This window comes from Lentzea californiensis (genome assembly GCF_024648825.1).
GTDB classification, from domain to species: domain Bacteria; phylum Actinomycetota; class Actinomycetes; order Mycobacteriales; family Pseudonocardiaceae; genus Lentzea; species Lentzea californiensis.
In genome coordinates this window covers 57,672-173,014 of sequence record NZ_JANBBE010000009.1, presented here as the reverse complement: position 1 = coordinate 173,014, position 115,343 = coordinate 57,672, and the positions used below count along the sequence as shown (strand labels likewise).

87 protein-coding genes (2 of these 87 cut by a window edge) are annotated in these 115,343 nt (G+C 70.0%); 49 read left to right on the top strand and 38 right to left on the bottom strand.

The genetic code is table 11. The features are described from left to right. Both LX88_RS29730 and LX88_RS29725 read left to right on the top strand, forming a co-directional pair. Positions 1–1,138 carry the 3' portion of a glycoside hydrolase family 3 C-terminal domain-containing protein gene (locus LX88_RS29730; RefSeq protein ID WP_258951075.1) on the top strand. The gene continues 1,685 nt to the left of window position 1, outside the view, so 1,138 of the gene's 2,823 nt are visible here — the last part of the coding sequence; its start codon lies off the left edge, out of view; it ends in the stop codon at positions 1,136–1,138. A 33-nt stretch (positions 1,139–1,171) separates the two neighbouring features. Continuing rightward, a complete protein-coding gene (locus LX88_RS29725; protein ID WP_258951074.1) occupies positions 1,172–2,149 on the top strand; it encodes an acetylxylan esterase in 978 nt (325 codons plus the stop codon). Between the two features lie 4 nt (positions 2,150–2,153). Here LX88_RS29725 and LX88_RS29720 read toward each other — a convergent pair whose 3' ends face one another. Together LX88_RS29720 and LX88_RS29715 are read right to left on the bottom strand one after the other, a co-directional pair. Beyond that, positions 2,154–2,843 carry a GH12 family glycosyl hydrolase domain-containing protein gene (locus tag LX88_RS29720; RefSeq protein ID WP_258951073.1) on the bottom strand — a complete coding sequence of 230 codons (690 nt, stop codon included), beginning with the start codon at positions 2,841–2,843 and terminating at the stop codon, positions 2,154–2,156. 150 nt (positions 2,844–2,993) lie between these two features. Further along, positions 2,994–4,025, bottom strand: coding sequence for a LacI family DNA-binding transcriptional regulator (locus LX88_RS29715; RefSeq protein WP_258951072.1), 1,032 nt, complete (start codon positions 4,023–4,025; stop codon positions 2,994–2,996). 212 nt (positions 4,026–4,237) lie between these two features. Between LX88_RS29715 and LX88_RS29710 the strand changes: the two genes are divergently transcribed. Continuing rightward, positions 4,238–5,239, top strand: coding sequence for a LacI family DNA-binding transcriptional regulator (locus tag LX88_RS29710; protein ID WP_258951071.1), 1,002 nt, complete (start codon positions 4,238–4,240; stop codon positions 5,237–5,239). A 205-nt stretch (positions 5,240–5,444) separates the two neighbouring features. Next, on the top strand, positions 5,445–6,338 hold the full coding sequence (locus tag LX88_RS29705; RefSeq protein WP_258951070.1) for a cellulose binding domain-containing protein: 894 nt from the start codon (positions 5,445–5,447) through the stop codon (positions 6,336–6,338). Positions 6,339–6,349: 11 nt separating this feature from the next. On the opposite strand, the gene LX88_RS29700 is transcribed toward LX88_RS29705, so the two are convergent. After that, entirely contained in the window at positions 6,350–7,789 is a 1,440-nt protein-coding gene (locus tag LX88_RS29700; RefSeq protein ID WP_258951069.1) for an RICIN domain-containing protein, read from the bottom strand. A gap of 223 nt (positions 7,790–8,012) precedes the next feature. Between LX88_RS29700 and LX88_RS29695 the strand changes: the two genes are divergently transcribed. The 4 genes from LX88_RS29695 (at position 8,013) to LX88_RS29680 (ending at position 13,889) form a co-directional block, all read left to right on the top strand. Next, the gene (locus LX88_RS29695; RefSeq protein WP_258951068.1) at positions 8,013–8,750 is read left to right on the top strand and encodes a FadR/GntR family transcriptional regulator; all 738 of its coding nucleotides are present in this window, start codon (positions 8,013–8,015) and stop codon (positions 8,748–8,750) included. 334 nt (positions 8,751–9,084) lie between these two features. Continuing rightward, positions 9,085–12,810: a beta-galactosidase, LacZ type gene (lacZ, locus tag LX88_RS29690; protein ID WP_258951067.1), complete on the top strand. Its 3,726-nt coding sequence runs from the start codon at positions 9,085–9,087 to the stop codon at positions 12,808–12,810. Positions 12,811–13,038: 228 nt separating this feature from the next. Beyond that, positions 13,039–13,413 carry a hypothetical protein gene (locus tag LX88_RS29685; RefSeq protein WP_090064706.1) on the top strand — a complete coding sequence of 125 codons (375 nt, stop codon included), beginning with the start codon at positions 13,039–13,041 and terminating at the stop codon, positions 13,411–13,413. A 5-nt stretch (positions 13,414–13,418) separates the two neighbouring features. Then, positions 13,419–13,889, top strand: a complete 471-nt coding sequence (locus tag LX88_RS29680; protein WP_090065207.1) for a roadblock/LC7 domain-containing protein — start codon at positions 13,419–13,421, stop codon at positions 13,887–13,889. A gap of 3 nt (positions 13,890–13,892) precedes the next feature. Here the strand turns inward: LX88_RS29680 and LX88_RS29675 are convergent, their stop codons facing one another. From LX88_RS29675 to LX88_RS29655, 5 genes are read right to left on the bottom strand one after another with little or no spacing between them, the layout of a single operon-like run. Continuing rightward, positions 13,893–15,443 (bottom strand): glycoside hydrolase family 43 protein, encoded by a 1,551-nt coding sequence (locus LX88_RS29675; RefSeq protein WP_258951066.1) that lies wholly within the window; start codon positions 15,441–15,443, stop codon positions 13,893–13,895. Between the two features lie 13 nt (positions 15,444–15,456). After that, on the bottom strand, positions 15,457–16,452 hold the full coding sequence (locus LX88_RS29670; protein ID WP_258951065.1) for an endo-1,4-beta-xylanase: 996 nt from the start codon (positions 16,450–16,452) through the stop codon (positions 15,457–15,459). A gap of 18 nt (positions 16,453–16,470) precedes the next feature. Beyond that, entirely contained in the window at positions 16,471–17,286 is an 816-nt protein-coding gene (locus tag LX88_RS29665) for a carbohydrate ABC transporter permease (protein ID WP_258951064.1), read from the bottom strand. A gap of 1 nt (position 17,287) precedes the next feature. Then, positions 17,288–18,259: a carbohydrate ABC transporter permease gene (locus LX88_RS29660; RefSeq protein WP_090064709.1), complete on the bottom strand. Its 972-nt coding sequence runs from the start codon at positions 18,257–18,259 to the stop codon at positions 17,288–17,290. Then, positions 18,259–19,536: an extracellular solute-binding protein gene (locus LX88_RS29655; protein ID WP_258951063.1), complete on the bottom strand. Its 1,278-nt coding sequence runs from the start codon at positions 19,534–19,536 to the stop codon at positions 18,259–18,261. Before LX88_RS29655 ends, LX88_RS29660 begins: the two co-directional genes overlap by 1 nt. A gap of 121 nt (positions 19,537–19,657) precedes the next feature. Between LX88_RS29655 and LX88_RS29650 the strand changes: the two genes are divergently transcribed. The 5 genes from LX88_RS29650 to LX88_RS29630 all read left to right on the top strand — a co-directional run bounded on the left by LX88_RS29650 (position 19,658) and on the right by LX88_RS29630 (position 26,239). Continuing rightward, a complete protein-coding gene (locus tag LX88_RS29650) occupies positions 19,658–20,671 on the top strand; it encodes a LacI family DNA-binding transcriptional regulator (protein ID WP_258951062.1) in 1,014 nt (337 codons plus the stop codon). 8 nt (positions 20,672–20,679) lie between these two features. Next, positions 20,680–22,977 carry a beta-xylosidase/alpha-l-arabinosidase gene (locus LX88_RS29645; RefSeq protein ID WP_258951061.1) on the top strand — a complete coding sequence of 766 codons (2,298 nt, stop codon included), beginning with the start codon at positions 20,680–20,682 and terminating at the stop codon, positions 22,975–22,977. A gap of 70 nt (positions 22,978–23,047) precedes the next feature. Further along, the gene (locus LX88_RS29640; RefSeq protein ID WP_258951217.1) at positions 23,048–24,043 is read left to right on the top strand and encodes a TerC family protein; all 996 of its coding nucleotides are present in this window, start codon (positions 23,048–23,050) and stop codon (positions 24,041–24,043) included. Positions 24,044–24,083: 40 nt separating this feature from the next. Continuing rightward, the gene (locus LX88_RS29635; protein ID WP_258951060.1) at positions 24,084–24,656 is read left to right on the top strand and encodes a TetR/AcrR family transcriptional regulator; all 573 of its coding nucleotides are present in this window, start codon (positions 24,084–24,086) and stop codon (positions 24,654–24,656) included. Next, positions 24,653–26,239, top strand: a complete 1,587-nt coding sequence (locus LX88_RS29630; RefSeq protein ID WP_258951059.1) for a CocE/NonD family hydrolase — start codon at positions 24,653–24,655, stop codon at positions 26,237–26,239. Before LX88_RS29635 ends, LX88_RS29630 begins: the two co-directional genes overlap by 4 nt. A 7-nt stretch (positions 26,240–26,246) precedes the next feature. On the opposite strand, the gene LX88_RS29625 is transcribed toward LX88_RS29630, so the two are convergent. Next, complete coding sequence (locus LX88_RS29625) at positions 26,247–27,362, bottom strand: serine/threonine-protein kinase (protein WP_258951058.1); 1,116 nt, start codon at positions 27,360–27,362, stop codon at positions 26,247–26,249. Between the two features lie 164 nt (positions 27,363–27,526). On the opposite strand from LX88_RS29625, the gene LX88_RS29620 reads away from it, so the two are divergent. Then, positions 27,527–28,330, top strand: coding sequence for a S1 family peptidase (locus tag LX88_RS29620; RefSeq protein WP_258951057.1), 804 nt, complete (start codon positions 27,527–27,529; stop codon positions 28,328–28,330). A gap of 63 nt (positions 28,331–28,393) precedes the next feature. Further along, positions 28,394–28,804 (top strand): hypothetical protein, encoded by a 411-nt coding sequence (locus tag LX88_RS29615; protein ID WP_258951056.1) that lies wholly within the window; start codon positions 28,394–28,396, stop codon positions 28,802–28,804. A 223-nt stretch (positions 28,805–29,027) separates the two neighbouring features. On the opposite strand, the gene LX88_RS29610 is transcribed toward LX88_RS29615, so the two are convergent. After that, positions 29,028–30,041, bottom strand: coding sequence for a LacI family DNA-binding transcriptional regulator (locus LX88_RS29610; RefSeq protein ID WP_258951055.1), 1,014 nt, complete (start codon positions 30,039–30,041; stop codon positions 29,028–29,030). Positions 30,042–30,149: 108 nt separating this feature from the next. On the opposite strand from LX88_RS29610, the gene LX88_RS29605 reads away from it, so the two are divergent. The 9 genes from LX88_RS29605 (at position 30,150) to LX88_RS29565 (ending at position 40,880) form a co-directional block, all read left to right on the top strand. Then, positions 30,150–31,667, top strand: a complete 1,518-nt coding sequence (locus LX88_RS29605) for a sugar ABC transporter ATP-binding protein (RefSeq protein WP_372511443.1) — start codon at positions 30,150–30,152, stop codon at positions 31,665–31,667. After that, entirely contained in the window at positions 31,664–32,710 is a 1,047-nt protein-coding gene (locus LX88_RS29600; RefSeq protein ID WP_258951053.1) for an ABC transporter permease, read from the top strand. The genes LX88_RS29605 and LX88_RS29600 overlap by 4 nt, the downstream gene beginning before the upstream one ends. After that, entirely contained in the window at positions 32,703–33,662 is a 960-nt protein-coding gene (locus LX88_RS29595) for an ABC transporter permease (protein WP_258951052.1), read from the top strand. The genes LX88_RS29600 and LX88_RS29595 overlap by 8 nt, the downstream gene beginning before the upstream one ends. Further along, positions 33,659–34,720 carry a rhamnose ABC transporter substrate-binding protein gene (rhaS, locus tag LX88_RS29590; RefSeq protein ID WP_258951051.1) on the top strand — a complete coding sequence of 354 codons (1,062 nt, stop codon included), beginning with the start codon at positions 33,659–33,661 and terminating at the stop codon, positions 34,718–34,720. Before LX88_RS29595 ends, rhaS begins: the two co-directional genes overlap by 4 nt. A 1-nt stretch (position 34,721) precedes the next feature. Continuing rightward, complete coding sequence (locus LX88_RS29585) at positions 34,722–35,033, top strand: L-rhamnose mutarotase (protein ID WP_258951050.1); 312 nt, start codon at positions 34,722–34,724, stop codon at positions 35,031–35,033. 17 nt (positions 35,034–35,050) lie between these two features. Then, on the top strand, positions 35,051–36,205 hold the full coding sequence (rhaI, locus tag LX88_RS29580; protein WP_258951049.1) for an L-rhamnose isomerase: 1,155 nt from the start codon (positions 35,051–35,053) through the stop codon (positions 36,203–36,205). After that, the gene (locus tag LX88_RS29575) at positions 36,205–38,229 is read left to right on the top strand and encodes a bifunctional aldolase/short-chain dehydrogenase (protein ID WP_258951048.1); all 2,025 of its coding nucleotides are present in this window, start codon (positions 36,205–36,207) and stop codon (positions 38,227–38,229) included. The genes rhaI and LX88_RS29575 overlap by 1 nt, the downstream gene beginning before the upstream one ends. Further along, complete coding sequence (locus LX88_RS29570) at positions 38,226–39,524, top strand: rhamnulokinase (RefSeq protein ID WP_258951047.1); 1,299 nt, start codon at positions 38,226–38,228, stop codon at positions 39,522–39,524. Before LX88_RS29575 ends, LX88_RS29570 begins: the two co-directional genes overlap by 4 nt. A gap of 120 nt (positions 39,525–39,644) precedes the next feature. Further along, complete coding sequence (locus LX88_RS29565; RefSeq protein WP_258951046.1) at positions 39,645–40,880, top strand: SGNH/GDSL hydrolase family protein; 1,236 nt, start codon at positions 39,645–39,647, stop codon at positions 40,878–40,880. A 26-nt stretch (positions 40,881–40,906) separates the two neighbouring features. Here LX88_RS29565 and LX88_RS29560 read toward each other — a convergent pair whose 3' ends face one another. Together LX88_RS29560 and LX88_RS29555 are read right to left on the bottom strand one after the other, a co-directional pair. After that, positions 40,907–44,026 (bottom strand): family 78 glycoside hydrolase catalytic domain, encoded by a 3,120-nt coding sequence (locus LX88_RS29560; RefSeq protein ID WP_258951045.1) that lies wholly within the window; start codon positions 44,024–44,026, stop codon positions 40,907–40,909. Between the two features lie 141 nt (positions 44,027–44,167). Continuing rightward, positions 44,168–46,432 (bottom strand): cellulase family glycosylhydrolase, encoded by a 2,265-nt coding sequence (locus LX88_RS29555; RefSeq protein ID WP_258951044.1) that lies wholly within the window; start codon positions 46,430–46,432, stop codon positions 44,168–44,170. Between the two features lie 363 nt (positions 46,433–46,795). On the opposite strand from LX88_RS29555, the gene LX88_RS29550 reads away from it, so the two are divergent. Continuing rightward, a complete protein-coding gene (locus LX88_RS29550; protein ID WP_258951043.1) occupies positions 46,796–48,676 on the top strand; it encodes a ricin-type beta-trefoil lectin domain protein in 1,881 nt (626 codons plus the stop codon). Then, positions 48,676–49,968, top strand: coding sequence for a jacalin-like lectin (locus LX88_RS29545; protein WP_258951042.1), 1,293 nt, complete (start codon positions 48,676–48,678; stop codon positions 49,966–49,968). Before LX88_RS29550 ends, LX88_RS29545 begins: the two co-directional genes overlap by 1 nt. 69 nt (positions 49,969–50,037) lie before the next feature. Here the strand turns inward: LX88_RS29545 and LX88_RS29540 are convergent, their stop codons facing one another. After that, on the bottom strand, positions 50,038–52,197 hold the full coding sequence (locus tag LX88_RS29540) for a glycosyl hydrolase family 95 catalytic domain-containing protein (RefSeq protein WP_258951041.1): 2,160 nt from the start codon (positions 52,195–52,197) through the stop codon (positions 50,038–50,040). Between the two features lie 199 nt (positions 52,198–52,396). Between LX88_RS29540 and LX88_RS29535 the strand changes: the two genes are divergently transcribed. After that, positions 52,397–54,646 carry a rhamnogalacturonan lyase gene (locus LX88_RS29535; protein WP_258951040.1) on the top strand — a complete coding sequence of 750 codons (2,250 nt, stop codon included), beginning with the start codon at positions 52,397–52,399 and terminating at the stop codon, positions 54,644–54,646. Then, a complete protein-coding gene (locus LX88_RS29530) occupies positions 54,643–55,644 on the top strand; it encodes an SGNH/GDSL hydrolase family protein (protein WP_258951039.1) in 1,002 nt (333 codons plus the stop codon). Before LX88_RS29535 ends, LX88_RS29530 begins: the two co-directional genes overlap by 4 nt. Here the strand turns inward: LX88_RS29530 and LX88_RS29525 are convergent. From LX88_RS29525 to LX88_RS29515, 3 genes are read right to left on the bottom strand one after another with little or no spacing between them, the layout of a single operon-like run. Continuing rightward, on the bottom strand, positions 55,641–56,360 hold the full coding sequence (locus LX88_RS29525; RefSeq protein WP_258951038.1) for a DinB family protein: 720 nt from the start codon (positions 56,358–56,360) through the stop codon (positions 55,641–55,643). The genes LX88_RS29530 and LX88_RS29525 overlap by 4 nt on opposite strands. Before the next feature lie 48 nt (positions 56,361–56,408). Then, positions 56,409–59,246: a glycoside hydrolase gene (locus LX88_RS29520; protein WP_258951037.1), complete on the bottom strand. Its 2,838-nt coding sequence runs from the start codon at positions 59,244–59,246 to the stop codon at positions 56,409–56,411. A gap of 1 nt (position 59,247) precedes the next feature. Next, complete coding sequence (locus tag LX88_RS29515; protein ID WP_258951216.1) at positions 59,248–60,627, bottom strand: BNR repeat-containing protein; 1,380 nt, start codon at positions 60,625–60,627, stop codon at positions 59,248–59,250. Between the two features lie 302 nt (positions 60,628–60,929). On the opposite strand from LX88_RS29515, the gene LX88_RS29510 reads away from it, so the two are divergent. Next, complete coding sequence (locus LX88_RS29510) at positions 60,930–64,580, top strand: glycoside hydrolase family 2 TIM barrel-domain containing protein (RefSeq protein WP_258951036.1); 3,651 nt, start codon at positions 60,930–60,932, stop codon at positions 64,578–64,580. Positions 64,581–64,656: 76 nt separating this feature from the next. Here LX88_RS29510 and LX88_RS44410 read toward each other — a convergent pair whose 3' ends face one another. Next, positions 64,657–65,301, bottom strand: a complete 645-nt coding sequence (locus LX88_RS44410) for a TetR-type transcription factor C-terminal domain-containing protein (RefSeq protein ID WP_258951035.1) — start codon at positions 65,299–65,301, stop codon at positions 64,657–64,659. Positions 65,302–65,466: 165 nt separating this feature from the next. On the opposite strand from LX88_RS44410, the gene LX88_RS29500 reads away from it, so the two are divergent. Continuing rightward, the gene (locus tag LX88_RS29500; RefSeq protein WP_258951034.1) at positions 65,467–66,741 is read left to right on the top strand and encodes a YncE family protein; all 1,275 of its coding nucleotides are present in this window, start codon (positions 65,467–65,469) and stop codon (positions 66,739–66,741) included. A gap of 49 nt (positions 66,742–66,790) precedes the next feature. Here LX88_RS29500 and LX88_RS29495 read toward each other — a convergent pair whose 3' ends face one another. The 12 genes from LX88_RS29495 to LX88_RS29440 all read right to left on the bottom strand — a co-directional run bounded on the left by LX88_RS29495 (position 66,791) and on the right by LX88_RS29440 (position 77,517). Beyond that, on the bottom strand, positions 66,791–67,573 hold the full coding sequence (locus tag LX88_RS29495) for a glycoside hydrolase family 16 protein (protein ID WP_258951033.1): 783 nt from the start codon (positions 67,571–67,573) through the stop codon (positions 66,791–66,793). A 75-nt stretch (positions 67,574–67,648) separates the two neighbouring features. Further along, on the bottom strand, positions 67,649–68,362 hold the full coding sequence (locus LX88_RS29490) for a cupin domain-containing protein (RefSeq protein WP_258951032.1): 714 nt from the start codon (positions 68,360–68,362) through the stop codon (positions 67,649–67,651). Then, a complete protein-coding gene (locus LX88_RS29485; protein ID WP_258951031.1) occupies positions 68,356–69,237 on the bottom strand; it encodes a DUF6807 domain-containing protein in 882 nt (293 codons plus the stop codon). Before LX88_RS29485 ends, LX88_RS29490 begins: the two co-directional genes overlap by 7 nt. Continuing rightward, positions 69,219–70,301, bottom strand: coding sequence for a Gfo/Idh/MocA family protein (locus LX88_RS44405; protein ID WP_258951030.1), 1,083 nt, complete (start codon positions 70,299–70,301; stop codon positions 69,219–69,221). Before LX88_RS44405 ends, LX88_RS29485 begins: the two co-directional genes overlap by 19 nt. Then, positions 70,298–71,608 carry an ABC transporter substrate-binding protein gene (locus LX88_RS29475; RefSeq protein WP_258951029.1) on the bottom strand — a complete coding sequence of 437 codons (1,311 nt, stop codon included), beginning with the start codon at positions 71,606–71,608 and terminating at the stop codon, positions 70,298–70,300. The genes LX88_RS44405 and LX88_RS29475 overlap by 4 nt, the downstream gene beginning before the upstream one ends. Before the next feature lie 15 nt (positions 71,609–71,623). Further along, a complete protein-coding gene (locus LX88_RS29470; protein WP_090064737.1) occupies positions 71,624–72,457 on the bottom strand; it encodes a carbohydrate ABC transporter permease in 834 nt (277 codons plus the stop codon). Then, a complete protein-coding gene (locus tag LX88_RS29465; RefSeq protein ID WP_258951028.1) occupies positions 72,447–73,370 on the bottom strand; it encodes a carbohydrate ABC transporter permease in 924 nt (307 codons plus the stop codon). Before LX88_RS29465 ends, LX88_RS29470 begins: the two co-directional genes overlap by 11 nt. Positions 73,371–73,547: 177 nt before the next feature. After that, complete coding sequence (locus LX88_RS29460) at positions 73,548–74,003, bottom strand: hypothetical protein (RefSeq protein ID WP_258951027.1); 456 nt, start codon at positions 74,001–74,003, stop codon at positions 73,548–73,550. A 70-nt stretch (positions 74,004–74,073) separates the two neighbouring features. Beyond that, positions 74,074–74,961, bottom strand: coding sequence for a cellulose binding domain-containing protein (locus LX88_RS29455; protein WP_258951026.1), 888 nt, complete (start codon positions 74,959–74,961; stop codon positions 74,074–74,076). A 102-nt stretch (positions 74,962–75,063) separates the two neighbouring features. After that, positions 75,064–75,672 (bottom strand): NPCBM/NEW2 domain-containing protein, encoded by a 609-nt coding sequence (locus tag LX88_RS29450; RefSeq protein ID WP_258951025.1) that lies wholly within the window; start codon positions 75,670–75,672, stop codon positions 75,064–75,066. Between the two features lie 40 nt (positions 75,673–75,712). Then, positions 75,713–76,264: a PH domain-containing protein gene (locus LX88_RS29445; RefSeq protein WP_258951024.1), complete on the bottom strand. Its 552-nt coding sequence runs from the start codon at positions 76,262–76,264 to the stop codon at positions 75,713–75,715. Between the two features lie 20 nt (positions 76,265–76,284). Further along, positions 76,285–77,517, bottom strand: a complete 1,233-nt coding sequence (locus LX88_RS29440; RefSeq protein ID WP_258951023.1) for an ROK family protein — start codon at positions 77,515–77,517, stop codon at positions 76,285–76,287. A gap of 135 nt (positions 77,518–77,652) precedes the next feature. Between LX88_RS29440 and LX88_RS29435 the strand changes: the two genes are divergently transcribed. Genes LX88_RS29435 through LX88_RS29405 form a run of 7 tightly spaced genes read left to right on the top strand, consistent with a single transcriptional unit; the run spans position 77,653 to position 86,540 of the window. Further along, the gene (locus LX88_RS29435; protein ID WP_258951022.1) at positions 77,653–79,317 is read left to right on the top strand and encodes an ABC transporter substrate-binding protein; all 1,665 of its coding nucleotides are present in this window, start codon (positions 77,653–77,655) and stop codon (positions 79,315–79,317) included. A gap of 2 nt (positions 79,318–79,319) precedes the next feature. Beyond that, entirely contained in the window at positions 79,320–80,318 is a 999-nt protein-coding gene (locus LX88_RS29430; protein WP_258951021.1) for an ABC transporter permease, read from the top strand. Further along, the gene (locus tag LX88_RS29425) at positions 80,315–81,994 is read left to right on the top strand and encodes a dipeptide/oligopeptide/nickel ABC transporter permease/ATP-binding protein (RefSeq protein WP_258951020.1); all 1,680 of its coding nucleotides are present in this window, start codon (positions 80,315–80,317) and stop codon (positions 81,992–81,994) included. The genes LX88_RS29430 and LX88_RS29425 overlap by 4 nt, the downstream gene beginning before the upstream one ends. After that, on the top strand, positions 81,991–82,746 hold the full coding sequence (locus LX88_RS29420) for an ABC transporter ATP-binding protein (RefSeq protein WP_258951019.1): 756 nt from the start codon (positions 81,991–81,993) through the stop codon (positions 82,744–82,746). Before LX88_RS29425 ends, LX88_RS29420 begins: the two co-directional genes overlap by 4 nt. Then, positions 82,743–85,196 (top strand): glycoside hydrolase family 2 protein, encoded by a 2,454-nt coding sequence (locus LX88_RS29415; RefSeq protein ID WP_258951018.1) that lies wholly within the window; start codon positions 82,743–82,745, stop codon positions 85,194–85,196. The genes LX88_RS29420 and LX88_RS29415 overlap by 4 nt, the downstream gene beginning before the upstream one ends. Further along, positions 85,186–86,025, top strand: coding sequence for a LacI family DNA-binding transcriptional regulator (locus LX88_RS29410; RefSeq protein WP_258951017.1), 840 nt, complete (start codon positions 85,186–85,188; stop codon positions 86,023–86,025). Before LX88_RS29415 ends, LX88_RS29410 begins: the two co-directional genes overlap by 11 nt. Before the next feature lie 53 nt (positions 86,026–86,078). Then, positions 86,079–86,540, top strand: a complete 462-nt coding sequence (locus tag LX88_RS29405) for an RDD family protein (protein ID WP_258951016.1) — start codon at positions 86,079–86,081, stop codon at positions 86,538–86,540. Here the strand turns inward: LX88_RS29405 and LX88_RS29400 are convergent. From LX88_RS29400 to LX88_RS29375, 6 genes are all read right to left on the bottom strand, one after another. Continuing rightward, positions 86,533–87,177 (bottom strand): response regulator, encoded by a 645-nt coding sequence (locus tag LX88_RS29400; RefSeq protein ID WP_258951015.1) that lies wholly within the window; start codon positions 87,175–87,177, stop codon positions 86,533–86,535. The genes LX88_RS29405 and LX88_RS29400 overlap by 8 nt on opposite strands. After that, on the bottom strand, positions 87,177–88,337 hold the full coding sequence (locus tag LX88_RS29395) for a sensor histidine kinase (RefSeq protein WP_258951014.1): 1,161 nt from the start codon (positions 88,335–88,337) through the stop codon (positions 87,177–87,179). The genes LX88_RS29400 and LX88_RS29395 overlap by 1 nt, the downstream gene beginning before the upstream one ends. A gap of 37 nt (positions 88,338–88,374) precedes the next feature. Then, positions 88,375–88,827: a hypothetical protein gene (locus LX88_RS29390; protein WP_258951013.1), complete on the bottom strand. Its 453-nt coding sequence runs from the start codon at positions 88,825–88,827 to the stop codon at positions 88,375–88,377. A gap of 129 nt (positions 88,828–88,956) precedes the next feature. Next, complete coding sequence (locus tag LX88_RS29385) at positions 88,957–89,496, bottom strand: carboxymuconolactone decarboxylase family protein (RefSeq protein WP_258951012.1); 540 nt, start codon at positions 89,494–89,496, stop codon at positions 88,957–88,959. 34 nt (positions 89,497–89,530) lie between these two features. Further along, on the bottom strand, positions 89,531–90,058 hold the full coding sequence (locus LX88_RS29380; RefSeq protein WP_258951011.1) for a TlpA family protein disulfide reductase: 528 nt from the start codon (positions 90,056–90,058) through the stop codon (positions 89,531–89,533). Beyond that, entirely contained in the window at positions 90,055–90,456 is a 402-nt protein-coding gene (locus LX88_RS29375; protein ID WP_258951010.1) for a globin family protein, read from the bottom strand. Before LX88_RS29375 ends, LX88_RS29380 begins: the two co-directional genes overlap by 4 nt. A 158-nt stretch (positions 90,457–90,614) precedes the next feature. On the opposite strand from LX88_RS29375, the gene LX88_RS29370 reads away from it, so the two are divergent. Beyond that, the gene (locus tag LX88_RS29370) at positions 90,615–91,241 is read left to right on the top strand and encodes a MarR family winged helix-turn-helix transcriptional regulator (protein WP_258951009.1); all 627 of its coding nucleotides are present in this window, start codon (positions 90,615–90,617) and stop codon (positions 91,239–91,241) included. Positions 91,242–91,568: 327 nt separating this feature from the next. Further along, a complete protein-coding gene (locus tag LX88_RS29365; protein WP_258951008.1) occupies positions 91,569–93,881 on the top strand; it encodes a beta-L-arabinofuranosidase domain-containing protein in 2,313 nt (770 codons plus the stop codon). 51 nt (positions 93,882–93,932) lie between these two features. On the opposite strand, the gene LX88_RS29360 is transcribed toward LX88_RS29365, so the two are convergent. After that, on the bottom strand, positions 93,933–94,598 hold the full coding sequence (locus tag LX88_RS29360) for a lytic polysaccharide monooxygenase auxiliary activity family 9 protein (protein WP_258951007.1): 666 nt from the start codon (positions 94,596–94,598) through the stop codon (positions 93,933–93,935). Between the two features lie 173 nt (positions 94,599–94,771). Between LX88_RS29360 and LX88_RS29355 the strand changes: the two genes are divergently transcribed. Further along, positions 94,772–96,103 carry a TIGR01777 family oxidoreductase gene (locus tag LX88_RS29355; protein WP_258951006.1) on the top strand — a complete coding sequence of 444 codons (1,332 nt, stop codon included), beginning with the start codon at positions 94,772–94,774 and terminating at the stop codon, positions 96,101–96,103. Here the strand turns inward: LX88_RS29355 and LX88_RS29350 are convergent. Continuing rightward, on the bottom strand, positions 96,100–96,480 hold the full coding sequence (locus tag LX88_RS29350; protein ID WP_258951005.1) for an NAD-binding protein: 381 nt from the start codon (positions 96,478–96,480) through the stop codon (positions 96,100–96,102). The genes LX88_RS29355 and LX88_RS29350 overlap by 4 nt on opposite strands. Further along, positions 96,477–96,770, bottom strand: coding sequence for a DUF3099 domain-containing protein (locus LX88_RS29345; protein ID WP_258951004.1), 294 nt, complete (start codon positions 96,768–96,770; stop codon positions 96,477–96,479). Before LX88_RS29345 ends, LX88_RS29350 begins: the two co-directional genes overlap by 4 nt. Before the next feature lie 112 nt (positions 96,771–96,882). Between LX88_RS29345 and LX88_RS29340 the strand changes: the two genes are divergently transcribed. The 9 genes from LX88_RS29340 to LX88_RS29300 all read left to right on the top strand — a co-directional run. Next, complete coding sequence (locus LX88_RS29340; protein ID WP_258951003.1) at positions 96,883–97,752, top strand: alpha/beta hydrolase; 870 nt, start codon at positions 96,883–96,885, stop codon at positions 97,750–97,752. Between the two features lie 38 nt (positions 97,753–97,790). Further along, positions 97,791–98,177 carry a hypothetical protein gene (locus tag LX88_RS29335; RefSeq protein WP_258951002.1) on the top strand — a complete coding sequence of 129 codons (387 nt, stop codon included), beginning with the start codon at positions 97,791–97,793 and terminating at the stop codon, positions 98,175–98,177. 98 nt (positions 98,178–98,275) lie between these two features. Then, complete coding sequence (locus tag LX88_RS29330; protein WP_258951001.1) at positions 98,276–99,793, top strand: tetratricopeptide repeat protein; 1,518 nt, start codon at positions 98,276–98,278, stop codon at positions 99,791–99,793. Between the two features lie 41 nt (positions 99,794–99,834). After that, the gene (locus tag LX88_RS29325) at positions 99,835–100,890 is read left to right on the top strand and encodes a FecCD family ABC transporter permease (RefSeq protein WP_258951215.1); all 1,056 of its coding nucleotides are present in this window, start codon (positions 99,835–99,837) and stop codon (positions 100,888–100,890) included. Continuing rightward, entirely contained in the window at positions 100,887–101,951 is a 1,065-nt protein-coding gene (locus LX88_RS29320; protein WP_258951000.1) for a FecCD family ABC transporter permease, read from the top strand. The genes LX88_RS29325 and LX88_RS29320 overlap by 4 nt, the downstream gene beginning before the upstream one ends. A gap of 29 nt (positions 101,952–101,980) precedes the next feature. Continuing rightward, complete coding sequence (locus LX88_RS29315; RefSeq protein WP_258950999.1) at positions 101,981–102,814, top strand: ABC transporter ATP-binding protein; 834 nt, start codon at positions 101,981–101,983, stop codon at positions 102,812–102,814. 94 nt (positions 102,815–102,908) lie between these two features. Then, positions 102,909–103,937: an iron-siderophore ABC transporter substrate-binding protein gene (locus LX88_RS29310; RefSeq protein ID WP_258950998.1), complete on the top strand. Its 1,029-nt coding sequence runs from the start codon at positions 102,909–102,911 to the stop codon at positions 103,935–103,937. Positions 103,938–103,978: 41 nt separating this feature from the next. Beyond that, positions 103,979–105,775, top strand: a complete 1,797-nt coding sequence (locus tag LX88_RS29305) for an ABC transporter ATP-binding protein (RefSeq protein ID WP_258950997.1) — start codon at positions 103,979–103,981, stop codon at positions 105,773–105,775. A gap of 29 nt (positions 105,776–105,804) precedes the next feature. Beyond that, on the top strand, positions 105,805–115,343 hold the 5' portion of the coding sequence (locus tag LX88_RS29300; RefSeq protein WP_258950996.1) for a non-ribosomal peptide synthetase. 1,324 nt of this gene lie beyond the right edge of the window; 9,539 of the gene's 10,863 nt are visible here — the first part of the coding sequence; it begins with the start codon at positions 105,805–105,807; its stop codon lies off the right edge, out of view.

The following is a 115,343-nucleotide window of genomic DNA, read 5'->3' as shown; positions in this document are numbered from 1 at the left end:
CCCGCTGATCCACGGACGGGAGACCGAGGACCGCACGGGAATCGGGCTCCCGGCAGCCCAGGACGCACTGCTGCGCGCGGTCGCGGAGGTCCGGCCGGAGACGGCGCTGGTCGTGATGAGCAGCTACCCCTACGCCCTGGACTGGGCGGACGAGCACCTGCCCGCCGTGATGTGGACGTCCCATGGCGGGCAGGAGACGGGAAGGGCGCTGGCCGCCGTCCTGCTCGGCGAGGCCGATCCCGGCGGGCGCCTGCCGCAGACCTGGTACCGCGGCCGGGACGCGCTGCCGAACCCGCTCGACTACGACATCATCAAGGCGGGCTGGACCTACCAGTACCACCGGGCCGCGCCGCTGTACCCGTTCGGCCACGGCCTCTCCTACACCGGCTTCGCCCACCGCGACCTGATCCTGTCGTCGGACACCGCCACCCCGGGCAGCGCCATCGACCTCTCGGTGACGCTGGCCAACACCGGCACCAGGCCCGGCAGCGACGTCGTCCAGCTCTACGTCCGGGCACTGGGGGCGCGGTACGAGGCACCGCTGTTACGGCTCGCCGACTTCCGCAAAGTCGCGCTGGCTCCGAGTGAGAGCAGGGTGCTGTCCTTCCGGCTGCCCCTGGACCGGCTCGCCCACTGGGACGTCGCGACCGGCGCGTTCGCGGTGGATCCCGGCGCCTACGAGGTCCTCGTCGCCCGTTCCGCCGGGGACGTCGTGCTCACCGCCCCGCTCACGGTGGTGGGACCGGCTCCCTCTCCCCGCGCCGGCCGCCACGTGATCGCCGCCGACTTCGACGACTACGACAACGTGACCCTCGTCGACGCGACGCGCGTGACCGGTGACGCGGTCACCTCCGCCGACGCCGACCGGCCGGCCACCCTGCGGTTCGCGCGGACCGACCTGTCCGGCGCGGTCCGCGTCGAGGCGGAGGTCTCGTCGGAGGACCCCTTGGCACGACTGGAGTTCAGGACGGACGAGAGAGTGCTGGCGGAGCTCGCGGTGCCGGCCACCGGCGGCCGTTACGAGTGGACGACCATCTCGGCGGCACTGCCCTCACCCGTGACCGGGGTCCACGACCTGCAGGTGGTCCTGCACGGCTCCTTCCGGCTCACGTCCTTCCGCTTCTCCGCCGCAGAATGAGATCCGCACGCCGACCCGCCTGAAGGAGCCTCGATGCCGCTGACGGACGCCCCGCTCGACGAACTCGTCGTCTACCGCCCGGACATGCAGGCACCGCCGGACTTCGACGAGTTCTGGGAGCGGACCATCGCCGAGGCACGCTCGGCCGGTGGCGCGGTGGAGGTCACCGACGTCACCGACCGGCACCTGCTGCGCACCGTCGAGGTCGCCGACGTCCGGTTCCCCGGTTTCGGCGGCGAGCCGGTGGCGGCCTGGCTGCTGCGCCCGCGCGGCAGCGACGGCCCGTTGCCCGTCGTGGTCACGTACATGGGCTACAGCTGCGGTCGCGGCCTGCCCACCGACCACCTGCTGTGGTCCGCCGCCGGGTACGCCCAGCTCGTGGTCGACAGCCGCGGCCAGGGCCACGACACCCCGGACCTCGTGGCGGGCGGCGGCACCCAGTGGGTCAAGGGCTTCATGACCCGGGGCATCGACTCGCCGGACGACTACTACTACCGCCGCCTCATGACCGACTGCGTCCGCGCCGTGGACGCGGTCGCGCACCTGCCGGGCGTGGACCCGGAACGGGTGGTCGTCGCGGGCGGCAGCCAGGGCGGAGGCCTGACGATCGCCGTCGCCGGGCTGGCGCGGGACCGCGTCGCGGCCGCACTGCCGGACGTGCCGTTCCTGTGCCACTTCCGGCGCGGGGCCGAGCTGTGCGGCGAGGGCCCGTACGTGGAGATCGCGGAGTACCTGCGGTGGCACAGCAGGCACGGCGTGGAGCCGGCCTTCACCACGCTGTCCTACTTCGACGGTGTCCACTTCGCGCAACGGGCGACGGCACCGGCGTTGTTCAGCGTCGGGCTGATGGACCCGATCTGTCCACCGTCCACTGTGTACGCGGCCTTCAACCACTACGCGGGTGAGGACCGGACGATGACCGTGTGGCCGTTCGCCGACCACGGCGGCGGATACGGGTCCAACCCGGCCACGCAGCTGCAGTGGCTGCGCGACCGGGCCCTGGCACCGTGACCGGTCAGCCGAAGGAGACGGAGTAGCTGTTGGTGGTGAAGTTGAGACCGCCGCTGGACGACGTGATCTCGTAGCCGAACTGGACGGAGCCGACCGTGACGTCACCGAACCAGCCGCGGTTGCGGATCCAGTCCATCACCGCCTTGACGTTCACCGTGCCGGACCCGGTGTTGGACGTGCGGACGAACGAGAACACCTGGTTCGAGCCGTTCGAGCCGCGGTGGACGTCCCAGGTGTGACCGCCGACCGACACCGTCGTCTCCCGCGCCCCGATCGGACCGACGGGGCCGACCTTGTTCATCCACAACATGATCTCGTAGGCGTGGTCGTCCGCCCAGATGTCGTAGGCGGTCGTGTAGGCGCCGGAGCTCGGGTAGGAGACGTTGAAGCTGCTCGACAGGCTCCCGAGTGAGCTGAGCCGCCGGTTCACCTGCCGTTCCGAGTGCGGGTACGACTTGATCCCGCCCGTGTTGGGGTGGTTCGCCCAGACGCCCCAGTTGCTGTAGGAGTTGGCCCAGACCGTCTGCGGCCCGTACCCGCTGCCCCAGATGTTGTTGCGCACCGTGTAGCCGCCGTTCGACCACGTTCCCCACCTGTCCGAGGAACTCCAGGCCGCGGCGGTCGCGGTGCCGGCTCCCAGGGGAACCGTCAGGACAGCGGCCAGCACGACAACAAGCGCACGCACGATTTTCATCCTTGTTTTTCCTTCCGCACACCATTGAACGGAATTCGCACCGCCCGAGAGCCGAAGCGGTTCGTTGAATTCAACCTAACATCGAAATCATCGAACACACCCGAGCGAAAAAATTCGATGAAGAATGCCGCTTCGAATCCGATTCGCGGCTCAGCCGGCCTGCTGGGGCGGGCGGGCCACCACGAGTCTGGGAGCGGCGTGACCCGTCCGGCTGAACAGCTTCGGCGGCAGCAGGGTGAGCGCGGGAGGCCGTTGGCCGTTCAGCTTGGCCACCAGCAGCTCGACCGCGCGCCGTCCCAGCACGTCGGCGGGCAGTTGCACCGAGGTCAGCCGCAACTGTTCGGCGAGCTCGTCCGGGCAGATCGCGACCACCGCGACGTCCTCCGGCACCCGGCGTCCCTCGGCACGCAGGCACTCCACGACCCAGCCGAGCGCCGCCTCGTTGTGCACGACCAGCGCGGTCATCCGCGTCAGCTCTCTGAGCAGCGTCCCGACCACGGCGCGCACGGCGTCGCGGTGCCGCTCGGCGGGCAGGGCGGTCGAGGCGACCCCGCGCCGCATGGCCGCGGCGCTGAACCCCGCGAGGGTGCGCTGCGCGAACCCCGTGTTGCGCGCGTAGACCGCCCCCGGCGCCCCGAGGAAGCCGATGGCGCGGTGCCCGAGCTCGACGAGGTGGTCGACGCACCGCGCGCCCGCCGCCTCGAAGTCCAGGTCGACGCAGGTCAGACCGTTCGCCACGGTGGGATGCCCGAGCAGGACGGCCGGGCGGCCGAGGTCGCGCAGCACCGGCACCCGCTCGTCGTCCAGCCCGACGTCCATCACGAGGAACCCGTCCGCCCTGGCGGTGCCGGCCACTCTCCGGAGCCCGGCGGCGCCCTCGTCCGCGGTCACCAGCAGCACGTCCATGTCGTGCTCGCGGGCGGTGGTGACGACCGAGGAGGCGAACCGCATGACCACCGGCAGGTGCACGCCCTCCCGCAGAGGCAGGACGAGGGCCAGCACGTTCGTCCGGCTGCCGGCCAGCGCCCGCGCTCCGGAGTGCGGCTGGTAGCCGAGCTGCCGAATGCTTTCGCCCACCCGCATTCTGGTCTCGGCCGAAACGGGGCGTTTGCCGGTCAGCACGTAGGAGACCGTGCTGGGCGCGACACCCGCGTGCTTCGCCACGTCCACAATGGTGACCACGCCGACACCTCCGGTCCCGCAGCGCCTGAGCAGAATTGAATCGAAGCGCTTCGAACGTGGTTTCAGAATGTGACACAGGCGAAACCCGCACGTCAAGCACGCTGCACCTGTTCGACGAGTTCGACCATTGTCGCGGCGGTGTTCGACAGCTGTTCGACCACACCCCTCTCACGCACTACGATGCTCGCGACGAACCGGTGCGAAGGGCGGGCATGATCACGATCAAGGAGGTCGCCCACCACGCCGGCGTCTCGATGAGCACGGTCTCGTACGTGCTGAGCGGCAAGCGCAGCATCTCCGAGGCGACCAAGCGCCGCGTCGAGCAGAGCATCGCGGCCCTCGGCTACCACCCCAACGCCGGGGCGCGGGCGCTCGCCTCGAACCGGTCGCGCGTGGTCGGCCTGGTCGTGCCGCTGCACTCCGACCAGAACATGCCGATCATCATGCGGTTCGTGTCGTCGATCGTGGCACGCGCCCGCGACCACGACTACGACGTGCTGCTGCTGACCAAGGAGGCGGGTCCCGGCGAGGCCCACCGCGTCATCGCGCGGTCCATGGCGGACGCGATCATCGTGATGGACGTCGAGAGCGCGGATCCGCGCGTGCCGGAACTGCGCGACGTCGACGCGCCGGTGGTCCTGCTCGGCATGCCGGACGACCACGAGGGCCTGAGCTGCCTCGACCTCGACTTCGCCTCCGCCGGCAGGCAGATGGCGGGCCACCTGGCGGATCGCGGCCACCGCTCGATCGCGCTGATCGGCTCACCTCCCCCGGTCTACCAGCGCGGCACGAGCTTCGCCGCGCGGCTGCTGTCCGGGTTCCAGGGCGAGACCGCCAAACGCGGTCTGCTCGCCTCGGTCCACTCGTGCGCGGCCGGGTACGACGCGGTGTCCGAATGCCTGGACGACGTGCTGCACCCGGACAGGGGCACCACCGGACTGGTGGTGCACAACGAGGCGGTCCTCGGCCCGTTGCTTCTCGAGCTGCGGCGCCGGTCGCTGGACGTCCCCGGCGACCTGTCGGTGATCACGCTGTGCCCGGACGACGTCGCGGCGGCCCTGCCCGTCCCGCTCACCTCGATCGCCGTTCCCGCGCAGGAACTCGGCGCGATCGCCGTCGAGATGGTGATCGCCCGCCTGGGCCGTGAGCTCGCGCCCGAGGTGCGGCTCCTCCAGCCGCAGCTCACCGATCGCGGCAGCACCGCCGTCCGCTGAACCTCGCGTCGCCGCCGGAAACGTTGTTCACCATTTTCCCGCGCGCCTCGCGTTCGACGGAAATTCGACTGAAAAGCGTCGAAGAACACTTTTCGTCGACGCGGAAGATCTTCCGTGTTCCTCCGAAAGGTCGTAGCCTCCCGGGATCACATCGACCGTTCGGGCGTACGCCTGCTGGTGTTCGCCGCATCCCCGCAGAGGACCAATGACACGATCACGAGGCGACGCACGGCCCGCTCCGGCGACCAGGTGGCCGGCGATCGCCGCGGTTCTGCTGATCGGTGTCGCCGGTTGCGGCGGGGAGCCGGCACCACCGGTCGCCACCACGACGCCGCCCGCGTTCCCCTCGATCATCGAGCCGCCGCTCAAGACCGCGTACTCCTCGACCGTCCAGAACGTCGTGGACGTCCGGACGGTGCGGCTCTCCGACGGTGAGGAGGTGCGGATCAAGGGTCTCGGCGCCGCGGACGCGTGCTGGGCCGACGCGTCGACGACGTTCGCGAAGACGATGCTGCTCGAGAAGCCGGTCGAGCGGACACCGGACGGCGAACCGGTGGTGTCACTGCGCCTGGCGGACGGCACCGACTACGCGCTGCTCGCCGTCGAGATGGGCATGACGCGCGGCGAGAACCCGGACGACCGCGCGATGGTGGAGGCGGAGACGTCCGCGTCCACCAAGCGGCTCGGGCGGTGGGGTCCGCCCTGCGTCGCTCCGAGCACCACCGCGACGCCGGTTCCCACCACCCCGGCCGCGCCCGCCGCCCCGCCCGCACCGAAGCCGGTGACCGGGTGCTCGGTCGCCTACGTCGTCACCCACACCTGGCAGGGCGGCTTCCGCACCGACGTCACCCTCCGCAACACCGGTGCCGCGGAGGTCAACGGCTGGACGTTGCGGTGGACGTTCGCCGGCGGGCAGACGGTCTCCGAGATGTGGAACGCGACCCAGCGCCAGACGGGCAGGGACGTCGCCGCGACCGCCGTGCCGTACAACGTCGCGATTCCGGCGGGAGAGTCGGTGCTGATGGGCTTCACCGCGTCCGGCAGCAGCACCACGCCCCGCGCCTTCACCCTCAACGGACACGCCTGTTCGCTCGCCTGAGGCAGGCGCGGTCAGCCCGCCGCGACGATCCGCCACTGCTGGTTGACGCTGTTGCTGTCACTCCACTGGCCGAGGCTCGCGGCGGTCGAGGTGCGACCCATGCCGTCCAGGTACAGGCCGGTGGCGCGGTTCCTGATGCGCACGTCGTTGCCCCTGCTGGTGCCGGTCAGCACCGTCCACTGCTGGCTGGTGGCGGTGCTCCCGGCGCGCTGGACCGCGTCGGAGCCGTTGGCCGTGCGGCCCGAGCCGTCGAGGTACAGGCCGGTGGTCGCGTTCCTGAACCGGACGTGCGCACCGGAGTTCTCGACGACCCACCGCTGGCCCGCGCCCGCGCCGCCGGTTCCCTGTCCTGCCGGGGACTCGGTGGTCCTGCCGAGGCCGTCGACGTACCAGCCGGTCCCGACGTTGCGGATCGCGGTGACCTCGGCGCTGGTGCCGCCGAGTCCCCAGGCGTAGCGCAGCCGTTGCAACCCCGAGTTGTTCGTCAGCGACAGCGACGTGCCGGGACCACTGCCGCTCCTGGTGGTCAGGCTGTACCAGTCGCCGTCGCGCAGTCCCGGCCAGTACACGCTGCCCATGCCGAGACTGTGCAGCTTCGCGCTGACGCCCCGGACGTAGTCGGCCATGTACGACCCGCTCGGGACGCTGTAGTCGACCGGGTCGAAGTACACGCCGTTCTTGGTGCCCGGCCCCATCGCGCCACCCCACTCGGTGGCGATGGTGCGGCTCGCGTAGGCACCGATGTAGCTCGCGATGTGGTCCGCCCACTGGGTTTCACTCTCGTACCCGGCGAAGAACGAGTAGTCGTGCACCGCGAGCAGCGTGCCGTTGAGCCTGCTGTCGCCGCCGACCGCGGGGACGTTCTGGGCGAGACCCGCGCCGTCGAGGACCACCCTGCCGCGCGGAACCGCCGAGTACCTGGTCAGCCAGGAGTTGTACATGTTGTTGAGGTCGGTCGTGCTGTAGCCGTGCGGCTCGTTGATGACCTCGAAGTACGCGTTGGGGTGGGTGCCGTACTTCGCGACGACGGTGTCCCACATCCTCTCGAAGGCGGCCTGGTTCTGCGGCCTGCCACCGGTGTGCGCCCAGTACGCGAAGAGCACGTTGCCCTTGCCCAGCGCGGTGTCGATCGCCCCGGTGTAGGTGCCCCAGTAGTTGGTCACGGTCGGCTCGTTGATCGGGATCCGCACCGTGTTGGCGCCGGTGAGCGAGTACAGCTGTCCCACCACGCGGTCCGCGACGACGGCCGCCGAGGAGTAGGTGTCCGACGCGCTGAGCCCGGACGGGTACAGCACGCCGTTGACGAAGTTGTCCCTTTGGTCGGCCCAGTTCACGCCCCGGAACTGACTCGTGGACGCCTGCGCAGCGGACGGGACGGCGGTCGCCAGTGCCGTGGCGATCAGGAGCGACATCAGCAACCGCAAGGCGGTAAGCGCTTTCCAACGACTCATCGGCTGCTCCACTACGTCGTGTCACCCGTGCCCGGTGGGACCATGGCAGCCTGGCAGAGGCACCGTCAAGGAAATGAGCATGCTTATTCTTCGCCCTGGCTTGGCGGGAGATCTTGACCTTGGACGGCGTTGACCTTGCGTTCGACGGGTTTGCCTGCTCGTTCGACCCCCGCGTGTATCCTCGTTCGACGGGAAAAAGTCCTACTCATGAAGGAGCCGTCCGGTGGATGCCGATGCCGCGTACGCACCGCCCGCCTACCGGCCCGGCTACGAGGTCGTGGCGGAGAAGATCCTGGAGCTCATCGCCGAACTGGAGCTGCGCCCCGGCGACCGCATGCCGACCGAGAACGAGCTGGCCGCCCGCATGGGGACCAGCCGGACCGTCGTGCGGGAGGCCGTGAAGATCCTTTCGGCGCTCGGCAGGGTGCGCGCGCACAAGGGCCGCGGGCTCTACGTCGCCAACGACGAGGGGATGCTCGGCGCGTCCCGGTGGGGCGGCTTCTTCCTGCCCACCGACCTCGACCACGTCTACATGCTCTTCGAGTTCCGCCGGGTCCAGGAGACCGCGGCCGCGAGGTACGCCGCGACCCGCGCCACCCCCGCCGAACTGCACACCATCGAGACCGCCGCCGAGCTGTGCCGGGAAGGTCACCTCACCGGTCAGGCCGCGCTGTTCGACCAGGGCGACGACGACTTCCACACGGCCGTCGCGGCCGCCTCGCACAACCAGTTCCTCGTCGCGGCGGTGCGCGAGGCGCGCCGGCTGCAGCGCCAGTCCAACATCATCGGGATGCACGGCGAGGTGGGCAGCCACACCGCGGAGGCGGTCGACGAGCACGCCGCGCTCTACCAGGCCATCCGGCGGGGCGATCCGGAGGCCGCCGCCGTCGCGGCCGCCGCGCACGTGGACCGGACCCTCGAGGACTACCGCCGGGAGATCCAGCGCCGGGTATTCGGCTGACCTGGACCGGTCTTCCGGATGTGTGCTACAACCTTCACGATGTTCGGTGTGATGTGTCGCACTGAAAACTGATCCATCCCGGCACTGCCGCACCTCCAGCCATTCGCCGGAACACCGGTCACCGAGCCGTGCCCGCACGGCAGCAGACCGTCCACTGAGGACCGTCCCGGATCGCCGCACCGCCGCCGGCACCGGGCATCGGCAGACGCGAGTCGTGCCGTGAGCTCGAGCAACTCCCGCCCTCACCGGGACCGGGGTCGCGATGTTCGGCAGTCCAGCCCCGCGGCGGCGCGTCGGATCGCTCGCCACCGCCCTGACCGGCTAGGAGAGCACCTTGTCCACCACCCCTGACGAGAACCTGACGCCGCACCGGCGCAGGATCCGCCGACGGACGCTACTCGGCGGAGGACTCGCGGCGTTCGCCGTGCCGAGCCTGGCCACACCGGCGGCCGCTGCTCCGCTCCCGGCCGCGGCGGCGTGGCCCGACCCGCCCAACGGCTTCCCCGAGTGGAACAACAACATGGGGATCTTCGCGGTCAACGCCCAACCGGCGCACGCCACCCTGATGCCCTACGCCGACCTGCAGCAGGCGCTCGCGCTGGACCGCACGAACTCGCCGTTCCGGCTGGACGTCAGTGGCAGGTGGCGGTTCAAGTACGCCAACCGGCCCGCCGACCGCGACCTGAACTTCTGGCGCACCGACGTCGACGACAGCGGCTGGGCGACCATCCCGGTGCCGTCGAACTGGCAACTGCACGGCTACGACTTCCCGATCTACCTCAACATCACCTACCCGTGGTGGGGCGCCAACGGCCAGAACGAGAACACGCAGCCGCCGTTCGCGCCGTCGCGGGTCAACCCGGTCGGCCAGTACCGCACCACGTTCACGCTCCCGTCCTCGTGGCAGGGGCGGCGGGTCCTGCTGCACTTCGAGGGCGTGAAGTCCGGCTTCTACCTGTGGGTCAACGGCACGAAGGTGGGGTACCGCGAAGGGTCGTACACGCCGTCGGAGTTCGACGTCACCGACCACGTCCGCGCGGGCTCGAACCTGCTCGCCGTCGAGGTCTTCAAGTACCCGGACGGGGAGTGGCTGGAGGACCAGGACATGATCCGGCTGTCCGGGATCTTCCGGCCGGTGTTCCTCTACTCGCTGCCCGCGGTGCACCTGCGCGACTTCACGATCACCACGCCGTTGCGGGACAACTACACCAACGCGGACCTCGCGGTAGCGGTGAGCCTGCGCAACAGCGGCGGCCAGCAGGCGGGCACGTTCACCGTGGAAACGCAGCTGTACGACCACAACCGGCAGCCCGTGTGGCCGGAACCGTTGCGCACGAGCGTGAACTCACCCTCCCCCGGCCAGGAGGCGACCGCGCGGGGCTCGAAGGCGGTGACAGGGCCGAGGCTCTGGTCGGCCGAGCACCCGAACCTCTACACCGCCGTGCTCACCGTGCGCGACCCGGCGGGCGCGGTCGTCCAGACGGTGTCGGCACGCGTCGGGTTCCGCGAGTTCGCCCTCCGCAACGGCCTGATGCGGATCAACGGCCAGCCGGTGTCGTTGCGCGGCACCAACCGGCACGAGATGCACCCGGACCGGGGAACCGCCCTGACCCGTGAGGACCTCGTCCGCGACATCACGGTGATGAAGCAGCTCAACATCAACTCCGTGCGGACGTCGCACTACCCCAACAACACCGCCTGGTACGACCTCGCGGACGAGTACGGCCTCTACGTCGTGGACGAGGCCAACCTCGAGACCCACGGGATCCGCGACAACTACCCGGCCTCGAAGGCCGACTGGACCTCGGCCGTGCTCGACCGCGCGGCCCAGATGGTGCACCGCGACAAGAACCACCCCTCGGTGATCATGTGGTCGCTCGGCAACGAGGCGGGCGGCGGCAGCAACTTCGTGGCCATGCGCGACTGGATCCGCGCGGCCGACCCCACCCGGATCATCCAGTACGAGGGCGACAACCGCCCGCAGGTCAGCGACATCCGGTCCGCCATGTACGAAAGCCCGGCGGGAGTGCAGAACCGGGCGAGGGACACGAACGACACCCGGCCGTACGTGATGATCGAGTACTCCCACAGCATGGGCAACTCCACCGGCAACTTCAAGGAGTACTGGGACATCATCCGGGCCAACCCGGTCCTGCAGGGCGGCTGGATCTGGGACTTCGCCGACCAGGGCCTGACGTGGCGGACGCAGTCCGGCACCACGTACCTCGCGTACGGCGGCGACTGGGGCGACAACCCGAACGACGGGGCGTTCTGCGCCGACGGCATCGTCACGGCCGACCGGCGGATCAGCGGCAAGGCCGTCGAGGTCAAGCAGGTCTACCAGGCGATCAACGTCGCGAACGCGGGTGCGGCCGGCACGGTCCGGATCACCAACGAGAACCTGTTCACCAACGTCGGCGAGTTCACCGGCAGCTGGTCCCTGCTAGCCGACGGCGTCGTCATCCAAAGTGGACAGCTCACCGCGGCGCAGCTCGACGTGCCGCCGTTGTCGAGCAGGACGGTGCAGCTGCCCGTCCAGCGCCCTGCCGACCCCGCACCGGGTGAGGAGCACTTCCTGCAGCTGTCCTTCCGGCTGCGGACCGCGACGCGGTGGGCGGAGGCGGGTTTCGAGGTGGCCAAGCAGCAGCTGCCGATCGACCTCGGCAGCCCTCCGGTCGTGCCGACGCCCGTCACGTCGGTGCCGGTGCTGACGGCGACCGAGACCGGCGACCGCATCACCGTCACGGGCCAGGACTTCAGCGTGGTCATCGCGAAGGCGTCGGGGCTCATCACCGCTTACGACGCGATGGGCATGCGGCTGCTGAACTCCGGTCCCCAGCCCAACTTCTGGCGGGCACCGACCGACAACGACGTGGGCAACGGCCATCCGAACCGCAACGGCACGTGGCGCAACGCGGGTGCCAACCGGACGGTGTCCCGCGTGACGCTCGACCGGCCGTCCGACCGCGCGGCGCGGATCACCGTCAGCGGCACCCTGCCCACCAGCACGGTGTCCACCTACTCGACGACGTACACGGTCTACGGCAACGGCGAGATCAAGGTCGACAACACGCTGCACCCCGGTTCGCCGAGCCTGCCGTACATCCCCGAGGTGGGCACGATGCTGTTCCTGCCCGGCGAACTCTCCCGGATCCGCTTCCACGGCAGGGGTCCGCACGAGAACCACTGGGACCGCAAGACGGGTTCCGACGTCGGCGTGCACTCCTCGACCGTCGCCGAGCAGTGGACCGGTTACATCCGGCCGCAGGAGAACGGCAACAAGACCGACGTCCGGTGGATCGCCCTCGTCAACGGCAGCGGCCGCGGCCTGCTCGCCTACGGCGAACCGCTGCTGGAGGTGAACGCGTCGTACTTCACGCCGGAGGACCTCTCGAAGGGTGTCCGGCACGACTACCAGCTGACCCGGCGGCAGGACGTGGTGCTGCGGCTGAACCTGCGCCAGACCGGCATCGGCGGCAACGACAGCTGGGGCGCGCACCCCCTCGACACCTACAAGCTCTTCCCCAACCGGGACTACACCTACACGTACCGGTTGCGGCCGCTCCCGAACCTCGCCGAGGCGCAGACCCTGTCCCGCAAGCCGGTCGGCACGGCGGGCGGTGGCACCGGCCCGGTGCAGACCGGGGTGGACTACCGGCTCGTCGCCCAGCACAGCTCCAAGCTGGTCGACATCAACGGCGGCTCCGCGTCGGCCGGTGCCAACGCCATCCAGTGGACGGCCACGGGCGGGCTGAACCAGGTGTTCGACTTCCTCGACTCCGGCAGCGGCCACTACCGCGTCCGGGCACGCCACAGCGGCCTCGTGCTCCAGGTCGCGGGCACCGGCACCGGCGCGGACGTCACGCAGCAGCCCGACTCGAACTCAGCCGCACAGCAGTGGCGGGTGGTGGACCACGGTCTCGGCGTGATCAGCCTGGTCAACAGGCAGAGCGGGCTCTCGATGGACGTGTGGGAGGCCTCGGCCGCCGACGGCGCGCGCATCTCGCAGTGGACCACGGGAAGCGGGCTCAACCAGCGGTTCGGGCTCCAGCGGCTCTAGGACTTCGGAGGCGGTGGCCGGCAGGCCACCGCCTTCCCCTCCGGCGCGCTGTTCCCGTTCCGTCCTGAACGGACAGTTCTTTTCGCACGTTGCTCCGAACGGCCCTGTCCCCCGCCCCGCCGGGGCGACGTAGGGTGAATCGATCACGGTGTCTGCCAGCGGATTTCAGCGAACTACCGGCAGATCGTCGCCGAGCGTGACCGGTCATGTACTAGGAGAAGCAGTCGCATGGACATCGAGACAGCGCTCAAAGAAGCAATGACGATCACCGGCGCCGTGGGAGCCGCGCTCGTGGACTACGACAGCGGCATGTCGCTGGGCTCGATCGGTGGTGGCGACTGGCTGAACCTGGAGGTGGCCGCGGCCGGCAACACCGAGGTCGTGCGGTCCAAGCAGCGAGTGATCTCGGCGCTCAAGCTGAACGACGAGATCGAGGACATCCTCATCACGCTGCACCGCCAGTACCACCTGATCCGCCTGCTCTCGACCGGCAAGCGGAGCGACTCGAAGCTCTTCCTCTACCTCGTGCTCGACCGGGAGCGCGCCAACCTCGCGCTGGCCAGGCACAGCCTCAAGTCCATCGAAGCCGACCTCACGGTGTGAACGAGATGTCCACCCAAGCCCCTGGTGCACTGCCCCTGCGCCGGCGCGGACCGCTGTCGGAGGCACCGCCCGCACCGGAGCGGCACGTGCCGGCCAGTGCCGCCGCGAAGTTGATGACCGAGGCGCTGGAAGAGGTCCACGGCAGCATCGACTCCGTGGCGATCAACGGCGTGCTGGTCGCCACGCGCGACGGCCTGGTGCTGTGCGGGGTCACGCGCGGCATCGAGGACGACGGCGTCGCCGCGATGGCCTCGGCGGCTGCCGGACTCGCGACCCAGTTCACCTCGCAGGCCGGGGTGGGCAGTCCGCGAGCGGTGTTCTTCGAGGGCGAGTCCGGCCAGGTCGGCGTGTTCGGGATCGACGCCGACACGCTGCTGGTGGTGCTCGGCGAGCGCGACACCACGATGGGCATGTTCAACGTCGTGTCCAAACAGGCCCTGTCCCTGCTGCAGCAGGCGGTCGCGGCCCGGCGGTGACCGTCAGTCGTCCAGGCTCCGGTGGGTGAAGCTGCCGAAGTCCGCCCAGGAACTGCCCGGCACGACGTCACCGGTCACGTACAGTCCGATGTGGACACCGGTGAACCCGCCCGCGGCCTGGGTGCTGAGCACCCGCCCGTCGAACGGCTCGCCGAGCAGCCGCCACTCCTCGGCGGCGCCGGCCACCAGCGCTCTGGTCTCCTGACCGGTGGCCTCGAAGCACAGCCGCACCACGCCTTCCGGCAGCCGCGTCGTCGCGAGGAGCTCGTCGTGGCCAACGGTGCGGCGCACGAGGACGACCTCGCGGCCGGCGCCGAGCAGGAGCCGGACGTGGTGGTCGTTGTTCTGCAACAACACGAGACCGGCCCACTCGGTCGGTCCCGCCGCCTCGAACTCGACCTCGCAGGACGCGTGGAAGTCCTGGTGCCGCTGGGGCCGGACCACCAGGCTCGGCGTGACCAGGTCCGTGATCGACTCCGGGCGCACCTGCAGCCGGAGGTGGCCTGGCCGGTCAGTCAGCGACCAGAACACCTCGTCCGGTGTGCGCAGGAACAGCCAGGCGGGATCGAGGACCGGCCCGTCGAAGTCGTCGGTCGGCCCGGCCTCCGGCCACGGGTGCGCGGGCAGCGCGGGAACCTCGTACCGGGCCTCGACACGGCCGGTGCCCGGACTGAACACCGGGCCGCCCGCCTCCCAGGACACCGGCACGAGGAACGTCTCCCGGCCGAGGTTGTAGTAGTAGCCGCCGTACGGCCGGGTCGCGAGCAACACGGCGAACCACTGGTCTTCCTGCGTGCACACCAGGTCCGCGTGCCCGACCGCCGCGATCGGGTGGTCCCGGCCGAGGTGCCGGTGGGTGAGCAACGGGTTGAGCGGCGAACCGCGGTACGGCCCGGTGACGTCGTCCGCCGTCGCCACGACCACCGAGTGCTCGAAGTCCGTGCCGCCCTCCGCGCACAGCAACAGGTACCTGCCGTCCACTTTGTACAGGTGCGGTGCTTCGAGCCACACGGAGTCGCGCAGCGCGCCGGTCCACAGCACGTGCTCGTCACCGATCAGCTCCAGCCGCTCGGCGTCGAACTCGCGCAGCCAGACCTCGGTCTGCCCTGCCGTTCCGCCGGGCACCTCGCGGGTCCCCGTCCACCACGCGCGGCCGGTGTCGTCGAAGAACAACGACGGGTCGAACCCGTCCGCCTCCGGCAGCCACCGCGGCTCCGACCACTCACCGGCCGGATCCGTTGCGGTGACGACGAAGTTGCCGCTCTTGCCCGTGCCGCCGACCAGGGTGCACACCACGTAGAACACACCTTCGTGGTGGCGGATCGTCGGCGCGTACAGGCCACCGGACGCGCGCACACCGTGCAGCGGCAGCTGGGACGGCCTGTCCAGCACGTGGCCGAGCAGGCGCCAGTGCACCAGGTCCCTGCTGTGGTGGATCGGCAGGCCGGGGAAGTACTCGAAGGTCGACGTGACGAGGTAGTAGTCCGATCCCGCCCGGCACACCGACGGATCGGGGTGCGAGCCGGGCAGGACCGGGTTCTCGAACTGTGCCAAGTGGGGACTCCCGTCAGGAGTGGAGGCGGGCGTAGGCCGGCTTCGGCCTCAGGTTCTCGTCGAACAGGCAGGCCGCACCCTCACCGGGGAACACGTCCGGCACCCACGAGTGGCGGTCGGTGAAGCCCCACGTGGTGAACTCGACGCACCGCCGCACCGAGTGGCAGGCGTCCCAGACCTGTTCGAAGTAGTCCGCCTGCGCTTCGAGCTTCTCGGGCGTGACGGGCAACGGGATCCGCACGTCGGCCTCGGTGATCGCGACGTCCAGCCCGAGCGCGGCGAACCTCGCGATGTTCTCCTTGACGCCGGCCGGGAAGCCGTACATCAGCGACAGGTGCGCCTGGATGCCGACGCCGTGGATCGGCACGCCCTGGCGCTTCAACGACTTCACCAGTTCGTAGACCGCGTCGCTCTTCGGGTTGAGCCCCTCGACGTTGTAGTCGTTGATGTAGAGCTTCGCCCTGGGGTCGGCCGCGTGGGCCCAGCGGAACGCGTCGGCGATGTAGCGGTCACCGAGCTTCTCCTGGAACACCGTCGGCCTGCGCGTGCCGTCCTCGTTGAACGCCTCGTTGACGACGTCCCACGCGCGGATCTTCCCGCGGTAGCGGCCCGCCTCGGTCCTGATGTGGTTCTTGACCACGTCCCGGAGCTCCGCCGCCTCGAGGTCGTCGACCCAGTCGGGCAGCTGGCTGTGCCAGACCAGCGTGTGCCCGCGCACGGACTTGCCGGTCTTCTTGGCGTACTTGACGATCTCGTCCGCACCGGACCAGTCGTACTGGCCGCGGACGGCTTCGACGACGCCCCACTTCATCTCGTTCTCGGGCGTGACGCTGTCGAACTCCCGCGTCAGCACCTTCTTGTAGTCGGCCTCGGCGGTCAGGTGCTGGGCGGCCACCGCGCTGCCCACGTACCTGTTCGTGACGCTCTTCAACGGTCCCGCCGCCGAAGCGGGAACTGTCTGGGACAGCACCACCAGGACGGCGATGCCGGCAGCTAATCGGGTTCGCACGATTCACTCCCTTGTGAGTCAGCCCTTCACGGAACCGGTGAGGCCCCCGACCATGCGGCGTTCGGCGAGCACGAAGAACGTGAGCGCGGGGATCATGGACAACGCGGTGAAGGCGAGCACCTTCGCCGTGTCCTGGGTGTGCTCCGACTGGAACATGGCCACGCCGAGCGGAAGCGTGAAGTTCGTGGAGTCGTTGAACACCAGCAACGGCAACAGGTAGAAGTTCCAGCTGGTGACGAACGCGAGCACCGACACCGTGATCAGCGCCGGCCGCGAGAGCGGGAGCAGGATCCGCCAGAAGAAGCCGAGCTTGGCCGCGCCGTCGAGCAGGGCGGCGTCCTCGAGCTCACCGGGGATCGCGTTCATGAACGGCCGCAGGATCACGATCGTGACGGGCAGCGAGAACGCCGCCTCCGGGATCGCGACACCGAGCGGGTTCTCCAGCAGGTTCAGCTCGCGCAGCCACAGGTACAGCGGCAACGTCGCCACGCCGAGGGGGAACAGCAGACCCAGCGTGAACAACGTGTAGAACGCCTCGCGGCCCTTGAAGGCGTAGCGGGACAACGCGAACGCCGCCATCGACCCGAGCACGACCGCCAGCGTGGTCGCGATCACCGCGATCAGCATGCTGTTGCCGAGCAGGCGCCAGAACTGGGGCGAGGTGGCGACGCTGATGTAGTTGTCCCAGACGAACGGACCGGGCAGACCGGCCGGCGACGAGTTGATCTGTGCCGTGGTGCGGAACCCTCCCAGCACCACGAAGAGCAGTGGGACCACCGTCATGCCGATGACGGCGAACGCGGCGAGGTAGCCGACGGTGTTACGACGTGACATCTCAGCGAACTCCCGTCAACGCACCTTGGGTGTCGCGACGCAGAGCGAATCGCTGGTACACCAACGCGAACAAGAAGCAGATGATGAACAGGATCACCGCGACCGCGCTGCCGAAACCGAACTCGTAGCGCTTGAAGCCGTGGTCGACCAGGTAGGTGGCCATGGTCGTCGACGCGTTGGCGGGACCGCCGAGCGTCATGATCCAGACCAGGTCGAAGAGCTGCAGCGACCCGATCACGGACAGGAACACCCAGATCCTGATCGTCGGTCCCAGCAACGGGAGCACGACGTGCCGGGTGGTCTGCCAGGCGCTCGCGCCGTCCAGTGCGGCGGCCTCCCTCAGCTCGGGCGGAACGCCCTGCAGGCCGGCCAGCAGCAGGATCACGCCGAAGCCGATGTACTTCCAAGTGATCACCACGAAGAGCGTGTAGAGCACGAGCGACTGGTCGGCGAGCCACAGCTGAACGAAGCCGCCCAGGCCCACACCGCGCAGGATCTCGTCGATGAACCCACCCGGCTGCAACATGAGCAGCCAGATGACTGCGGTCACCGCCTCGGACAGCACGTACGGAGCGAAAACCACCATCCGCAGGAACGTCCGGCCGCGCAGCTTCCGGTTGAGCAGCAACGCGAGGCCGATGCTCAGCGGCAGCTGGACGACGATCGAGAGCGTGGCGATGATCAGGTTGTGCCCGATGGCGCCCTGGAAGACGTCACCGGAGAAGGCGGCGACGTAGTTGTCGAGCCCCACGAAGTCCGTGAGCGGGCCGAAGCCGTTCCACGAGTAGAGGCTGTAGTACCCGGCGACGCCGATCGGGATCAGGACGAACCCGATGAACAGCACGAGCGCGGGGGTCAGCAGGAATGCGAGTTCGAGGCGTTGGCGGAGTCGGGACCGCCGCCGGGTGCCCCCGGCCGCTGGCGCGTGCGGCACGGGGGCGGTCGGCGGCCGCGTGGTGATCGCGGCACTCATCATTTGTTCCCGGCTGCTGCTTCGCTCACCGATTTCACGATGGTGTCCGGTCCGCCCTGACCCGCGAAGAAGTTCGCGATGGTGTCGTTGAGGGCCTGACCGACCTTGGTCGGGAACGCGGTGTCGAAGTAGAACTGGAGGTACGAAGCCTTGGTCATGGCCTCGGCGATCTGCTTGTGCGGCTCGCTCTTCAGCGCGGACACCCCGGCAGGGGTCACCGGCAGACCGGAGTTGGTCTCGGCGAGGATCTTCTGCACGTCGTCGCCGACGAGGTGCCCGAGGAACTCCGCGCACGCCTTGGCCGCGCGGGTGGTGCAGGAGAACCCGTCACCGCCGCCGAGCAGCACGCTCGGATCGCCCTGCCCGCCCGGCACGCTCGGGAACGGGAACCAGCCGATCTTCGAGCCGATCTCCTTGTCCTCGGTGAGCGCCTGCATGACGTCCGGGTTCCAGTCGCCCTGCAGTTCCATGGCCGCCTTGCCGTTGGCCACCAGGCCCGCCGAGCTGCCCGCCCCCTGCTGAGCGGGCGTCCCGACGAACCCGTCCTGGAACGGTTTCGTGTCCAGGAAGCTCTTGAGGTTCTCGCCCGCCTTGAGGAAGCACGGGTCGGTGAGCTCGGTCTTCTCGACCGCCTTCTTCAGCGTGTCGACCGAGCACTGGCGCACCGCGAAGTAGGCCCAGTAGAACGCGTCGGGCCAGCGGTCCTTGCCGCCGAGCGCGATGGGCACCACGCCCGCGGTCTTCAGCTTCGTGACCGCCGCGTTCAGCTCGTCCACAGTGGTCGGCGTCGAGGTGATTCCGGCGGTGGCGAAGATGTCCTTGCGGTACCAGAACCCGACCGCGTGCATCAGGTACGGCGCACCGTACTGCTTGCCGCCGGTCTTCCAGCCGTCGGCGTTCTTGGCCAGCGGGCCGATCCAGCCCGACGAGGCCTGCGTGATGTCGGCGAGCTTGCCGGACTTCAGCTGGTCGGCGAGCGCACCGCCGCCCCACTGCTGGAAGAGGTCCGGCGGGGTGTTGCCCTGCAGGGCGAGCGGCACCTTGGTCTGGAACTGCTCGTTCTGCAGCGGTTCGATCGTGAACGAGGTGTTCGGGTGGGTCTTGTGGAAGTCGTCGGCGATCTGCTGCCACTTCGACTTCATGGGCTCGGTGGTCCGGTTGTGCCACCAGGTGAGGGTGACGGGACCTTCCGTGGAGGCGTCGCCGCCACCACCACCGCACCCGGCCAGCACGAAAGCCGCGGCGGCGAAGAGGGCAAGGGGCTTTCTGGAACGCATTTCGGGTCCACTCCTGACGACGTCGGCCGGTTGGACTGCCTGTGTTGGGGCCAGAGAATTGCGTGAAATCGGCCTCGTGTCAATCGTTGTCGATAACGTTTTACACGGCTAGCCTGTGCCGGTGCCTCCACGCTCTCGCGTCACGATCAAGGACGTCGCCGCTCAGGCCGGCGTCTCGGTAGCCACCGTGTCCAAGGTCCTCAACCAGCGGTACGGCGTCTCCGCGGAGACGTTTGCGCGGGTCACCGCCGTGATCAAGGACATGGGGTACGAGGCGAGCCTCGTCGCGCAGAGCCTGCGCAACCACCGCACGAACGTCATCGGCATCCTGGTCGCCGACATCGAGCCGTTCAGCACCGAACTGCTCAAGGGCGCGGCGGATGCCATCCGCGGCACCGGTTTCGAGCTGGTCGTGTACTCGGCGGGCGGTCGCACCGGCGACCCCCACGGCTGGGAGCAGCGCTACCTCACGCGGCTGAGCGGCACCCTCGTCGACGGTGCCGTGCTGGTCACGCCGGCCGTCGACCTCGAAGGCCTGCCCGGCACACCCGTCGTCGCCGTCGACCCGCACACCGGGCGAGCGGCGCTGCCCACCGTCGACTCCGACAACCTGCACGGCGGACGGCTCGCGACCGAGCACCTGCTCCAACTCGGCCACCGCCGGATCGGGCTGCTCACCGGCCGTGAGGACCTGAAATCCGCGCAGCAGCGCGAAACCGGCTACCGGGGAGCCCTCGCCAGCGCGGGCGTCGCGGTGGACGAGACCCTGGTCCGGCGCGGTGACTACGACGCGGACATAGCCGCCGCGTCCGCCCGCTACCTGCTGAGCCGTCCCGACCGGCCGACCGCGATCTTCGCCGCCAACGACACCACCGCCATCGCGGCCATCGACGCCGCCCGCCAGCTCGGCCTGCGGGTGCCGGAGGACCTGTCGGTGGTCGGCTTCGACAACATCCCCGAGTCCGCGCTGTGCACACCGCCGCTCTCGACGGTGCAGCAGCCGATACGCGAGATGGGCCACCGCGCCGTCGAGTTGCTGGTCCGGCTCATCAACGGCGCCGAGCCCGACGAAACCCACATCACCCTGGGCACCGAACTGGTCGTCCGGCAGTCGACCCGCCCACTGACCCCCTGAGGTTTGTTGTGACGACAGAAGCCACCACGCCGGACGAACTCTGGCGGAACCCGCACGCCCCCGTGGACGATCGCGTGCGCGATCTCGTCGCGCGGATGACCCCGCAGGAGAAGATCGCGCAGTTGCAGGGGATCTGGGCCGGCATCGACGCCGCCGGCGAGATGGCCCCGCACCAGCACGAGTTCGCCGTGGCACCGCAGGACTTCGACGAGCTGACCCGCTACGGCCTCGGCCAGCTCACCCGCGTCTTCGGCACCCGGCCGATCGCGCCGGAGGTCGGTGCGCGCACGCTCGCGCGCACCCAGCGGCAGATCATCGAGGCGAGCCGCTTCGGGATTCCCGCTGTGGCGCACGAGGAGTGCCTGACCGGGCTGGCCGCCTGGCAGGCGACCGTGCACCCGTCGCCGCTGTGCTGGGGCGCGACCTTCGAACCGGACCTGGTGCGGCGCATGGCCGCGCGGATCGGCGACTCGATGCGCCGCCTCGGGGTGCACCAGGGCCTGGCCCCCGTCCTCGACGTCGCACGCGACCTGCGCTGGGGCCGGGTCGAGGAGACCATCGGCGAGGACCCGCACCTCGTGGGCACCATCGGTGCCGCCTACGTCGCGGGCCTGGAGTCGGCCGGGATCGTGTCGACGCTGAAGCACTTCGCCGGGTACTCGGCCTCACGCGCAGGGCGCAACCTCGCGCCGGTGTCGATCGGGCCGCGTGAACTCGCGGACGTGATCCTGCCGCCGTTCGAGATGGCACTGCGCGCCGGCGCCCGGTCGGTGATGAACTCCTACGCCGACAACGATGGCATCCCCGTCGCCGCCGATCCGGCGATGCTCACCACGCTGTTGCGCGATGTGTACGGCTTCACCGGCACCGTGGTCGCCGACTACTTCTCGGTGGCGTTCCTGCACAAGCTGCACGGCGTCGCCGCCGGACGCGAGGACGCGGCCTCGCAGGCGCTGACGGCCGGCATCGACGTCGAGCTGCCCACTGTGGACTGTTACGGCGAACCGCTGCTCGAAGGCCTCTACTCCCACCGGGTGGACGTGGCGGTCGTCGACCGGGCGCTGTCCCGGGTGCTGGCTCAGAAGTTCGAACTGGGCCTGCTCGACCCCGGCTACTCCCCCGCGCCCGACGCGGACCTCGACCTGGACGACCCCGAGTCCCGCGCCCTCGCCCGCGAGGTGGCGGAGCGCTCGATCGTGCTGCTGCAGAACGACGGCGTGCTGCCGCTGGCCGGCAAGCGACTGGCCGTCGTCGGCCCGCGCGCGGACGAGCCCGGTGCGATGATGGGCTGCTACTCGTTCCCGCTGCACGTCGGCGTGCACCACCCGGACGCCGAGATGGGCATCGAGGTCACCACCGTGCTGGAGGCGTTGCGCGCGGACCACGACGTGGTGTTCGCGCGCGGCTGTCCGGTGCTCGGCGGGACCGACGACGAGATCGCCGAGGCGGTCGAGGCCGCGCGGCAGGCGGAGGTCTGCGTCGTGGTGCTCGGTGACCAGGCCGGTCTGTTCGGCAAGGGCACGTCCGGTGAGGGTTGTGACGTCGCGGACCTGAAGTTGCCCGGCCGCCAGGAGGAACTGCTGGAGGCGGTGCTCGGCACCGGCATGCCGGTGGTGCTCGTGCTGCTGTCGGGCCGGCCCTACGACCTGTCCCGGCAGGCAGACCGGCTCGCGGCCGTCGTGTGCGGCTTCTACCCCGGCCAGGAGGGCGCGCCGGCGCTCGCGAACGTCCTCAGCGGACGCGTCAACCCGTCCGGCAGGCTCCCGGTCAGCTTCCCCGGCTCCGGCTCCACCCAGCCGTCCACGTACCTCAACGCGCCGCTCGGCAACCGCAGCGAGGTCAGCAACGTGGACCCGACGCCGCTGTTCCCGTTCGGCCACGGCCTGTCCTACGCGCCCGCCACGTGGGTGACGGCGGGCTGCGAGGAACGCGAGTGGTCGACCGACGGCACCTGCGCGGTGCACGTCGTCCTGCGCAACGACACGGACGTCGTGACCGCCGAGGTCGTCCAGATCTACCTGCACGACCCGGTGGCGGAGGTCGCCCGGCCCGTCCGGCAGCTGATCGGCGCGGTGAAGGTGGACCTCGCTCCCGGCCAGACCCGCACGGTCACCGCCCGGCTGCACGCGGACCTGACCTCCTACACCGGCCGGGCGGGCCACCGCCAGGTCGACCCCGGTGACGTCGAACTGCACGTCGGCACGTCGAGCGCGAACATCCACACCTCGTTGAAGCTCGCGCTGACCGGGCCCGCCCGGCAGGTCGGGTTCGACCGCGTCCTGACACCGGAGTTCGACACACCCTGAGTTCCGGACCCGCGCCTCCCCCGCCCGGTAACGTCCATTGCGGACGGACCGGGCGGTGGAGGGACTTGCGGTGCTGGAGATCAGCGGACTGACGTGGGCGATGACGATCGGGGTGATCGTCGCGCTGCTGGCGTTCGACCTCGTGCTCGCGGCGTGGCGGCCACACCGGATCGGTTTCCGCGAGGCGACTGTGTGGTCGGTGTTCTACATCGCCGTGGCCATCGGTTTCGGCGTGTGGTTCGCGAGCGCGCACGGCGGCGGGTTCGGTGCGGAGTACTTCGCCGGCTACATCGTCGAGAAGAGCCTGTCGGTCGACAACCTCTTCGTGTTCGTGATCATCATGACCACGTTCCTCGTGCCCGAGGAGCACCAGCACAAGGTGCTGACGTTCGGCATCGTGCTCGCGCTGATCATGCGAGGCATCTTCATCGCGGTCGGCGCGACGCTGCTGTCGTTGTTCTCGTTCATGTTCCTGCTGTTCGGCCTCCTGCTGATCTTCACGGCGGTGCAGCTGTTCCGGCACCGCGACGAGGACCCCGACGTCGAGAACAACGTGGTGGTGAAGACCGCGCGCAAGCTCCTGCCCGTCACGGACGACTACGTCGGCGGCAGGATCTTCACCCGTGTCGGCGGCAAGCGGTTCGCCACTCCCCTGTTCGTCGTGCTGGTCGCGATCGGCGGCGTCGACCTGCTCTTCGCGCTCGACTCGATCCCCGCGGTGTTCGGCGTGACCGAGGAGCCCTACATCGTCTTCACCGCCAACGCCTTCGCGCTGCTCGGCCTGCGCGCGTTGTTCTTCCTCGTCAAGGGCCTGCTGGATCGGCTGGTGTACCTGTCGGCCGGCCTGGCGATCATCCTCGCGTTCATCGGCGTCAAGCTGATCCTGCACTGGGCGCACGTGGACATCTCCGCGAGCGTGCCCGAGGTGCCGACGCCGCTCAGCCTCGGCGTGATCATCGCGATCCTGGTGGTCGTCACCGTCGCGAGCCTCGTCAAGACGCGCAACGACCCGTCGGCCAAGGCCCACCCCGGTTCGCTGCGCGGGCACCGCGACGAAGATAAGTAACACTTGACTACTTAGTAACAGCTGTTACACGATCTGGCGCATGGAACTGCGCGAGGTCGAGCCGCCACGCGACCGCCGGGTGCGCCGCACCCGTGCGGCCGTCCTGGCGGCCGTGGTCGGCCTGGTGACCGAACGGGGCACGACGGCGATCACGGTCTCCGAGGTCGCCGAGGCGGCCGACGTCAGCCGGCGGGTCGTCTACCAGCACTTCGGCGACCTGGACTCGCTGCTGCTGGAGGCGGGGCTCGACCTCGCCCGGCGCGAACTGCTGCCCCGCCTCTCCGATCTCACTCCTCCCGTGGACGCACGGGCCGAGACGCTCGCCGTGGCCCGACACTTCGCCGACCACTGGGTGTTCTACCGCGCCCTGTTCACCGGCTCGTGCGCGTTCGCGCTGGACCGGGGGCTGATCAGCCTGCTCCTGCCGGTCAACCGGCAGGCCGTCGAGCACCTGCGCGGACTCTCCGACCAGACCGCCGAAGACCTCGCCGCGTTCATCACGGGCGGCGCCGGATCGTTCGTCACGTCCTGGGTGGTGGCGGGGGCGCCCGATCCGGAGACGTTCACCGACCGCCTGATGGGTGTTCTCTCCCTACTCCTGGAGTCTCGATGATCAGCCGTCTCCTCCAGCGCGGCCTCAAGCTCTCGCCGCCGCTGACCCGCGACGTCGTGGTACAGCGGGACCTGCGCGTTCCCATGCCGGACGGCGTCGAGCTGCTCGCCGACCGGTGGGTGCCGCGCTCGGGCGGTGACGGCCTGCCGACGGCGTTGATCCGTTCCCCGTACGGGCGGCGCATGTTCGGCTCGGTCATGGCCAGGCCGCTGGCCGAACGCGGCTACCAGGTGGTGATCCAGAGCGTGCGGGGCGGTTTCGGCTCCGGCGGCATGTTCGACCCGATGCGCCAGGAACGCGCGGACGGCCTCGCGACCCTCGAGTGGCTGGTGGAGCAGCCGTGGAGCGACGCGATCGTGCTCTACGGGCTGAGCTACCTCGGCCACGTGCAGTGGGCGGTCGCCGATCAGCTGCCGCCCCAGGTCAAGGCGATGATCCCGGTGGTCACCGAATCGGCGCTGACGCTGGAGTTCCTGCGTTCGGACGGCATGTCGCTGGAGACGCCGTTCGAGTGGGGCGTGCTCGTCGGCACCCAACAGCGCCCGCTGGCCATGCTGCGCAAACCGCTGCAGGACAAGAAGACCGCACGAGCACTGCACACGCTGCCGTTGCGGGACGCGGACGTCGTTGCGTTCGGCTCGCGTTCCGACTACGTCCAGGACGTCCTGGCCCACGACGCCGGCTCCTCGCGGTGGGAAGGGTTCGACCACAGCCACCGGGTCGGCGGCGTGACCGTCCCGGTCAGTTCCATCGGCGGCTGGTACGACATCTTCCTGCCCGGTCAGATGCGCGACTTCCAGGCGTTGCAGGACAACGGCCGTTCCGCGCGGCTGACCGTCGGGCCGTGGACCCACACCGAGGTCATGGCCGCGCCGGTCCGCGAAGCCGTGGAGTTCGGTCTGGCGCACGCACGCGGCGAGGAGCCTCCGCACCGCGCTCCCGTCCAGCTGTACGTGATGGGCGAGGAAGCCTGGCGCCCGTTCGACTCCTGGCCGCCGTCCGGCTACTCGCCCACGCGCTTCCACCTCGGTTCGGGCGGTGCGCTCGGGCCGGAAGCCGGCGAGTCCTCAGTGGACACCTTCCGCTACGACCCGGCCGACCCCACCCCGGCGTCCGGCGGTGTGCGCCTGGCGCGGGACGGCGGCCGCGTCGACAACACCGTGCTGGAAGCCCGTCCGGACGTGCTCACCTACACCACGCCCGTTCTCGACGAGGACGTCGAGGTCGTCGGTGAGGTCAGTGCCGAGATCTGGTTCTCGTCCAGCCTCGCGCACGCCGACGTGTTCGTCCGGCTGTGCGACGTCGATCCGGAGGGACGTTCGTGGAACGTCTGCGACGGGCTGGTGAGTCTCACGTCGGCGGAGGAACCGCAGTGCGCCGCTGTCCGGTTGTGGCCGACGGCGTACCGCTTCCGCCGCGGGCACCGCATCCGCGCGCAGGTCTCCAGTGGCGCGTTCCCCCGCTACGCCCGCAATCCCGGCACAGGCGAATCACGTGCGACCGCCACGAAGATGGTCGCGGCAAGTCAGTCGGTCCATTGTGGATCAGAGCGGCCGTCCGCGATCGTGCTGCCCGTGCGCTGACCGGCCGTCAGGCTCCGCCCTTCTTGTCCTTGCCCTTGTCGTGCTTGCCCTTGCCGCCCGGTCCGGCCGGAGTGCCCCGGTCCACGACCTGGACAGGCGGCGCGACGACCGGGGCGGTCGGCTGCACCACGACGGGCGTGGGGACGAAATTGGCTGTGCGCGCGGGGTCGGACGCCGGCGCGTTCGTGGCCGGCGGCTCGGAGCTCGTCGAGGTGACGCTGTTCCACGTGCTGATCCCCGTACCGATGGCCGAGATCACCACCACGGCCGCCGCGGCCGCGAGCAGTCCCCGTGAGCGGGGCGGCCGGGCCGCGACGAGCGTCGGCGGATCCGCCACCACGGGAGGACGCAGGGCCTCGGCGCACTCGCGGGCGGTCGGACGGCGGGCAACGCTGAGGGCGGTCATCCTGGACAGCAGCCGCACGAGGTCGAACGGCAGGCCGTCCGGCATCACCGGCGGACGGTGCAGGCGGGCGACGGCGGCCTCGACCTCCGAGCCCTCGTACTCGCGGTGCCCGGTCAGGCACTCCAGCAGCACCAGTCCCAACGCGTAGACGTCGGCCGCGGCCGTGACCTCCTGACCCCGCACCTGTTCCGGCGCGAGGTAGGCGGCCGTGCCGACGACGTGGTCGGTCTTGGTGAGACCGGCCCCGCCCACCATGCTCACCAGGCCGAAGTCGGACAGGCGGGGGATCTCGTCGTCGTCGAGCAACACGTTGGAGGGCTTGACGTCGCGGTGGACGAAACCGCGGGCGTGCACGTGGGCCAGTGCGTCGGCCAGGGCCGCACCCACCCGGCGCACGTCCTCGACGGCCATCGGCCCGTCCACGACGCGGTCGCGCAGCGTCCGGCCCTCGATCAGCTCCAGCACCACGTACGGCGTCTCGCCGCCGGGATCCGCGTCGTAGACCTTGACCAGGCCGGGGTGGGACAGTCCCGCGAGCGCGCAGATCTCGTTGTCGATCCGGCGTGCGTCGGAGAGGTCGTCGCCCGGCCGGAACAGCTTGACCGCGACGTCCCGCGCCAGCAGCACGTCCCTGGCACGGCGCACCTGTGCGACCCCGCCGGTGCCGAGCACCTCGCCCAGCCGGTACCGGTCGGCGAGGAGACTCGTTTTCGACATGGGTGCGCCTTTCCATTCGAGCGGGACCGCACAGGGGTGCCCACCCGATCGGTGATCCAACCGTGGAGCAGGCTCCACCTGAGAACACCGGCTGGCGTCATCGACCACTCCGCGCCGCACGACCATCCTGACCAGGACAGATGTCCGGCGAACGAGAGAAGATCATGCCCAGTTCCAAACCGGCACTCGTCCTGCTGACAGGTGCCTTGTGCGCCATGGCGATGACGGGAACCGCAGGCGCCGTCGTGAACGGCGCCGACTCCACCGAGCGCTACGAGTTCATGGCGTCGATCCCGGAGACCGTGCCCGCCGCGGGTGGCGCGAAAGGGGTGTGCGGGGCGTCGCTGATCCATCCCCGGTGGGTCGTGACGGCCGCGCACTGCGTCGACCCGGAGGGAACGGGCGCGGTGCCCGACGGGACGGTCCGCGTCGGCAGCGACCGCAGGACGTCCGGCGGCACCCTGCGCGCCATCGACCACGTGGTGCGGCATCCGGGATATGAGCTCGGACAGCCCAACCAGCACGACATCGCGCTGGTCCGGCTCGACCGCCCGGTGCGCGAGCAGCCGATCCGCATCGCCGTCCGGCCCGGCCGGACGGGAACGCCCACCCGGCTGCTCGGCTTCGGCACCACCGTGGACACGGTCGACATCACCAAGGCCGTGTTCCCCCAACGACTCCAGCAGCTGGACACCCGCCGTGGCGCGGTGCACGAGTGCGCGCCGGGTTACGCCGACCCGACGCGGTTGTGCACGATCAGCCGCAAGCCGGGCGCCATGGCGTGCGTCGGCGATTCCGGCGGGCCGCAGATCCAGCGCGGCAAGCACGGCCGGTGGGAGCTGATCGGTACGACGTCGGGCCCCGGTGACACGGACAGCCTTTGTGCGAACGGCCCTGGCCTCTACACGAACGTGCCGGCACACGCGGACTGGATTCGCGCGACGATCAATGGCCCCTCGCACCGCTGAACACCTCGTGGCTAATGTTGGCTTGCGGCCGCATCCGCCCTTTCACCAGAACGAGGAGAAATCGTGCGTGCAATTTCGGCGTTCGTGCTGACCGCGGCCGCATTGCTGGCCACCGCGTTGCCGGCTTCGGCGGCGACAGTGGAGGCCGTGGTGGCCCTGCAGTCGCAGGCCAGGCTGGAGGCGCGAGGCGTCGCGGTCGTCGTGCCGGTGCGGGTGATGTGCCAGAACGGCGCCACCGGGTCGTTGTGGGTGCAGGTCACGCAGAACGTGCGCGGCGATCTCGCGATCGGCGACAAATACACGGCGAACGTTCCGTGCACCGGCGACCACCACAAGGTCGACGTGACCGTGGTGGCCCGCACGAAAGCGTTCCGGCCGGGCATTGCATTCACTTCCGCTTCGCTGAACGTCTACCTTCCGCCGGAAGGTTCGCGCACCGTCGAAAGCGACAGGGAAATGATGCTCGTCCGATAGTGTCCCGCGCCGGAAGTCGCCGCTGAAGTCCCTGCCGTTCGTGCCGCACGCGGGGCGCTTTCGTGCGCTCCACGCGCACGAAAGCGCCCCGCGTGCGGTTGATCACGGCGTGGCTGAGGCCCGCGACGTTGATGAGGGGAGCTTTCCCAAACCTGAGGTTGATGAAAGCTCCCCTCATCAACCTTCAGGCTTTGATGACGAATTTCCGGCGCAGAACACTAGTTCAGGACCGCCGTTTGAGAGCGGTGGAAGCGCGGACCACGAGCTCCGGCTGGAACTTCACGTGCCGGTGCTCGTGGTCCGGCTCGTTCTCCGACAGCAGCAGCTGGGCGGCGGTGCGGCCCAGCTGCTCGCGCGGCTGGCGCACCGACGTCAGCGGGACGGCGGCGGCCCCGGCGAACTCGATGTCGTCGTAGCCCACGACGGCGAGGTCGTCCGGCACGCGCAGGCCCTGCTGCGTCATCGACTGCAGCAGGCCGAGCGCGAGCAGGTCGTTGGCGCAGAACGCCGCCGTAGGACGGCGGGAGGCGGGCAGGCCCACCAGCCGCTCCCCCGCACCCCTGCCTTCCGCCACCTGCAGGCTCTTGGTCTCCAGGAACGTGAGCGCGTCCGCGGGCAGGCCGGCGTTCGTCAGCGCTCTCAACGCGCCTTCGCGCCGGTCGCGCACCTGCTGAATGGACAGCGGGCCGCCGACCATCGCGATGCGGGTGTGGCCGGTCTCGACGAGGTGGGTGACCGCCAGTTCGCCGCCGAGCACGTCGTCCACGGCCACCGAGCAGCGCGTGCCGTCCGTCGCCTCGCGGTCGACCAGCACGACGGGCGTGCCGCGCTCGGCGATCTGCGCGCTCTCCGCGTCGACCGGGGTGATCAGGATGCCCTCGACGCGTTGTTCGTGCAGCAGCTCCAGGTACTCGCGCTCACGGCCGCCGTCCGAGGCGCTGTTGCACAGGAACAGGGCGAGACCCGCGTCCCGCGCCGCGTCCTCGACGCCGCGCGCCACGTCCGTGAAGAACGGGTTCGCCGCATCCAGCACGACGTAGGCGATCACCCTGCTGCTGCCCGCGCGCAGCTGGCGCGCGGACTCGTTGCGCACGAAGCCGAGTTCCTCGATCGCGGCCAGCACCCGCTGGCGGGTGGCCGGCGCGACGACGTCGGGCCGGTTCAGCACGTTCGAGACGGTCGCGTTGGACACGCCGGCGTGCTGCGCGACGTCGCGGATGCCCACTGACGGCTTCACCGGCGGCTCCTTTGTTGAAACGTGACAACGAATCGTACCCCGCAACCCTTGACACAGTGACGTAACACACCCAGAGTGCTCGTAACTCAGGCGTTAAAACGTTTCAACATCGAGGAGACGGACGTGGACCGACCTCCCGTGGTGGCACTGGACGAGGTGAGCAAGTCCTTCGGCGCCGTCCGCGCGCTGTCCGGGGTGTCGCTGCGACTGCTGCCCGGCGAGGCCCACGCGTTGCTCGGGGAGAACGGCGCCGGCAAGTCGACGCTGATCAAGACACTGGCCGGGGTCCACCGCCCGGACGCGGGCCAGGTGCTGGTCGACGGCTCTCCGCGGCGGTTCTCCGGTCCCGCCGACGCGCTGGCGGCGGGCATCGCGATCATCTACCAGGAGCCGACGCTGTTCGGTGACCTGTCGGTGGCCGAGAACGTGTTCATGGGCCGTCAGCCGCTCGGGCTCGGCCGCCGCATCGACGTCGCCGAGATGCACGCCCGCACGTCCGAGCTGTTCTCGCGCCTGGGGGTCAAGCTCGACCCGGCGCGGCCGGCACGCGGACTGTCCATTGCGGACCAGCAGCTCGTCGAGATCGCCAAGGCGTTGTCGTTCGACGCCCGTGTGATCGTCATGGACGAACCGACCGCGGCACTGTCCGCGCACGAGGTGCAGCGGCTTTTCGGTGTGGTGCAGGCGTTGCGTTCGCAGGACGCCGCCGTGCTGTTCGTGTCGCACCGGCTCGGCGAGGTGTTCGAGCTGTGCCAGCGCGCCACGGTGCTGCGCGACGGCGAGTTCGTGTGGTCCGGCGAGCTCACCGGCGAGACACCGGACTCCTTGGTGCGGCGGATGGTCGGCCGCGAACTGTCCCAGCTCTTCCCCAAGCAGGACACGACAGCTGGTGACGTGCTGCTCTCGGTGCAGCGGCTGACCCGTGAGGGCGTGTTCACCGACGTGTCGTTCGACGTCCGCGCGGGCGAGATCGTCGCCCTGTCGGGACTGGTCGGCGCCGGACGCAGCGAGGTGGCGCGGGCGATCTTCGGCATCGACCGTCCCGACGCCGGTTCAGTGCACGTGTCAGGACGGCGGCTGAAGTACGGCTCCCCCACCGCTGCGATGGCCGCGGGCGTCGGGTTCGTGCCGGAAGACCGCCGCCAGCAGGGACTTGTCATGGACGCGTCCATCGAACGCAACACCGCTCTCGCCTCGCTGGGCCGCCTGTCGACGTTCGGGCTGCTGCGCCGTCGCAGCGAACGCGCTCTCGCCCAGGACTGGGCGGTGAAGCTGCGGCTGAAGTTCTCGAAGCTGAGCGACCCCGTCGGTGTGCTGTCCGGAGGCAACCAGCAGAAGGTCGTGCTGGCGAAGTGGCTGGCGCGCAACCCTTCCGTGCTGATCGTCGACGAACCGACGCGCGGCATCGACGTCGGCACCAAGGCCGAGGTGCACCGGCTGCTGTCCGAACTGGCCGGGCAGGGCGTGGCGGTGCTGATGATCTCGTCGGAACTGCCGGAGGTGCTCGGCATGGCCGACCGCGTGCTGGTGATGCACGAGGGCCGGCTGGTCGAGGAGCTGTCGCGCGCCGAGGCGACCGAGGAACGGGTGGCGATGGCGGCTGCGGGACAGGCGGTGGCCCCATGACCACCCAGCTCACACCCGCCGTGACCCCGCCCGCCCGGCGCACCGCGGCCCGCCGTCTCACCACCCGCGTCGGCCGGGTCCGCGAGCTCGGCATCGTCGTGGCGCTGGCCCTCGTCGTCATCCCCACCGCGATCGTCAACCCGCGTTTCATCCAGCCCCAAAGCCTCCGCGACCTCCTCCTCAACGCCTCGATCGTCGCCCTCCTCGCCGTGGGCCAGACCCTCGTCGTCATCACCCGCAACGTCGACCTGTCCGTCGGCTCGGTCCTCGGACTCTCCGCCTTCCTCACCGCCCAGCACTTCGCCGACAACCCCGGCACCCCGCTTTTGCTGGGCATCGGGTTCGGCATCGCGGTCGGCCTCGCCTGCGGGCTCCTCAACGGACTGCTGGTGGCACTGGGCAACGTCCCCAGCCTCGTCGTCACCCTCGGCACGCTGTACGTGTTCCGGGGCATCGACTACGCGCTCGCCCAAGGCAAGCAGGTCAACGCCGCCAACCTCCCCGACGCCCTGCTGGACCTCGGCAGCAGCCGCGTGCTCGGCGTCCCGATCCTCGTGCTGGTCGCCGTCGTGGTCATCGTGGTGGCCGCCGTCTACCTGCGGTCCTACCGGTCCGGCCGCGAGCTGTACGCGATCGGCTCGAACCCGGAGGCCGCCACTCTCGCCGGCATCCCGGTCGCGAAGCGCACGCTCACCACGTTCGCCGTCTCCGGGCTGATCGCGGGCCTCGCGGGTGCGCTGTGGGTCGCCCGCTACGGCACCGTCGACGCGGCGGCGGGCACCGGCCTCGAACTCCAGGTCGTCGCGGCGGTCGTCGTCGGCGGCGTCGCGATCTTCGGCGGGTCCGGCACGGTGACCGGGGCCGCGCTCGGCGCGCTCCTGCTGGGCACGATCACGAGTTGCCTGGTGGTGCTGCAGATCCCCGCGTTCTGGCAGCAGGCGATCGCGGGCGCGCTCCTGCTCAGCGCGATCACCGTCGACCGGCTCCTGGCACTGCGACTGGCCAAAGCCCTGCGCACCTCCGAAGGGACCAGCCATGCGTAACCTCCTGCGGTGGGAGACCGCGCTGGTATTCCTGCTGATCGTGGTGGCGCTCACCGGTCAGGTCAGCACGGACGGCTCGTTCCTGTCCGGCGGCAACCTCTTCTACCTCGGCCTCGACATCGGCGAGATTGCGCTCATCGCACTCCCGCTCACCCTGGTGATCGTCGCGGGTGAGATCGACCTGTCCGTGGCGTCGGTGCTGGGCCTGTCCAGCGCGCTGATCGGCTGGCTGTGGAACGCGGGCTGGTCGCTGGAGACGATCCTGCCGACGGTGATCGTCGCGGGCGCGGTGTGCGGGGCGGTCAACGGCCTTCTGGTCACGAGGCTCGGCCTGCCGTCGCTCGCGGTCACCATCGGCACGCTCGCGCTCTACCGCGGCCTCGCCCTGGTGGTCCTGGGCGACACGGCGGTCGCCGACTTCCCGGCGAGCTACACGTCGTTCGGCACGACCCCGGTGCCGGGCACCGACATCCCGTACCCGATCGTGCTGGCGGCGGTCCTCGCCGTGCTGTTCGGCATCGCCCTGCACGCCAGTTCGTTCGGCCGGTCCGTCTTCGCGATCGGTGCCAACGAGGAAGGTGCGCGCTTCTCCGGCATCCGGGTCAAGCGCGTCAAGCTCAGCCTGTTCGTGCTCGCCGGAGCCGTGGCCGCGATCGCGGGCATCGTCTACACGTTCCGCTTCTCCAGCGCCCGCGCGGACAACGGCGTCGGGCTCGAACTGGCCGTCGTCGCCGCCGTGCTGCTCGGCGGTGTGTCCATCTTCGGCGGCAGGGGATCGCTCTTCGGCGTGCTCGCGGGCGTGCTGCTGCTGGGCGGCCTGCGCAACCTCCTGATCCTGCAGGACACCTCCACCGAGGTCCTCACCATCGTCACCGGGCTCCTGCTCCTGGTGAGCGTTCTCGCCCCGTCCGTCACCCGTCGCGTCGGAAGTCTGAGGAAGGCCGCGCAATGAACACACGTCTAGTGCTCGCCCTGGTGATGTCCGGGGCCGTCGCGCTCACCGCCTGCGGTGGCACCACGAAGGACAGCGCCGGTGATCAGACCGGTGGCGCCACCAACGCCGCCAAGGGTGATCCCAACGCGCCGCTCAAAGAGGGTCTGAAGATCACGTTCCTGCCCAAGCAGGTCAACAACCCGTACTTCACGGTGGCGCAGAAGGGTGCCGAGCAGGCGGGCACGGCGATCAAGGCCGAGGTCAAGGCCACCGGACCGTCCGACGCGGCCGCCTCCTCGCAGGTCACCTACATCAACACCGCCGCGCAGCAGAAGCAGGACGCGCTGGTGATCTCCGCGAACGACGCCAACGCCGTGGCGCCCGCGCTGAAGAGCGCACGTTCACAAGGGCTCAAGGTCGTCACGTTCGACTCCGACGCCGCCCCGGACGCCCGTGACGTGTTCATCAACCAGGCCACGTCGACCGAGATCGCCGCCGGTCAGGTGAGGCTGGTGGCCGAGGCGACCGGCGGCAGCGGTGAGATCGCGATCCTGTCCGCGACTCCCAACGCCACCAACCAGAACGCGTGGATCGAGGTCATGAAGACCGAGCTCGCGAAGCCCGAGTACGCCGGCCTGAAGCTCGTGGAGACCGCGTACGGCAACGACGACGACCAGACGTCGTTCCAGAAGACCCAGGGTCTGCTGCAGGCGCACCCGAACCTCAAGGGCATCATCTCGCCGACCACCGTCGGTGTCGCGGCCGCCGCTCGTTACCTCAGCTCGTCGGAGTACAAGGGCAAGGTGCAGCTGACCGGTCTCGGCACGCCGAACCAGATGCGCAAGTTCGTCCAGGACGGCACGGTGAAGTCGTTCGCGCTGTGGGACCCGAGCAAGCTCGGCTACCTCGCCACCTGCACCGCCGCCGCGCTCGCGTCCGGGCAGATCACCGGCGCTGAGGGTGAGAAGTACAAGGCCGGTGAGCTCGGCGACTACACGATCGGCGCCGAGGGCGAGGTCGTGCTCGGCCCGCCGACCGTGTTCACCAAGGACAACATCGACAAGTTCGATTTCTGACATGCGCGTCTGCTTCACCTTGCGGGTCCGCCCCGATCGTCTCGACGACTATCGGGCGCGGCACCGCGAGGTGTGGCCGGAGATGCGGGCCGCCCTCAGCGAAGCGGGATGGCGCAACTACTCCCTCTACCTCGCCCAGGACGGCCTGCTCATCGGCTACCTCGAGTGCGACGACTTCGACGCGGCGCTCGCGGAGATGGCCCGCACCGAGGTGAACGCGCGCTGGCAGACCGAGATGGCGGAGTTCTTCGTCGGCGACGGCAACGCCGACGAACGGATGCGCCCGCTCGACGAGGTCTTCCACCTCGACTGAAAAGCTTTGGGAGAACAATGAGCGTGAAGGACGCGCTGCGCGAGCAGCGGATCGAGACGCCGTCGTGGGCGTACGGCAACTCCGGTACCCGGTTCAAGGTGTTCGCGCAGCAGGGAGTTCCGCGCACGCCGTACGAGAAGATCGACGACGCCGCGGTGGTGCACCGGCTCACCGGCATCGCGCCGACGGTCGCGTTGCACATCCCGTGGGACAGGGTCGACGACTACGGGAAGTTGTCCGAGTACGCGCGGGACCGGGGTGTCGCGCTCGGGGCCATCAACTCCAACGTGTTCCAGGACGACGACTACAAGCTCGGCAGCGTCTGCCACCCGGACGCGACGGTGCGGCGCAAGGCGGTCGGGCACCTGCTGGAGTGCGTCGACATCATGGACCGGACGGGGTCGCGCGATCTGAAGCTGTGGTTCGCCGACGGTCTGAACTACCCCGGCCAGGACAACCTCCGCGCTCGCCAGGACCGGCTCGCCGAGGCGTTGCGCGAGACCTACGACCGGCTCGGCACGAACCAGCGGATGTTGCTGGAGTACAAGCTCTTCGAGCCCGCCTTCTACTCAACCGACGTGCCGGACTGGGGCACGGCGTTCGCGCACTGCCTGCAACTGGGCGACCGGGCGCAGGTCGTGATCGACACCGGGCACCACGCCCCCGGCACGAACATCGAGTTCATCGTGTCGTTCCTGCTGCGGGCGGACAAGCTCGGCGCGTTCGACTTCAACTCGCGCTTCTACGCCGACGACGACCTGATGGCCGGGGCGGCCGACCCGTTCCAGCTGTTCCGGATCATGCACGAGATCGTGCTGGCCGACGCGCTGAAGCCGGCCGCCGGTATCGCGTTCATGCTCGACCAGTGCCACAACCTGGAACCGAAGATCCCGGCGATCATCCGGTCCGTGCTCAACGTGCAGGAGGCGACGGCGAAGGCGCTCCTCGTCGACCACAGCGCGTTGGACGCCGCCCAGCGGGCCGGTGACGTGCTGGAGGCGAACGCCGCGTTGATGGACGCCTACAACACCGACGTGCGGCCGCTTTTGCGGGAACTGCGCGAGGACATGGGGCTGGATCCCGATCCGATGGCCGCGTACCGGCGGTCCGGGTACGCCGAGCAGATCGTCCGGGAACGAGTCGGTGGCGAGGCCGCCGGGTGGGGTGCGTGATGGAACAGGTCCAGGCGTTGCTGGGGCGGAGCAACCGGCTCGGCGCCGATCCGCGCAACACCAACTACGCGGGCGGCAACACCTCGGCCAAGGGTGCGGAGACCGACCCGGTCACCGGGCAGCCCGTGGAACTGATGTGGGTCAAGGGTTCCGGCGGTGACCTGGGGACGTTGCGGGAGTCCGGGCTCGCCGTGCTGAGGCTCGATCGGCTCCGCGCGCTGACCGAGGTCTATCCGGGCGTGGAGCGCGAGGACGAGATGGTGGCCGCGTTCGACTTCTGCCTGCACGGCAAGGGAGGCGCGGCGCCGTCGATCGACACGGCCATGCACGGTCTCGTAGACGCGGCGCACGTCGACCACCTGCATCCGGACGCCGGTATCGCCTTCGCGACGGCGGCGGACGGCGAGGCACTGGTCAAGGCGTGCTTCGGCGACCGCGTGGCGTGGGTGCCGTGGCGGCGGCCGGGTTTCCAGCTGGGACTGGACATCGCGGCGATCAAGCGGGAGCACCCGCAGGCCATCGGTGTCGTCCTGGGCGGGCACGGCATCACCGCGTGGGGTACGACGAGCGAGGAGTGCGAAGCGCACTCGCTGGAGATCATCCAGACCGCGCAGCGCTACCTCGACGAACACGGCCGCGCGGAACCGTTCGGTCCGGTGGTCCACGAGCCGTTGCCCGCGGAGGAGCGCCGGGTTCGAGCCGCCGCGCTCGCGCCGGTGATCCGCGGCCTGGCCTCCGCGGACAGCCCCCAGGTCGGTCACTTCACGGACTCGGACGTGGTGCTGGACTTCCTGTCGCGGGAACGGCATCCGGAACTGGCCGCGCTCGGCACGTCGTGCCCTGATCACTTCCTGCGCACCAAGGTCCGGCCGCTGGTGCTCGACCTGCCACCGACCGCGCCGGTGCAAGACGTCGTGGAGCGCCTGAAAGAACTGCACGCCTCCTACCGCGAGGACTACCGGGCCTACTACGAGCGGCACGCCGAGCCGGACAGCCCGCCGATGCGCGGCGCGGACCCGGCCGTCGTGCTCGTGCCGGGCGTCGGCATGTTCAGCTTCGGCCGGAACAAGCAGACCGCGCGGGTGGCGGGCGAGTTCTACGTGAACGCCGTCAACGTCATGCGGGGCGCCGAATCGGTCTCCCGGTACGCGCCGATCGACGAGCGCGAGAAGTTCCGCATCGAGTACTGGTCCCTGGAGGAGGCCAAGCTCCAGCGGATGCCGAAGCCCAAGCCCGTGGCCACCCGCGTCGCGCTCGTCACGGGTGGCGGTTCGGGCATCGGCCGCGCGGTCGCCGAACGGCTGGCGGCCGAGGGCGCGTGCGTCGTGGTGGCCGACCGCGACGCCGACGCCGCACGGGAAGTCGCTTCGGGCATCGGTTCCTCCGACGTGGCGGTGCCGGTCACCGTCGACGTCACCGACGCGGCGGGCATCGCCGAGGCGTTCCGCGCGGCGGCACTCGCGTTCGGCGGCGTGGACCTGGTGGTCAACAACGCCGGTCTGTCGATCTCCAAGCCGCTCGACGAGACCACCGAGGCCGACTGGGACCTGCAGCACGACGTGATGGCCAAGGGTTCGTTCCTGGTCTCGCAGCAGGCCGCCAGGGTCATGCGCGCTCAGGGCATGGGCGGCGACATCGTCTACATCTCCAGCAAGAACGCGGTCTTCGCCGGCCCGAACAACGTCGCCTACGGAGCGGCCAAGGCCGACCAGGCGCACCAGGTCCGGTTGCTCGCGGCCGAACTGGGCGAGGACGGCATCCGCGTCAACGGCATCAACCCGGACGGCGTGGTCCGCGGCTCCGGGATCTTCGCCGGCGGCTGGGGCGCCCAGCGCGCCGCGGTCTACGGCGTGCCCGAGGAGAAGCTCGGCGAGTTCTACGCCCAGCGCACCCTGCTGAAGCGCGAGGTGCTGCCCGAGCACGTGGCCGCGGCGGTGTTCGCGCTCACGGCGGGCGACCTGTCGCTCACGACCGGCCTGCACGTGCCGGTCGACGCCGGTGTCGCCGCGGCATTCCTGCGATGACGGCGGTCGCGGCGGTCGACCTCGGCGCGTCCAGCGGCCGGGTGGTGCGCGGTGTCGTCACCGATGGCCGCGTTCACGTCGAGGAGGTGCACCGGTTCGCCAACGGCCCGGTGCACCGGCGCGGCTCGCTGCACTGGGACCTGCCCGGCCTGTACCGCGAGGTGCTGGCCGGGCTCCGGCTCGCCGGCGAGGTCGACAGCATCGGCATCGACAGCTGGGCGGTCGACTACGGCCTGCTCGACGCGTCCGGCGAACTGCTGGACGACCCGGTGCACTACCGCGACTCCCGCACCGACGGGATCAAGCCGGCCGACGGCCTGTACGAGGTCAACGGGCTGCAGTTCCAGCCGTTCAACACGATGTTCCAGCTCATGGCCGAACCTCTGCTCCCCCGGGCCTCCCAGCTCCTGCTGATCCCGGACCTGCTCTCCTACTGGCTCACCGGCGAACGGGGCGCCGAGTACACCAACGCGACCACGACCGGACTGATCGACGTCCGAACAGGACAGTGGTCCCCCGAGCTGACCCGTGACCTCCCACCCGGCCTCCTCCCGGCACTGCGCAACCCCGGCGACCCCGCCGGTACGTTCAACGGCGTCCCGGTCACCGCGGTCGGCTCGCACGACACCGCGTCCGCCGTCGTCGCCGTGCCCGCCGAGACGGACCGGTTCGCCTACATCTCCTGCGGCACCTGGTCCCTGGTCGGCGTCGAACTCACCGAACCCGTGCTCACCGCCGAAAGCCGCGCCGCCAACTTCACCAACGAGGGTGGCGTGGACGGCACGATCCGCTACCTCCGCAACGTGATGGGCCTGTGGTTGTTGCAGGAGTGCCTGCGAACCTGGGACACCGAGCTGGCACCGTTGCTGCGGGAAGCCGCGCACGCCACCGGTTCGGTGTTCGACCCCAACGACCCGGTGTTCCTCCCGCCCGGTGACATGCCCGCCCGGATCGAGCGGTGGTGCGGCAAGAGCATGTCCCGGGCCGAGATCGTCCGGTCCGTTCTGGACAGTCTCGCGCTCGCCCACCGCGACGCGATCGTCGACGCGCAGCGGTTGTCCGGCAAGGAGGTCGAGGTCGTGCACGTCGTCGGTGGCGGGTCGCACAACGAACTGCTCTGCCAGCTCACCGCTGACGCCTGCGGGCTGCCCGTCGTGGCGGGCCCGGCCGAGGCTACCGCGCTGGGCAACGTCCTGGTGCAGGCGCGTGCGATGGGCGCGGCCCACAGCACGCTCGCCGACCTGAGGAAGCTGGTTCGGCGTTCACAACCGCTGCGGCGCTACCTCCCCCGCTGATCCTTCGAGAGAAGTTTCGAAAACCATTGGTATAGCTCGGCGGATTGACTCTCGTTCGCGCGCACCCCTAGGTTCGTTGCAGGGTCGTCTTTTCACTCCTTCTCGAAAGGAACGTGAGAGATGCGCAGGCGTTCGTTCCTCGGTCTGGCCGCCACCGGTGCACTCGTCCCCACCGCCGCCCAGGCTGATGCCGGGGGCGAACGCTGGGTCAGCACGTGGACGTCGATGCCGCAGCTGACGGAACCGCACAACATGCCGCCGCCGCCGTTCACCCAGGACAACCTCGTGCTGGCGGACGCCACGCTGCGCCAGACGGTCCAGGTCTCGGTGGGCGGGCGGCGGATGCGGTTGCGGTTCTCCAACGCGTTCGGCGGGGCGGTGCTGCCGATCACCGCGGTCACCGTCGCGCTGCCGGTGGACGGCCGCGCGGGCGTCAGCGCGATTCAGCCGGGCACGGTCCGGCGGGTGACGTTCGGGGGCAGGGCTTCCGCGAACGTCCCGGTCGGCGCGCTGGTCCTGTCCGACCCGCTCGGCTTCACCCTCGCTCCGGGCACGAACCTCACCGTGACGGCCTACCTCGCGAGCGGCCAGGCGTCCACGGCGATCACCTCGCATCCCGGGTCGCGCACCACGTCGCACCTGGTGGCGGGCAACCACGTCGACTCCCCGGACCTGCCGGGCGCGACTCCCACCGACCACTGGTACTTCGTCAGCGGCGTCGAGGTGCGCGCGGACGCCTCCGGCGTGGTGGTGATCGGCGACTCGCTGACCGACGGCCGCGGCTCGACCACCAACGGCAACGACCGCTGGCCCAACCAGCTCTTCGACCGGTTGCGGGGCAAGGACATCGCGGTCCTCAACCAGGCCGCGGGCGGCAACCGCGTGCTGAACGACGGCCTCGGTCCCAGCGTGCTGGCCCGGCTGGACCGCGATCTCCTCGCGCAGAGCGCCGTCCGATGGCTGATCCTCTTCGAGGGCGTCAACGACATCGGGACGGCCGCACCGGACGAGACCGCCCAGAAGCAGGTGTCCGACGACCTGATCGCCGCGTACCAGCAGATCGTCGACCGCGCCCACGCACACGACATCAAGGTCTACGGCGCCACACTGCTCCCGTTCGGAGGCAGCGGTTACGACGATCCCGGCGGCCTGCGCGAGTCGGCCAGGCAGGCCGTCAACCGCTGGATCCGCACGAGCCGCCGCTTCGACGCGGTCATCGACTTCGACGCCGCCGTGCGCGATCCGGCCGATCCGCGGCGACTCCTGGCCGCCGCGGACGTCGGTGACCACCTGCACCTGAACCCGACCGGCTACCGGATGCTCGCGGAGGCGGTGCCGGTCCGCCTGTTCCGGTAGCCGATCGTCCACCGAGGGACTCGAGCTCAGGAAGCCGGTACGGCAGTCGCAGCCGCGGCTGCGGTACCTCCCCCGGTGAACGCCCACCGGCCGTGCGGCACCTTCACCACGGCGACACCGCTGATGTGCGGCACGTGCACCTCCGCGGTCGACCCCACCGGCACCTCGACGGTCAGCCGCAGCACGTCGTCGACCTTCGCCCACGCCACGCTGATGCGTCCGCGCACGCTCTCGAACTCGAACCGCGCCCACGACAGGGCGGTGGCGGAAGGCCGGACCGTGAACGTCCGGTAGCCCGCGTCGCCCGGCCGCAGACCGGCCACGTGCTCGTACAGCCACTGCACGATCGTGCCCTTGAAGTAGTGGTTGCGTGAACGGGTGCCGGTGTCCCACATCTCCCACATGGTGTCGGCGCCGTTCGAGAACCAATGGCCCCAGCTCGGATACGACCGCTCGGTGGCCATGGCGTGCGCGACGTCGGCGTGACCGTTGTCGCCCAGCGCCTGGAGCAGCACGCTGGCGCCGAGACAGCCGACGTTGACGTGGTTGCCGTTCGCCCGGACCTCGCTCGCGAGCTTGTCCGCGACGGTCTGGACGGAGCCCGCGGGCACCATGCCGAACGCGAGTGGGATCGCGTTGGAGGTCTGCCGGTAGTCCGTGTCCTTGGCGGTGCGGTAATAGCCGTCCAGGAACGCGTTGTTGAACGCCGACAACAAGCCGGCCGCCACTTCGCGGTAGCGCGGCACGGGCTTGCCGATCACGTCACCGAGTTCGGCGGTGTGCAGCAGCGCCCGGTAGAGGTACGCGGTCGCGGTGAGCCGGGTGTCCTCGGGCGGGATGCCACCGGAGCCGGGCGGCAGGAAGTCGCCGAGCGCGGTGACGGCGAGGCCGTCCCGCAGCCTGCCGATCTCCCAGTCCAGGTAGCGGGTGAGCACCGGCCAGTGCTGCGCGGGCAACCGGTCGTCGCCGTAGATCCGGTACATCTCCCGCAGCACGAACGGGTACACGGTCGTCCACTCGGGTGCGGGCGCGAGCTCGCGGTAACCCCAGCCGCCGCTCGGCACGATCACCGGTAGCTGGCCGGCCGCGTCCTGGCTGTCCGCGAGGTCGCCGAGCCACTTCGTGAAGAACTTCGCCATGCCGAACTCGGCCAGCATCGACGGCGCGCCGACCTGGGCGTCGCCCGTCCAGCCGTTCTTCTCGTAGGTCGGGGTGTCGGTGGGGATGCCGTGCAGGTTGTTCGCGACCGTGCGGCGCATCGCGGCGTCGTACTGCTCGAACAACGGCTCGGAGCAGCGGAACGTGCTTACCTGCGGCACGTCCGAGTGCACCAGGCGGCCGACCAGCTTCGGCGCCGCCGTCAGGCCGGTCACCTCGACGTAGCGGAACCCCTTGTAGGAGAACTTCGGCTCCCACGTCTCCGTCCCGCCGGCACAGACGTACTCGTCGAGCTGGATCCGGCCACCGCTGACGTGACCGTTCTCCATGCGAACGCTGCCATCGGAGTTCAGCGTCTCACCGTGCTTGAGCCGCACGGTCGTGCCCGCGGGAGCGGTGACGGTGAGCTGGGTCCAGCCGGACATCGTGCGCCCCATGTCGGCCACGAAGACCCCTGGCCTGAGCACGCTCACGGTCGGCGTGACCGATTCGATCACGCGGATCGGTTCGTGCTCCTGGGCTTGCAGCGTGCCCTTCGGTGCCGGCCTGACGGAAGTGTGCTGCCACGCGCCGTCGTCGAAGCCGGGTTTCGTCCAGTCGCGCGGGGCGAGGCGAGCGTCGTAGGTCTCGCCGGTGTAGAGCGAGTTCGACACCGTGGGGCCGTCGGTCAGGCGCCACTGCTCGTCCGACGTGATGGTGGTGCGCGTGCCGTCCGGGTGGTCGATCTCCAGCTGTGCCAGCAGTTTCGGTTCGTCGTGCCACGGCGGTCGCTCCCACCGCCACACGTTCGGCGTCTTCATGCCGTAGAAGCCGCGGCCCAGCGTCACGCCGATGGCGTTGCGGCCGTTGCGAACCAGGCTCGTGACGTCATGCGTCGCGTACAGGACCGTGTTGTCGTAGTCGGTGAAGCCGGGGTCGAGCACCCGGTCGCCGACGCGGCGGCCGTTGATCTCGGTCTCGTGGTAGGCGAGGCCGCTGACGTACAGCCGGGCCCGCCTGACCGGCTTGGTCAGCGCGAACTCCCTGCGCAGCAACGGTGCCGGCTGCTCCTTCACCGTGACGTTCGCACCCCACGGCCCCTGGCCGTACGGGTCGAGCACGGTCGCCGGGGTCCACGCCGAGTCGTCGAAGTCCGGTGCCTGCCAGCCGGTCTGCTCGGTCTCGGCGACCCTCCAGCCGGGGCCGGTGACGACCTCGCGCTGACCGTCTGGGAGATCGACCAGCAGGCGCAGCAGGAATCCGGCCGGTCCCGCCGACCTGTTGGTGGCGCGGGCGGCCAGCACGATCCGCCGACCGGCCAGGCGGGTCACGTCAGCGCGTTGCCCGATCTTCCAGACGTCGACCTGCTCGGGCACGTGCACGACCTCGGACCCGTTGACGTACAGGGTGAAGTCGTCGTCCGCCGTCGCGACGAGCCTGGCCCTGACCGCGTCCGCGGGAAGGTCTACCGACGTGCGGAACCACCGGCTCTCGGCCGGCGTCGTGGCCGACCAGATCCACCTCGCGCCGGCGAAACCGATCGACGTGTCCTCGGCGCCGATCCACCGCGCCTGCCACGGCGTGCCGAGCAGCGCCGTCTCCCACCAGTTCGCGGTGCTCCAGGCCGACGGCCGGTTCGCGCCGTCCCACACCCGTACGCGCCAGTGGTAGCGGGTGCGCGGCTTCAGCTCCTTGCCCGCGTAGGCGACGCCTGTGGTGCGGTCGGAGCCGACCTTGCCGGACTGCCACACGTCCGCACGTCCGAGGGCGGTGCCGACCTCGACCTGGTAGGCGGTCTGCCGGGCACCGGTGCCGTCGGCCGCGAGCACCCAGCCCAGCCGGGGAGCGGTGACGTCCGTGCCCAGCAACGTTTCCGCGTACTCCACGGTGGTGCGCACGACGCGCACTCCGCCGGCCCGCTCCGGCGGTGCGGCGTTCGCCACCCCGACCGGCAGTGCGGTGGCGGTCAGCCCGACCGCCGACGTCCTGAGGAACACCCGTCTGCGCACGTCGCCTCCACCTTCGTCGCTGGATGAAACGTTTCAATCGCGGCAGCGGGCCCAGCGTGTTGGGTGTGCGGAGGTGTGTCAAGACAGACGACAACAGGCTGTCCGCAATCGGACAGCCTGTTGAATCGTTTAAAAGCGGGATCAGGCGATCGTGCAGGTGCTCCCGTTCAGCGTGAACGACGAAGGTGCCGGGTTGGTCCCGCTGAACGTGCCGTTGAACCCGATGGTCGTGGACGCGTTCGGTGCGAGAGCGCCGTTCCAGGTCAGGTTCGTCGCGGTGACGGCGGCGCCGGACTGGGCGAACGTCGCACCCCACCCCGGCAGGGTCACGCGCTGGCCGTTCGCGTAGCTGAAGGCCAGCGTCCAGCCGTTGATCGCGCTCGTGCCGGTGTTGGTGATGGCGATGCTGGCGGTGAAACCGTTGCCACCGCCCCAGTTCTGGCCCGAGTAACCGACCTTGCAGGCACCGGTGCCGCCGCCTGCGGAGGTGGTCGCCGACACGATGCCGGAGCTCGCCGAGACGTTGCCGGCCGCGTCCTTCGCCCGCACCTGGTACCGGTAGGTGGTCGACGGGGTCAGGCCGCTGTCGGTGAACGAGGTCGTCGCCGACGAACCGACCTGCGCGAAGGACCCGCTGCCCACGGCACGAAGCACGTCGTAACCGGTGACGCCGACGTTGTCCGTCGAGGCCGTCCAGTTCAGCGTCAGGCCGGTGGACGTCACGCCCGACGACGTCGGGGTGCCCGGCGTCGACGGCGCCTGGGTGTCACCCGGATCGCCGCCGCCGTAGATCGTGGCCTCCTTCGAGGTCTGCCGGATTCCGTTGGCGCCGTTGAGGATTCGCTGACCCCACGGGGTCAGGCTCGCCGGGTCGAAGGAGTTGACCATGTCGAGGTACGCGACGTCGCTGCTGTTGCCGCTCCACGACCAGCCGAGGTAACCGAGGCCGCGGGCCTGTGCCTGGGCCAGGATCGTGTCCTCGTCCGGGTCACCGTCGCTGTGGTTGTGCCCGAACTCCCCCACCACCAGGGGCAGCCCCGCCGACTTGAACGAGTCGAAGTAGGCGTTGACCTTGTCCGCGGTGTTGTAGACGCCGTACATGTGGATGGAGAACACGGTGTTGCGCTGCGGATCGGCGTTGAGCACCGACGCCGCGTTGTCGCGCATGATGTTGCCCCAGTCCTGGCCCCACATCGGCGCGTCCGCCATCAGCAGATGCTGCAGCCCGGCTCCGCGCAGCCGGCTGATCGCACTGCTCGTCGCACTCGCCCACGTGGCACTGACCTGGGCGTTGTTGCCGAACGGCTCGTTGCCCAGGTTGATGACGACGTAGTTCTCCTGCCCCTTGAGCGCGCTGGCCACGCTGATCCAGTAGCTGGCCGCCTGGTCGAGGGTCGCGGCGCCGCTCTGCTCGCCGTACCCGGTGGTGTCGTGGACTTCCAGCACGCAGATCAGCTTGGACTGCTTGCACAGCCCGATGACGCTCCCGACCTCCGCCGCCGGGGTCGGGCCCCACCGCTGACCGCTGCCGAGCACGACGCGCACCGTGTTGGCACCGAAGGACTTGATGTCCGCGAACGCCCTCGTCTGCGACTGGTACCAGACGTGGGCGTGGTTCACGCCGCGCATGACGAACGGGGTGCCGTTGCCCTCGACGACCCGTGCGCCCTCGACGTGCAGGCCCACGGCGGCAGGGGGTTCGGCTCCCAGCGCGGACACGAGCGCCGGGTACCAGCGGCTCTCGATCTTCTGGATGCCGGTGGAGGAGTTGGGGTGCACGCCGTCGGTGGTGTCGGCCGCGGTGCTGAACCCGGTCCACTGGTCCACCACCGTGATCGGCGAGGCCGCCGTGCTGTTCGCCCGCGCCCAGCCGGGGATCGCGGCGTTCAGGTCGGACACCCGCTGCCCGCACGCGGAGCAGTTCGACGGGTTCATCGGGATGATCTGGGCAACGATCAGCTTGATCGCCGGGTTGCTCGCCCGCATCTGACCGAGCAACGTGCTGTAGGCGCTCAGGATCGTGCTCGCCGGGATGTTGTTCCAGACGTCGTTGGTGCCCAGGTGCATGAGCACGACGTCCGGCCGCGCCGAGGAGAGCCAGCCGGGGAGCTGGTTGTCCCGCGCGATGCCCGTCGCGAGGTACCCGCCGTGGCCCTCGTTCTCGCCGTCGTGGGCGAAGCCGCAGCCCTGCGACGGCAGTGAGCCGACGAAGTCGACGTCGGTGTACCCGGTGTCCTGCAAGTGTTTCCAGAGCAGCGCCCGCCAGCACCCCGGGGAGCCGGTGATGGAGTCACCGAGCGCCATCACACGTGCGGGAGCGGCGGCGTTCGCCGCGGTGGGAGCGATGACGACACAGGCCGCCAGTAGCAGACCTGTCACCACCGCTCGGAGAAAACGCAAGGTCACGACGACCTCCTGGGGAAAATGTCGGCTGATCTCAAGGTTTCTGGGAGCGCTCCCGGAATTCGGACACTAGCCAGCCGATCACCCGAGGACACCGCCGAGTGGCCCACCACCGGAGCCTGTCCGGTGCGGACAGGCGGCTGACGTCGGGTTTGTCCTGCCGGCAACCTCTGTCACACCGTCGAAGGCGTCCGTCGAATCTTTCGCGAACATCCGCCAGGTGGTTGACGGCCACACGCCGCCACCCCAGGATGTCAGCGCTCACATCATTATCAGAACGCCAGTCCCTCGAAAACACCCTGCAAAGCGGAAAGTGAGCCTGCGACAACGATGTTAACGTTCACACGGTTGCTCGTCCTAGCGGTCATGCTGAGCACCGTTACCGCATTCGGCGGCACCTCGGCCTCGGCCGGTCCCGCCCTCACGCAGAACCAGGTCCGGGTGCCTGCCGCACCGATGGGCTGGGCCTCGTGGAACACCTTCTTCGAGAACATCGACCACAACGTGATCAAGGCGCAGGCCGACGCACTGGTGTCGTCCGGGCTCGCGGCCGCCGGCTACCGGTACGTCAACATCGACTCCGGCTGGTGGAAGGGGACCCGCGACAGCGCGGGTGACATCACCGTCGACGAGAGCCAGTGGCCCGGTGGCATGAAGGCGATCGCCGACTACATCCACGCCAAGGGGCTCAAGGCGGGGATCTACACCGACGCGGGCAAGAACGGCTGCGGCTACTACTTCCCCACGCCCGGCCCCCCGCACGCCGGCACCGGCAGCGAGGGGCACTACGAGCAGGACATGCTGCGGTTCTCCCAGTGGGGCTTCGACTACGTCAAGGTCGACTGGTGCGGCGCCGACGTCGAGAAGCTCGACGCGCCCAGCACCTACCAGGCGCTCAGCGACGCGACCGCCAAGGCGAGCGCCGCCACCGGACGTGAGCTGGTGCTGTCGATCTGCGAGTGGGGCAAGAACGACCCGTGGAACTGGGCGCCGGGCATGGCCCCGTTGTGGCGCACCGGAACGGACATCGTCTTCGCGCACGAGACACCGTCGATCGACATGGTCTACGAGAACTTCGACAAGAACCAGCGCCCGACCGCCCAGCACACCGGCTACTACAACGACCCGGACATGATGATGATCGGCATGCCCGGCCTGTCCGCCGCGGCGAGCCGGGTGCACATGAGCCTGTGGGCGGTCGGCGGTTCGCCGATGCTGCTCGGCAACGACCTCACCAAGGTGAACGACAGCACGATCTCGGTGCTGACCAACCGCGACGTGCTCGCCGTGGGCCAGGACCCGCGCGGCCTGCCCGCCGTCGAGGTCGCGGAGGACGTCCGCGACCGGCAGGTCTACGCGAAGGTGCTGTCCGGCGACGGCCGCAGGGCGGTGGCCCTGCTCAACCGGACGGCCTCGGCGGCCACCATGACGGTCAGGCTGGCCGATCTCGGCCTCACGGGCCGGACGGCGGCCGTGCGCGACCTGTGGAGCGGCGTCGCCACACCGGTCACCAACGGCAGCCACAGCGTCACGGTCCCCGCGGGCGACGCGGTGATGTTGTCCGTCGCCGGTGCGGAGGCGAGCGCCGCCACCTACCCCGTCGTGAACTCCCGCGCCACCGGCATCACCGCCAGGACCGGCGGGCTGGCGGTAGCCACGTTCGAGTACACCAACGGCGACCGCGTCTCCCGCCAGAGCACCCTGCAGGTCAACGGGAGCCAAATCCCCACCACCCTCGCACTTCCGCCGACCGCCAAGGGCACTGTGTCCGCGATCGTGTCGCTGGCGAGGGGGACCAACTCCCTGAAGGTGTCCGGAACCGGGGTGACGGCCGTCGAGGTGCGCGAACTGCCCGGCACGGCGGGCACCGAGGTCATCGGCTCGCCGTCCGGCCGGTGCGCCGACATCAACGGCAACACCGCCACCAACGGCACGCAGGCCCAACTGTGGGACTGCAACGGCGGCGAGCAGCAGACGTTCACGCACACCGCTCGCAAGGAACTCGTGGTGTACGGCAACAAGTGCCTCGACGCGTGGGACCACGGCACCACCAACGGCACGAAGGTGGCCATCTACGACTGCACCGGTGGCACCAACCAGCAGTGGAACGTCAACGCCGACGGCACCATCACCGGCGTGCAGTCCGGTCTCTGCCTCGACGCCTACAACGCGGCGACGACCAACGGCACGAAGCTCGTGCTGTGGACGTGCAACGGCGCCGCCAACCAGAAGTGGACGCGCAACTGATGATCAGACCCCTGCTCCTGATCCCCGCGGTGCTGGCAGCGCTCGTCACGCCGGCACACGCCACCACCGGTGGCAGCTTCGAGGTGCTGACCTACAACGTGGCGGGCCTGCCGGAGCCGCTGTCGTCCGGCGACCCCGCCGTGAACACGCCGTTGCTCAGCCCGCGTCTCGCGCCCTACGACGTCGTCAACGTCCAGGAGGACTTCAACTACCACGCGGCCCTGTACGCGGGTGACAACCACGCCCACCGCACGCCCACGAGCGGTGGGGTTCCGTTCGGCAGCGGCCTGAACACGCTGTCGCACCGGCCCTACGGCGACCTCGAACGCACGAAGTGGTCGTCCTGCAACGGCACCGACTGCCTCACGCCCAAGGGGTTCACCTACAAGCGGATCACGCTGGCGGCCGGGGTGAGCGTCGACCTGTACAACCTGCACCCGAACGCGGGCACCGAGACCGCCGACCTCGCGGCGCGCAGGTCGAACATCACCCAGCTGTCCCGCCACATCGCCGCGAACTCGGCGGGCAACGCCGTCATCGTCATGGGGGACACCAACACCCGCTACACCCGCGAGGCCGACAACATCCGCGAGCTCGTCACCACCAACGGCCTGACCGACGCGTGGGTCCAACTCGAGCGCGGCGGCCAGGCGCCCGCAGCGGGCGCCCCGGCACTCGTGTGCGACCCGGCCGCGGTCACCGACTCCTGCGAGGTCGTCGACAAGGTCCTCTACCGGGGCAACCGGCAGATCACGCTGACCGCACGGGACTACCGCAACGACAACGCGGCGTTCCTCGACTCCCAGGGCAGGCCGCTGTCCGACCACTACCCGATCGCCACCCGGTTCGACTGGACGGCGGACGAGAACATCCAGCTCAGCGCCGAGGCCGGCGGTCCGCACGGAAGCCCGTTCACCGACGTCGCGGCGGTCGGCCTGGGTGCCGTGCGCACGCTCACATTGCGCGGTGGCAGCAGACTGGACCAGATCTCGGCCACGCTCACGAACAGCACGACGCTCACCCACGGCGGCTCTGGCGGCACGGCCACGTCACTCACGCTCGAGCCGGGTGAGCACTTCGTGTCCGCGACGCTGAGCCAGAGCAAGTACAACGGCCGCACGCGGGTGTTCTCGGCGGCCTTCACCACCAACCGGGGGCGCACGCTCTCGGCGGGGCAGCCGACCGGGGAGACGCTCACCGCCACCGCACCTGCGGGCTGGCGCATCGCCGGGTTCACCGGCCGGTCGGGCACCGAGGTCGACCGGCTCGGCGCGATCTTCGTTCCCGCCTGAAAGACCAAGCGCACCAGCTGACCGGAGAAGCCGGCGACGTCCGCGCCCCGTGCGGGGCGCGGACGTTCGTCACCGCGGGGCGAGCTTCTCGCCGAGCATCAGCTGAACGTCCTGCCGGACCGTCACTTCCGCCGCATGCCCCTGGCACGTCACCACCACTGTCTTCTCACCGCGGATACCTCGCAACGCGACAGCCTTCAGCTCCCCGCCGTCCCACCACAGGTCCACCACCACGCCGCCGCGCGCCCGCAGTCCGCGCACCACCCCTGTCGGCCACGCCGAGGGCAGTGCGGGCAGCAGGCGCAGTTCGCCGGTGTGGCTCTGCAGCAGCATCTCCGCGATCGCGGCGGTGGCGCCGAAGTTGCCGTCGATCTGGAACGGGGGGTGCGCGCACAGCAGGTTCCGGTACACCCCTCCCCCGTGCGGGCTGCCGTCCGTCGCCTCGGTCAGCAACATCGACAGCAGCGCGTGCGCCCGGTCGCCGTCACCGAGCCGGGCCCACAGCGCGGCCTTCCACGCCAGCGACCAGCCCGTGCCCGCGTCTCCCCTGGCGACCAGCGCACGCCGGGCGGCCTCGGCCAGTGCCGGAGTGCGCACGGGATCGATCTGGTCACCGGGGTAGAGGCCGTACAGGTGTGACACGTGCCGATGGTCCGGTTCCGCGTCGGGCACCTCGTCGGCCCACTCCAGCAGCCCGCCGTGCGATCCGACCGGCGGTGGCGGCAGCTGGGTCCTGCGCACCTCGTCCACCACGTCGTCGCGCAGTCCCAGCACCTCGGCGACCTCGACCAGACCGGCGAAGAGGTCCGCCGTCAACGCCAGGTCCATCGTCGACCCGATGCCGGCCGCGACCGGCTCTCCCCCGGCCAGGTAGTGGTTCTCGGGGGACGTCGACGGCGCCGTCGTGAGCACTCCGTCGCGCGAGACCAGCCAGTGCAGGCAGAACTCGGCCGCGCCTCGCAGCACCGGCCAGGCGTGCTCGCGCAGCCAGTCGACGTCACCGGTGAACGCGTAGTGGTCCCGCAGGTGCCGGCACAGCCACGCCGCGGCCATCGGCCAGTTCGCCCACGCCGGGTCGCCGCCGCCGTCGCCGACCGGGGTGGTGAGGCACCACGGGTCGCTGTTGTGGTGCGCCACCCAGCCCGGCGCGCCGTAGAGCGCCTTCGCCGTCGCCGCACCGGGTCCGGACAGCTGTGCGACGAACTCCAGCAGCGGCTCGTGGCACTCGGGCAGCGCGGTGACCTCGGCCGGCCAGTAGTTCATCTGCAGGTTGATGTTGAGCGTGTAGTTGCCGCGCCACGGCGGATCGGTGTGCGGGTTCCAGACGCCCTGCAGGTTCGCGGGCAGCGTGCCCGGCCGGGAGCTGGTGATCAGCAGGTAGCGGCCGTACTGGAACAGCAACGCCGGCAGCGCCCGGTCGGGCCGCGCGATCCGTTCGCCGGTCGGCAGGTCCGGCACCGGGCCCAGCTGGAGGCTCACCCGGTCGAACAACGTCCGGTGGGCCTGCACGGCCTGGTCGCGGAACGTCGCCCAGCCCAGTTCGCGGGCCTGTTCGGCCCGCTCGACCGCCACGCGGGAGCACTCGGCGGGATCGTCCACCGGCGCGGTGCCAGGCCCGCGGTAGCCGGTCTCCGTGGTGATGTAGACCGTGTCGCCGTCCACCGCCACGACCGCCGCCCACGCCATCCCGGACGGCACCACTCCCCGCACCCCCACGATCCCGCCGGACGAGGTGAAGTGCTCGCCGGGCAGCGACCCGCGCAGCACCGGGCTCACGCCGGTACCGGTCACCCGCAGCGCCAGGACGTGCAGGCCCGCGTGGCACACGGCCTCCCGCCGCACCACCGCGTCCCTGGTCCGGTAGGAGACCGAGTACACGCCGGTGCGCAGGTCGAGCTCACGCCGGTAGGCCTCGGCCCGGCCGGGGTCACCGACGAGCGACACGTCGGCCAGCGGCTGGTACTTCGCGGTGTCCGGCCCCTGAACGCGGCGCAACACCTCTTCCGCCGCACGAGGTGAACCCGCCAGCACGTGCGCACGGGCCTGCTCCACCAGACCCGGATCACCGGACGGCGCCGGCAGCGGCGACCCCGTCCACAGCCGGTCGTCGTTGAGCTGCACCAGTTCGGTGCCGACGCCGCCGAAGCACATCGCGCCGAGCCTGCCGGTGCCCAGCGGCAACGCTTCCTCCCACGCCGCGGCGGGGGCCTCGAACCACAGCCGGGTCATCGCGGCACCACCACTGCGCCGGCGCAATGCCGACCTCGGTGGTTCGCGGGGCCGATGACGTCGATTCGACTCGTTCGACACCACTTCCGTCGAACGGCGCCCTGAATTCGACGATCGAGCGGGAAAACGCTTTCCGCATTATGCAGCAACACATTCAGACCCTTGCGTCAGGAGCCGGACAGGGTTCATCGTAGCCGTCGTGGATCTGCGACGAGGGGTTCTGCTGCCGTTGGTGTTCACCGCCGTCCTGGCCGGGCAGCTGCCCGCGTCCGCACACCCCACCCCCGGTGAGCGCCTCGACCGCGGGCTCGTCGCGGCGTCCGTCGAGGGCGGCGTGCACCTGAGCTGGCGCCTGCTCGGCCGGGAGGCCACCGGCGCCACCGCCACCGGACTCTCGGGACCCGGCTTCGCGGTGTACCGGGACGGGAAGCGCATCGCGACCGTCACCGACAGCACCACCTACGTCGACACCGGCGCAACTCCTGGTGCGCGGTACCAGGTCGCTCCCGTGCGACGCGGTGTTCCGCTGGGGCGCAGCAAACCCGTGACGCCGTGGGCGGCGTCCCACCACGACCTGCCGTTGCAGAAGCCCGCGGACGGCGTGACACCGGCCGGTGAGCACTACACCTACTCCGCCAACGACGTCAGCGTCGGTGACGTGGACGGCGACGGCCGGTACGAGTACGTCGTCAAGTGGGATCCCAGCAACTCCAAGGACGTCTCGCAGGTCGGCTACACCGGACCGGTGTACCTCGACACGTACCGCTTGGACGGCACGCTGCTGCACCGGATCGACCTCGGCGTGAACATCCGGGCGGGCGCGCACTACACGCAGTTCCTGGTCTACGACTTCGACGGCGACGGCCGCGCGGAGCTGATGACGAAGACCGCGCCGGGCACTCGTGACGGCCGCCAGCGGTTCATCACGATGCCGCGTGAGGACGTTCGCGCCGGGTACCGGAACACCGACGACTACCGGCTCAGCCCGGAGGGTTACCACGACCACCTCGTCAGCGTGTTCCGCGGCTGGCACAGCCATCCCGAGGTGGTCGCCGGCCGGTGGCCCGCGACGCTGGAGCTGGCGTTCGGCATCGAGCAGCGGTACGCCTACCCCTTGTCCACAGAGGACGCCACCGCACTGGTCGACCACTTCATCGACGTCTACGCGCCGTCCCGCAGCGCCAACAACAAGCTGCGCCAGTTCGCCGGCTTCATCGTCGACGGCCCGGAGTACCTGACCGTGTTCGACGGCGCCACGGGACGCGAGCTGCAGACCGTGCGTTACGAACCCGGCCGCACCGACGACGGGCTGATGTGGGGCGACTACGCGATGTCCCGCATCGAACCGGGCAACCGCGTCGACCGGTTCCTGTCGGGAGTCGCCTACCTGGACGGCAAGCGCCCGTCCGCCATCTTCGCGCGCGGCTACTACACCCGTTCCACGGTCGCGACCTACGACTGGGACGGACGGCGGCTCGAGAAGCGCTGGCTCGCCGACAGCGGCTGGGTGCCGATGACCAACCCGTTCCGCGACTCCCCGCACGGCCGCGACGGCACGAACCCGAGTCATGCCAAGCTCACGACGCAGGGCTCGCACTCGTTGAGCGTCGCCGACGTGGACGGTGACGGCAGGCAGGAGATCGTCTACGGCGGCGCGACCCTCGACGACAACGGCTCGATGTTGTACAGCTCGGTCGGCGTGCTGCCACCGGGCAGCGTGGAACCGGGAGCCGAGGCACGGGTCGGGCACGGTGACGCCCTGCACGTCACCGACATCGACCCGAACCGCCCAGGCCTCGAGATCTACATGGTCCACGAGGGCGCCCGCTCCGCCCCGTACGGCTACGCGCTGCGTGACGCCCGCACCGGCGCGACGATCTACGGCGCCTACTCCGGGATGGACACCGGCCGCGGCATGATCGGCGACGTGCGCCCGGACGTGCCCGGTATCGAGACGTGGGCGTCCATGCCGAACGGCTCGGACTCCGCGGGCACCTGGAGCGCGGACGGCCGGCGGCTCGACACCCGTTCCCCCGGAACGAACATGAGCATCCGCTGGGCCGGTGACCTGACCACCCAGATCGTGACGGGCGCCCAGGACGTGACGCCGGCCGTCGAGGACTGGCGGCGCGGCACGCTGCTCACCGCCACCGGAACGCGCACCAACAACGGCACCAAAGGAAACCCGTCGCTCGTGGCCGACGTGTTCGGCGACTGGCGCGAAGAACTGGTCGTGCGCACGCAAGACAGCACGGCCCTGCGCTTCTACCTCAGCACCGAACCGACGAACCACAAGATGTACACGCTCATGCACGACCGCCAGTACCGCGTCGACGTCGCCCGCCAGCAGACCACCTACAACCAGCCGTCGTACCCGGGCTTCTACCTCGCCTCGGACGTCGACTGGTCGCGCGTTCCCCTGCCCTCGCACCGATTGGCCGGATCATGATCAAAGGACTTCTCGTCTCGGTGGTGGTGCTGCTGAGCACCGCGGTACCGACGGCGTCCGCCGCCACCACGAGCTCGCCCACCGACCCGAGCGTCCGGTACTTCGGCCGCTGGAACACGAGCTCGTCGAGCGCCTACGTCTCCGAGTGGGCGGGCGCGTACCTCGTCGTCGGCTTCACCGGCCGGACGGTGAAGCTCAAGCAGCGCCGCGCGATCGACTTCTTCGTGAGCATCGACGGCGGGCCTGACGTGTCCTACGTGAACCGGACCGGCACGGTGGACCTCACCCCGGTGCCACTGGCCGCGGGCAACCACACCCTCCGCGTCTCCTACCGTCCGATCGCGGGCTCCTACAAGGGCGACGCGGTGTACCAGGGCATCGAGATCGACACCGGCGCACGCACCTTCGCGCCCACCGTGCCGTCGAAGACCGTCGAGTTCGTCGGCGACTCGATCACGGTCGGCCAGCAGTCGTCGAAGCAGGCACTCACCGCGTACGGCTGGCTGACCGGCGAGAAGCTCAAGACCGGCCACACGCAGATCGCGGTGGGCGGCGCGTGCCTGCACCCCGCGGCGGACGGGTGCCTGAGCATGCGGGAGGGCTTCCTGCGCACCGGCCTGGCACTGAACGCACCCGCGTGGAACTTCGGCCGGTACAAGGCGAACGCCGTCGTGATCAACCTCGGCACGAACGACGTCGGCCACAGCGTCACCAAGGAGGAGTTCCGCTCCTCCTACGTCACGCTTCTGCGGCGTGCGCGGGAGAAGTACCCGACTGCGGCGATCTTCGCTCTCGCGACGTTCCGCAAGCGGTACGTCCCGGAGACCCAGGCGGCGGTGAAGGCGCTCACTGACGGCGGCGACCGCAACGTGCACTTCGTCGACACGCTGGGCTGGATCAACGAGGCCACCGACACGACGGACAACGTGCACCCCAACGACCAGGGCCACCGCAAGATCGCCGACAGGCTGGCACCGATCGTGGCGGCCAGGATCTAACCAGCGTTCTGCGCCTCGACGAGGTCGAGGTCGCGGACGCAGAAGCCGTGGTGCTCGAAGGTCTCGTTGAGCACCGTGCGCAGGCACTGCCGCACCGAGCGGCCCCGCGCGTACGGCGGCCAGACGTCGTCGCCCGGCACGGGCGCCACCGCTGCGAGCTGCGCGGCGGTGGCCTCGGCGAGCCAGGCCTCGAGTTCGGCGGCCTGTGCGGCACGCACGCTCACGATCTCGTCGAGGTCCGGGTCGAGCGACAGGTCGAGCCCGTGCGCCTCACGGTAGGGCTCGACGGTCGGTCCGATGCCCATCGGCGTGAACAGCTCCGTCGAGCCCAGGCAGCAGCGGCGGAACCACGAGTCGTGCACGAAGACCAGGTGGCGCAACGTCTGCACCGCCGACCACTCGTCGTTCACGCTGCGGCGCTCGATGCCGGGCGCACGGCGGATCCGCTCGATCGTGGCGGTCCAGCCGGCGTGGAGCCGGCGCGCCGCCTCGCGCAGATCGGCGGGGTCCTCGGAACGGATCAGCACCCGCACCGGATGACGCCGGTCCAGCTCCGCCTCGACGTACCCGGTGACCTCGACACCGTTCACCACGAGGTTGGTGACCAGCCCGTCGATCACCGCGTCCTGCATGACGACGCCGATCAGGCGCGCCCCGGTCAGATCGCACTCGCGGAACTCCGCACCGTGCAGGTCCTCGTCCACATGTCGAGTCATGCTCCGCATAGTAGGTCCGAGCACCGACAGTCCGGGCTCCGCTGCCGCTCACGAACCAGGTGCCTTCGCCAGCACCTCGATCTCGCCGAGGGTGAGGTATCCGGACGGACGCGCGGTCAGGACGACTCGCACGGCGGTCGCGGGCGGCGAGGGATTCAGCACGACCTCCGTCCGCAGCGCGGTGACTTCGACGTCACCACTCGCGTCGACCCACGTGCCGTCGACCGTGCGCACCTGGACCTTGAGGCTCTGGGCGATGCCGCCCTCACCGTCGCGGTGGGAGTGCACGGCCACCCGCGTGAGATCACGGGTTCCGGGCAGGGTGAAGGTGATCGTGTCGGCGGGGTTCTTCGTGCCGGACCTCCAGTTCGACCACGCCTTCTCCTCCGTGACGCCGTTGCGAAGTCGTTCCGCGGAGTAGCCGGACTCGGTGTACGTCGCCGCGACGGCCGCGTCCAGCGCCGCGTTCACCTCGACGGGCTCGGTCACCTGGACCACCACCGTCGCGGCCACCGTGCTGCCGTCGACGACCTGGGCGCGTCCGGTCACCGTCACCGTTCCGACGTGGTCGAACACCGCCGAGTCCCACGCGACGGGGAGTTCGGCCTTACCGCCCCGTTCGCCCACACCCGTGACGGTGGCCGGCAGTTCGGGCCGCCCGCCGACGTAGGTCTTCGCGCGGGCGGGCAGTGTCGAGGCGATCGTGTCGACGGTGACCACGGCCAGCGCGGGCAGTTTCCGCCCGAGGACGTCCGTCGCCGTGCTGTGGACGCGCACGGTGCCGGGCTGCCGCCAGTGCCAGTCCGGCGGGAGGTTCCACGCCACGGGAAGCGCACCTCGTGCTCCGTCCGGGTACACCGGCGTCACGGTCTGCGGCAGCACGGGCCGCAGCTTGGGAACCGTGAACACAGCGGTGTCTTGAACCCGTTGCACGGTCTCGTCGACCGGGGTCCAGCGCTGGCTCGCACCGGAGGTCGGGGTTTTGGCGGACACGGTCTCACCGGCCGCGTCGATCAGCGTGCCGGTGGCGGCGTTGACGAACGTCCAGCTGCCGTCGCCGGTCGTCGACATGATCCACTGAGCCGCGGTGTCCCTCGCCGACTGCAGCACGACGGCGTCACCTGAGGCGGCCAGCCGGGTTCCGGTCACGGCGCTGACGATCTCGAAGCGCTCGCGGTTCCCGTTGCCGAAGCCCAGTTTCCGCAACGACCACAGCTGTCGCGCACTCGCGGTGTCGGTGGTCCCGAGTACCGCTGTCGCCCAGTCGCCGGACGGCTGCAAGGACTTCCCGCCCGCGGCGATCCGGTACACGTGGTCGGGCTGGACGAGCGCGGCGTCACCGGACACTCCCGCCACACCGTCGACGAGGAACGTGGTGACCGACTTCGCCGGCACCGAGAGCGTCGCCGACTTCCCCTTCACCCGCACCGGATTGCCGTGCACGAGGGCACCTGACGCGTCGGTGACCACCGGCGTCACCTCGGCCAGCGGCGAGACGAGCCCGAACCGCGACAGGTCCAGCGTAACCGCGCGACCGGTGTTGCCGCTGTTGACGTGCACGACCGTCGCGTCCAGACCGGACCGCTTCACCGCGGCCACGCTCGACGGGTCATCGGTCTTGACGAACCGATCTCCCGGCCGGACGAAGTGGGTGAAGTTGCGAATGGTGTGGAACTTGGTGTTGGTCCTGATCGGACAGGACTCCAGCGTGTCGTCCGCCTCGCAGTCGAACGGGATGTGGATGCTGCCCCAGTTCTTGCCCGCGGCCGTCTGTGGGGCGGTGTCCTCGACCGGCTGCCAGAACACCCACGCGGACGGCTCGAGCTCGCGGATGTCCTCGAGCATCCTGGTCGCCATGCCCAGACCGGGTTCCATGCTCGTGTAGTCGGTGGTGCCGTTGCCCCAGGTGCCCTCGACCTCGCTCATCCAGAGCTTCTCGCCCGCGCCCTTGGCGATGTCGCGGACGCTGGTGCGCTGGCCCGTGCCGTAGGTGTGCACGTTGAGCTGGTCGACCACGTCCCGCGCCGGGCCGTAGCCGTTCCAGTTGCGCACGAACGTGCCAGGGTTCGTCTCGTCCATCGCGGACACCTTCACCCGCGACCGCAGCTGGTCGAGCGCGCGCCGCGTGGCGAGCAGGACCTCCTGCTGCAACTCGGGTCCCGCGTGCGCACCCTCCTGGCGTCCCCCGGTCGGCTGGCCGTCGGGACCGATCTGCGTGCCCCAGTAGTTCGTGTTGGGCTCGTTCAACGGAGCTAGGGTGTCGAACTTGATGCCGTGCGCGCGTTCGATCTCCTGGGTCACGCGTGCCAGATAGGTGGCGAAGTCCTCGACGCGGTCGCGGCGGATCTGGTCGGTGTTCGCGTCGAACCCACCGGAGACGTAGCCGCTGACCGTCTGGAACCACGGCGGCGAGTTGCTGAACGCCTCCCACTTCGTGACCTCGCGCTTGACCTGGTCGACCCACCAGCGCTGGTTGGCGTCCGCGGTGAGGTCCCAGTGGTCCGGGTTGTCCGGCTGCCACCAGTCCACGTCCTCGCGCGTGGTGCCGGGAGGGGCCTTCCAGAAGCCCTCCATCGTCGCGCCCTTCTTCATGTAGTCCTTGCGGACGTCGGGCGCGTTGCCGCCGCCGATGTTGTACCGCGCGATGTTCAGGCGCAGTCCGTCCTCACCGAACAGCAGGTCGACGAGCCTGCGGCGGATCGGTTCCGGATAGCCACCGGTGATGTTCGCGAACCACACCAGGCTGGTGCCCCAGCCCTCGAACTCCGGTTGCTGGTACGACGGGTCAATGCGAACGGCGACCCCGTTCTGCGGCAGTGGGTCTGCGGCTGCCGGCGTGACGAGACCGGCGGCGACGAGGGTGAGGGCCAGCAGAAGTCGCGCCATGTCAGGCTCCCAGGCGGAAGTCGGCGACGCGGATCGGAGACGGCGTGGTGCCGCTGGAAGTCTGCTGGTACTGCACCGACAGGATTCCCTGGGACGCGACGCGCGAGGCGTCCACGTTCACCTCGCCGAACGCCTGCAGCGACGGGCGGTCGAACAACGTCGTCCAGTCCGTCCAGCCACTCGCCTTGCTCGCCGCCACGACCTTCCCGCGCGGCAGCACGAGATACGCGTTGTCGTCCCGGTCGAACACGATCTTCGTGCGCTGGGTGTGGTTCGGCGGGACCGGGACCTCCATCTTGGTCCACCTGCCGTCGGCTCCGCGGAAGACGTGGAACGTGCGGCCGTACTGAGTGCGCTGCTGCGCGTAGTTCGACACGCACTGGGTGAACCGGCCTGGGACGTAGCTGATCACCACGTGCGGCCTGCCCTGGGCGTCCACGGCCTGGCTCTCCTGGTTCATCAGGCCGTGGTTCGGGTCGAGCGGATCGGCCACCAGACCCGGCGAGTTGACGCTCACCGCCGCGCCACCGGTCGTGCCCACCACTGTTCCGGCACCGTTGCGCCACGTCCGGCCGCGGTCGTCGCTGTAGACGTAGCCGGTGTCGTGGTTGGTCAGGCCGCCCGGGTTGCACAGCACGCCGGCATTGCCCTCACGCCAGGTGAAAGCAGCGTGCAACCGTCCACTCCGGTCATAGGTCAGGCCGTGCAGGTACATGTTGCGGGTCGTGGACACCACGCCGTTCGGGCCGGTGTACGAACCGGTGGCGGACGACCAGCCGCCGAGCTTGCGCCACGTGCCGCCGGAGTACTCGGCCAGCTCGTTGACGCCGTTGCCGGAACCACCGGTGCGGTAGCTGAACTGCAGCCTGCCCTCGGGTGTCACCACGAACTGCGGGTAGGTCATGGAACCGAGCTCGACGCCGCCGAGCGTGCGCTGCACCGAACCGAACGCGGCGGCGTTCCACTGCTGGGCGCCGGTCGCGAGGCCGGGCTGGGACCGGAAGTAGAACAAGCGCGTGTTGTGCGTGTCCAACGCGACGTGGATCGTGTTGTCCTGCGGGGAGATCCCCAGCGAGATCACGTTGTGCGAGTCGTCCGCGCTGAGCTTGTGCGGCAGGACCACTCCTTCCCACCGCGTGCTGCCCACGGTCCGCCGCGCCACCACGGCGTTGCGGCTCGCGGTGTACCAGGTGGCGTACTGACGTCCCTGGTAGGTCAGGATCGCGTCCTGCTGGAACGAGTTGTTGTTCACCACCCCGTCGTAGGACACGAAGTACAGCGCCGAAGGATCGAGCAGCGTGTCGCCCACGAGGCTCACCGCCGGTGCCGCCGCGGGCGCACCCACAGCGGGCCCTGGCGAGGCCAGCAGCATCGCGGTCACCAAGCACAGCACTGTCCTTTTCACGGTTCCCCCGGCTGGTCGTGGTTCGGCCTGATCCCCGGAGCGTGAGGTCGAACAAAATCGAACGCAAGCGTCGAGTTGTTCGATAACAGTGGTAGCCATGTGAACGGCACGGACCTCGTGGCCTCTTGTCGGCCCTCCACGTCGACTGTTCACTTGTGTTCAGTTCTGTCTGAACATGGAGGTTCAGCGTGCGGCGCGCGATTGTTCTTGCCACAGTGCTGTTAGTTGCGGTTGGTTCGACGACACCGATCGCCTCCGCAGTCGATCCCCCTCCGGACGTGCACACCTACCTCGAAGATCCGGCCAAGATCGCCGAGGGACAGGAGCCGCACCACGCGCTGCTGCTCCCGCAGGCCGATGTCGCCTCGGCCGTGCGCCGCGACGAGCGCACGCCGTTCACGCGGTCGCTGGACGGCAGGTGGCAGATCTCCATGGCGGACAGGCCCGCCGAAGTCCCGGCGCGGTTCTACGCCGACGACCACGACACGTCCGGCTGGCGCACCGTGACCGTGCCGCACACCTGGCAGACCGACGGCCTGGACCACCCGATCTTCCGCAACATCGCCACCGAGGTGCAGCCCGACGACCCGCCCCGTGTGCCCCGCGACGTGAACCCGACCGGTGCTTACGTGCGCGACTTCGACGTGCCGGCCGACTGGGCGAAGCGTGCGACGTTCGTGCGCTTCGAGGGCGTGGCGTCCGCTTACTTCGTGTGGGTCAACGGCAAGTACGTCGGCTACGACCAGGGCGGTTACACCCCGGCCGAGTTCGACATCTCCTCCGCGCTGCGGCCGGGCCGCAACAAGATCGCCGTCCAGGTGCACCGCTGGAGCGCCGGCTCCTACCTCGAGGACTACGACCAGTGGCGGTACTCGGGCATCTTCCGCTCGGTGTCGCTGTACTCGACGCCCGCCACGTTCATCCAGGACGTGACCCTCAAGACCGACCTCGACGCCACCTACACCGACGCGACCCTCACCGCGGACGTCGAGCTCGGCCACAAACCCGGCGGCACCACCGGCACGCACCGCGTCACGGCCAGTCTGCGTGACTCTCGCGGGGCCGAAGTCGGTTCGGTGAGCCAGGAAACAGGCGGCAGCACCGCCCGTCTCGCGTTGCCGGTGCGCAACCCGGCGAAGTGGACCGACGAGACGCCGAACCTCTACACCGTCGTGCTGACGCTGACCGCGCCCGACGGCAAGGTCACGCACATCACCAGTGACACCACAGGTTTCCGCGAGATCGAGATCCGCGACAAGACCCTGCTGGTCAACGGCAAGCGGGTGCTGTTCAAGGGCGTCAACCGCGCGGAGACCGACCCGGACCACGGCCGGCACGTCCCGCGTGCGGCGCAGGAACGCGACGTGGCGCTGATGGAGCAGCTCAACGTCAATGCCGTGCGCACGTCGCACTACCCGAGCGACCCGTACTTCTACGACCTGGCCGACCAGCACGGCATCTGGGTCGACGACGAGGTCGACATCGAGACCCACAACCACGAGAACTGCGCCCGGTGGTGCCAGGCGAACCAGCCGGAGTGGCGCGACACGTTCCTGGACCGGCTGATCGGCATGGTCGAGCGCGACAAGAACCACCCGAGCGTCTTCCTGTGGGACACCGGCAACGAGGCCGGGCTCGGCGCGCACCACTACGAGATGGCGAAGTGGCTCAAGGCCAACGACCCGTCGCGGCCGATCTACCACCAGTCCAACAACCCCGACGGCGACGCGCCGTTCGCCGACGTGTGGGGACCGCGCTACCCGTCGCCGGAGAGGTTCGCCGAGCAGGCGAAGAGCACGACCAAGCCGTTGATCTTCGGTGAGTACGCGCACGCGATGGGCAACAGCCTCGGCAACTTCCGGGAGTTCTGGGACATCATCCGCGCCAACCCGCAGACCCAGGGCGGCTTCATCTGGGACTGGGCCGAGCAGAACATCAAGCAGAAGACCCGCATCGCGCCGGACAGCTCGGGCAACGACATCACCGCACTGCTCTCCGGCGCGCCGGAGCTCGTCGACGGCCACCGCGGCAAGGCGCTCTCGCTGTCGGGGCTCGACGACTTCGTCGAGGTCTACCGCGACCGCAAGCTCGACATCACCGGCACGACCCTGACGCTCGACGCGTGGGTCAAGCCCGGGAAGTGGACCGGCCAGTTCCCGATCATCGCCAAGGGCGACCACCAGTGGACGCTCAAGATGAAGAACGAGACCACGCTCGAGTTCTTCATCCACAGCGGCACGTGGCGTGCCGTGCAGGCGAAGGTGCCCGCTGACTTCTACGGCAAGTGGCACCGGGTCAGCGGTACGTACGACGGCACCGCGTTGCGGCTGTACATCGACGGCGCCGAGGTCGGCGTCCTGCCGTTCACCGGCGCGATCGACTACTCGGCAGCCGACGTGAACATCGGCCGCGACTTCGAGATGTCGTGGAACGACCCGTCCACCGTCGGCTGGATGGCCCGCGGTGAGGTCGACGACGTCCGCGTCTACGACCGGGCGTTGCCGGCCGCCGAGCTCGGTACGTCCTCCGCCCCGGCCGGCGGTGCCGTGCTGGCACTCGACTTCGACAGCGTGCAGGAACGCGGCACGCACCTCGCGTACGGGTCGTCGCTGTCCGGTGTGGACGGCCTGATCGGCACAGACCGCAAGCCGCAGCCGGAGACCACGCAGATGGCCTGGGCACACCAGCCGATCCGGTTCGGCTACTCCGGCGGCGTGCTGTCGGTGACCAACGAGCGGCAGTTCACCGGCACCGACGACCTCACCCTGCGCTGGCGGGTCGCCGAAGGCTCACGGGTGGTCAAGAGCGGTGAACAGCCGCTGCGCGTCGCCGCCGGGTCGACCGCGCCGATCTCACTGCCGGTGCCGGTCAACGACGCCGACCGGGAACGGTTCCTCACCGTGGAGACGGTCACGTCGTCCAAGGCGCCACTGCTGCCGGCCGGGCACGTGCTCGCACACGACCAGTTCTCACTGGGCGGCAGCCGCGTTCCCGGCCTGGACAGGGCACCTCTCGACTGGGCCGTCGTGTTCACCCGCGAGGACGCCCAGAAGGTCACCGCCACGGCGGCAGGTGCCGCCTACACGGTCGACAAGAAGTCCGGTGCGCTGACGTCCATGAAGTCGTGGGGCCGTGAACTTCTCACCAGCGGTCCGAAGCTCGACGCGTGGCGTGCGCCGATCAGCAACGAGACCTACACGTGGGGCCGCGCCGAGGGCGAGGACTGGCGCAAGGCCGGGCTCGACCGCCTCGAGACCACGGTGTCCGGTGTGCGGGTGGAGAAGGACGGGCACAAGACCACCAGGATCATCGTGGACAGCAAGGCCGCCGCACCCGGTGTGAGCGGGGCGTGGTTCGACCAGACGATGGTCTACGCGGTGGACTCGGCCGGCGTGCTGCGACTCGGGCACCGGGTGACGCCGCAGGGCTCCATGCGGACGCTGCCGTACCTGCCGCGCATCGGTGTCCAGCTGTCCGTGCCCGACCGCTTCTCCGAGTTCTCCTGGTACGGCAGGAAGGCGGAGAGCTACGTCGACCGCAGGGACGGCACGCCGATCGGGGTGCACTCCACCTCGGTGGCCGACCAGTACGTCGAGTACCACCGCCCGCAGGACCACGGCAACCACACCGACACCCGGTGGGCGCTGCTCACCGACGGACGCACATCCGGTCTGCTGGTGTCGGGTGCTCGCGAGGTCAGCGTGACGCAGTACGACGACATCGAACGTGCCGCGTACCCGTTCATGTTGCAGCGCAACAAGGGGTACTTCACGCTGCACGCCGACCACGCCGTGACCGGTGTCGGTGACACGCCGAACCCGGTGCGGCAGCGCAGCCAGGTCCGTCCCGACAGCACCTACGAGTACACGATCACGATGCGACCGCTGACGTCGCAGGAAGCCTGGTCGGGCCTTCCGGCGGGGGCCTGACCGGTGGAGGTGGCCCCGGTGTTCGCCGGGGCCACCTCACCTTCATGCCCGCGTGCGTCCGATGTAGACGTTCTGCTCACTCGGCGATCTGGTACCTGCCGAGCACCATCTGGGCCAGCTCGTCCGCGACCTCGTCCAGCGTCGCATCGACCCACCCGACGACCCAGTCGTGCATGAGTCCGTTGACGGCGCCGATGATGGCCGCGGCGGTGATGCGGTAGTCGCCAGGAGGGATCTCGCCCGGTGCGGCGGCGTCCGCGGCCAGCCGGTTGATCATCTCGACCCAGATGGCGCGGCGTTCGAGGCGCTGACGGTCCATGCGGGGGCTGACTCCGACGACCTCGACGTAGGCGATGCGGGCGTGCCGCGGGTCGGCGCAGGCGCCCTTCACGTAGGCGTGCACCAAGCGGGGCAGCAGCTCCGGCAGTCTCAGGTCCCCGGTGCCGGGCAGCGCCTCGGCGACGGCCTTCCCCGCCACGTCGTTGACGTGGAGGTGCAGATCGGCCAGCAGGTCTTCCAGGGCGCGGTACTCCTCGTAGAACTGGCGGCTCGACAGACCGGCGGCCTTGCACAGATCACCCAGGCGAGTTCCCCGGAAACCCGGTCCGGTGCCGAAGGTCTCCAGGCCCGCTTCCCGGAACCGCCCGCGCCGCTCGTCCCGGCGCTCGGCCGCGTCCTTGCCACCGTATCGACCCTCCGCCGGGGTGATCCTGCCTGCCACGGTGCCTCCAAAGGATGTGTGCGGGTGGTTGCCTCCACTGGCTCTTGTGGCCGGGATCACGCCAGCCTACTATCCAGTAGGTAAGATCTGAACTTGGCCAAGTTCAGATCTCCCTGCGGCTTGCGCCCTCCCTTGCCGGCGCCCACTTCACTCGGAGATGCAACGATGCACGCTTCGTCCAACCCTGCGCGAAAACCTTCCGGAAGCGCTCTCACACGCCGTCGCCTCACCCACGCTGTCACCGCGGTGGCAGTGCTCGCCGCCTGCGTCACCACTCCGGCCGCCTCCGCGGCGCCGCTGCGTGAGGTGATGTTCGTCGGCAACAACTGGGACGGCACCGCCGACGTCATCAGGTCCACCGGCGACTTCGCCAAGATCGGCCGGATCAACGTCATCCCCGACAAGGACCAGCGACTCACCGAGATCTACCTCAACCCGATCAAGCTGGCCTTCTTCCTCGGTATTCGCTCGGGCCCCGGCGAGGGGCACGACCAGTTCGTCGACGACATGTACTCCACCCCCGACGGCACGGCCATGGTCGTCTCACGACCCAGCTTCGCTGACGTCGTCTCCCTCGACCTGGCCACCGGGAACATCAAGTGGCGGTTCCCCGTGTCGGGTTTCCGCGCCGACCACATGTCCGTCTCCCCAGACGGCACCAAGATCGCGGTCTCGGCGTCGACGTCCAACACGGTGCACGTGCTGGACATCAACACCGGCCGGCAGCTCGGCTCGTTCAAGACCGGTGACAAGCCGCACGAGAACGCCTTCACCAACGGAGGCAGGTACCTCTGGAACATGTCGATCGGCGAGGTCAACAACGACTTCGACGCCCCGTGGCAGGACTTCCTCAAGGGCGACCGGCACATCACCGTCGTCGACGCCGCCACCTACCAGGTCGTCCGCACCATCGACATGCGCGGCAAGCTGGACGCCTTCGGCCGCAAGGACCTGTCCGACGCCGTGCGGCCCGCGACGTTCAGCCCCGACTTCTCGAAGCTGTACTTCCAGGTGTCGTACTTCAACGGCTTCATCGAGTACGACGTCGCCACCGACAGGATCACCCAGGTGAAGACCCTGCCGAAGAACCCGGACACCAGCGACGACCGCACCACCTTCGTCAACGACTCACGCCACCACGGCCTGTCCATGAACCCGGACGGCAGCAAGCTCTGCGTCGCCGGAACCATGGACGACTACGCCACCGTCGTCGACCGCGCCACCCTGCAGCAAGGCCCGCTCGTCACCGCCTCCAAGCCCTACTGGGCCACCGTCAGCGGCGACGGCCGCCAGTGCGTCATCTCCGAGAGCGGCGCCGACCAGGTCACCGCGATCGACTTCGGCACCGGCCAGAAAGTCGTCTCCGTACCCGTCGGCGACCACCCGCAACGCGTCCGCGTCGCCCGCATCTCCGCCGACTGGACCAGCCCCACCCACTGACCACCGGTCCAAGGAGGTGGCCCCGGTGTCCGCCGGGGCCACCTCACCTTCATGCCCGCGTGCGTCCGATGTAGACGTTGCGGGCCCGGTAGTTGGTCTCCGCGGTCGGGCCCGGGCTGCCGGACGAGCCCTCCATCTGCAGGTTGATGACCACCCAGAGCGGCTTGCCGACGAAGTTCCGCGCGGTGTGCTTCGCGATCCACTTTCCGTCGAGGTAGTAGTGGATGTCGACGTCGGTGCCGTTCACCTTGGTCATCCACGCCCGGTAGGTGTGCCACGAGCCCGGCGAGGACACGCCGACGATGGAACTCGACACGTCGCTGGACGTCCGGAAGGTGTTGAACCAGTTCCGGTTGTCCCCCTTGAACTCCAGGATGTCGCTCTCGGGCGGCCAGCTGTTGACGCCGGTCAGCCAGAACGCGGGCCAGGTGCCGCGGGTGGAGGGCGCCTGGAAGTCGCCCTTCACCTCCCAGTTCGGGAACTGGTCGTTCACCACGACGTGTTCCTTCGCGTGGATCGCACCGGAGTGGTAGCGGATGGGCAGGTGCGGGTCGGCGCTGCTGTTGCCCTCGTTCCACGAGATGCGCGTCGCCTTCACCGTCAGCACGCCGCCGGACAGCGACACGTGGTTGTGGTCGCTGGAGCTCGCGTACATCCTGGCCGTGCCGTTGTGGTCGGAGCCCCACGGGTAGCGGTAGTTCCATTCCGACTCCAGCGCGCCGTAGCCGCTGAAGGACCCCGTCCCGATCACGTCTTCCCACGCCGCCGCGTTCGCGGGGGTCGTGGAGGCGGCGGTGAGGACGATGACGAGTGCGCCTGCTGCGATTCTCATCGCCTCACTGTCCTGGACGAACTCGTTGCCGCACAACAGTTCCGTCGATTCGACGGGCGGTTCGACTCGACAGGGTCAGTCGTGCGGCGAGTTCCCCTCGGCCGGGTCGTGGACGTCGAGCCGGCCGCACATGCCGAACCGCCTCGGGCCTTCCTCGCTCGTCACGTGGACGTCCGCCTCGGCGAGGTGGCCGATGTCGCCGTCGCGCAACCGGTCGAGGTGCTCGCCGGTGCGTTCGGCCGACGCCAGCGCGCCCGCCCGCCACCGCTTCTCCCAGTCGCCCAGGACGTCCTGCTTCAGCCGCGCGGCGGAGCGGTAGAAGTCGTCCAGTGCCGTGTCCTCGCCCGCCTCGACGCGTCGCTTCAGCTCCAGGAACCCTTCGAGGGCGAGGTCTCTGCGCCGCCGGGCAGACTCCTCGTCACCGGCCTGGGCTCGCGCGAAGTAGTTCTCCGCGTCGGCCAGCACCTCGGCGGGGAACGTGAACACCGCGTCGCCCGCCTCGGGCAGGCCGCTGTTCTGCATCACGACGATGATCCGCAGGTCGCCGTCGTTGACCAGGCGGTGGATCGTGCCGGGCGTGAACCAGGCGACGGTGCCCTCGCGCAATGGCGTCTCGGCGAACCCGCGGCGGGTCAGGGTCTGGACGCTGCCCTGCCCGCCGATCACGTAGTAGCACTCCGAGCAGGCGAGGTGTACGTGCGGCGAACCGCCGCACACCCCGTCCACCGCCGGCCAGTCGTACACCCTCAGGCCGGAGATGCCCACACCACCGGGGAACGGCGTCACCACGGGTGTTCCTCCACATAGGATTCCAGTTGCGCCCTGTCCCACTCGCCGTCGGCCACGACGAGCCGGTAGCGCAAGGCCAGTGCCGCGCCCGGAGCCAGTTCCACGGTGTCGTGGAAGGCGAAGGACGGGTTGACCGCCGCGAACGGCGTGCTGCGCACGAACCAGTGCGTGTTCTTGTTGTCCGGGTGGTCCAGGAACAGCAGCGTCGACCAGCGGTCCACCTCGTCGTGCCGGCCGACGAACGCGAGCCAGCGCGCGGCCTTGCCCATCATCTCCTGCCCGGCTCCCCCGTCGGCGGCGATCACGGTGCCGTCGGTGAACGAACGCGGTCCGCGCCAGAAGAACCCGGTGTAGCCGGCGAGCTCCCGCCCGTTGGTCGTCGGGCTGCCGAAGACCAGCGGCTCGGCACGCAGGTTCGTCATGGTGGTGGCGAAGTCCAGCGTCCACGAGTCGTCCTCGACGTCGCGCACCGTGAACGAACGCGACTCACCGACCCAGCGTTCTCCCTCTTCGGTGAACCAGGACAGCCGCTCGTCGAACCGCGCACCGTCGACCTCGAACTCCTCGTGCCGCATGGTCCCTACGTTCGACAGCGCCGCGTAGCCCCGGTCTCGCACGTACGTGACGCCGCCCCAGAAGTTCTCCCCCGACACGTCCGTCGCGGTCATCTGCACACCCTTGTGCCAGCGGTGGTCGTGCGGCCGGAACGCCGTCACCACGTCGCCGGCGAGCGTGCGCACCGGGTGCAGGTAGGGCTTCGGCCCCTCGAACGCGGGCGTCGACGGCCGGTGGACGTACCGGAAGAGCTCGACGTCGCCCACCGACGCGGTGAGCGCCTCGTCGTCCTGCCGCATGATCACCGGTTGTTCGTCCACGGGGCACCGATTCCTTCCATCGTCGCGTGGAACGGGCTGTCCGGACCGATCTGGCCCGCCTTCACGACCGTGCCGGTGAACGCGGAGGCGTAGAGCGCCGCGATGAACTCCATCGTGTTCCTGGTGTCCGCGAGGGTCACCGGAGGCGCCTCCCCGCTGTCCAGCGCGTCCAGGAACGCCGTCAGCTGGCACCGGTGACCGCTGACGATCCCCGACGGCTCGCCACGCCAGCGCGTGACGATCTCGTCGTGGCCGGGCGCCGGGGTCACGGTCCAGTCCGCGTCGGTGTAGCCGTAGAGGTGCTCGACCTCGACGGTGGCGCGTTCGAAGTCGAACCTCAGCTGCGACGTCTCCCTGGGCGACAGCAGGGAGTTGGTCACCGAGGCGACCGTGCCGTCGGCGAACGTCACCAGCGCCATCGAGACGTCCTCGGTCTGCACGTCCCGTGCCTGCCGGACCGCCACCGCCCGGATCTCCTGCCACGGACCGAGAACCGACAGCAGCAGGTCGAACTGGTGGATGCCGTGACCCATCGTCGGGCCGCCGCCCTCGCTGTCCCACGTCCCGCGCCACGGCACGTCGAAGTAGGCGTCACCGCGGTACCAGAGCGTGTCGCACTGGGCGACGAACGACCTGCCGAACACGCCTTCGGAGACCAGCCGGCGCAGCCGGATCGCGGCCGGTCCGAAGCGGTGCTGGAACACCGTCGCGACGCGGCCGGTCGAAGCGCGTTCGGCCGCGATCAGCGTGTCGATGCCGCTCAGCGACAACGCCGGCGGCTTCTCCACCAGCACGTTCACGTTCGCGGCGAGGCACTCCTGCGCCACCGGCACGTGATGGCGTGGCGGCGTGCACACGTGCACCACGTCCAGTTCCTCCGCCTGCAGCAACGCGGCGGAAGTGGGGTGCACGCGCGGCACACCCCACTCCTCGGCGAACGCCGATGCGCGATCGGTGTCCACGTCCACCACGGCCACGAGCTCGACGCGCTCCCCCGCCGCCCGCAACGCCTCGGCGTGGGCGGCCGCGATCGCCCCCGTGCCGACGATGGCCGCCCGCCTCACCTCGCGGCGTCCACTTCGGACTGGACTTCCCTGATGAACGCCGCCGCGGCGGCATCGGGCGTGGTGCGGCCGAACAGGACGTCCTCCGTGTGCCTCTTGAGGATGGTGTCGAGCGTGCTGGCGCCGTTCGGCGTGATCCTCGGCGGATCGCTGACCGGGACGGTGTCGAGGTACTCCTTGGCGGCCTTGTCGGTGTCCTTGAGCTGCCCGGCGATCGACTCGCGGATCTTCTGGTTCGCGGGCACGCCGCGTTCGGTCAGCAGGACCTTGGCCGCCTCGTCGTCGTTGGCGAGGAAGCTCACGAACGCCGCGGACTCGGCCGGGTACTTCGACCGGGAGGACACCGACCAGAACATCGACGGCTTGTAGTAGGCGCCGGGTGACGTGCCCTGGGTCTCACCGGGCAGCCGCAGCAGCTTCAGCTTGGCACCGCTGGCGGCGGTGAGCGCGGTCAGCTGGGTGTTCCACCACAGGCCGAACGCCGCGGTGCCGGTCGCGGTGGCGGACTGGTTCAGCCCGGCGGACGCCTTCTCGACGCTCACCGACGGCGGCGGCGCGACACCGGACTTGGCCAGGTCGAGGATGTACTGCCAGTAGTCACGGGCGATCTCCTGCGGCAGCACCACCTTGGCGTCGGCGTCGAACATCGCCTTGCCCTGCTGCCGTGCCCGGATGCTCAGCCCGGCGGCGTCGTTGATGCCCGGCGTCTGCACGCCGAACACCTGGCCGCCACCGGCCTTCGACACCTGCTCGCCGATCTTCCTCAGGTCGTCCCAAGACCACTTGGTGTCGTCGGGCACCGGGATGTTGTACTTCGCGAGCAGGTCGAGGTTGACCATGATCGAGTACATGCCCAGGCCTACCGGCAGCCCGTACTGCTTGCCGGCGATCGCACCGGTCGCGAGCGCCTTCTGGTCGAAGTTCGCGGTGTCGAGGTGCTTCTTGGCCTCGTTCAGGTCCAGCAACGCGCCGCGCTCGGCGTAGGAGGCGATGTAGAGCTCGTCCATCTGCATGATGTCGGGCGCGTCGTTGGCCGCCATGGTGGTGGCGAGGCTGTCCCAGTAGCCGTTCCACTCCTTGAACTCACCTTTGACGGTGATGTTCGGGTGCTTGCGCTGGAACATCTCGATGACCTGCTGGGTGCGCTTGTGCCGGTCGTCCGCGCCCCACCAGGTGAAGCGCAGCGTGACCTTCTCCGTCGTGAGGTCGGCGCCCGCCTCCGTTCCGGAACCGCACGCCGCCAGCAGGGACGCGGTCAGCGACAGCAGGACCGCCCAGGCGGTCCCCCGGCGAACACCTCTGAGCATGAGCTGTCCTTTCGGCTACTTGCCGCCGGTCGTGGCGATCCCCTTGACGAGGTACCGCTGGCCGACGAGGAAGGCGAGGAAGATCGGGAGGAGTGACACCACGCTCATCGCGAACTGCGAGCCCCACGAGGTGGCGACCGTCGAGTCGACGAACGAGCGCAGGGCGACGGGAACCGTGTACATGTCCGGGTCCGTCAGGTAGATCAACTGGCTGAAGAAGTCGTTCCACGTCCAGATGAACGTGAAGATCGTGGTGGTGGCGAGCGCGGGCGTCATCAACGGCAGGATGATCTGGAGGAAGATCCGCGGGTGGCCGCAGCCGTCGATGCGCGCCGCCTCGTCCAGTTCGCGCGGCAGGCCGCGGATGAACTGCACCATCAGGAAGACGAAGAACGCGTCGGTCGCGAGGATCTTCGGCACGATCAGCGGCAGGAACGTGTTGACCCAGCCGATGTTCGAGAACAGCACGTACTGCGGCACGATGATCACGTGGATCGGCAGCATGATCGTGCCGAGCATGATGCCGAACCACCACCGCTTGCCGGTGAACTGCAGCCGGGCGAAGGCGTAGGCGGCCATCGAGCACGACACCAGGTTGCCGACGATGCAGCCGAGCACCAGGACCGCCGAGTTCAGCAGGTAGGTGCCGAACGACGGCGTCAGGGCGTTCCAGCCCTCGGTGTAGTTCTCGGTCTGCAGGCCGTCGAGGATCAGGCCGGGACTGCGGAAGATCTCGTCGCCCGGCCGCAACGAGCTCGCGATCATCCACAGCACCGGGTACAGCATCACGAACCCGATCAGGACCAGGCCGAGGTGCTTGACGGGGGTGGTGAGCCTTCTAGTCGTCATAGAACACCCAGTACTTCGCAGCCCAGAAGTTGATCGCGGTGAACGCGGCGATGATCAGCAGCAGGAACCACGCCAGCGCCGACGCGTAACCCATGTCGAACCGGCTGAAACCCTGCTGGTACAGGTAGAGCGTGTAGAACATGGTCGAGTCGGACGGTCCGCCGGTGCCGCCGGAGACGACGAACGCCTGCGTGAACGACTGGAACGCGTGGATGATCTGCAGCACCAGGTTGAAGAACAGGATCGGCGAGAGCAGCGGCAGGGTGATCCGCCGGAACTGCGCCCACCTGCTCGCCCCGTCGATCGCGGCGGCCTCGTAGTAGACCTCCGGGACCTGCCTCAGCCCGGCCAGGAAGATGATCATCGGCGAGCCGAACGTCCACACGTTCAGCACGATCAGCGTCGACAGCGCGGTGTCCGGGTCGGAGATCCAGCCCCTGCCCTCGACGCCGAAGAAGCCCAGCAACCGGTTCACCAGACCGTCGGTGCCGAAGACCTGCGTCCACAGCACCGCGATCGCCACGCTCGACCCGAGCAGCGACGGCAGGTAGAACGCCGAGCGGTAGAACGCGAGCCCGCGCAGCCCCCGGTTGAGCAGCAGCGCGACGCCCAGTGCGCACGCCAGCTGCAGGGGCACCGAGACGAGCACGTAGGTGAACGTGACCCGCAGGGCGTTGTGCAGCCGGGAGTCGCTGAGGACGCGCGCGAAGTTGTCGAACCCGATGAACTTCGGCGGCTGGATCAGGTTGTACTTCGTGAAGCCCAGCGCGAAGGACGCGACCACCGGGCCGATCGTGACGAGGAGCAGTCCGGCGAACCAGGGCGCGAGGAACCAGAACGCGGCTCTGTTGTCGCTTTTCCTGACCTGGACGCCACCTCGGCGCAGTTGACGCAGTTCGTCTAGAGCGCTCATCGACCCCCGACCTCGCCGTCCGGAAAACGCTTTCCGGAGTCTGCATCGGTGCCTGATGAGCGTCAAGCACGCTGTCGAATGCCGTCGAACTGACCTGTCGAACGGCGTCGAACAGTGGAGTCCTTTGTAGAGGCTTGGCCGGGAGAGGGCGGGGCGCCGCCCTCTCCCGGGCTCGCTCTAGGCGTAGGGGTTGCGTCCGGACAGCCCGCCGACCTTGCACGGGCCGTTCGCCGCGTCACGGCAGACGACGACGCCCATGTAGGTGATCGAGTCGCCGCTGATCGACCACGTCAGGTCGTTGTACGACGAGTGGTCCTCCTTGTCGCAGCCGGAGTGGTCGTACCGGCGCGTCGGCGTCGTGTCGGGGTGCAGCGAGCCGTTGTAGAACAGGAAGTAGGCGTAGACGGGCTTGGCGTCACAGCCCCAGTCGGAGACGAGCAGGTCGATGTTGCGGACCGAGCTGCGCCCGGCCCAGTCGAACGTGGCCCCCGCGTAGCCGTAGTCCTGTCCCGAGTAGATGAGCTCCTGGTCGGCGGCACTGGCGGAAGGCGCGTTGACGACGACGGCGGAGAGCGCGGCCACGGCAGCGGCTGCGACCCGGCCGGCGATCTTGGTGAAGGTTCTCGAAACCATGGCGGCAGTTAACAACGCTCCACCGTGGTCGCTGAAGCTTTTGCGTCCCAGAGCAAAGCCTCCTCAGCCCCTACTCCACCGTGCACTTCACGCCGTTGACCGAGAACGCGGCCGGTGGGGTCGAACGGCCGCGAGAGTTGCCGTTGAAGCCGAACTGCACCGACTTGCCCGCCACGACCTCCCGGTTGTAGCTCGTGTTCGTGGCGCTGACGACCGACCCGTACTGCCTCGCGGAGGCGTCCCACATGTCGCGGACGCTCTCCCCGTTCGAGAAGGCCCACAACAGCGACCAGCCGTTCACCGCCGCGGTACCGGTGTTGCGCACGGTCACGCCGGCCTGGAACCCGCCCTGCCACTGACCCGTGATCCGGTAGGAGACGGCACAGGCCTTCGCCGGAGGCGGCGGGGTCGTGGTCGTCGGAGGCGGCGGTGACGGGGCGGGAGTCGTGGTCGTCGTGGTGGGGGCGGGTTTGGAGGTGTCGGAACCCTCGCAGGGCGGGCCCCACAACCCTCGCCTGGCCGCGGACGCCTCGTCCCGGGCGTCGATCAGCGGCCCGCTGTCGACGCCCTCGGGCTTCAGGGCACCCTGCTGCACGGCGAGCACCGCGTAGTCGGTGCCGTTCTCCAGTTCCAGGTCCACCACGCCGATCTCCAGCCCGGTGAACCGGACGGAGCTCGCCAGCAGGGTCGACCTGGCGAAGGAGAGCGAGGCCTCCGCGAAGCACTCCTTCGGCTCCGCCAGCGACGCGACGCGGACCCTCGTGCCGTCAGCGAACTCGACGGTCCGCGCGTCGATCACGTCCCGCACGACGGTGAGCACGTCCTGCGGCGGCACCACCTCGTTGACCAGCGTCGGGGGTTTCAGCGGGGACTGCGGCGACGGCGACGGTGCCGCGGGTTCCGCCGAGCACGCGCCCGTGAACAGCAACAACATCACCAGCAGGTGCTTGCGCGCCACCGTCACTCCCGACCATCTCCCCGACAGGCTGTCTCCTGTGGACGACAGCACTCACCCAGCCGCTGGAATGTCGGTTGAGCTGATCACCGCGTTACGTCCAGGTCAGACGGTCCTGCCGGGCGGCGCGGAGCAGAACACCCGCGGGGTCCCCCAGGCGTTGGCGGCGTCACGGCCGGTGCGCACGTCCAGCAACGTCAGCCGGTCGACGTCCGAGATGTCGATCTCGACGTGCTGGGGTGCGTCGGCGATGCTCGCCTGGCGGGTGGTGGCGTCCTTCTCGTCGGCCCTGATCACGAACTGACCGACCCCGTCCGCCGGGGACGAGGCCGCGTCCTTGCCGATCCACACCGACAGGCGGGTGCACCTGCCCGCGGTGGACCAGGTGCGGAAGTTGGCCGGCTGGGCCGCCGGCGAGACGGCCGAACCGCGGATGCCGCGGGAGAACGGCTCCTTGCCCACCCCGATGCCGATCGACGGCACGGTCTCGTGCCCGTCGCCGGACTCGACCGCCTGGTAGGTGGTGAGGTCGTACCAGTCCTCGGCGGGCGGCGGAGGCGCGGCCGGCGATGTGGTGAGAACGGTGGCCGCGGGCTCGTCTGCGCTCAGCACCCCGCTGACGAGCAGGCAGGTCCCAATGACCAGCACGATGACCACGGCGGCCGCGCCCGCGATCCACCGCCTGGGTTTGTGGCCTGCGCCACCAGTCGTCATGCCCGGCTTTGTCTGAGACGCGCACCTCTTCGTTACAAGGTCAGTTCCCGTTGAGCCACAGGCCGATCCAGGCGACGACGAGCAGGAACGCCACCATGCCGGCGAAGTGCCACGGCGCCAGGTCGAGGCTCTTGCGCACACCACCGCCGCCGGACGGCACCGGGTGCGGCCGGTGCTGCTCGATCGCCTCCCGGATGCGGGACTGCACCCGGCTGCCCCGCAACGAACTGGCCGCGGAGAAGGCGCCGACGGCGACGTTGATCCGCTCCCCCGAGGTCGTCACGAGAACGACCTCCCGCGTCGCCTCGACCGACGCGAGCTCGGCCCACGGCACCCAGAACCTGCGGAACCAGTTCACGACCAGCACACCCGAGCCGTGGACCTCCACCACCGAGTGCGCGCCGACCATCCACATGAACCACGTGAGCGGCGCCATGATCGCGATGAACTCCAGCTGGTGCCCGAACCCGTTGCCGGGGAACGGGTTGAGCAGCACGTACGTGCTCGTGCCGAGCGCGCCCAGCGTCACGACCCAGCTGAAGGTGCTGTCGAACTTCCTGCGCAGCACCACTGCCGCCCTGCCCTGGTTCATGGGCACACGATAGATCCGCCTCAGCGGACCAGTTGCCCGAACACCGGAGGCTCCTCGGCCGCCAGGTCGTCCGGCAGCCGCAGGCCCTGCCGCCGCGGCACCAGCTCCGACTGCAGCACGATCGCCGCGGCACCGATCGCGGGCGCCGACGCCGCCGAGGGCGACAGCCGCACGGAGATCGGGTGGGCGTCGCGCGCGATGAACGCGCTGTCGAGCTCGGCGCGCAGCACGGGCAGGTAGACCGAGCCCGCGATCGCGAAGCTCGGGCCGGTGAGCACCAGCACCTCCAGGTCCAGCACGTTCGCCAGCGTGCGCGCGGCGGCCGCGAAGTACCGGGCGGACCGTTCGAGCAACGCGACCGCACGGGTGTTGCCCTGCCGGGCCGCCCTGCTGATCGCCGCGAAGTCCGCCGCGACCGGTGTGGCCGCGCGGGTGCGGCCTCCGACGAGACCCGCCGCACGGCTCAGCGCCCGGTCGGCCCGCGCCTGTTCCACGACCGCGGCGGGACCGGCCAGCACCTCCAGGCACCCGCGCGCGCCGCACCGGCACCACGGGCCGTCGATGTCGAGGCAGGTGTGGCCGATCTCGCCGGTGTGACCGCTCGGGCCCCGGTAGGTGGCGCCGCCGAGCACGACACCCGCGCCGACGCCCGTTCCCATGAACAGCGCGGCGAACGTCGACGTCGCGCCGACGCCGCCGGACCAGTGCTCGCCGATCGCCGCGGCGGTCGCGTCGTTGTCGAGCACCACCGGCAGGCCCGTCGCCCGTTCGAGCGCACGGCCGAACTCGCGGTGCTCCGACGGGCGTGCCGCCACGAGTCCCAGCCCGAGGATTCGACCGCGTTCGACACCGACGCTGTCGATCAGCGCGTCGACCTCGCGAGCCACCCTGGCGACCACGGCCGCCGGCTCGTCGGCGGCCGCGCCCGCGCGCGAAATTCTTGCGACGACCGCTCCGCCGAGGTTGGTCAGCACGTAGGTGATCCGCGCGTCGTCGAGGTGCACGCCGACGGCGTAACGCGCGAAGTGGTTGAGCTGCAACATGACCCGGCGCTTGCCGCCGGTCGACTCGGCGTGCCCGGTCTCGGCCACCAGCCCCTCGTCGATCAGGCCGCGCACGACGGTGGAGATCGTCCCGCCGGTCAGGCCGGTGGCGTTGACCAGGCCGACGCGGCTGATCATGCCCGCCGCCCTGATCAGGTCCAGCACGGCCGCCCTGGTGCTGGCGTGGGTCACCCGCGCCGGTCCGCTCACAGCACTCCTCCGTCGAACGGCGAACTTGTCCATCGACAACCTCACGACCAGTAAAGCATCCCGAGGCGTTGACTTTCTTTGTTTAGTAACTGAAGAATCCTCGCCGCGAACCACCCAGCCTCGGGAGGATCAACGATGTTCCTGCACAAGCGGCTCTGCGCACTCGGTCTCGCGGTCGTCGTCGCGGCCACCACCGCCTGCTCCAGTTCCGGCGGCGCGGCCCGGCCCCGCGACACGCTCGTCGTCTACACCGGGCAGGCCGGCGACTACCAGCTGAACTTCAACCCGTACGCCCCCACCCTGATCGAGGGACCCGGCACGATCTACGAGCCGCTGTTCTTCTTCAACATCGCGAAGGACGGACCGCCCAAACCCATGCTCGGCACCGAGTTCGGGTGGAACCCGGACGGAACCGAGCTGTCGGTCACCCTGAGAAACGACGTGACCTGGTCCGACGGCGAGAAGTTCACCGCCGAGGACGTGAAGTTCACGCTCGACATGGTCGCCAAGACCCCCGCCGTCAACAAGACGGGCTTCAAGGGCACGACGACCGCGGTCGACGACACGCACGTGGTCGTGAAGTTCCCCGAACCGTCCTACATGGACGGACCCCAGGTGCTCGGCCAGCTGTGGATCCTTCCGGAGCACATCTGGAAGAACTACACCACGCCCGCGACCGAGGTGAACCCGAACCCGGTCGGCACCGGCCCGTTCCAGCTCGGCGACTTCAAGGCGCAGTCGTTCACCCTCAAGGCGAACCCGAAGTACTGGGGCGGCGAGCCCGCGCTCAAGCAGGTCCGCTACCTGTCGCTGTCGGGCAACCAGGCGGGCGTGGACGCCCTGAAGGCCGGGTCGATCGACTGGCAGACCGGCCCGGTTCCGGACATCAAGGACGTCGAGAAGAACTACCCCGGCTACAAGGTCGTCACGCTGCCGCTCAACCAGGTCGCGTTGTTCACCTGCTCCAACGCGCAGCTCGGCTGCCAGGGCGCGCAGACCGATCCCGCGGTGCGCAGGGCGATCTACCACGGGATGAACCGCACGCAGATCAACTCACTCGCGTTCCAGGACACCGCCGCCGCGATGTCCCCCGGTTACACCCTCCAGCCGCGCGACGAGTCGCTGATCTCCAGCAAGCTCACCGACCGCATGGCGCCGATGAACGCCGACACCGCCAAGTCCGACCAGATCCTCACCGGCGCCGGGTACGCCAAGGGCCCCGACGGCATCTACGCCAAGGACGGCAAACCGCTGGCGCTGACCGTCAAGGTGGTCGCCGGCTGGACCGACTACATCACCGCGCTCGAGACCCTGAGCCAGCAGCTGCTCAAGATCGGCATCAAGATCACGCCGCAGCAGCTGTCGTGGAACGAGTGGGCCGACTCGCGCGGCCGCGGCCAGTTCGAGCTGCTGATCGACTCGGTGGAGCAGGGTCCGGCGCCGGACCCCTACTACACGTACAGCTACTTCTTCTCGACGGCGACGACCGCGCCGGTCGGGCAGGCGGCCAACCCGAACTTCTCCCGGTTCAGCAACCCGGTCGTGGACGCCGCGCTGGCCGAGCTCAAGAAGACCGACAGGAAAGACCCGGCACGGCAGCAGCACTACGACGCCATCCAGGTCGAGCTCGAGAAGTCCATGCCGTACATCCCGGTGCTGACCGGCGGTGTGCCGAACGAGTACAACGACAAGGCGTTCACCGGCTGGCCGACGAAGGACGACCTCTACGCGTTCCCCGCCGTGTGGAAGCGGCCGGACGCCTCGCAGGTGTACGCGAAGCTCAAGCCCGCCGGGTCCTGACCATGGGCTACCACCTGCGCAAGGTCGCCTTCTACCTGGCGGCGCTGTGGGCGGCGGTGACGCTGAACTTCGTCATCCCGCGGCTGCTGCCGGGCAACCCGGTGGACATCCTGATGGCCAAGCTCCAGCAGCGCGGCGGGTCCGTCGACCCCGCCGCGCGCCAGGCCTACGAGACGTTGCTCGGCACCGGCGGGCGCGACTCGTTCGCACAGGAGTACCTGGCGTACCTGGGGAACCTGCTGCGCGGGGACCTCGGGGTGTCGGTCAGCGCGTTCCCGGCGAAGGTCTCCGACGTGATCGGCGGCTCGCTGCCGTGGACGATCGTGCTGGTCGGGCTCGCGACCCTGATCTCGTTCGTGCTCGGGGTCGGGCTCGGCGCGCTCGTCGGCTGGAAGCGCGGCACCTGGCTCGACTCGCTGGTGCCCGCGACCACGATGCTGTCCGCGGTGCCGTACTTCTGGCTGGCGCTGATCCTGGTCGCGCTGCTGTCGTCGGGGCTCGGCTGGTTCCCGCTCAACGGCGGGTACGACGTGGTCCTGGATCCCGGCTGGAGTCCGGAGTTCCTCGGTTCCGCGCTCTACCACGGCACGCTGCCCGCGCTGACGATCGTGCTCTCCTCGATCGGCGGCTGGCTGCTCGGCATGCGCAACATGATGGTGTCGGCCATGTCGGAGGACTACGTGCTCACGGCGCGGGCCAAGGGCCTGACCGGCAGCCGGGTCATGGTCCGGTACGCGGCGCGCAACGCCGTGCTGCCCTCCGTGGCCGGGTTCGCGATCTCGCTCGGGTTCGTGGTGTCCGGGTCGATCGTCACCGAGCAGGTCTTCTCCTACCCCGGCATCGGCTCGAAGCTGCTGCAGGCCGTGCAGAACAACGACTACGCGCTCATGCAGGGGATCTTCCTGGTGATCACGATCGCGGTGCTCGGCGCGAACCTGGTCGTCGACCTGCTGTACGGGCTGATCGACGCCCGCACGAGGGATCGGAGCACGGCCTCATGACCTGGTCCGGAAAACTCCGCGCCGGCCTCGGCCTGGCCGGCCTGATCGTCCTCTTCGGACTCGTGGGTCCGCTGCTCACCGGCGATCCCGCCACGATCAGGGACATCGGGCTCACCCCGCCCGGCCACGGGCACCTCCTGGGCACCACGATCATCGGCCAGGACGTCCTCGCACAGCTCACGCACGCCACTCGCGGCTCGTTGTGGATCGGCGTGCTCGTCGGAGTCATGGCGACCGTCCTGTCCGCGATCTTCGGCATCGTCGGCGCGTACGCGGGTGGCGTCGTGGACGAGGCGTTCTCGTTGTTCTCCAACGTGATGCTGGTGATCCCCGGCCTGCCGCTGGTCATCGTCATCGCCGGGTTCGTGCCCGCCGACCAGCGCGGCACGTGGACGATCTCGCTGGTGCTCGCGATCACCGGGTGGGCGGCGGCCGCCCGAGTGCTGCGCGCGCAAACGTTGTCGTTGCGCAACCGGGACTACGTGGCCGCGGCGCGGGTGTCCGGAGAGAAGACGTGGCGGGTGATCTGCGTGGAGATCCTGCCGAACCTGTTGCCGATCCTGGCCTCCCAGTTCGTGTTCGCCGTCGTCCTCGCGATCCTGAGCGAGGCGGGCCTGTCGTTCCTCGGGCTCGGAGCGGCCGACTCCTCGACGCTCGGCACGATGCTCTACTACGCCCAGAACGGCTTCGCGCTGCAACGCGAGGCGTGGTGGTGGTTCGTCCCGCCGGGGTTGGTCATCGCCCTGTTCGGCGGCGCGCTCTCCCTCGTCAACTTCAGCATCGACGAGATCATCAACCCCGCGCTGCGCGAACGGATCCGGCGCCGGAGCGACGTCGTGGCCACCACGCCCGTGGTGGAAGCCGTGGACGAGGACGCGGTGCTGACGGTCAGCGACCTCAACGTCGTCTACCAGGGCGTCACACCCGTGCACGCCGTCAAGAACGTGTCGCTCACCTTGCGGCGCGGCGAGATCCTCGGACTCGCCGGTGAGTCCGGGTGCGGCAAGACCACGCTCGCCTACGCGATCAACCGCCTGCACCGGCCGCCGGCCGAGGTCACCTCGGGGTCCGTCGTGTTCGACGGCGTCGACGTGCTGGCGCTGGGCCCGGAGGAACTCCGGGAGTTCCGGTGGGTCAGGCTGTCCATGGTCTTCCAGGGCGCCATGAACTCCCTCAACCCGGTCACCCCGATCCGCGCGCAACTGCAGGACGTCCTGCGCACACACCGCCCGTCGCTGTCCACTTCGGACCGCGAGGCTCGGTGCGCGGAGGTGCTCCGGCTCGTCGGTGTCGACCCGGCCAGGCTCGGCTCCTACCCGCACGAGCTGTCCGGCGGTATGCGGCAACGCGTGATGATCGCCATGGCACTGCTGCTCGAACCGCAGGTCATGATCATGGACGAGCCCACCACCGCTCTCGACGTGCTGGTGCAGCGGGAGATCCTCAACGAGATCAAGCGCCTGCGCGACGAGCTGCGGTTCGCGGTCGTGTTCATCACGCACGACCTGCCGCTGCTGCTGGAGCTGAGCGACCGGATCGCGGTGATGCGCGAGGGCGAGGTCGTCGAGTACGCGACGGCCGAGGAGATGTACCTGCGGCCACAACACCCCTACACGCGGCAGCTGCTCGCGTCGTTCCCCAGCCTGACCGGCGAGCGAGGAGCCCTGATCCGATGACCACGCTCGAGGTCCGCGACCTCACCAAGACGTTCCACCGGCACCGCGCGGTCGACGGTGTCTCCTTCACGCTCACCCCCGGCCGGACCGTCGCGCTGGTCGGCGAGTCCGGGTCGGGCAAGTCGACGATCGCGAGGATGATCGCCCGGCTGGTGCGTCCCACCTCCGGCGAGATCACGCTGACCGGTCAGTCCGGCGAACCGGTGCCGCGGCGGGCGTACCGCGACCAGGTGCAGATGATCTTCCAGGACCCGTTCGCCTCGCTCAACCCGTTCCACACCGTCGAGCACCACCTCGCGCGGCCGCTGCTCCTGCACGGGCGCTCGCGTGCGGAGGTGCCCCACCTGCTGGAGCGCGTGAGCCTCACGCCGGACCTCGCCCGCCGCCGGCCGCACGAGCTGTCCGGTGGGCAGCGGCAACGGGTGGCGATCGCCCGCGCGCTCGCACCGGGCGCGAAGGTGATCATCGCCGACGAGCCCGTGTCCATGCTGGACGTCTCGATCCGGCTCGGCGTGCTCAAGCTGCTCGACCGGCTGCAACGCGAGGAGGACCTCGCGGTCCTCTACATCACGCACGACCTGGCCACCGCCCGGCACTTCTCCGACGAGGTCCTGGTCATGCACCAGGGGCGCATCGTCGAACGAGGGCCCGGCGACGACGTGCTCCTGCGCCCGCAGGACCCGTACACCCGCCGGCTCGCCGCCGCCGCACCAGACCCGGAAGCCCGTTTCCGACCAGGAGGACAGCCTTGATCCGCCAGTACCTGCACGACGGCTGGCAGCTGACCGCGGCCACGAACGAGGTGCCGGACAACATCCGGGGCCGCACGGTGCCCGCCGCGGTGCCCGGCAGCACCCACCTCGACCTGCTCGCGTCCGGGCTGATCACCGACCCGTTCCTGGACCGGGCGGAGGAGGAGCTCGCCTGGATGCACCGCGCGGACTGGCGCTACAGCACCACCTTCCTCGCTGCCACGGCCAGGCCCGGCCAGCGGGCCGACCTCGTGTTCGACGGCCTCGACACCATCGCCACCGTCGAGCTGAACGGGCACGTGGCCGGGCAGACGGAGAACATGCACCGCGGCTACCGGTTCGACGTCCGCGAGTTCCTCGTGGACGGTGGCAACGACCTGACGGTGTCGTTCTCGTCCGCGCTCGCGCACGCCGAGAAGGTCGAGGCCGCTCTCGGCAGCCGGGCGCACGTCAACGCGCACCCGTTCAACATGGTCCGCAAGATGGCGTGCAGCTTCGGCTGGGACTGGGGCCCCGACCTGCAGACCGCGGGCATCTGGCGGCCGGTGCGGCTGGAGCGCTGGCACACCGCCCGGCTCGCGCGGGTCCGCCCGGTCGTCACCGTCACCGGCACGACCGGGCAGGTCGAGCTGCACGTGGACTTCGAGTGGGCCGTCCCGGAGGACCTGACGCTGCACATCGCCGTGGGCGGCTCCGAGCGCACGGTCACCGTCCCGGCCGGACAGGAGGGGCTGGTCGCGCGCGTCGACGTGCCCGAGGTCGCGCTCTGGTGGCCGGTCGGGCACGGCGGACAGCCGCTGTACGACCTGGAAGTGGTGCTGCGCGGGAAATCCGGTGTTCTGGACAGCACGTCGAAGCGCATCGGGTTCCGCACGATCACCGTCGACACGGTCCCGGACGAGCACGGCACCCCGTTCACCGTCGTCGTGAACGACAGGCCGCTCTTCGTCAAGGGCGCCAACTGGATCCCCGACGACCACTTCCTCACCCGGATCACCCGTGAGCGCCTGGTGCGGCGGGTGGACCAGGCCGTGGCCGCGCACGTCAACCTGCTGCGGGTGTGGGGCGGCGGGATCTACGAGTCCGACGAGTTCTACGACGTCTGCGACGAACGCGGTGTGCTGGTGTGGCAGGACTTCCCGCTCGCGTGCGCCGCGTACCCGGAGGAGGAGCCGATCCGCGGTGAGCTGGAGGCCGAGGCACGCGAGAACGTCGCGCGGCTGATGTCGCACGCCTCGCTGGCGCTGTGGAACGGCGGCAACGAGAACCTCTGGGGGTTCGCCGACTGGGGCTGGCCAGAGCAGCTGGACGGCCGGACGTGGGGCCTCGGCCACTACGACGAGCTGCTGCCCGGCATCGTGGCCGAGCTGGACCCGACCCGGTTCTACTGCCCCAGCAGCCCGTACAGCCCGGTGGACGGCGTGCACCCCAACGACGAGCACCACGGCACGCGCCACGACTGGCACGTCTGGAACGAGGCCGGCTACCAGCACTACCGCGACCACGTGCCGCGGTTCTGCTCGGAGTTCGGGTTCCAGGGCCCGCCTGCGTGGGCCACGCTCACCCGCTGGATCCACGACCGGCCGTTGTCGCCGGACTCGCCGAGCTTCCTGGCGCACCAGAAAGCCGAGGACGGCAACGGGAAGCTCGCGCGCGGACTGGCGGGGCACCTGCCCCTGCCGGAGCGGTTCGAGGACTGGCACTGGGCGACGCAGCTCAACCAGGCGCGGGCGGTGGGCTTCGGCATCGAGCACTTCCGCTCGTGGTGGCCGCGCACGGCCGGTGCGGTCGTGTGGCAGCTCAACGACTGCTGGCCGGTCACGTCCTGGGCGGCGATCGACAGCGAGGAACGGCTCAAACCGCTGTGGTACGGGCTGCGGCACGCCTACTCGCCGCGGCTGCTCACCTTCCAGCCGCGTGACGGCAGGCTCGTGCTCGTCGCCGTCAACGACCACGACGAGCCGTGGGACGCGCACCTCACCCTTGACCGGCAGACGTTCCGGGGTGTCACGCTGCACCTGACTAGACTGCGCCGGACGGTGCCACCCCGCTCGGTCCTGGCCCTGGACCTGGAGGACGCGCTGCTGCAGCCCACGAACGACGACGCGGAGGTGATGGTGGCGACCACCGCCGAGGCCCGCGCGATCCTGCCGTTCCGGGAGGACGTCGAGCTCTCCTACGACCCGCGTCCCCTTGCCTCGCAGGCACAGGCCGTGCGCGGCGGGTACGAGGTCGAGGTGCGGGCCGGCTCGTTCGCGCGGGACGTCGCCGTGCTGGCCGACCGGGTGGCGCCGGACGCGGTCGTGGACGACTCGCTCGTGCCGATGCTGGCCGGGGAGGTGCGCGTGTTCCACATCCGCACGGACGCCGTCGTCGACCCGGCGGCCTTCACCGATCCGCTGGTCCTGCGCTGTGCCAACGACCTCCGCGCGGTGCCCGATGTCCGCTGAACCGACGGGCGCGGCAGGCCTGGTCCTCGCGAGGCCCGCACGCCTGCTCGGAGTCGAGCCGTTCTTCATGGAGTTCATCGCGGGCATAGAGGAACGGCTCGCCGAGCGCGACCTGTCCGTCCTGCTGCACGTCGTGGCGGACCACGAGGCCGAGATCGCCGCGTACCGCCGCTGGGCGAGCCGCGGCCTGGTGGACGCCGTCGTGGTGGTGAACCCGGTGGCGGACGACCCGCGCCCGGCGGTGCTCGCGGAGATCGCGCTGCCCGCGGTGGTCGTCGGCGACGATCCCCGGCTGCCCTCGGTCCGCACCGACCACGCCGGGCCGGTCACCGAGGCGCTCGGGCACCTGCTCGGCCTGGGGCACCGGCGGATCGCCAGGGTCACCGGCCCCTCGGCGTTGCTGCACACGCAGGCCCGCACCGACGCGCTGCTGGCCGGGTGCGCACGGGCGGGCGTCGATCCGGTGATCATCGAGGGCGACTACTCCGAGGAGGCGGGCGCCAAGCTCACCACCGCGCTCCTGACCGGGCCGGAGCCGCCGACCGCGATCCTCTACGACAACGACGTGATGGCCGTGGCGGGACTCGCCGCGGCCGCCGAGCTCGGTGTCGCGGTGCCGGAGCGCCTCAGCCTGGTGGCGTGGGACGACTCGACGCTGTGCCGGCTCGCCTCCCCCGCCCTCACGACGATGAGCGTCGACGTCCACCAGTTCGGCGTGTCGGTGGCGGAGTCGGTGCTGGAGCGGATCGACGGCGGCCAGGTCACGCCGCGCTGGTCGCCGACCGCGCGCTACCTCCAGCGCGGCACGACGGCACCCGCGTCCACTTAGGACGGGGCGAGGGGCGCCACCCGGCGGGTTGCGGGCCTTGGCATGATGGCCGGGTGGCCACCGATGCCGATGCCCGGTCGATCGTCCTGCGCCGTTACTGGCAGCACGTCATCGAGTTCGCCCTCCTGGTGGTCGCCGCCGTCCTGAGCCTGGTCCTCGGCGTCCTGCTGTCGTTGCCGCTGATCAAGCTCGGCATGACGCCGGAGGTGTTCGAGGTGATGCCGTTCGCGACGGTGGCCGTGGTGTCGTTGCTCGGGGTGCTGTGGATCGAGGTGTGGTACCCGCACCGGCACGGCGGTTCGACGCCGGCGATGCGGTGGCTGGGCCTGCGGATCACCACGCTGCACGGCGGCGAGCCCTCGTTGCGGGCCTACCTCGTGCGGTGGCTGCTGATGGCGGTGGACGGGTTGCTGCTGGGGCTGGTCGGCGCCGTGCTGATCGCCGTGACGCCCCGCAACCAGCGGCTCGGCGACATGGTCGCCGGCACGGTCGTGGTGCGCCGCACCGTCACCTGAGCAGGCCGTTGCGCCACGCCCAGATCGCGATCTCGGTGCGGTTGCGCGCGCCGATCTTGCCGCCCGCGTTGGCCAGGTGCGACTTCACCGTCGACAGCGAGACGTTCAGGTGGCCGGCGATCTCGGCGTTGGTCAGACCGCGTGCCACCGCCAGCACGGCGTCGAGCTCACGGCCGGTCAGCGGCGTGCCCGCGTGTTCGCGCCCGTTGCCCGCGGTGAAGTGCGCGAGCAGCCGCACCGTGACGGCGGGCGACACCAGCGCCTCACCCCGCACCGCGGCGTGCACCGCCTCCACCAGCAACCGCGGCCGGGCGTCCTTGACCAGGAACCCGCAGGCCCCGGCGAGCAACGCGGCGTAGACGTTCGCGTCAACGTCGTAGGTGGTGACGACCAGCACCCGCAACGGGTTCTCGACGCCTGGTCCCGCCAGCAGCTCGGTCGCCCGCAGGCCGTCCAGCTTCGGCATGCGGATGTCCATCAGCGTCACGTCGGGACGCAGCTGCCGCGCCATGCGCACCGCCGCCTCGCCGTCGGCGGCCTCGCTGATCACCTTGATGCCGGGCTCGGCGTCGAGGACCAGCCGGAAGCCGGTGCGCACGAGGGTCTGGTCGTCGGCGATCAGCACGCGGATCGTCATCAGAGCCCCCTCGGCAGGCCGTCGAAGTCGTCCGGCACCCGTGCGGCCACCCGCCAGCCGCCGTCCCCGTGCGGGCCCGCGGCGAGCTCTCCGCCCACCGCGGCCATGCGCTCGGTCATGCCGATGACGCCGTGCCCGTGCTCGGCCGCGACACCGGGCGGCACACCGTCGTTGTCGACCTCCAGCACCAGAAAACCCTCCTCGGACCGCGCCGCGACCTTCACGAAGGTAGGACGCGAGTGGCGCCGGACGTTGGTCAGCGCCTCCAGCAACACCCGGTGCAGCGCGACGGAAACCTGTGGTGGCAACGGAAGTGCCTCGACGTCGGCAGCCACGTGCACCGGCGCCTCCCCTGCCGCCGCGCGCACCACGTCACCCAGCGCGAGGCTCGGGGACGGCAGCGGCTCGTCGCTGCGCAGCACGCCGACCAGGCCGCGCGTCGCGGTCAGCGCCTCTGCCGCCGCGTGCTCGATCTGGTCGTAGAGCTCGGCGGGGTCCTGGACCGGCGCCGCCGGGTTGGCGGCCAGCGCCTGGGCCGCGCGGGTCCGCACCACGATGCCGGTGACGTGGTGCGCCACCAGGTCGTGCAGGTCCCGCGCGAGCTGCAACCGGTCCTCGTTGCGGACGCGTTCCAGCTCGCGGCGATGCCGGGCGTCCGCGTCGCGCAGGATCAGGCCCAGCACCAGTGCGGCGCCCCAGGCCACCGCGGCGGCCACGGGGATCACCGAGTCGAGGCCGTAGCGCACGACCGGGGCGAGCACGACGGTGACGCAGGCGGCGATGGCGAGCACCGCCGCCCGCGCCGGAGGGAGCCGGCGGCAACCGGCGGCGGCCAGCAACAGCACCGCCAGCACCTCCGTCACCGGCGGCCGCACGGGAGCCCGTTCCACGAACTCCGCGACGGCCGTGCCCAGCAGAGACAGTCCCAGGACAGCGCCCGCCAGCAGTTCGATCCGCCGGGGGAACCGGCGCCGCAGGACCGCGAGGACCGCGGCGGCCTCACCCGCGTACGGCACGACCGTGGCGATCAGCGGCCCGAGCACACCCCGGGCACCGTCCCCGCGCACCGCGAGGACTGAGTCCGCCACCACCGCCATGACCAGCGCGGCGACCTCGGCCACGAACACGCTCCGCCGCGCCGGCGTTCCCCCTGCGGTCATACCGGCATTCTGGCCCCGTTCCCGGCGCGGGACGCCGCTACCCCGCCCGTTTGACCGTGTCGACGTAGACGTTGGAGGCGGGCAGGTAGCTCGCCACCACCGCCATCGCCGCGACCGCCGCGCCGCCGTACGCGGGAAGGGTCACGGTCCCCTCGCCGATGAACAGCGATGCCACCTGGAACACCGTGAACACGGTCAGCAGGATCCTCGCCCAGTTGCGGCCGGACCTGAGCTTGAACGCGAGCCACAGCTGCACCAGTGCGATCACCAGCGCGATGCCCGCGAACAGCAGCTGGGTGAACGTGGCCGCGCTCTGCAGCTGCTCCTCGGTCATCGCCGTTCCGGACGCCCTCAGCGCCTCCACCAGGTCGTCGCGCGTGCCGACGAGCACACCCACGGACGTCACGGCGAAGACGCACGACGCGAGGAACCCGACGAAGGCCGCGATGATGGTGCCCGGCGGCGTGGTCCTGCCGGTTGCAGTAGTCATGATCGCGACGCTAGGGCGCGGGGAAAGCGGTTGCCCCACACCGGATCGGCATCTCGTACTTTCGGACTAGAGCCCGGTTGCGGCGGTGTGCCGGGACCGCCAGCATGCCGGGCTCCTCGTCCGCCGCCGTCAGCGGGTCAGCGCCACGCGGGTGAAGTCGACCGGGACGTCCAGGGCGACGTTGACGTAGTTGGTGAACACGTTGAGGGCCACGTGCGCCACCGTCTCGACGATCTCCTCCTGGCTCAGCCCGGCGTCGCGCGCGGCCTGGACGTCGGCGTCGGCGATCTGGCCGCGCTTCTCGACCAGGGTGGTGGCGAACGTCAGCACGGCGGCGGTGCGCGGGTCGCCGGACCTGCCGTTCTGGGCGCTGCTCATCTCCTCGGCGGTGGCACCCGCCTTCCTGCCGAGCATGGTGTGCGCGGAGAGGCAGTAGTCGCAACGGTTCTGGTCGGCCACGGCGACCGCGACCATCTCGCCGAGCTTGGCGCCGAGCGCGCCCTTGCCCAGCGCCCCGAACTGCGCCCACATGCTCTGCAGCGCGGCGGGCGAGTGGGCGACGGCCTTGAACATGTTGGGCACGACGCCGAAGGCGCCCTTGATCTGCGCGAGGGTCTCGGCGCGCTCGTCGGTGATCTGGTCGGGGTTGGTGAGTTCGACGCGGGACATGGTGGTTCTCCTCTGGACGTGGAACGGGGGTGGGTCAGGTGCAGGTGCCGTCGATGGCGCAGATCGCGGGCGGTACGGCGCCGTCGAGCAACCTGGTGACGGCCGAGGCCAGCGACATGTCGTCAACCGGGCCGAGTGTCTGGCCGCGCAGCATGCCGTCGCGGTCGATGAGGACCGTGGTGGGCGTGCCCTGCATGCGGTAGCGGCTGAAGGTGACCGGTGCCGGGTGCGCACTGCGCGGCGCGTCGACACCGACCGGGAACGGGATGCGGTACTCGTGCAGGAACGCCTCGAGGCTCGCCGGTGTCATGGCCTGGTGGTGTTCGAACACGGTGTGCAGGCCGATGACGGCCAGTTCGTCACCGAAGGTCCTGGACAGCCGCACCGCCTGGGGAAGGGCATGGCTCACGCAGCTGGGGCACAGCATCTGGAACGCTTCGAGCACCACCACGCGGCCGTGCAGCTGGGCCAGGTTCAACGGCTCGCCGTTGAACCATTCGGTCGTCTCCCAGGGCATGGCGGGCGTCAGGAGACCGCTCGACGGGGACAGCAGGAGGCTCACGGCGTCACCAGGTCCGGCCCGCGTAGGGCTGCGACCAGAGCGCGACCTGCAGCGTGACCTGCAGCGTGACCGCCTTGAACCACGCCGGTGTGCCGCAGGGCGATCCCGTGCTGGCAGGCCAGCCAGCGCTCGTCGTACGGGCGGGTGCAGGTGTCGATGATCCAGTGCCCGGACCGTGCCCGCACACGCGCCAGGCAGTCGTCGATCGGCATGCCGTCCGGCGTGGAGAAGTCGATCTGTCCACTGAGGACCTCAGCGGCCGTGCGCAACGCCTGCTGGTCCGCCGATCCGAAGAGGACGCTCGCCGTCAGCAGCTCGAGGTCGGCCGCCGAGACCGGTGACGGCGCGAGACCGGAATCGTCGTGGGTGTAGCCCGGGACGGGATCGGGAGACGTCATGTCGCTTCCTTCACGAGGTGGAGTTCCGCGGTGGAGTGACCACAGACTGCCACAAACTAGGTAGGAGTCCTACCCACTTCCCGGGGTAGGTGATCCAGGTCTCAGTGCGGACGGCACGTACCATCGCCGTGGAAAGTCCCACCGGCGAGGCGGATCGCATGACTGACACCGACGGCACGGCCGGGCTCGACCGGCGGCTGGCCGACGCGCTCGAGCGGCTCGGGCACGGCATGCGTTCACTGGCCCAGCGCACCGCCAGGGAGCACGGGCTGTCGCCGTTGCAGCAGCAGGCCGTGCTGGCACTGGCGCGGCACTCCCAGGCCCGCGGCGAGGTGGCCGCGCTCGCCGCGGAGTTCGACGTCACGACCCCGACGATGTCCGACGCGGTGAGTGCGTTGGAGCGCAAGGAACTCGTGACGCGCTCGCCCGGCACGGACGGCCGCCGCCGGTCGCTGGCGCTGACCGGCACCGGCCAGGAGGTCGCACGAGGACTGTCCTCCTGGGACGATCCGCTGACGGCCGCGCTCGCCGGGATCTCCGAGCAGGACAGGGCGATCACACTGCACACGCTCCTGCGCGCGATCGCGGACCTCCAGCGCGCGGGCGTGGTGAGCGTGACGCACACGTGCACGACGTGCCGCTTCTTCGGGCGCGACGAGTACCCCGAGCCGGACGCGCCCCACCACTGCCACCTGCTGCGCATCCCGCTGCCGCTGGCGGACCTGCGCACGGACTGCCCGGAGCACGAACCGGCGATCACGCCGGCCCGGCGCAAGCGCGGCTGAGGCCGCTCAGCCCTTCAGGCGGGCGACCTGGTCCTCGATGTCGCCGTCGATGCGCCGGCGCTCCATCACCCACTTCAGCAAAGCCGACCCGGCTCACGGCGAGCGCGTCCGCAAGGCCTGCGAGGCGAGCGGCGCCCTGCGAGAAGCGTCGGCCGCCGCGTCTGTGAGCGCTAACAGATCAAGCCTGATCGAGACATGGGAGATGCTCGCGGTCCCGACTTTGCTCAAAGTTAACGCTCACATTGAGCGTTGACCTGTCGGCAACGACGTGGCTACATTCCGTTGCGCGCCGCGACTGCAGTTTCGCCGAGCCACTGGAGCATCCTCATGTCCTCATCGTTGAGTCGACGCAGGCTCTTCCAAGCCGCGGGTGTGGCCGCCATCGCGACCACGGCGCCGTCACTGGTGGCGGGTTCCGCGCAGGCGGCCTCGGTACCGCCGGTGCGTGCCGACACCGGCGTGTCGGCCTACCCGTTCGACCTGTCCGAGGTCCGGCTGACGTCGGGCCGGTGGCTGGACAACCAGAACCGGACGCTGTCCTACCTGCGTTTCGTCGACGTCGACCGCCTGCTCTACAACTTCCGCGCCAACCACCGGCTGTCCACGAACGGCGCCGCCGCTCTGGGCGGGTGGGAGGCGCCGAACTTCCCGTTCCGCACGCACAGCCAGGGGCACTTCCTGACGGCCTGGGCGCAGGCGTGGGCGGTCCTGGGCGACACGACGTGCCGGGACAAGGCGAACCAGATGGTCGCGGAACTGGCCAAGTGCCAGGCGAACAACGCGGCGGCCGGGTTCAACACCGGCTACCTGGCGGGCTTCCCCGAGTCGGACTTCGACGCGCTGGAGAACGGCTCCCCCAAGGCCGTCTCGTACTACTCGCTGCACAAGACCCTCGCCGGGTTGCTGGACGTGTGGCGCCACATCGGCAACACCCAGGCGCGCGACGTGCTGCTGCGCCTCGCCGGATGGGTGGACTGGCGCACGGCCCGGCTTTCCTACAGCCGGATGCAGTCCGTTCTGGGCACCGAGTTCGGTGGCATGAACGCCGTGCTCGCCGACCTGTACCAGCAGACGGGCGACTCCCGCTGGCTGACGACGGCCCAGCGGTTCGACCACGCCGCCGTGTTCGACCCGCTGGCGTCGAACCAGGACCGCCTGAACGGCCTGCACGCCAACACCCAGGTGCCGAAGTGGATCGGCGCGGCACGCGAGTACAAGGCGACGGGGACCACCCGTTACCGCGACATCGCCCTCAACGCCTGGAACATCACCATCGGCGCGCACACCTACGTCATCGGCGGCAACAGCCAGGCCGAGCACTTCCGCGCCCCCAACGCCATCGCCGCCTACCTCAACACCGACACGTGCGAGGCGTGCAACACCTACAACATGCTCAGGCTGACCCGGGAGCTGTGGCTGACCGACCCCGGCAGGGCGGCGTACTTCGACTACTACGAGCGCGCCCTGCTCAACCACCTGATCGGCCAGCAGAACCCGGCGGACCCCCACGGCCACACCTGCTACTTCACCGGGCTCAACCCCGGTCACCGGCGTGGCGAGACCGGCCCGGCGTGGGGCGGTGGCCACTGGAGCACGGACTACGGCACGTTCTGGTGCTGCCAGGGCACCGGTCTGGAGACCAACACCAAGCTCGCCGACTCGATCTACTTCTCCAGCGGCAGCACCCTAACGGTGAACCTGTACACGCCGTCGGTGCTGACGTGGTCGTCGCGGGGCATCACCGTCACCCAGACCACGAGCTACCCGGCGAGCGACACCACGACGCTCACCGTCGCCGGCAACGCGGCCGGCTCGTGGACGATGCGGTTGCGCATCCCCGCCTGGACCACGGGCGCGACCGTCAGCGTCAACGGCGTCGCGCAGAACGTGACCACGACACCCGGCACCTACGCGTCCCTGACGCGCTCGTGGACGTCCGGCGACGTGGTGGCGCTGCGAATGCCGATGCGCGTGATCGCCCAGCCCGCCAACGACAACGCCGGTGTCGTCGCGCTGACCTACGGCCCGGCGGTGCTCGCCGGCAACTACGGCGACACCAAGCCGTCCGGGCTGCCTTCGCTGGACGTCGGTTCCGTCACGCGCACCAGCACGACGTCGCTGGCGTTCACCGCGACGGCGAACGGGACGCGGGTGAACCTCGGGCCGTTCCACGACGCCCACGGCTTCAACTACAACGTCTACTGGAACACCGGCGCCGCCACCGCGAGCCACCGGCTGGTCAACGCGGGCACCGGCATGGTGCTGGGCGTCCAGAACATGTCCACGGCGGACGGTGGCCTCGCCGTGCAGTGGCACGACAGCGGAACCGCCGACCACAACTGGCAGATCGTCACCGACGGGGCCGACGTGCGGCTGCGCAACGTTCACAGCGGCAAGGTCCTCGGCGTGGAGAACATGTCCACCGCCGACAACGCCCGCGTCCTGCAGTGGTCCGACAACGGCACCGCCGACCACAGGTGGACGCTCGTCTCCAACGGCGACGGCACCTACAAGATCCGCAACGCCCACAGCGGCAAGCTGCTCGGCGTCCTCAACGGCTCCACCACCGCGGGGGCGCAGGTCGTGCAGGACTCCGACAACGGCTCCGCGGACAACCGCTGGCGCCTGGTCGCGAACTGAACGCGTGGTGCGTGTCCCCGGTGGTTCCCGGGGACACGCACCACTCCGGCACTAGCCGAAGTTCACGTCACTGCACCACATGTACGCCTGGTCCAGGTGCGAGGCCTGCCAGATCGTGAACACCACGTGGTGGCCGCGGTACGCGCCGGAGGTCTGGACGTCGAACCTGATGTCCTTGGCCGGAGCGAACCTGCCGGTCTGCGTGATGAAGTCCAGGTTGCCCCAACCCAGTCGCTGGGTGGTCGGGTCGAACCCGTTCTTGCTGATGTAGACGCGCAGGAAGTCAGCTCCGTGACTGGCCTGGTCGTGCAGGTGCATCGAGAAGCTGCTGCCCAGGTTGGTGGTCTTCCACCGGCCGGGCGTGTTCAGGGAGTTGTTGCGCGTCAGGGCGTTGCTGCAGAGCTGCCCGTCCGGGGTGGCCGCCTGGTAGTTCCTGCCCAGGCCGTCCCGCAACGCGCTCATCCAGTTCCACATGGTGTCGGAGTTGGCCTGGAAGGCCTGGTAGCACATGGGGTCCTGTTGCTGCATGGCCGGGTTCGTGTGCTGGCTGCCCCACGTCTGCCAGCACTGGTAGGCGCGGGTGGCCGGTCCGACGATCGTGCCGTGGGCCGACGCCGTGGGCGTCCAGAGGAACGTGCAGACCAACGCGCTGATGACGAGTGCGATGAAGCCCCGCCGTCTGGTGCGCGACCCGAGGGTGCTGTTGCGCGTGCGCATGAATGAGCCTCCGATCTCCGATGATCGACGTTCAGACAGCAGCGGCGGATTGGGAGCGCTCCCAGAACATTAACCCTACAGATGACGCTAAGAGATCACAAGGGCACGCGGAGTGATCACTTGCCCGTCCGATCCATCAAGCGGACGCCCGTGGGCGCACTTAGCGTTGGAGCATGTCCCTGATCTTCTCCAGCGTGGTCGACGCTCCCCTCGACGAGGTGTTCGCCTGGCACGCCCGTCCGGGCGCCATCCACCGGCTCTCGCCGCCGTGGCAGCCGGTGGGGGTCGTGAGCGAGGCGAGCACCCTCGACGGTGGCCGCGCCGTGCTGGGGTTGCCGCTCGGACTGCGCTGGGGTGCACGGCACACCGGTTTCGAGCCGCCGCATCGGTTCGTCGACGAACTGGACTCCGCGCCGCTGAGCTGGGCGCTGAAGTGGCGGCACACCCACGAGTTCGCGGTGGAGGGCGAGCGGACGCGGATGACCGACCGCGTGGAGACGCCTGTTCCCGGTGCGCTGCTGCGGTCGATGTTCGCCTACCGGCACCGCCAGCTCGCCGCCGACCTGGCGGCCCAGGCCTCGGCGCGCAAGGCGGGCGACCGGCCGCTCACGGTGGCGATCACCGGCGGCAGCGGGTTCGTGGGCACGGCGCTGTGGGCGTTCCTGAGCACGGCGGGCCACCGCGTGGTGAAGCTGGTCCGCCACTCCCCCGCCGCCCCGGACGAACGGCGCTGGGACACCGGCCGCCCGGCACCCGACCTGCTGTCCGATGTGGACGCTGTGATCCACCTGGCGGGCGCGTCGATCGCGGGCAGGTTCACCGAAGCGCACCGGCGGGCGATCCGTTCGTCCAGGATCGGACCGACCAGGGCACTCGCCGAACTGGCCGCCACCACCGGTGTGCCGGTGTTCGTCAGCGCGTCCGCGATCGGCTTCTACGGCCCCGACCGGGGCGACGAGGAGCTCACCGAGGACAGCGAACGAGGCGAGGGTTTCCTCGCGGACCTGGTCGCCGACTGGGAGGCAGCCACCGCGCCCGCCGCGTCGGCCGGCGTGCGCGTGGTGAACGTTCGCACCGGGCTGGTCCAGTCCCCCGACGGCGGCACGCTGTGGCTCTTCCACCCGCTGTTCGCCGCAGGGCTGGGCGGGCGGCTCGGTGACGGGCGCATGTGGCAGTCGTGGATCGGCATGGACGACCTCGTCGACGTCTACCACCGCGCGCTCTACGACAGCGAGCTCAGCGGGCCGGTCAACGCCGTCGCCCCCGACGCCGTGCGCAACAGCACCTACGCCGCCACGCTCGCCAAGGTCCTGCGCCGGCCCGCACTGCTGCCGGTGCCGTCGTTCGGGCCGAAGCTCCTGCTGGGTGAGCAGGGCGCGCGGGAACTGGCCGAGGCGAGCCAGCTGGTCCGGCCCGCCGCACTGGCCAAGGCCGGGCACAGGTTCCGGTACCCGGACCTGGAACCGGCACTGCGGCACGTGCTGGGCCGCGTGCCGGTGAACTAAGCGGATCGGACGCGCACGAAGACGTCGTCCGCGCCCAGCCTGGCGAACAGCTCCTGGTTGGCCGAGTCGCGCACCGCCGCGACGATGATCGCCGACTGGTTGAGACCGCGCGCGGCCATGGTGATCAGCAGGCCGTCCCTGTCGTCGGGGACGGCGACGACCACCCGTGCCGCGAACTGAGTTTGGGCCTGCCGCAGCGCGCAGATGTCCCGCCCGTCGCCCCGCACGACCCTGGCGCCGTTGGCCAGCGCGGCGGTCAGCGCGATCGGGTCGGGGTCGACCACCACGACCTCGGGTTCCTCGACGTGCAACGGGAGGTGCCGCAGGACGTCCAGCGCCGCGTCCCCGTACCCGACCACGACCGTGAGCCCGATCACTTCGGCTCCTCGATCGCCCGGCGCGACCGCTCCAGGCGCTGTGGCGTCTCGGCTTTGCGCGGCGGCCGGTCGTTCGCGATGAGGACGGCCATCCACGGTAGCGGAACGGACAGCAGGATCAGGATGAGAGCGAGCCACCAGATCTTCGCGAACACGACGGCCAGCACGATGCACGGGATGCGCAGGCTCATCATGAGGGCGTACCTGCGGCGCCGTGCGGCGAGTTGCTCCTGGTACGACGGGGCGGCCGAGGTGATCAGCACGGGGTCTTCTCGCCTCTGCGAGTTCACAGCAACACCTCCGTTCTCCTGGACGTTCGCATCGCCGGCCGATCGGGTTCGTGTCTGCTGGGTCACGTCGGCTGGTTGACTCGACGCACGAACACGGCAGGGGGATGCCCAAGTGCGACTGAGGTTGAACGACTTCATGGACCCGGAGCTGGCGCGGCACGTCGAGGAGGTCCGGGCCGAGAACACCCGCAGGGGAATCAGAAGAGGGCCGGCGAACGCCGAGGAGCTGCGGGAGGTGAGGCCCGCGGCGCTCGGCGGTTCGACGACGGTCGAGGCGAACGGCCGGCGGGTGCCCGTCAGGATCCACGAGCCGCCGGGCCGCCCGAACGGCGTCTACCTCCACTTCCACGGCGGCGGCTTCTACCTGGGTCACACGGCTCAGGACGACGAACGCGACCGGCGGCTCGCGGACGCGCTCGGCGTCGTGGTCGTCGGCGTCGAGTACCGGCTCGCCCCGGAGCACCCGTGGCCGGCCGCGCCCGACGACGCCGAGACCGCGGCGCGCTGGCTGGTCGAGCACGCCGAGGAACGCTTCGGCACCCGCCGGATGGTCATCGGCGGCTTCTCGGCGGGCGCCACCCTCGCCGTGACGACGCTGCTCCGGCTGCGCGACCACCCGTTCACCGGGGCGGTGCTGCAGTTCGGCACGTACGACCTGAGCGGCCTCACCCCCGCCGGCCGGCTGATCGCGGACGAGTACTTCATCGAGGCCTACGCGGGACAGGCACCCGACCGCACCGTCCCGGACATCTCACCGGTCTACGGCGACCTGCGCGGTCTGCCGCCGCTGCTGATGGTCGTCGGGGCACTCGACGTCGTGCTGGAGGACAACCTGGCCATGGCGGCACGGGCGGCGGCGGTGGGCGAGGTCGACCTGAGGGTCTACCCGGAGTCGCTGCACGGCTTCACCAACCGCAGCACCAAGATGGCGCAAGCGGCACGAGACGACATCGAGCAGTGGCTCGCCGCCCGTTTCTCCTAGACTGCCGCGGAAACTGAAGATCGACACGAGGTGGCGGCATGAAGCTGGGCGATGTCACGCGAACCACTCTGGCCTGCGTCCGGATCTTCAACGGTGCCCTCGGCCTGGTCGCCGCGGACCGGATGGCGAAGAGCCTGGGTGACGAACTGGGCGACGACAGGAGGTTCGTCTACCCCGCCCGCATGTTCGGCATCCGCACGCTCGTCCTGGGCGTCGACCTGCTGACGCTCAAGAGCACCGACGCGAACGCCCGCCGGGTCCTGCGCCAGGCCGTGCTGATCCACGCCACGGACACCGCCGCCGCCGTCTACGCAGGAAGGCGCGGCGAACTGCCGCCCAAGGCGGCGAAACTGACCACGATCATCTCCGCCGTCAACACCGGCCTGGCCGTCGTGTCGCTCCTCTCCGCCGCGAAGGACAGCTGAGCGGAGGCGGCCGTGACGGTCGAGATCGCCCTGTTCGGCGAGGTGGGCGCCCGCGCCGGCGGCGTCCGGTCGAGCTCGGGCACGCGCGGCAGCGGTGCGTGCTGGCGGCGCTGGCGATCGACGTCAACGAGGTCGTGGAAGCGTTGCGGCGCCTGGTCGACCACCACGTGCACACCGCCCACGCCAACGACCGCCTGATCGACCCGCACCGCCCGTTGATCACCCTCGGCGAACCACGCACCAGCGTCACCGCCGCCGGCGACCAGGCCGGTGCGCTGGCGTGGTTCGACGCCGAACGCGGCACCCGCCTGGCCGTGCAGCAGGCCGCGGCCGCACACGGGTGGAACGACGAGGTCGTGTTGCTGGCCAGGGTGTCGCACGCCTACCACCAGCGGCGGGGCCACCTCGACGACGAGCTCGCGGTGTGGCGGGCCGCCCTCGGCGCGGCGCGGAACCCGGCGGACCGCGTCGTCGCGCACCGGGTCATGGGCGGCAGCCTCGGCCAGGTCCAGCGCCACGCCGAGGCGCAGCACCACCTGGACGAGGCACTGGTCCTCGCCGAACAGGCCGGTGAGGCGCTGCCGCTGGCCGACGTGCACGCCACGCTCGCGTGGCTGTGGGCCAGCCGGTCGGAGCACGGACGAGCGTTCGAGCACGCCAAGGCCGCGCTCCCGCACTACGAGGTGTCCGGCAACAAGATGCTGGTCGCCATGGCGCACAACAACATCGGGCACTGCGCCGCGGAGGTCGGCGACACCGCACAGGGCCGCCTGCACGCCACCAGGGCACTCGAACTGCTGCACGAACTCGGCGACCGGCACGGCGAGGCGACCGCCCGCGACGCCCTGGCCCGCGCCGAGCACCGGAGCGGCGACCAACGCGGCGGCGATCACCCACTACGAACACGCCGTCGAGCTGTACCGGGCCGCCGCCGACGACTACGGCACCGCCGGCACGTTGACGAGCCTCGGCCACACCCACCTGGCGCTCGGGCGGCCGGAACGGGCCGCGGAGGTCTGGCTGCGGGCGCTCGGCATGCTGGAGCAGCAGGGCCGCGACGAGGAGGCGGACCGCCTGCGCGAGCACTTGCGACCAGGGACACCCACGGGCGCGAACGACACCCTGGCCCGGGAAGTCTGACTCCTGCAACAGCAACACGAGGAGCGGACGACATGCCCACCATCACCCTGACCCAGCAGACCACCGCGACGCCCGCGGAGTTCGTCGCCGGGCTCACCGACTTCGGCCCCGGCCGCGCGGACCTCTTCCCCAACAGCGCCGACGCCGACCTGCGGGTGCACGAGCGGGGCGACACCTTCGCGGACGTGACCGAGGGGTCCGGCGGCATCTGGGAGCGCCTGCACTACGACTGGTCCGACCCGGACCGGATCGTGCTGACCACCGTGGACTCCAACGTGTGGGGCGGGCGGTCCGGCCACACCTACACGTTCACGAAGCAGGCCGGCGGCACGACGCTCGTGCACGCCGAGGTGGTGCGGGAAGGCAAGAACCTCAAGGGGAAACTGCTCGGTCTCTCGCTCGGGCTGCTCGGCCGGAAGGTGCTCGGCGGGGCTCTGGAGAAGACCGTGCGGGCGATCGAGGTAAGGGTGCCCTGACCGAACGGGCCGGACGGGAGCTAACGTAGCCCGTCGTGAGCATGGTCGTGGAGCAACGCGGGCCCGAGGCCGCACCTGGGGAGAGTCCGCACCGGCGGCGCCGGCTCGGGCTGGCGGGCCTGCTGGTGCTGCTCGCCGGGGCGGCGGTGCTGTCGCTGGTGATCGGCGCGCGGTCGCTCACCCCGGCCGAGGTGTGGCAGGGGTTGTTCGGTGATCCCGGCGACGACCAGCGGCTCGTCGAGATCACGCTGATCGTGCAGACGCTGCGCGTGCCGCGGACCGTGCTCGCGATCGTGGCGGGCATCGGGCTCGGCGTCGCGGGCGCGTTGATCCAGGGGCACACCCGCAACCCCATCGCGGACACCGGCCTGCTCGGCGTCAACTCCGGGGCGTCGTTCGCCGTGGTGCTCTCCATCTACCTGCTCGGCCTGCAGAACCCGGTCCACTACATGTGGTTCGCGTTCCTCGGTGCCGCGGTGGCGGGCGCGGTGGTGTTCGGGCTCTCGAGCCTCGGGCGCGGCGCGGGCAACCCCCTCACGCTCGCGCTGGCCGGGCAGGGCGTCACGGTGTTCCTGGCCGCGATGACGACCGCGGTCGCGCTGGGCGACAAGCAGACGCTCGACGTGCTGCGGTTCTGGAACGCGGGCTCGGTGCAGGGCGTCGGGTTCGACGTGATCACGGTCGCGTCGATCTTCATGGGCGTCGGCCTCGTGCTGGCGCTGATCAACCTGCCCGTGATCAACCTGCTCAACCTCGGTGACGACGTCGCGCGCGGCCTCGGCGTGAACATCGCGGCCGGCCGCACGGTCGGCGTCCTGGCCGTCACGCTGCTCGCGGGCGCGGCCACGGCGGCGTGCGGGCCGATCGCCTTCCTCGGTCTGATGGTCGCGCACGTCGCGCGGTGGCTCACCGGGCCGGACTACCGCTGGCTGGTGCCGTACGCGGGGTTGCTCGGGGCGGGCGTGCTGCTGCTCGGCGACATCGCGGGCCGGCTCGTCGTGCGTCCGGCCGAACTGCAGGCCGGCATCGTCATCGCACTCCTCGGCGCCCCGTTCTTCGCGGTGCTGGTCTGGCTCGGAAAGTTCAGGCAGGCATGACCACCGCACCGGAAGCGCCCGAACTGCACCGCGGCGTCCGCGTCGGCGGCTGGTCCTGGGTCTGGCGGCCGTGGACCGTGCTCGTCACGGTCGTGCTGGCGGCGCTGACGTTCCTGATCTTCTGCGTGTCGATCGCGGTCGGCGACTTCACCATCGAACTGCCCGCGGTGTTCAGGACGCTGATCGGCCAGGGCGAGCGGGTCGACGAGTTCGTGGTCATGGACCTGCGGATGCCGCGGGCGCTGATCGGGGTGATCGCCGGCGTCGCGCTCGGCATCTCGGGAGCGCTGACCCAGTCGATCGCCCGCAACGCGCTGGCCAGCCCGGACGTCCTCGGCATCACCGGCGGCGCCAGCGCCACGGCGGTCTTCGTCGTGACGGCCGGCGGCGGCTCGGCGATCGGCAGCGCCTTCGGGCTCTCCACGGCCGCGCTCACCGGCGGGCTGCTGACCGGTCTGCTCGTCTACTTCATGGCGTGGAAGAAGGGCATCGACGGGTTCCGGCTGATCCTCATCGGCGTCTCGGTCAGCGCGGTCATGCAGGCGCTCACGACGTGGCTGCTGGTGCTCGCCGACATCCGCGACGTCGCCCGTGCGCAGCGGTGGCTCGTCGGGTCGCTCGACTCGCGGTCGTGGACCGAGGTGTGGGCGTCGGTCTGGATCATGGCGGTGCTGGTCGTCGTCGTGCTGGTCGTCGCGTTCCAGATGCAGCCCATGCACTTCGGTGACGACGTCGCCGCGGGGCTCGGTGTGCGCTACTCGGCCGTGCGCGCGGTGCTGCTGCTCTGCGCGGTGCTGCTGGCCGGTGTCGCGGTCTCCGCCGCAGGTCCGGTGCCGTTCGTGGCACTGGTCGCGCCGCAGATCGCCATGCGGCTGGTGCGCTCCCCCGTGCCGCCGGTGATCGCGTCGGGGTTGTTCGGCGCGGTGCTGCTGATCGGGTCGGACCTGATCGCGCGGACGGTCCTGCCCAACGACCTGCCGGTCGGCGTCGTCACGGCGATCATCGGCGGTCCGTTCCTCCTCTACCTGCTGGTGCGCTCGAACCTCAGACGCGCGGCCTGAGGTAAGCCTGCATTAAGTAAGGTTGACCTATGACCGCGCTGCGCAACGATGCCGCCCGACTGGGGGCCGAGGGCGTCACGGTCGGGTACGCCGACCGGGTCGTGCTCGACAACCTGGACGTCGCCATCCCGACCGGGGTGATCACCACGGTCATCGGGCCCAACGGCTGCGGCAAGTCGACGCTGCTGCGGACGCTGTCGCGGCTGCTCAAGCCACGCCAGGGCACGGTGCTGCTCGACGGCGGCGACATCGCGCGGCTCAAGACCAAGGACGTCGCGAAGAGGATGGGCCTGCTCCCGCAGACCCCGATCGCGCCGGAGGGCCTCACGGTCGCCGACCTGGTCGCCCGCGGCCGGCACCCGCACCAGAGCTGGGTGCGCCAGTGGTCGAGCGACGACGCGGACGTCGTCGCCAAGGCGTTGCACATGACCGGCGTGGCCGATCTCGCCCACCGCCCCGTCGACTCGCTCTCGGGCGGCCAGCGGCAGCGGGTGTGGATCTCCATGACGCTCGCGCAGGGCACCGATCTGCTGCTGCTGGACGAGCCGACGACCTATCTCGACCTCGCGCACGCGATCGACGTGATCGACCTCGTCGACGACCTGCACGAGGGCGGCTGCACGATCGTCATGGTCCTGCACGACCTGAACCTGGCCGTTCGCTACAGCGACAACCTGATCGTGATGAAGTCGGGGTCGATCGTCGCGCAGGGGCATCCGAGCCAGGTGATCACGAGCGAGTTGTTGCTGGACACGTTCGGCCTGCAGGCGAAGGTGATCGACGACCCCGTCAGCGAGCGTCCGTTGATCGTCCCCATCGGCCGGACGCACGTGGTATCGAAGAGTGACCAAGAACCAAGTTAGCCTGCCCTAACCGGGTGATAAGGTTCGGCTGTCCTAATTTCCCCCGCCGCGTGGGCAGCGAAGAACGAGGTGCCGAATGGGCCAGAGAACGACCATGACCTGGAAGCGACTGACCGCTGTGGCAGCAGCCGCGGTGGTCGGTGCCAGCGTCCTCGCCGGGTGCGGTTCTTCCACGCCTGCCACGACCCCGGACGCGGGCAACGCCTCCGGTGGCTCGTTCCCGACCAAGGTCGAGCACTTCTTCGGCACGACGGAGATCAAGGAAGCGCCCAAGCGCGTCGTCTCCCTCGGCTACACCGACGAGCAGACCCTGCTCGCACTGGGCGTCGTCCCGGTCGGCATGGTCGACCAGTACCCGAACCCCGACGGCAAGAAGCCCGACATCAACACGCAGTGGCCGTGGGTGAAGGACAAGTGGGGTTCGACCACGCCCGAGGTCATCATGAAGAACGGTGACACCGAGCCGAACTTCGAGAAGATCGCCGAGCTGCGCCCGGACCTGATCGTCGCCGTCTACTCCGAGGCGACGCAGGAGTGGTACGACAAGCTCACCAAGATCGCCCCGACGGTCGGCCGCACCAAGGACGAGAAGGAGCCGTTCTCCGCCAAGTGGCAGGACAACGCGCTGCAGATCGCGAAGGCGGTCGGCAAGGGTGACGAGGGCGCCAAGGCCATCAAGGCGATCGACGACAAGGTCGCCGCCGCCAAGGCCGCGAACGCGCCCTGGGCCAGCGAGACCGCGGTCGTCGCGTCCTGGTACAAGGACGCCATCGGGCCGTTCGCCACGACCGACGTGCGCGGACAGGTCATCACCGGCATCGGCTTCAAGGGCAACACGAAGGTCGACGAGCTCGCGGCGGGCAAGTTCTTCGTGTCGCTGTCGCCCGAGCGCATCGACGTGATGAACGTCGACCGCATCTTCATCATCAACGACGAAGCGGACCTGAAGGCGCTCAAGGGTTTCGAGCTCTTCAACAACCTGCCCGCGGTCAAGGCCGGCAAGGTCCACTACATCCTCGACAGCGAGGGCCCGGCCGTCGGTGCCGCGATCTCGCAGGCGACCCTGGCGTCCATGCCGTACGCGGTGGACGAGCTCGTGAAGGCCGCCAAGTCCGTCGGCTGATGTTCTGACTACACAACAGTTCCAGCGAAAGGCCTCCCCTCGTGACCACGAGCGTCTCCGGCGCGCGGACGAAGATCCTGCGCACGGCGTCCGGGCGGGAGGCCTCTCGCTGGGTGTACGACCACTGCCGTTCCGCCCCCGGCCTGCCGATCGCCACCGTCGTGGCGACGGTGGCCGGGGCGGTGCTGCAGATCGTCCCGGTGTTCCTGCTGGGCACCGTCGTGGACGGCGTCGTGCAGGGCCGCGACGCGTCGATCCTCTGGTCGATCGGCATCGCGACGGTCATCTCGGCGCTGGCCGGCGCGGCCATGACCGCGGTGTCGACCTACCTCGTCGGCCGGGTGGGCGCGGAGATGCTGGCGCGCCTGCGGGAAGGCGCGGTGCGCGCGGTGCTCGGGATGCCGAGCGCCCGGATCGAGGAGGTCGGCCGCGGTGACGTGCTCTCGCGCGTCGGTGACGACGTCGCCGTCATCTCCAAGGGTTTCCGCACGGCCATCCCGACGATCTTCTCGGCGGTCGTGCTGGTCGTGATCGCGACCGCCGGCATGTTCGGCCTCGACTGGCGGCTCGGTCTCGCCGGCGCGTGCGCGCTTCCCGCGTACTGGCTGGCGTTGCGCTGGTACCTGCCCCGGTCGCAGCCGCTCTACCGCGCCCGGTCCGAGGCGCAGGCCGATCGCGCGCAGGCGTTGATCAGCGGCCTCGACGGCATCGCGACCGTGCGCGCCTACCGCCTGGAGAACGCGTTCCGGGACAAGGTGACCGCCGAGTCGTGGCGGGTGCGCAACATCGGCATCGAGGTCTTCCGGTTCTTCGGCCGGTTCATCGGCCGGGAGAACCGCGCCGAGTTCATCGGGCTAGGCCTGATCATCGTCGTCGGCTACCTCCTGGTGATCAACGGGCAGTCGTCGCTGGGCCAGGTCTCCGTCGCGGCTCTGCTGTTCCACAAGTTGTTCGTCCCGCTCGGCCTGATCATGGCCTTCTTCGACGAGGCGCAGAAATCCGGCGCCGGCCTGACGCGACTGGTCGGCGTGACCACCGAATCCGGCGGCGACGAACTCGTGCGCAGCGCGGTGGCCGTCGACGCGAACGCTCAGCCGCTTCCGGTTTCGGTGCGCGGCCTTTCCTTCCGGTATCCCGAATCCGAGCACGACGTGCTGCGGGACGTCGACCTGGAGATCCCGGCGGGAACGTCACTCGCGCTCGTCGGCGCGACCGGTGCGGGCAAGACGACCCTGGCGGCCCTGGTCGCCGGGACCGGCACGCCGCTGACCGGCTCCGTGCACATCGGCTCCTCCGACCTCGCCGGTCTGGACGAGGCGGGGGCCCGCGCGCTCGTCAGCATCCTGACCCAGGAAGCGCACGTGTTCGCCGGCCCGCTGGCCGAGGACCTCCGGCTCGCCGCACCGGATGCGACCGACGACGAGCTGATGGACGCGTTGCGGACCGTGGGCGCGGATTCGTGGGTGGAGGCGTTGCCGCAGGGCCTGCGGACCGATGTCGGCGAGGGCGGCGAACGCCTCGACGTGACCAAGGTCGCCCAGATCGCGCTCGCCCGCCTGGTGCTCGGCCGCTCCCCCGTCGTCGTGCTGGACGAGTCGACGGCCGAGGCGGGCAGCCAGGGTGCCGCCGCGCTGGAACGAGCGGCGCTCGCGGCGTGCCGGGGCCGCACCACGCTCCTGGTCGCGCACCGCTTGACCCAGGCGATCGCCGCGGACCGCATCGCCGTTCTCGACGCAGGTCGCGTGCTGGAACAGGGGACACACGAAGAACTTGTCGCGCGTGACGGGCGTTACGCCGCCCTTTGGGCCGCTTGGCGATTCGGAACGACAAATACTTAGGTTAGGCTTCCTTCACCGATCGTGAAGGGATGGCTGAGTCGTCGATGGAACAGATGGCCGAGCACGACGTACTTCTTTCGACCGCCCGGATCACCTCCGTTCGGCGCCGTGCCGGTGAGTACCCCCAGCGGACCATCGCCATCGCGAGTGCCGTCGCCCTGAACCACTGGGCCATCCCCGGTTTCACGGTCGACGGGCTCGAGCTCACCCCCGCGACGTTGTTCAGCGACGTGCTCGTGTGGGCCGACAAGGGCCAGAACTCCGCTGTCGCAGAGCGACCTGACGGCTGGGCGATCCCCGTGCCGGACGGCGTCGACCCGGCTGCGGCACAACGAGCCCTGGACGACCTGGCCGAGTTCCCCCACCGCGCCATCGGCACGCTGACGTCCCAGACGGCCGGCGAGCGGCTCGCGGAGCTGACCCGCTGGAACGACAACGAGTTCCATCGCGACCGGCCGAGCGTCGTCGAGCTGTTCCGCGAGCAGGCCCGGCAGCGCCCGGACGCCGTCGCGATCAACGACGGCGAGCGCGCGTTCACCTACGGCGAGGTGCTGTCCCGCTCCAACCAGCTGGCGCACCACCTGCTCGAGCGCGGCATCGCCGCCGAACAGGTCGTCGGCATCTCCCTGGACCGCTCCGCCGAGATGGTCGTCGGTCTGCTCGCCGTGCTGCAGGCGGGGGCCGCGTTCGTGCCGCTGGACCCGCAGTGGCCGGCCTCCCGCCGCGAGTCCGTGATCACCGACGCGCAGGTCGTCCTGCTCCTGGGCAGCGGCCGGGAAGGCGAGCCCGAGGCCGTCGCGGTCGACCTCTCCGAGTGGGGTTTCTCCGGCTACCCCGCCGATCCCACCGACGTCGCGATCCGCGGCGCGCAGCTCGCGTACGTGATGTTCACGTCCGGCTCGACCGGCCGCCCCAAGGGCGCGATGATCCGCCACGAGGCGATCAGCGAACGCCTGCTGTGGCAGGTGCACCAGATCCTCCACTTCGGACACTCCGACGCGTCGCTGTTCAAGGCGCCGCTGTCGTTCGACATCTCCATCAACGAGATCTTCCTGCCGCTGGTGTGCGGCGGGCGGACCGTCGTCGTGCGGTCCGGCGGCGAGCGCGACCCGCACCACCTGCTGCACACGATCGACCGCCACCGCGTGACGTTCGTGTACCTGGTGTCGTCGATGCTGGACGTGCTGCTGAACATCGCGGGCGACGGCGAACTGGCCAGCCTGCGGCACGTGTGGTGCGGCGGCGAGGTGCTCACGTCCGAGCTCTACGAACGGTTCCGCGCGAAGCTCGACATCCCGATGTACCACGGGTACGGCCCGGCCGAGGCCACGATCGGCGTCTCGCACGTGATCTACCGCGGCGAGGCCGAGCGGCTGTCGACGTCGATCGGCAAGGCCAACCCGAACACCGATCTCTACGTCCTCGACGACGAGCTGCGGCCGTGCCCGGTCGGCGTCGGCGGCGAGCTGTACATCGGCGGTTTCCTGCTGGGACGCGGTTATGTGAACGCTCCGGGCCTCACGGCGTCGCGGTTCGTGGCGAACCCGTTCGCCACCGACGGCTCACGTCTGTACCGCACCGGAGACCTGGCGCGGTTCGCGCCGGACGGGTCGCTCGACTTCCTCGGCCGCGTCGACAACCAGGTCAAGATCCGCGGCATGCGGCTGGAGCTGGAGGACGCCGAGGTCGCGCTGGCCGAGCACCCCGGCGTGCGCCACACCTGTGTCGTGGTCAGGAAGAACTCGGCGGGGGGCAACTACCTCGTCGGGTACGTCGTGCCGTCCGACGAGAGCCTGACCTCGGACGCCGTGAAGCAGTGGGCGACCGAGCACCTGGTCGAGTACATGGTTCCCGCGCACATCGTCGTGATGAGCGAGTTCCCGTTGACCCCCAACGGAAAGCTCGACCGCCGCGCACTGCCCGAGCCCGTGGTGGAGACCGGTCCGGTGACCGCCGCCGCCAACGACGACGAGGCCGTGATCTGCGCGGCCGTCGCCTCGGTGCTGCGGGTCGAGCAGGTCGGCGCGGACCAGGACTTCTTCGAGCTGGGCGGCGACAGCATCCTCGCCATTTCGTTGCTCAGCGCGTTACGCGCGGAAGGCCTGTTCGTCACCGCCACCCAGATCTTCGTCAACCGCACCCCGCGCGCGCTCGCCGCCGTCGCGACCCGTGACGGTGCCTCGGCGGTCGACCACGACGACGTGCCCACGGGCCCGGTGGCGGGTCTGCCGATCGTGCAGTGGCTCGGTGAGACGACGGACGCGATCGACGGGTTCGTGCAGTCGGTCGTGCTCAACACCCCGGCGGAGCTGACCGCCGACGCGCTGACCCAGATCCTCGACGCGCTGGTCGCGCGGCACGACATGTTGCGCGCCAAGCTCGTCCGGGGTGAGCGGTGGTCGTTCGACATCCCCGCTGACGGCCACGCGTTGTGGGAGGAGAGCGACGCGCCGCTGGAGGAGTGCGTCGCGGCGGCGACCGAGGGGCTGAACCCGGACGCGGGCATCATGCTGCGCGCGGTGTGGCGGTCAGAGGCTCGTCAGCTCGTGATCGTGATCCACCACGTGGTGATCGACGGTGTCTCGTGGCGCATCCTGTTCGACGACCTCGCCCAGGCCTGGCAGCAGGTCTCCTCCGGTGCGGCGGTGGAGCTCCGGCCGGTCGGCACCTCGTTCCGGCGCTGGACCCAGCTGCTGGAGAAGGCCGGGTTCGAGGGCGACCGCTCGTACTACGAGCGCCCGCTGCCGGGTGTCGACCAGCTGCTCGGCCGGCGTGAGCTGACCGACGCCGATGTCGTTGCGGGCGAACAGTTTCGGACGGTCACCGTTGGTTCGGCCGTGACCGCGGCATTGCTGGGCGACGTGCCGGCGTTGTTCCACGCCAAGGTCAACGACGTGCTGCTGACCGGTCTCGCGGTCGCACTGGCCCGGTGGCGGCGTGACAACGGTCAGGACCAGACGTTCGCGCACATCGAGCTGGAGGGCCACGGCCGTGAGGGCAGGTTCGTGCCGCTCGACCCGGACCTGTCGCGCACGGTCGGCTGGTTCACGACGCTGTTCCCGGTGACGGTGGACCCGGTCGACGTCGACGATCTCGGTGCGGCTTTGAAGCGCGTCAAGGAGGACCTGGCTCGGGTGCCGAGCAACGGCGTCTCCTACGGCGCTCTGAAGTACCTGCGCGACGAGCGGTTGAACACATCGCGCCCGCAGGTGCTGTTCAACTACCTCGGCCGGTTCTCCGGCGGCACGACCGGGGACTGGCAGCTCGCGGAGAACGCGGGCCAGCTCGGCGAGAAGCGCGATCCGGCGATGCGGCTGCCGCGCGCCCTGGAGTTCAACGCCTCCGCCGAGCCCGGCGCGGACGGCGAGCTGGAACTGGTCACCGTCCTCTCCTGGCCGTCCGGCGTGTTCAGCGACGAGGACACCGCGAAGATCGGCGGGTACTTCGCCGACGCGCTGGAGGGGCTCGCTGCCCTGACCGAGGGCGGCCACTCCCCCAGCGACTTCGACCTGCTGCCGCTGTCCCAGTCCGACGTGGACTCGCTGGACTCCCCGGCGTTGCGCGACATCCTCCCGCTGACGCCGCTGCAGGAAGGCCTGTACTTCCACTCCGTCTTCGACGACGAGTCGGCGCACCGGTACGTCGAGCAGCAGCTGCTGACGCTGACCGGCCCCGTGGACGCCCGCAGGCTCGAGGCGGCCACGGCCCGTGTGCTGGAGCTGTTCCCGAACCTCGCCGCCCGGTTCGTCGGTCTCGACGACGGCCGGGTCGTCTCGGTGCTGGAGTCCGGCGTCCGGCCCGAGTTTTCCACCGTGGACGGTCAGGGCATGACCGGCGAGGAGGTCCAGGAGTACGCCGAACGGGACCGCGTCGCCGGGTTCGACCTCGCGCGCGGCCCGTTGATGCGCTTCACGCTGATCCGGGTGGCGCCGCAGCGGTACGTGCTGGTGCAGACCGTGCACCACATCATCGCGGACGGCTGGTCGGTGCCGCCGATGCTGCGCGCGCTGCTGGCCGAGTACGCCACGCCGGGTTCGGTGCACCCACGCGGCGGTTACGCCGACTACGTGCGCTGGCTGGCCGACGCCGACGCCGAGGAGAGCGACCGGGTCTGGTCCGAGGAGCTCGCCGGGCTCGCGGCGCCTTCGTTCGTGGCGGAAGGGCACACGCCGTCCGAGCTGTTCGACGACGTGGTGATCGACGCGGCCCCCGGCCTGGACGCCGCGACGCGTGCGGCCGGTGTGCCGCTGAGCGCCGCCGTGCACAGCGCGTGGGGCGTGACGCTGGGCGGGATCCTGGGCAGCCGGGACGTCGTGTTCGGGTCGACGGTGTCGGGTCGTGACGCCGGCGTGCCGGGCATCGACGAGATGGTCGGCCTGTTCATCAACACGATCCCCGTGCGCGTCGGCTGGTCCGATTCCTCTTCCGCGCGTTCGTTGCTGGAGTCGGTGCGCTCGCACCAGACGGCGGTGTTGCCGCACCAGCACGTGTCGCTGACCCGCATCGGGCGGCAGGCTCCGCACGGTTCGGCGTTCGACACGCTCGTGGTCTTCGACGTCGCCACCGACGTGACTGCGCTGGAAGGCCCGTTCACGATCGCCGAGGTCGTGAACGAGGGTGCGCCGCACTACCCGTTGACGCTGGTGGTCGAACGGGCGCTCGACGGCGCACTGCGGTTCAACCTGATCTACGACACGACGGTCGTGCGCCCGGACGGCGCCCGCAGGATCTTGCAGGCCTTCTCCGACACGCTGAACTCGTTGCTGCACGGAGACAACATCCCGGCCGTCGAGCTCTCGTCGGCGCGTGCCGCAGCCGAGGTCGAGCCGACCACGCTGGCGCAGCTGTTCGACGCCGCCGCGGAGCGCGACCCGTCGGCACGGGCCGTGACGATGTGCCACCTCGACGGCAGTGCGGAGGGGCTGTCGTACGGGATGCTGGCCGACGCCAAGAACCGGCTCGCTCGAACCCTCGTCAACGCGGGTGTCGGGCCGCGCCACCGTGTCGCGGTCGCGATCGGGCGGTCGTTGGAGCAGGTCGTGGCGCTGGTCGGCATCGTGTCAGCCGGTGGCGCGTACGTGCCGTTGGACCTCGCCTACCCGGACGAGCGGCTTCAGCACGTGCTCGCCGACTCGGCACCGCAGGTCGTGCTGGTCGAGGCCGAGCACCGCGAACGCTTCGAGCGGCTGCTCTCCGCGGCCGGCGTGCCCGCGCGGGTGCTGGTGTACGGCGAGGAAGTGCCCGGCGAGGCACGGGTTCCGTCGTTCGACTGGCGCAACCCGGCCTACGTGATCTACACGTCCGGGTCGACCGGCAAGCCCAAGGGCGTCGTCGTGCCGCACGCCGCCGTGGTGTCGCTGCTGGCGAACACCCAGCCGGACATGGACTTCGGGCCGGACGACGTGTGGACGCAGTTCCACTCGTACTCGTTCGACTTCGCGGTCTGGGAGATGTGGGGCGCACTGGTGCACGGCGGCGAGCTCCTCGTCCCCGACCACGGCCTCACGCGCTCACCGGTCGACTTCCACAGGCTCGTCCGCGAGCGTGGCGTCACCGTGCTCAACCAGACGCCGTCGGCGTTCTACCAGTTCATCGAGGCGGACCGGCTGAGCGAGCCGCTGCCCGCGTTGCGCCGCGTGATCTTCGGCGGCGAGGCCCTGGAGCTGTCGCGGATGCGCGGCTGGGTCGAGCGCTACGGCACCTCACGGCCAGAGCTGGTCAACATGTACGGCATCACCGAGACCACGGTCCACGTGACGCACCGGGTGCTGGACTCCGCGGACTTCGCGTCCGGGCGTGAGGTCAGCCCGATCGGTGGCCCGATCCCGGGCCTGCGCACGTACCTGCTGGACTCGTCGCTGCGGCCGGTCGCTCCCGGCCAGGCCGGCGCGATCTACGTGGCGGGCACCCAGCTCTCCCTGGGCTACCACGACCGGCCGGACCTGACGTGCAGCCGGTTCGTGGCGGACCCGTTCGCGGGCGACGGTTCGCGCATGTACAACAGCGGTGACCTCGCGCGCCGCAACCTCGACGGTGAGCTGGAGTTCCTCGGTCGCGCCGACGACCAGGTGCAGCTCAAGGGATTCCGGATCGAGCTGGGCGAGGTCGAGTCGGCGATCCGCTCGGTACCGGGTGTCGTCGACGTGGCCGTGACGGTGGCGGACACCGCCGACCACCTCGTCGCGCACGTGGTGGGCACGCCGGCTGCGGACGTTCTCGCCGTGCTCGGGTCGAAGCTGCCGGTGCACATGGTGCCGCAGCGGGTTCTCGCACTGGACGCTTTGCCCTTGACGGTCAACGGCAAGCTGGACCGCAAGGCGCTGGAACAGCGCGCTCGCTCTGCCGAGGACACGCCTGTCGTCACCGGCTCGCCGGCGTTGGAGTCGCTGGTCGGCATCTTCGCGGACGTGCTGCCCGGATCCGCGGTGGACGCGGACACGGACTTCTTCGTGGCCGGTGGCGACAGCATCATCGCGATCGGGGTGGTGAACCGGGCCCGGGCCCTGGGGGTGCGGATCGCGCCCCGGGACCTGTTCCTGCACAAGACGCCGCGGGCGCTGGCTTCGAAGTTCGCGGTGGCGCCGGTCGCCGCGCCGGTCGTGGTCGCGGAGCGGGACGGGCCGGTGGTGCCGACGCCGATCGTGCTGCGGCAGCGCGAGCTGGGCGGGGAACTGAACCTGTTCGCCCAGGCACGGCAGGTCGAGTGCGCCAGTCTGGCTGACGCGCGACGTGCGGCTGCCGCCGTGGTGAAGGCTCATGCGGCCCTGCGAATGCGGCTCACGATCGCGGACGGGGTGTGGTCGTTCGGGATCGATTCCGACTCGCAGACCCCCAGGGGGGATCGGGTCCCCACTCCAATCATCCCAAGCGGGCCCGACAGTTCTGGTGATCTTGAAGTCCTCGTCGCGACCGGCGACGACCCTCAGGCCGCCGCCAACGACGCCGCTCGCCGCCTCGACCCCGAAGCCGGCGTCATGGCCGCCTTCACGTGGCTCGAAGCCACGCGCACGCTCGTCGTGGTGGTGCATCACCTCGCCGTCGACGCCGTCTCCTGGCTGATCCTGCTCGACGACATCAACGCGGCCCTGCGCGGCGAGGGCCTGGCGCCCGCGACCACCTCCTTCGCGGCCTACACCAGCGCGCTGACCCTGGGCGCGCAGTCCGGCACCGGCCTGCGCCACTGGGTCGAGGTGCTCGACACCCCGTCCCTCACCCCGCAGGTCGGCGACCAGCGCGAGGTCACGGTCACCCTGTCGGCCGACATCACCGACCTCGTCGTGCACACGGCACCGACCGCGCTCGGCATCGGCCTGACGGAACTGCTGGCAGGTGCGCTGCGCACGGCGTTGACCGAGATCCAGGGCACGCCGACGGACCTGGTGGTCGAGCTGGAACGCCATGGCCGCGTTCCCGTGCTGGAGCACCACGACTACACCCGCACGGTCGGCTGGTTCACCTCCATCGCGCCGGTGAAGCTCAGCCCGCACACCAACCCCGTCGACGCCGCCCGTGAGCTCGTGGAGCGTCAGCCGGACGAGGAACAGCACGTCCGGTACGGCCAGCTGCGCTACCTCAACCCGCAGACCGCGCCCGTGCTCGCCGCGCTGCCCAAGCCGCAGGTGCTGTTCAACTACCTCGGCCGGGGCAGCGAGTCGCAGGCGCTGCACCTCGACATGGGCTCGCAGCCGAGCCCGTACGCGGTCGAGGTCAACTGCTGGGTCGACACGGGCACCGGCAGCCTGCGGGCGACTTTCGCGCTCACCGACGACGTGTCGGACGAGATCGCGGCACGCTGGCTGCTGGCGCTGGAACGGATCGCGGACACCTCGGTGACCACGCGTCGCACCGCGCCGGTGTCGCCGTTGCAGCGCGGCCTGTACTTCCAGGCCGCATTGAGCGCGGCCGGGCATTACGTGGCGCAGAGCTACTTCACCTTCGACCGCCGCCTCGACACCGGCGCACTGGCCAAGGCGATGGCGCACGTCATCGCCAGGCACCCCGTCGTCGGCGCGGGCTTCGCGGACGAGGACGGCACGCCGGTCCAGGTCCTCACGGCCGGCGGTCAGGTCGAGGTCCGCACGGTCGACGTGCTGAACCAGGACGCGGTGGACGCGCTGCGCGTCGAGGACCGCGGCACGGGTTTCGACCTCGACCGGCCCCCGCTGGTGCGGCTCACCGTGCTGCGGCTGCCGGACGGCCGGGACGCGTTGCTGTTCAGCTACCACCTGCTGCTGTGGGACGGCTGGTCGCGCGAGATCGTGCTGCGCGACCTGTTCGGTGCCTACCGAGCACTTCTGGCGGGCGAGCCGGTCGACTCCACTCCCGCCGCGCCGAGCTTCGAGAGCTACTGCCGGGCGCTGGCGGCCGAGGACCAGCAGGCGGCGGAACGGTTCTGGGCCCGGTACCTGGCGGAGCTGCCCGGCCCGACCCTGCTCGGTGACGGGTCCACTTCGGACACCCTGCCGACGAAGATCGTGCGCACGCTGTCCGAAGAGGACTCCAGCCGGATCCGGGAGGCGGCCGGCAGGCACGGCGTCACGCTCAACTCGGTCGTCACCGGCGCGCTCGGGCTGGTGCTCGGCAGCGAGACCGGCCGGGGTGACGCGGTCTTCGGCGTCACGGTCTCCGGGCGCGAGGAGGAGGGCACCGAGGACGTCGTCGGCGTGCTGCTCAACACCGTGCCGATGCGCGTGTCGGCTCGACCGCAGGACACCGCGGCCGAGTTCCTCGCGAACGTGCAGGCCTCACGGGTCGACGCCATGGAGCACGAGCACGTCGGGCTCGGCGAGATCCAGCGGGCGAGCGGGCACGACCAGCTGTTCGACAACCTGTTCGTGCTGCAGAACTTCCTGGACGACAGCACGTTCGACGAGCTCAACGCGCGCAACGGGATCGTCGACCACGAGTCGGAGGACTCGACGCACTACCCGTTCACCTGGGTCGTGACGCCGGGCAGGCGGCTCACGGTCAAGCTGGAGTACCGGCCGGAGGTCACCGCCCCCGCTCTGGCCGAGCGGCTGTTCGACGACTACCTGCGCATCCTCGGCGATCTCGCCACCGCGGAAGGCCCGCTGGGCACCATCCGCGGCACGGGACCGGAGCCGGAGCTCAACCCCGCCAACGACTTCGGCGACCTCACCGTGGTCGACCTGTTCGACCAGGCGGCCGACCGCGACCCGGACCGCGTCGCTCTCGTCGCACACGGCAGGACGATGACGTTCGCCGAACTGCGCGACCGCAGCCGTCACCTGGCGGGAGTGTTGTCCGGCAAGGGCATCGGCGTCGAGACCTCGGTCGCCATCGCGGTGCCCCGGTCGCTGGACTGGGTCGTGGCGCTGTTCGGCGTCCTGCGCTGCGGCGCGGCGTACGTGCCGCTGGAGCTGGACCACCCGGACGAGCGGATCGCCGCGATCATCGACGACGCACGGCCGGCGTTGACCATCACGACTAGCGCGGTGGCACCGCGGATCCAGGGCACCACGTTCAGGCTGGACGAGCCGTGGCCCGACGCCGAACCGGTGACCACGTTCGCGCCCGGCGACCCGAACAGGCTCAAGCACGCGGCCTA

What these genes read in the sequence shown, in the direction of transcription:
- LX88_RS29725 (WP_258951074.1), top strand. Translation starts at nt 1,172, where the DNA reads ATGCCGCTGACGGACGCCCCGCTCGACGAACTCGTCGTCTACCGCCCG.
- LX88_RS29720 (WP_258951073.1), bottom strand. Translation starts at nt 2,843, where the DNA reads ATGAAAATCGTGCGTGCGCTTGTTGTCGTGCTGGCCGCTGTCCTGACG.
- LX88_RS29710 (WP_258951071.1), top strand. Translation starts at nt 4,238, where the DNA reads ATGATCACGATCAAGGAGGTCGCCCACCACGCCGGCGTCTCGATGAGC.
- LX88_RS29705 (WP_258951070.1), top strand. Translation starts at nt 5,445, where the DNA reads ATGACACGATCACGAGGCGACGCACGGCCCGCTCCGGCGACCAGGTGG.
- LX88_RS29700 (WP_258951069.1), bottom strand. Translation starts at nt 7,789, where the DNA reads ATGAGTCGTTGGAAAGCGCTTACCGCCTTGCGGTTGCTGATGTCGCTC.
- LX88_RS29685 (WP_090064706.1), top strand. Translation starts at nt 13,039, where the DNA reads ATGGACATCGAGACAGCGCTCAAAGAAGCAATGACGATCACCGGCGCC.
- LX88_RS29680 (WP_090065207.1), top strand. Translation starts at nt 13,419, where the DNA reads ATGTCCACCCAAGCCCCTGGTGCACTGCCCCTGCGCCGGCGCGGACCG.
- LX88_RS29665 (WP_258951064.1), bottom strand. Translation starts at nt 17,286, where the DNA reads ATGTCACGTCGTAACACCGTCGGCTACCTCGCCGCGTTCGCCGTCATC.
- LX88_RS29660 (WP_090064709.1), bottom strand. Translation starts at nt 18,259, where the DNA reads ATGAGTGCCGCGATCACCACGCGGCCGCCGACCGCCCCCGTGCCGCAC.
- LX88_RS29655 (WP_258951063.1), bottom strand. Translation starts at nt 19,536, where the DNA reads ATGCGTTCCAGAAAGCCCCTTGCCCTCTTCGCCGCCGCGGCTTTCGTG.
- LX88_RS29635 (WP_258951060.1), top strand. Translation starts at nt 24,084, where the DNA reads ATGGAACTGCGCGAGGTCGAGCCGCCACGCGACCGCCGGGTGCGCCGC.
- LX88_RS29630 (WP_258951059.1), top strand. Translation starts at nt 24,653, where the DNA reads ATGATCAGCCGTCTCCTCCAGCGCGGCCTCAAGCTCTCGCCGCCGCTG.
- LX88_RS29625 (WP_258951058.1), bottom strand. Translation starts at nt 27,362, where the DNA reads ATGTCGAAAACGAGTCTCCTCGCCGACCGGTACCGGCTGGGCGAGGTG.
- LX88_RS29620 (WP_258951057.1), top strand. Translation starts at nt 27,527, where the DNA reads ATGCCCAGTTCCAAACCGGCACTCGTCCTGCTGACAGGTGCCTTGTGC.
- LX88_RS29600 (WP_258951053.1), top strand. Translation starts at nt 31,664, where the DNA reads ATGACCACCCAGCTCACACCCGCCGTGACCCCGCCCGCCCGGCGCACC.
- LX88_RS29595 (WP_258951052.1), top strand. Translation starts at nt 32,703, where the DNA reads ATGCGTAACCTCCTGCGGTGGGAGACCGCGCTGGTATTCCTGCTGATC.
- rhaS (WP_258951051.1), top strand. Translation starts at nt 33,659, where the DNA reads ATGAACACACGTCTAGTGCTCGCCCTGGTGATGTCCGGGGCCGTCGCG.
- LX88_RS29585 (WP_258951050.1), top strand. Translation starts at nt 34,722, where the DNA reads ATGCGCGTCTGCTTCACCTTGCGGGTCCGCCCCGATCGTCTCGACGAC.
- rhaI (WP_258951049.1), top strand. Translation starts at nt 35,051, where the DNA reads ATGAGCGTGAAGGACGCGCTGCGCGAGCAGCGGATCGAGACGCCGTCG.
- LX88_RS29575 (WP_258951048.1), top strand. Translation starts at nt 36,205, where the DNA reads ATGGAACAGGTCCAGGCGTTGCTGGGGCGGAGCAACCGGCTCGGCGCC.
- LX88_RS29570 (WP_258951047.1), top strand. Translation starts at nt 38,226, where the DNA reads ATGACGGCGGTCGCGGCGGTCGACCTCGGCGCGTCCAGCGGCCGGGTG.
- LX88_RS29565 (WP_258951046.1), top strand. Translation starts at nt 39,645, where the DNA reads ATGCGCAGGCGTTCGTTCCTCGGTCTGGCCGCCACCGGTGCACTCGTC.
- LX88_RS29550 (WP_258951043.1), top strand. Translation starts at nt 46,796, where the DNA reads ATGCTGAGCACCGTTACCGCATTCGGCGGCACCTCGGCCTCGGCCGGT.
- LX88_RS29545 (WP_258951042.1), top strand. Translation starts at nt 48,676, where the DNA reads ATGATCAGACCCCTGCTCCTGATCCCCGCGGTGCTGGCAGCGCTCGTC.
- LX88_RS29540 (WP_258951041.1), bottom strand. Translation starts at nt 52,197, where the DNA reads ATGACCCGGCTGTGGTTCGAGGCCCCCGCCGCGGCGTGGGAGGAAGCG.
- LX88_RS29530 (WP_258951039.1), top strand. Translation starts at nt 54,643, where the DNA reads ATGATCAAAGGACTTCTCGTCTCGGTGGTGGTGCTGCTGAGCACCGCG.
- LX88_RS29525 (WP_258951038.1), bottom strand. Translation starts at nt 56,360, where the DNA reads ATGACTCGACATGTGGACGAGGACCTGCACGGTGCGGAGTTCCGCGAG.
- LX88_RS29520 (WP_258951037.1), bottom strand. Translation starts at nt 59,246, where the DNA reads ATGGCGCGACTTCTGCTGGCCCTCACCCTCGTCGCCGCCGGTCTCGTC.
- LX88_RS29500 (WP_258951034.1), top strand. Translation starts at nt 65,467, where the DNA reads ATGCACGCTTCGTCCAACCCTGCGCGAAAACCTTCCGGAAGCGCTCTC.
- LX88_RS29495 (WP_258951033.1), bottom strand. Translation starts at nt 67,573, where the DNA reads ATGAGAATCGCAGCAGGCGCACTCGTCATCGTCCTCACCGCCGCCTCC.
- LX88_RS29475 (WP_258951029.1), bottom strand. Translation starts at nt 71,608, where the DNA reads ATGCTCAGAGGTGTTCGCCGGGGGACCGCCTGGGCGGTCCTGCTGTCG.
- LX88_RS29470 (WP_090064737.1), bottom strand. Translation starts at nt 72,457, where the DNA reads ATGACGACTAGAAGGCTCACCACCCCCGTCAAGCACCTCGGCCTGGTC.
- LX88_RS29465 (WP_258951028.1), bottom strand. Translation starts at nt 73,370, where the DNA reads ATGAGCGCTCTAGACGAACTGCGTCAACTGCGCCGAGGTGGCGTCCAG.
- LX88_RS29460 (WP_258951027.1), bottom strand. Translation starts at nt 74,003, where the DNA reads ATGGTTTCGAGAACCTTCACCAAGATCGCCGGCCGGGTCGCAGCCGCT.
- LX88_RS29450 (WP_258951025.1), bottom strand. Translation starts at nt 75,672, where the DNA reads ATGACGACTGGTGGCGCAGGCCACAAACCCAGGCGGTGGATCGCGGGC.
- LX88_RS29445 (WP_258951024.1), bottom strand. Translation starts at nt 76,264, where the DNA reads ATGAACCAGGGCAGGGCGGCAGTGGTGCTGCGCAGGAAGTTCGACAGC.
- LX88_RS29435 (WP_258951022.1), top strand. Translation starts at nt 77,653, where the DNA reads ATGTTCCTGCACAAGCGGCTCTGCGCACTCGGTCTCGCGGTCGTCGTC.
- LX88_RS29430 (WP_258951021.1), top strand. Translation starts at nt 79,320, where the DNA reads ATGGGCTACCACCTGCGCAAGGTCGCCTTCTACCTGGCGGCGCTGTGG.
- LX88_RS29425 (WP_258951020.1), top strand. Translation starts at nt 80,315, where the DNA reads ATGACCTGGTCCGGAAAACTCCGCGCCGGCCTCGGCCTGGCCGGCCTG.
- LX88_RS29420 (WP_258951019.1), top strand. Translation starts at nt 81,991, where the DNA reads ATGACCACGCTCGAGGTCCGCGACCTCACCAAGACGTTCCACCGGCAC.
- LX88_RS29410 (WP_258951017.1), top strand. Translation starts at nt 85,186, where the DNA reads ATGTCCGCTGAACCGACGGGCGCGGCAGGCCTGGTCCTCGCGAGGCCC.
- LX88_RS29400 (WP_258951015.1), bottom strand. Translation starts at nt 87,177, where the DNA reads ATGACGATCCGCGTGCTGATCGCCGACGACCAGACCCTCGTGCGCACC.
- LX88_RS29395 (WP_258951014.1), bottom strand. Translation starts at nt 88,337, where the DNA reads ATGACCGCAGGGGGAACGCCGGCGCGGCGGAGCGTGTTCGTGGCCGAG.
- LX88_RS29390 (WP_258951013.1), bottom strand. Translation starts at nt 88,827, where the DNA reads ATGACTACTGCAACCGGCAGGACCACGCCGCCGGGCACCATCATCGCG.
- LX88_RS29385 (WP_258951012.1), bottom strand. Translation starts at nt 89,496, where the DNA reads ATGTCCCGCGTCGAACTCACCAACCCCGACCAGATCACCGACGAGCGC.
- LX88_RS29375 (WP_258951010.1), bottom strand. Translation starts at nt 90,456, where the DNA reads ATGACGTCTCCCGATCCCGTCCCGGGCTACACCCACGACGATTCCGGT.
- LX88_RS29370 (WP_258951009.1), top strand. Translation starts at nt 90,615, where the DNA reads ATGACTGACACCGACGGCACGGCCGGGCTCGACCGGCGGCTGGCCGAC.
- LX88_RS29365 (WP_258951008.1), top strand. Translation starts at nt 91,569, where the DNA reads ATGTCCTCATCGTTGAGTCGACGCAGGCTCTTCCAAGCCGCGGGTGTG.
- LX88_RS29360 (WP_258951007.1), bottom strand. Translation starts at nt 94,598, where the DNA reads ATGCGCACGCGCAACAGCACCCTCGGGTCGCGCACCAGACGGCGGGGC.
- LX88_RS29355 (WP_258951006.1), top strand. Translation starts at nt 94,772, where the DNA reads ATGTCCCTGATCTTCTCCAGCGTGGTCGACGCTCCCCTCGACGAGGTG.
- LX88_RS29335 (WP_258951002.1), top strand. Translation starts at nt 97,791, where the DNA reads ATGAAGCTGGGCGATGTCACGCGAACCACTCTGGCCTGCGTCCGGATC.
- LX88_RS29325 (WP_258951215.1), top strand. Translation starts at nt 99,835, where the DNA reads ATGGTCGTGGAGCAACGCGGGCCCGAGGCCGCACCTGGGGAGAGTCCG.
- LX88_RS29320 (WP_258951000.1), top strand. Translation starts at nt 100,887, where the DNA reads ATGACCACCGCACCGGAAGCGCCCGAACTGCACCGCGGCGTCCGCGTC.
- LX88_RS29315 (WP_258950999.1), top strand. Translation starts at nt 101,981, where the DNA reads ATGACCGCGCTGCGCAACGATGCCGCCCGACTGGGGGCCGAGGGCGTC.
- LX88_RS29310 (WP_258950998.1), top strand. Translation starts at nt 102,909, where the DNA reads ATGACCTGGAAGCGACTGACCGCTGTGGCAGCAGCCGCGGTGGTCGGT.